This window comes from Streptomyces sp. V1I1 (assembly GCF_030817355.1).
GTDB lineage: Bacteria > Actinomycetota > Actinomycetes > Streptomycetales > Streptomycetaceae > Streptomyces.
In genome coordinates this window covers 1,928,328-2,043,670 of record NZ_JAUSZH010000001.1, presented here as the reverse complement: position 1 = coordinate 2,043,670, position 115,343 = coordinate 1,928,328, and the positions used below count along the sequence as shown (strand labels likewise).

The 115,343-nt window shown below is 70.2% G+C and carries 95 protein-coding genes, 1 pseudogene and 1 riboswitch (2 of these 97 cut by a window edge); of the genes and pseudogenes, 70 read left to right on the top strand and 26 right to left on the bottom strand.

All coding sequences use genetic code 11. The features are described from left to right. From QFZ67_RS09810 to QFZ67_RS09785, 6 genes are all read left to right on the top strand, one after another. A protein-coding gene (locus QFZ67_RS09810) for a nitrate- and nitrite sensing domain-containing protein (RefSeq protein WP_307660713.1) crosses the window boundary here: on the top strand, positions 1-92 show its 3' end. The gene continues 2,308 nt to the left of window position 1, outside the view; only the last 92 of its 2,400 coding nucleotides appear in the window; its start codon lies off the left edge, out of view; the stop codon is at positions 90-92. A 36-nt stretch (positions 93-128) separates the two neighbouring features. Next, entirely contained in the window at positions 129-560 is a 432-nt protein-coding gene (locus QFZ67_RS09805) for a roadblock/LC7 domain-containing protein (protein WP_307660712.1), read from the top strand. Continuing rightward, positions 553-927, top strand: coding sequence for a DUF742 domain-containing protein (locus tag QFZ67_RS09800; RefSeq protein WP_307660711.1), 375 nt, complete (start codon positions 553-555; stop codon positions 925-927). The genes QFZ67_RS09805 and QFZ67_RS09800 overlap by 8 nt, the downstream gene beginning before the upstream one ends. Further along, a complete protein-coding gene (locus QFZ67_RS09795) occupies positions 908-1,528 on the top strand; it encodes an ATP/GTP-binding protein (protein WP_307660710.1) in 621 nt (206 codons plus the stop codon). The genes QFZ67_RS09800 and QFZ67_RS09795 overlap by 20 nt, the downstream gene beginning before the upstream one ends. A 73-nt stretch (positions 1,529-1,601) precedes the next feature. Further along, a complete protein-coding gene (gene miaB / locus QFZ67_RS09790) occupies positions 1,602-3,095 on the top strand; it encodes a tRNA (N6-isopentenyl adenosine(37)-C2)-methylthiotransferase MiaB (protein WP_307665784.1) in 1,494 nt (497 codons plus the stop codon). 89 nt (positions 3,096-3,184) lie between these two features. Beyond that, positions 3,185-3,892, top strand: coding sequence for a class III extradiol dioxygenase subunit B-like domain-containing protein (locus QFZ67_RS09785; RefSeq protein ID WP_307660709.1), 708 nt, complete (start codon positions 3,185-3,187; stop codon positions 3,890-3,892). A 111-nt stretch (positions 3,893-4,003) separates the two neighbouring features. Here the strand turns inward: QFZ67_RS09785 and QFZ67_RS09780 are convergent, their stop codons facing one another. Beyond that, a complete protein-coding gene (locus QFZ67_RS09780) occupies positions 4,004-4,240 on the bottom strand; it encodes an antitoxin (RefSeq protein WP_307660708.1) in 237 nt (78 codons plus the stop codon). Positions 4,241-4,259: 19 nt separating this feature from the next. Next, complete coding sequence (locus tag QFZ67_RS09775; protein WP_307660707.1) at positions 4,260-4,526, bottom strand: hypothetical protein; 267 nt, start codon at positions 4,524-4,526, stop codon at positions 4,260-4,262. Between the two features lie 182 nt (positions 4,527-4,708). Here QFZ67_RS09775 and miaA point away from each other — a divergent pair, with 182 nt between their 5' ends. From miaA to hflX, 6 genes are all read left to right on the top strand, one after another. Next, on the top strand, positions 4,709-5,647 hold the full coding sequence (gene miaA, locus QFZ67_RS09770; protein ID WP_307660706.1) for a tRNA (adenosine(37)-N6)-dimethylallyltransferase MiaA: 939 nt from the start codon (positions 4,709-4,711) through the stop codon (positions 5,645-5,647). Positions 5,648-5,752: 105 nt separating this feature from the next. Continuing rightward, positions 5,753-6,193 (top strand): hypothetical protein, encoded by a 441-nt coding sequence (locus QFZ67_RS09765; RefSeq protein ID WP_307665783.1) that lies wholly within the window; start codon positions 5,753-5,755, stop codon positions 6,191-6,193. Positions 6,194-6,330: 137 nt separating this feature from the next. After that, on the top strand, positions 6,331-7,209 hold the full coding sequence (gene dapF, locus QFZ67_RS09760) for a diaminopimelate epimerase (RefSeq protein ID WP_307665781.1): 879 nt from the start codon (positions 6,331-6,333) through the stop codon (positions 7,207-7,209). A gap of 176 nt (positions 7,210-7,385) precedes the next feature. After that, positions 7,386-9,482, top strand: coding sequence for a bifunctional (p)ppGpp synthetase/guanosine-3',5'-bis(diphosphate) 3'-pyrophosphohydrolase (locus tag QFZ67_RS09755; protein WP_307660705.1), 2,097 nt, complete (start codon positions 7,386-7,388; stop codon positions 9,480-9,482). 66 nt (positions 9,483-9,548) lie between these two features. After that, on the top strand, positions 9,549-11,009 hold the full coding sequence (locus QFZ67_RS09750) for a M1 family metallopeptidase (protein WP_307660704.1): 1,461 nt from the start codon (positions 9,549-9,551) through the stop codon (positions 11,007-11,009). Positions 11,010-11,209: 200 nt separating this feature from the next. Beyond that, entirely contained in the window at positions 11,210-12,700 is a 1,491-nt protein-coding gene (hflX, locus tag QFZ67_RS09745) for a GTPase HflX (RefSeq protein ID WP_307660703.1), read from the top strand. Between the two features lie 94 nt (positions 12,701-12,794). Here hflX and QFZ67_RS09740 read toward each other — a convergent pair whose 3' ends face one another. Together QFZ67_RS09740 and QFZ67_RS09735 are read right to left on the bottom strand one after the other, a co-directional pair. After that, positions 12,795-13,964 carry a serine protease gene (locus tag QFZ67_RS09740; RefSeq protein WP_307660702.1) on the bottom strand — a complete coding sequence of 390 codons (1,170 nt, stop codon included), beginning with the start codon at positions 13,962-13,964 and terminating at the stop codon, positions 12,795-12,797. Positions 13,965-14,193: 229 nt separating this feature from the next. After that, positions 14,194-15,369, bottom strand: a complete 1,176-nt coding sequence (locus QFZ67_RS09735) for a serine protease (protein WP_307660701.1) — start codon at positions 15,367-15,369, stop codon at positions 14,194-14,196. Between the two features lie 46 nt (positions 15,370-15,415). Between QFZ67_RS09735 and QFZ67_RS09730 the strand changes: the two genes are divergently transcribed. The 6 genes from QFZ67_RS09730 to QFZ67_RS09705 all read left to right on the top strand — a co-directional run bounded on the left by QFZ67_RS09730 (position 15,416) and on the right by QFZ67_RS09705 (position 23,800). Then, complete coding sequence (locus tag QFZ67_RS09730; protein WP_307660700.1) at positions 15,416-15,778, top strand: hypothetical protein; 363 nt, start codon at positions 15,416-15,418, stop codon at positions 15,776-15,778. 20 nt (positions 15,779-15,798) lie between these two features. Further along, complete coding sequence (locus QFZ67_RS09725; RefSeq protein WP_307660699.1) at positions 15,799-17,175, top strand: diaminobutyrate--2-oxoglutarate transaminase family protein; 1,377 nt, start codon at positions 15,799-15,801, stop codon at positions 17,173-17,175. 27 nt (positions 17,176-17,202) lie between these two features. Next, a complete protein-coding gene (locus QFZ67_RS09720) occupies positions 17,203-19,104 on the top strand; it encodes an IucA/IucC family siderophore biosynthesis protein (protein ID WP_307660698.1) in 1,902 nt (633 codons plus the stop codon). Between the two features lie 41 nt (positions 19,105-19,145). After that, on the top strand, positions 19,146-19,883 hold the full coding sequence (locus tag QFZ67_RS09715; RefSeq protein ID WP_307660697.1) for a GNAT family N-acetyltransferase: 738 nt from the start codon (positions 19,146-19,148) through the stop codon (positions 19,881-19,883). Between the two features lie 59 nt (positions 19,884-19,942). Beyond that, positions 19,943-21,754 (top strand): IucA/IucC family siderophore biosynthesis protein, encoded by a 1,812-nt coding sequence (locus tag QFZ67_RS09710; protein ID WP_307660696.1) that lies wholly within the window; start codon positions 19,943-19,945, stop codon positions 21,752-21,754. Between the two features lie 75 nt (positions 21,755-21,829). Then, on the top strand, positions 21,830-23,800 hold the full coding sequence (locus QFZ67_RS09705; protein ID WP_307660695.1) for an ATP-dependent DNA helicase: 1,971 nt from the start codon (positions 21,830-21,832) through the stop codon (positions 23,798-23,800). A 117-nt stretch (positions 23,801-23,917) separates the two neighbouring features. Here QFZ67_RS09705 and lexA read toward each other — a convergent pair whose 3' ends face one another. Further along, positions 23,918-24,703 (bottom strand): transcriptional repressor LexA, encoded by a 786-nt coding sequence (lexA, locus tag QFZ67_RS09700; RefSeq protein WP_307660694.1) that lies wholly within the window; start codon positions 24,701-24,703, stop codon positions 23,918-23,920. Positions 24,704-25,246: 543 nt separating this feature from the next. On the opposite strand from lexA, the gene nrdR reads away from it, so the two are divergent. Further along, the gene (gene nrdR / locus QFZ67_RS09695) at positions 25,247-25,759 is read left to right on the top strand and encodes a transcriptional regulator NrdR (RefSeq protein ID WP_307660693.1); all 513 of its coding nucleotides are present in this window, start codon (positions 25,247-25,249) and stop codon (positions 25,757-25,759) included. 171 nt (positions 25,760-25,930) lie between these two features. Then, entirely contained in the window at positions 25,931-28,816 is a 2,886-nt protein-coding gene (locus QFZ67_RS09690; RefSeq protein WP_307660692.1) for a vitamin B12-dependent ribonucleotide reductase, read from the top strand. Positions 28,817-28,921: 105 nt separating this feature from the next. On the opposite strand, the gene QFZ67_RS09685 is transcribed toward QFZ67_RS09690, so the two are convergent. After that, positions 28,922-29,452: a TerD family protein gene (locus tag QFZ67_RS09685; protein ID WP_307660691.1), complete on the bottom strand. Its 531-nt coding sequence runs from the start codon at positions 29,450-29,452 to the stop codon at positions 28,922-28,924. Positions 29,453-29,698: 246 nt separating this feature from the next. Here QFZ67_RS09685 and QFZ67_RS09680 point away from each other — a divergent pair, with 246 nt between their 5' ends. From QFZ67_RS09680 to QFZ67_RS09670, 3 genes are all read left to right on the top strand, one after another. Further along, complete coding sequence (locus QFZ67_RS09680; RefSeq protein WP_307660690.1) at positions 29,699-30,304, top strand: YdbC family protein; 606 nt, start codon at positions 29,699-29,701, stop codon at positions 30,302-30,304. A 146-nt stretch (positions 30,305-30,450) separates the two neighbouring features. Continuing rightward, complete coding sequence (locus QFZ67_RS09675) at positions 30,451-31,110, top strand: histidine phosphatase family protein (protein WP_307660689.1); 660 nt, start codon at positions 30,451-30,453, stop codon at positions 31,108-31,110. A gap of 12 nt (positions 31,111-31,122) precedes the next feature. Further along, positions 31,123-32,031: an ADP-ribosylglycohydrolase family protein gene (locus QFZ67_RS09670; protein ID WP_307660688.1), complete on the top strand. Its 909-nt coding sequence runs from the start codon at positions 31,123-31,125 to the stop codon at positions 32,029-32,031. Positions 32,032-32,238: 207 nt separating this feature from the next. Here the strand turns inward: QFZ67_RS09670 and QFZ67_RS09665 are convergent, their stop codons facing one another. After that, positions 32,239-33,792: an MFS transporter gene (locus QFZ67_RS09665; protein ID WP_307660687.1), complete on the bottom strand. Its 1,554-nt coding sequence runs from the start codon at positions 33,790-33,792 to the stop codon at positions 32,239-32,241. Positions 33,793-33,913: 121 nt separating this feature from the next. On the opposite strand from QFZ67_RS09665, the gene QFZ67_RS09660 reads away from it, so the two are divergent. From QFZ67_RS09660 to QFZ67_RS09650, 3 genes are all read left to right on the top strand, one after another. Next, positions 33,914-34,540, top strand: coding sequence for a TetR/AcrR family transcriptional regulator (locus QFZ67_RS09660; RefSeq protein WP_307660686.1), 627 nt, complete (start codon positions 33,914-33,916; stop codon positions 34,538-34,540). 105 nt (positions 34,541-34,645) lie between these two features. Continuing rightward, positions 34,646-35,347, top strand: coding sequence for a ribonuclease HII (locus tag QFZ67_RS09655; protein WP_307660685.1), 702 nt, complete (start codon positions 34,646-34,648; stop codon positions 35,345-35,347). Between the two features lie 82 nt (positions 35,348-35,429). After that, complete coding sequence (locus QFZ67_RS09650) at positions 35,430-36,050, top strand: hypothetical protein (protein ID WP_307660684.1); 621 nt, start codon at positions 35,430-35,432, stop codon at positions 36,048-36,050. 63 nt (positions 36,051-36,113) lie between these two features. On the opposite strand, the gene QFZ67_RS09645 is transcribed toward QFZ67_RS09650, so the two are convergent. Next, on the bottom strand, positions 36,114-36,743 hold the full coding sequence (locus QFZ67_RS09645; RefSeq protein WP_307660683.1) for a hypothetical protein: 630 nt from the start codon (positions 36,741-36,743) through the stop codon (positions 36,114-36,116). A 237-nt stretch (positions 36,744-36,980) separates the two neighbouring features. Beyond that, positions 36,981-39,161 carry a RecQ family ATP-dependent DNA helicase gene (locus QFZ67_RS09640; RefSeq protein WP_307660682.1) on the bottom strand — a complete coding sequence of 727 codons (2,181 nt, stop codon included), beginning with the start codon at positions 39,159-39,161 and terminating at the stop codon, positions 36,981-36,983. A 110-nt stretch (positions 39,162-39,271) separates the two neighbouring features. Between QFZ67_RS09640 and QFZ67_RS09635 the strand changes: the two genes are divergently transcribed. The 7 genes from QFZ67_RS09635 to QFZ67_RS09605 all read left to right on the top strand — a co-directional run bounded on the left by QFZ67_RS09635 (position 39,272) and on the right by QFZ67_RS09605 (position 49,522). Continuing rightward, entirely contained in the window at positions 39,272-40,582 is a 1,311-nt protein-coding gene (locus QFZ67_RS09635) for a DUF4192 domain-containing protein (RefSeq protein WP_307660681.1), read from the top strand. A 115-nt stretch (positions 40,583-40,697) separates the two neighbouring features. Beyond that, on the top strand, positions 40,698-42,653 hold the full coding sequence (locus QFZ67_RS09630; RefSeq protein ID WP_373429975.1) for a glycogen debranching N-terminal domain-containing protein: 1,956 nt from the start codon (positions 40,698-40,700) through the stop codon (positions 42,651-42,653). Between the two features lie 98 nt (positions 42,654-42,751). Next, positions 42,752-43,516: an NUDIX domain-containing protein gene (locus QFZ67_RS09625; protein WP_307660680.1), complete on the top strand. Its 765-nt coding sequence runs from the start codon at positions 42,752-42,754 to the stop codon at positions 43,514-43,516. Between the two features lie 213 nt (positions 43,517-43,729). Continuing rightward, positions 43,730-45,598, top strand: coding sequence for an ATP-binding cassette domain-containing protein (locus tag QFZ67_RS09620; RefSeq protein ID WP_307660679.1), 1,869 nt, complete (start codon positions 43,730-43,732; stop codon positions 45,596-45,598). A 159-nt stretch (positions 45,599-45,757) separates the two neighbouring features. After that, positions 45,758-46,645, top strand: coding sequence for a FadR/GntR family transcriptional regulator (locus tag QFZ67_RS09615; RefSeq protein ID WP_307660678.1), 888 nt, complete (start codon positions 45,758-45,760; stop codon positions 46,643-46,645). Positions 46,646-46,982: 337 nt separating this feature from the next. Beyond that, a complete protein-coding gene (locus tag QFZ67_RS09610) occupies positions 46,983-48,539 on the top strand; it encodes an RNA polymerase sigma factor (protein WP_307660677.1) in 1,557 nt (518 codons plus the stop codon). A gap of 167 nt (positions 48,540-48,706) precedes the next feature. Continuing rightward, positions 48,707-49,522 (top strand): serine protease, encoded by an 816-nt coding sequence (locus QFZ67_RS09605; protein WP_307660676.1) that lies wholly within the window; start codon positions 48,707-48,709, stop codon positions 49,520-49,522. Between the two features lie 178 nt (positions 49,523-49,700). On the opposite strand, the gene QFZ67_RS09600 is transcribed toward QFZ67_RS09605, so the two are convergent. Further along, positions 49,701-49,931 carry a hypothetical protein gene (locus QFZ67_RS09600; RefSeq protein WP_307660675.1) on the bottom strand — a complete coding sequence of 77 codons (231 nt, stop codon included), beginning with the start codon at positions 49,929-49,931 and terminating at the stop codon, positions 49,701-49,703. Positions 49,932-50,364: 433 nt separating this feature from the next. Between QFZ67_RS09600 and QFZ67_RS09595 the strand changes: the two genes are divergently transcribed. From QFZ67_RS09595 to QFZ67_RS09575, 5 genes are all read left to right on the top strand, one after another. After that, the gene (locus QFZ67_RS09595; protein ID WP_307660674.1) at positions 50,365-52,482 is read left to right on the top strand and encodes a type IIA DNA topoisomerase subunit B; all 2,118 of its coding nucleotides are present in this window, start codon (positions 50,365-50,367) and stop codon (positions 52,480-52,482) included. A gap of 106 nt (positions 52,483-52,588) precedes the next feature. Further along, the gene (locus QFZ67_RS09590; protein WP_307660673.1) at positions 52,589-53,752 is read left to right on the top strand and encodes a sensor histidine kinase; all 1,164 of its coding nucleotides are present in this window, start codon (positions 52,589-52,591) and stop codon (positions 53,750-53,752) included. Next, on the top strand, positions 53,749-54,423 hold the full coding sequence (locus QFZ67_RS09585) for a response regulator transcription factor (RefSeq protein WP_307660672.1): 675 nt from the start codon (positions 53,749-53,751) through the stop codon (positions 54,421-54,423). The genes QFZ67_RS09590 and QFZ67_RS09585 overlap by 4 nt, the downstream gene beginning before the upstream one ends. Before the next feature lie 98 nt (positions 54,424-54,521). Continuing rightward, complete coding sequence (locus QFZ67_RS09580) at positions 54,522-55,091, top strand: DUF485 domain-containing protein (protein ID WP_307660671.1); 570 nt, start codon at positions 54,522-54,524, stop codon at positions 55,089-55,091. Continuing rightward, positions 55,088-56,680 (top strand): cation acetate symporter, encoded by a 1,593-nt coding sequence (locus QFZ67_RS09575; RefSeq protein WP_307660670.1) that lies wholly within the window; start codon positions 55,088-55,090, stop codon positions 56,678-56,680. Before QFZ67_RS09580 ends, QFZ67_RS09575 begins: the two co-directional genes overlap by 4 nt. Before the next feature lie 40 nt (positions 56,681-56,720). Here the strand turns inward: QFZ67_RS09575 and QFZ67_RS09570 are convergent, their stop codons facing one another. Together QFZ67_RS09570 and QFZ67_RS09565 are read right to left on the bottom strand one after the other, a co-directional pair. Beyond that, complete coding sequence (locus tag QFZ67_RS09570) at positions 56,721-57,401, bottom strand: response regulator (RefSeq protein WP_307660669.1); 681 nt, start codon at positions 57,399-57,401, stop codon at positions 56,721-56,723. Next, a complete protein-coding gene (locus tag QFZ67_RS09565; protein WP_307660668.1) occupies positions 57,398-59,041 on the bottom strand; it encodes a sensor histidine kinase in 1,644 nt (547 codons plus the stop codon). Before QFZ67_RS09565 ends, QFZ67_RS09570 begins: the two co-directional genes overlap by 4 nt. A 64-nt stretch (positions 59,042-59,105) precedes the next feature. Here QFZ67_RS09565 and QFZ67_RS09560 point away from each other — a divergent pair, with 64 nt between their 5' ends. Beyond that, positions 59,106-59,279 (top strand): hypothetical protein, encoded by a 174-nt coding sequence (locus QFZ67_RS09560; RefSeq protein ID WP_307660667.1) that lies wholly within the window; start codon positions 59,106-59,108, stop codon positions 59,277-59,279. A 40-nt stretch (positions 59,280-59,319) separates the two neighbouring features. Here the strand turns inward: QFZ67_RS09560 and QFZ67_RS09555 are convergent, their stop codons facing one another. Next, entirely contained in the window at positions 59,320-60,555 is a 1,236-nt protein-coding gene (locus QFZ67_RS09555) for a citrate/2-methylcitrate synthase (protein ID WP_307660666.1), read from the bottom strand. A gap of 54 nt (positions 60,556-60,609) precedes the next feature. Here QFZ67_RS09555 and QFZ67_RS09550 point away from each other — a divergent pair, with 54 nt between their 5' ends. Beyond that, positions 60,610-61,806, top strand: coding sequence for a citrate synthase (locus QFZ67_RS09550; protein WP_373429974.1), 1,197 nt, complete (start codon positions 60,610-60,612; stop codon positions 61,804-61,806). Positions 61,807-61,878: 72 nt separating this feature from the next. Here QFZ67_RS09550 and QFZ67_RS09545 read toward each other — a convergent pair whose 3' ends face one another. Further along, positions 61,879-62,565, bottom strand: coding sequence for a DUF6082 family protein (locus QFZ67_RS09545; RefSeq protein ID WP_307660665.1), 687 nt, complete (start codon positions 62,563-62,565; stop codon positions 61,879-61,881). Between the two features lie 113 nt (positions 62,566-62,678). On the opposite strand from QFZ67_RS09545, the gene QFZ67_RS09540 reads away from it, so the two are divergent. Next, a complete protein-coding gene (locus tag QFZ67_RS09540; RefSeq protein ID WP_307660664.1) occupies positions 62,679-63,728 on the top strand; it encodes a GTP-binding protein in 1,050 nt (349 codons plus the stop codon). Here the strand turns inward: QFZ67_RS09540 and QFZ67_RS09535 are convergent. Next, a complete protein-coding gene (locus QFZ67_RS09535) occupies positions 63,725-66,175 on the bottom strand; it encodes a DNA topoisomerase (ATP-hydrolyzing) subunit A (RefSeq protein WP_307660663.1) in 2,451 nt (816 codons plus the stop codon). The genes QFZ67_RS09540 and QFZ67_RS09535 overlap by 4 nt on opposite strands. A 159-nt stretch (positions 66,176-66,334) precedes the next feature. On the opposite strand from QFZ67_RS09535, the gene QFZ67_RS09530 reads away from it, so the two are divergent. From QFZ67_RS09530 to QFZ67_RS09515, 4 genes and pseudogenes are all read left to right on the top strand, one after another. Continuing rightward, positions 66,335-67,699, top strand: coding sequence for a pitrilysin family protein (locus tag QFZ67_RS09530; protein ID WP_307660662.1), 1,365 nt, complete (start codon positions 66,335-66,337; stop codon positions 67,697-67,699). A 17-nt stretch (positions 67,700-67,716) separates the two neighbouring features. Continuing rightward, positions 67,717-69,084 carry a M16 family metallopeptidase gene (locus QFZ67_RS09525; protein ID WP_373430215.1) on the top strand — a complete coding sequence of 456 codons (1,368 nt, stop codon included), beginning with the start codon at positions 67,717-67,719 and terminating at the stop codon, positions 69,082-69,084. A gap of 229 nt (positions 69,085-69,313) precedes the next feature. Continuing rightward, a riboswitch (cyclic di-AMP (ydaO/yuaA leader) is annotated at positions 69,314-69,478 on the top strand. Between the two features lie 12 nt (positions 69,479-69,490). Next, positions 69,491-70,263: pseudogene (locus QFZ67_RS09520) on the top strand (M23 family metallopeptidase). A gap of 178 nt (positions 70,264-70,441) precedes the next feature. After that, positions 70,442-71,119 carry a GntR family transcriptional regulator gene (locus tag QFZ67_RS09515; RefSeq protein ID WP_307660660.1) on the top strand — a complete coding sequence of 226 codons (678 nt, stop codon included), beginning with the start codon at positions 70,442-70,444 and terminating at the stop codon, positions 71,117-71,119. A 148-nt stretch (positions 71,120-71,267) separates the two neighbouring features. On the opposite strand, the gene QFZ67_RS09510 is transcribed toward QFZ67_RS09515, so the two are convergent. After that, positions 71,268-71,549 (bottom strand): HPr family phosphocarrier protein, encoded by a 282-nt coding sequence (locus QFZ67_RS09510; protein ID WP_307660659.1) that lies wholly within the window; start codon positions 71,547-71,549, stop codon positions 71,268-71,270. A 162-nt stretch (positions 71,550-71,711) separates the two neighbouring features. Here QFZ67_RS09510 and QFZ67_RS09505 point away from each other — a divergent pair, with 162 nt between their 5' ends. From QFZ67_RS09505 to QFZ67_RS09490, 4 genes are read left to right on the top strand one after another with little or no spacing between them, the layout of a single operon-like run. Beyond that, positions 71,712-74,723: a GNAT family N-acetyltransferase gene (locus QFZ67_RS09505; RefSeq protein WP_307660658.1), complete on the top strand. Its 3,012-nt coding sequence runs from the start codon at positions 71,712-71,714 to the stop codon at positions 74,721-74,723. A gap of 37 nt (positions 74,724-74,760) precedes the next feature. Beyond that, positions 74,761-75,345 (top strand): DUF5998 family protein, encoded by a 585-nt coding sequence (locus QFZ67_RS09500; RefSeq protein WP_307660657.1) that lies wholly within the window; start codon positions 74,761-74,763, stop codon positions 75,343-75,345. Further along, on the top strand, positions 75,345-76,589 hold the full coding sequence (locus QFZ67_RS09495) for an alkaline phosphatase family protein (RefSeq protein ID WP_307660656.1): 1,245 nt from the start codon (positions 75,345-75,347) through the stop codon (positions 76,587-76,589). The genes QFZ67_RS09500 and QFZ67_RS09495 overlap by 1 nt, the downstream gene beginning before the upstream one ends. A 50-nt stretch (positions 76,590-76,639) precedes the next feature. Then, on the top strand, positions 76,640-77,320 hold the full coding sequence (locus QFZ67_RS09490) for a thymidine kinase (RefSeq protein ID WP_307660655.1): 681 nt from the start codon (positions 76,640-76,642) through the stop codon (positions 77,318-77,320). Here the strand turns inward: QFZ67_RS09490 and QFZ67_RS09485 are convergent. Further along, positions 77,292-78,065 carry a VOC family protein gene (locus QFZ67_RS09485; protein ID WP_307660654.1) on the bottom strand — a complete coding sequence of 258 codons (774 nt, stop codon included), beginning with the start codon at positions 78,063-78,065 and terminating at the stop codon, positions 77,292-77,294. The two genes, QFZ67_RS09490 and QFZ67_RS09485, sit on opposite strands and share 29 nt — an antisense overlap. A 224-nt stretch (positions 78,066-78,289) precedes the next feature. On the opposite strand from QFZ67_RS09485, the gene QFZ67_RS09480 reads away from it, so the two are divergent. Then, on the top strand, positions 78,290-79,120 hold the full coding sequence (locus QFZ67_RS09480; protein ID WP_307660653.1) for a sulfurtransferase: 831 nt from the start codon (positions 78,290-78,292) through the stop codon (positions 79,118-79,120). 76 nt (positions 79,121-79,196) lie between these two features. On the opposite strand, the gene sepH is transcribed toward QFZ67_RS09480, so the two are convergent. From sepH to QFZ67_RS09465, 3 genes are all read right to left on the bottom strand, one after another. Continuing rightward, complete coding sequence (gene sepH / locus QFZ67_RS09475) at positions 79,197-80,243, bottom strand: septation protein SepH (RefSeq protein WP_307660652.1); 1,047 nt, start codon at positions 80,241-80,243, stop codon at positions 79,197-79,199. Between the two features lie 525 nt (positions 80,244-80,768). Next, entirely contained in the window at positions 80,769-82,088 is a 1,320-nt protein-coding gene (locus QFZ67_RS09470; RefSeq protein ID WP_307660651.1) for a D-arabinono-1,4-lactone oxidase, read from the bottom strand. Further along, entirely contained in the window at positions 82,048-83,289 is a 1,242-nt protein-coding gene (locus QFZ67_RS09465) for an MFS transporter (protein ID WP_307660650.1), read from the bottom strand. Before QFZ67_RS09465 ends, QFZ67_RS09470 begins: the two co-directional genes overlap by 41 nt. Positions 83,290-83,477: 188 nt before the next feature. On the opposite strand from QFZ67_RS09465, the gene QFZ67_RS09460 reads away from it, so the two are divergent. Beyond that, a complete protein-coding gene (locus tag QFZ67_RS09460; RefSeq protein WP_307660649.1) occupies positions 83,478-84,605 on the top strand; it encodes a ferrochelatase in 1,128 nt (375 codons plus the stop codon). A 9-nt stretch (positions 84,606-84,614) separates the two neighbouring features. Continuing rightward, entirely contained in the window at positions 84,615-85,415 is an 801-nt protein-coding gene (locus QFZ67_RS09455; RefSeq protein WP_307660648.1) for an inositol monophosphatase family protein, read from the top strand. A gap of 131 nt (positions 85,416-85,546) precedes the next feature. Here QFZ67_RS09455 and QFZ67_RS09450 read toward each other — a convergent pair whose 3' ends face one another. Next, positions 85,547-85,714 (bottom strand): hypothetical protein, encoded by a 168-nt coding sequence (locus QFZ67_RS09450; RefSeq protein WP_186356888.1) that lies wholly within the window; start codon positions 85,712-85,714, stop codon positions 85,547-85,549. A 311-nt stretch (positions 85,715-86,025) separates the two neighbouring features. On the opposite strand from QFZ67_RS09450, the gene QFZ67_RS09445 reads away from it, so the two are divergent. From QFZ67_RS09445 to QFZ67_RS09430, 4 genes are all read left to right on the top strand, one after another. After that, a complete protein-coding gene (locus tag QFZ67_RS09445; protein ID WP_142213241.1) occupies positions 86,026-86,679 on the top strand; it encodes a response regulator transcription factor in 654 nt (217 codons plus the stop codon). 3 nt (positions 86,680-86,682) lie between these two features. Then, the gene (locus QFZ67_RS09440) at positions 86,683-87,918 is read left to right on the top strand and encodes a cell wall metabolism sensor histidine kinase WalK (protein ID WP_307660647.1); all 1,236 of its coding nucleotides are present in this window, start codon (positions 86,683-86,685) and stop codon (positions 87,916-87,918) included. 393 nt (positions 87,919-88,311) lie between these two features. After that, the gene (locus tag QFZ67_RS09435) at positions 88,312-88,608 is read left to right on the top strand and encodes a DUF4193 domain-containing protein (RefSeq protein ID WP_142213239.1); all 297 of its coding nucleotides are present in this window, start codon (positions 88,312-88,314) and stop codon (positions 88,606-88,608) included. Between the two features lie 12 nt (positions 88,609-88,620). Beyond that, positions 88,621-89,538 carry a hypothetical protein gene (locus QFZ67_RS09430; protein WP_307660646.1) on the top strand — a complete coding sequence of 306 codons (918 nt, stop codon included), beginning with the start codon at positions 88,621-88,623 and terminating at the stop codon, positions 89,536-89,538. Between the two features lie 12 nt (positions 89,539-89,550). On the opposite strand, the gene QFZ67_RS09425 is transcribed toward QFZ67_RS09430, so the two are convergent. Continuing rightward, positions 89,551-90,009 carry a DUF3093 domain-containing protein gene (locus QFZ67_RS09425; protein WP_307660645.1) on the bottom strand — a complete coding sequence of 153 codons (459 nt, stop codon included), beginning with the start codon at positions 90,007-90,009 and terminating at the stop codon, positions 89,551-89,553. Positions 90,010-90,124: 115 nt separating this feature from the next. On the opposite strand from QFZ67_RS09425, the gene QFZ67_RS09420 reads away from it, so the two are divergent. The 7 genes from QFZ67_RS09420 (at position 90,125) to QFZ67_RS09390 (ending at position 96,729) form a co-directional block, all read left to right on the top strand. Next, the gene (locus QFZ67_RS09420) at positions 90,125-90,688 is read left to right on the top strand and encodes a PaaI family thioesterase (protein WP_307665778.1); all 564 of its coding nucleotides are present in this window, start codon (positions 90,125-90,127) and stop codon (positions 90,686-90,688) included. Then, positions 90,688-91,200, top strand: coding sequence for a dUTP diphosphatase (dut, locus tag QFZ67_RS09415; RefSeq protein ID WP_307660644.1), 513 nt, complete (start codon positions 90,688-90,690; stop codon positions 91,198-91,200). Before QFZ67_RS09420 ends, dut begins: the two co-directional genes overlap by 1 nt. Position 91,201: 1 nt before the next feature. After that, positions 91,202-91,996, top strand: coding sequence for a DUF3710 domain-containing protein (locus tag QFZ67_RS09410; RefSeq protein WP_307660643.1), 795 nt, complete (start codon positions 91,202-91,204; stop codon positions 91,994-91,996). 204 nt (positions 91,997-92,200) lie between these two features. Beyond that, on the top strand, positions 92,201-94,744 hold the full coding sequence (locus QFZ67_RS09405; RefSeq protein WP_307660642.1) for a sensor histidine kinase KdpD: 2,544 nt from the start codon (positions 92,201-92,203) through the stop codon (positions 94,742-94,744). A gap of 79 nt (positions 94,745-94,823) precedes the next feature. Beyond that, the gene (locus QFZ67_RS09400; RefSeq protein WP_307660641.1) at positions 94,824-95,507 is read left to right on the top strand and encodes a response regulator; all 684 of its coding nucleotides are present in this window, start codon (positions 94,824-94,826) and stop codon (positions 95,505-95,507) included. A gap of 58 nt (positions 95,508-95,565) precedes the next feature. Next, a complete protein-coding gene (locus tag QFZ67_RS09395) occupies positions 95,566-95,982 on the top strand; it encodes an OB-fold nucleic acid binding domain-containing protein (protein WP_307660640.1) in 417 nt (138 codons plus the stop codon). A gap of 3 nt (positions 95,983-95,985) precedes the next feature. Next, a complete protein-coding gene (locus QFZ67_RS09390) occupies positions 95,986-96,729 on the top strand; it encodes a DUF3159 domain-containing protein (protein ID WP_307660639.1) in 744 nt (247 codons plus the stop codon). 93 nt (positions 96,730-96,822) lie between these two features. Here QFZ67_RS09390 and QFZ67_RS09385 read toward each other — a convergent pair whose 3' ends face one another. After that, on the bottom strand, positions 96,823-97,500 hold the full coding sequence (locus QFZ67_RS09385; protein ID WP_307660638.1) for a TrkA family potassium uptake protein: 678 nt from the start codon (positions 97,498-97,500) through the stop codon (positions 96,823-96,825). After that, positions 97,500-98,168, bottom strand: coding sequence for a TrkA family potassium uptake protein (locus QFZ67_RS09380; RefSeq protein ID WP_307660637.1), 669 nt, complete (start codon positions 98,166-98,168; stop codon positions 97,500-97,502). The genes QFZ67_RS09385 and QFZ67_RS09380 overlap by 1 nt, the downstream gene beginning before the upstream one ends. A 177-nt stretch (positions 98,169-98,345) precedes the next feature. On the opposite strand from QFZ67_RS09380, the gene QFZ67_RS09375 reads away from it, so the two are divergent. Both QFZ67_RS09375 and QFZ67_RS09370 read left to right on the top strand, forming a co-directional pair. After that, entirely contained in the window at positions 98,346-100,394 is a 2,049-nt protein-coding gene (locus tag QFZ67_RS09375) for an APC family permease (protein ID WP_307660636.1), read from the top strand. A gap of 102 nt (positions 100,395-100,496) precedes the next feature. Beyond that, a complete protein-coding gene (locus QFZ67_RS09370; RefSeq protein ID WP_307660635.1) occupies positions 100,497-101,825 on the top strand; it encodes a class I SAM-dependent RNA methyltransferase in 1,329 nt (442 codons plus the stop codon). 86 nt (positions 101,826-101,911) lie between these two features. Here the strand turns inward: QFZ67_RS09370 and QFZ67_RS09365 are convergent, their stop codons facing one another. Further along, on the bottom strand, positions 101,912-103,156 hold the full coding sequence (locus tag QFZ67_RS09365; protein WP_307660634.1) for an IS110 family transposase: 1,245 nt from the start codon (positions 103,154-103,156) through the stop codon (positions 101,912-101,914). A 784-nt stretch (positions 103,157-103,940) separates the two neighbouring features. Then, positions 103,941-105,527, bottom strand: a complete 1,587-nt coding sequence (locus QFZ67_RS09360; RefSeq protein WP_307660633.1) for a (2,3-dihydroxybenzoyl)adenylate synthase — start codon at positions 105,525-105,527, stop codon at positions 103,941-103,943. 362 nt (positions 105,528-105,889) lie between these two features. On the opposite strand from QFZ67_RS09360, the gene QFZ67_RS09355 reads away from it, so the two are divergent. The 5 genes from QFZ67_RS09355 to QFZ67_RS09335 form a co-directional block, all read left to right on the top strand. Further along, positions 105,890-106,636 carry a thioesterase II family protein gene (locus QFZ67_RS09355; protein ID WP_307660632.1) on the top strand — a complete coding sequence of 249 codons (747 nt, stop codon included), beginning with the start codon at positions 105,890-105,892 and terminating at the stop codon, positions 106,634-106,636. 7 nt (positions 106,637-106,643) lie between these two features. Beyond that, entirely contained in the window at positions 106,644-107,678 is a 1,035-nt protein-coding gene (locus QFZ67_RS09350; protein ID WP_307660631.1) for an isocitrate/isopropylmalate dehydrogenase family protein, read from the top strand. A 66-nt stretch (positions 107,679-107,744) separates the two neighbouring features. Further along, entirely contained in the window at positions 107,745-109,121 is a 1,377-nt protein-coding gene (locus tag QFZ67_RS09345; RefSeq protein ID WP_307660630.1) for an NAD(P)/FAD-dependent oxidoreductase, read from the top strand. Then, on the top strand, positions 109,112-109,450 hold the full coding sequence (locus QFZ67_RS09340) for an antibiotic biosynthesis monooxygenase (protein WP_307660629.1): 339 nt from the start codon (positions 109,112-109,114) through the stop codon (positions 109,448-109,450). The genes QFZ67_RS09345 and QFZ67_RS09340 overlap by 10 nt, the downstream gene beginning before the upstream one ends. A 191-nt stretch (positions 109,451-109,641) precedes the next feature. Further along, on the top strand, positions 109,642-115,343 hold the 5' portion of the coding sequence (locus QFZ67_RS09335; protein WP_307660628.1) for a non-ribosomal peptide synthetase. The gene runs 2,164 nt beyond the window's last position; 5,702 of the gene's 7,866 nt are visible here — the first part of the coding sequence; it begins with the start codon at positions 109,642-109,644; its stop codon lies off the right edge, out of view.

The window sequence follows — 115,343 nt, the reverse complement described above, 5'->3', positions numbered from 1 at the left end:
AACAGGGGATGAAGCGGGCCCAGATCGCCGAGGCCGAAGAGTCGGCCGGTGTGGACAGTCAGGCGGAGTCGCGTGGCCGCAGCGCCAACTAGCCGCAGCGCCAACTAACTGTGAGGGAACATTCAGTAATGACTGAGCAGGTACACGCCGCTCCCCAGCTGGACTGGCTCCTGGACAGCCTCGTGGACCAGATTCCAGAGATTCGCTGCGCCATCGTGCTGTCCGGGGACGGCCTCCTTATCGGCAAATCGAAGGGCCTCGGCCGGGACGACGCCGAGCACCTGTCCGCGGTCGGATCGGGGATGCACAGCCTCGCCCGTGGCGCTGCGCGCCACTTCCACGGCGGAGAGGTCCAGCAGACGGTCATCCAGATGGAAAAAGCATTCCTCTTTGTCACCGCCGCCGGCAGGGGAGCGCGTCTTGCCGCGATCGCCTCCGAGGAAGTGGATGTCGGGATGATGGCCTTCGAGATGGGCACGCTCGTCAAACAGGTAGGCAAGTACCTCAGCGCCGCGCCCCGCGTGCAGGCCTCCCCCCACGGTTACATTCAGGATGCCTGACCCGCGATGGTTCGACGATGAAGGGGCCGGACGCCACGTCCGGCCATACGCCATTACCGGCGGACGTACCCGTCACAGTCAGCACACTTTCACGCTGATCACGCTGGTTGTCACACGGTCCCTTCATGAGGTCAACCAGGAACCCCTGGAGCCGGAGTCAGCCGAAATCCTGCATTTCTGCCGGGATCGCGCGGTGGCAGTCGCTGAGATAGCTGCCCACCTGGATCTTCCGGTGAGCGTGGTGAAAGTTCTCTGTGGGGACTTACTGAACGACTCGATGATTTTGGTCCAGGCGCCGCCTCCGGAGGCGGACAAACCGAGCGTGGAACTCATCGAAAGGGTGATGGATGGTATCCGTCAGCTCTGAGCCGATCATGCCGACAGCAGTGAAGATCCTGATTGCGGGCGGCTTCGGCGTGGGCAAGACCACCATGGTGGGCTCAGTGAGCGAGGTGCCCCCGCTGGAGACAGAGGAGCGCATCACCGAGGCGAGCCTGGGGATCGACGATCTGGCAGGTGTGGAAGGCAAGTATTCGACCACCGTCGCCATGGACTTCGGCCGGATCACCATCGCCCCGGAGCTGGTGCTCTACCTGTTCGGAACCCCCGGCCAGGATCGCTTCTGGTTCATGTGGGACGACTTGGCTCTCGGCGCCCTGGGAGCCGTGGTACTCGCTGATACCCGACGTCTGGATTCCTCCTTCGCCTCAGTGGATTTCTTCGAGGAGCGTGGAATCCCCTTCGCCGTGGGCGTCAATTGCTTCGACGGCAGACGGGAATGCACGAGCCAGCAGGTGCGACAGGCACTGGCCCTCGAACCCACCACACCCGTCATCCTGTGTGACGTCCGCGATCGCAGCTCCAGTAAGACGGTGCTCCTTGCCCTGCTGGAAGTGGCGAGAGCGCAGGCATCCGCTCGCCTGACGCCTGTGCCGGCCGCTGATCGGGCGGCATGGAGGCCGGCGTAGGTCTTCAGCGTTGTGGCCCGACCGGAGCCCTTACCCTGGACGGGTGAGCGGTAACGACGTGGTTGGCGGAGTAGTGGACGGTTTGAAAACGTACGAGGTGCGCACCTACGGGTGCCAGATGAACGTTCACGACTCCGAGCGGCTGTCGGGCCTGCTGGAGGACGCCGGCTATGTCCGCGCGCCCGAAGGCGCCGACGGTGACGCCGACGTCGTCGTCTTCAACACCTGCGCGGTCCGGGAGAACGCCGACAACAAGCTGTACGGCAATCTCGGCCGGCTCGCGCCGATGAAGACCAAGCGGCCCGGAATGCAGATTGCCGTCGGCGGCTGCCTGGCCCAGAAGGACCGCGAGACCATCGTTTCGAAGGCGCCGTGGGTCGACGTCGTCTTCGGCACGCACAACATCGGCAAGCTGCCGGTGCTGCTGGAGCGCGCCCGTATCCAGGAAGAGGCGCAGGTCGAGATCGCGGAGTCGCTCGAGGCCTTCCCCTCGACGCTGCCGACCCGCCGTGAGTCCGCGTACGCCGCGTGGGTCTCCATCTCGGTCGGCTGCAACAACACCTGCACCTTCTGCATCGTCCCGGCGCTGCGCGGCAAGGAGAAGGACCGCCGGCCCGGCGACATCCTGGCCGAGGTCGAGGCACTCGTCGCCGAGGGCGTCTCCGAGATCACGCTGCTCGGCCAGAACGTCAACGCGTACGGCTCCGACATCGGCGACCGCGAGGCATTCAGCAAGCTGCTGCGCGCCTGCGGAAACATCGAGGGCCTGGAGCGGGTCCGCTTCACCTCGCCGCACCCGCGGGACTTCACGGACGACGTGATCGCCGCGATGGCCGAGACGCCGAACGTCATGCCGCAGCTGCACATGCCGCTCCAGTCCGGCTCGGACCCGATCCTGAAGGCGATGCGCCGCTCGTACCGGCAGGAGCGCTTCCTCGGGATCATCGAGAAGGTGCGCGCAGTGATTCCGCACGCCGCCATCTCCACCGACATCATCGTGGGCTTCCCCGGCGAGACCGAGGAGGATTTCGAGCAAACCATGCATGCCGTGCGCGAGGCCCGCTTCGCGAACGCGTTCACCTTCCAGTACTCCAAGCGCCCCGGCACCCCGGCGGCGGAGATGGACGGCCAGATCCCCAAGGAGGTCGTCCAGGAGCGCTATATGCGCCTCGTCGCCCTCCAGGAGGAGATCTCCTGGGAGGAGAACAAGCAGCAGGTCGGCCGGACCCTGGAGGTCATGGTCGCCGAGGGCGAGGGCCGCAAGGACGGCGCCACGCACCGGTTGTCGGGGCGCGCCCCGGACAACCGTCTCGTCCACTTCACGAAGCCGGACGAGGACGTGCGCCCGGGCGATGTGGTGACCGTCGAGATCACCTACGCCGCCCCGCACCACCTGCTGGCGGAGGGCACCGCGAAGTCCGTACGACGCACCCGCGCCGGCGACGCGTGGGAGAAGCGCAACGCCGCCGAGGCGGCGAAGCCGGCCGGAGTGATGCTGGGACTGCCCAGGATCGGTGTGCCTGATCCGCTGCCGGTGGCCGCGGCGCCCGGGTGCGGCTGCGACTGACGGAGGGGCGCGGCGGGGGACGCAGGCACTTCACCCGGGCCCGGACCTGAACACGGACGCAGGCCTGACCACGCATTAGGCTGGCGATCATGCTTGTCGCCGCCGCCGTGTGCCCCTGCCCGCCGCTGCTCGTGCCCGACGTCGCCGCGGGAGCCGCGCCCGAACTCGACGCGGCGCGGAGCGCGTGCGCCGACGCCCTGGGGGTGCTCGCCGCTTCCCGGCCCGACTTGCTGTTCGTGGTCGGCCCCGCCGAGCAGGAGGGCCGCAGCCCGTACCTCGCGGGCGCGACCGGGTCCTTCCACGGCTTCGGTGTGGACGTCGACGTACGGCTCGGAGTGGGCGCGGACCAGGAGCGTCTGCTGCCGCCGTCCCTGGCAGTCGCCGCCTGGCTGCTCGGCCGCGCGCAGTGGGCGGATGCCCCGGTGGAGGGTCTCGGTGTCGGCGATCACCTCGCCGGTGACCGCTGCCTTGCCGCCGGGCGGGAACTGGGCGCCCGGGCGGAACGCGTCGCGCTGCTGGTGATGGGCGACGGCAGTGCGTGCCGCACGCTGAAAGCCCCCGGCTATCTGGACGAGCGGGCGGCCGGCTTCGACCGGGAGGCCGCCCGGGCACTGGGTGCGGCCGATGTCGATGCGCTCAAGGCGCTGGACGAGTCACTGGCGTTCGAACTCAAGGCGGCGGGCCGGGCTCCCTGGCAGGTGCTCGCGGGAGCCGCCGAGGGGGCGGACCTGGCCGGGCAACTGCTCTACGAGGACGCCCCGTACGGCGTCGGCTACCTCGTCGCCGCCTGGTCGTAGCGGATCCCGTACCGGCGGCGGATCCCGTACCGGCGGCGGATCCGTGCGGGTGGACCCGCGACGGCGGAAGGCCGCGAAACGAGTTGTTCCGCGGCCTTCCGTCGGTGAATGTCAGGAAGCCGGCGGCGTAGTGCCGTCGTCCTTGTGGGCAATGCGGTCCAGGGCCTCCTTGGCCTTGCCGGTGCCAGACTCGATCTTATTGCTGTACTTGCCCTTGGTCTTTGCGTCGACCGTCTTCGCGGCCTTTTCCAGACCGTGCTCGATCTTGCCCCCGTGCTGCTGCGCGAGGTCAGAGACCTTGTCCTTGGCCGGGGCGAGCTTGGCCTTCAACGTGTCCATGAAGCCCATGGGCCACCTTCCCTCGGGACTATTTGCGGGCGCCCTCGCCGGCTTCGTTGTCCGCCGCCTCCTCGGCCGACTGCTGCTTCGGAATCTCCACGCCTTCGGCGGCCGCGGTCTCGGAGCCCTCGGCCTCCGCGGCTTCGGTGACCTCCGCCGCAGCGTCCGTCGACGCCTCGGCCTCGGAACCGCACTCAACCGGGGAGTCGGCCGTCAGAGTACTGGCGGTCGCCTCCTCGGTTGACGCCTCGGCGGTCGTCCTGGACTTGCGACGAAACCGTGAAAAAACGCCCATATCTGCTCCATAGCCTACTCGTGAGGGCGAAGTTCCGCGTCGCCCCGAGCGTCCCATTGCGCCGCCCGCGGGCACCGGTCGAGAAACCGGCGTTCGGAACCTCGCAACAGGCAACGAACCCGCACCTGTGTCGTCACCTCGCTCGTTCGGGGACATGCCCGTGGGTTTGCGAGACTGGGGCAGTGAGAAGCGCAGCTCCCGCCCCGCGGGTCATCGCAGTTGTCGGTCCCACCGCGGCCGGAAAGTCCGATCTAGGCGTTTTCCTCGCCCGGCGGTTGGGCGGCGAGGTCGTCAACGCCGACTCCATGCAGCTCTACCGAGGGATGGATATTGGCACCGCAAAGCTGACGACCGACGAGCGTGGCGGGATCCCGCACCAGCTCCTCGACATCTGGGACGTCACCGAGACCGCGAGCGTCGCCGAATACCAGAAGCTGGCCAGAGCGGAGATCGACCGCCTTCTCGCCGAAGGCCGTACGCCCGTCCTCGTCGGCGGCTCCGGGCTGTACGTACGCGGTGCCATCGACGCCCTCGAGTTCCCCGGCACCGACCCCGCGATCCGAGCCCGGCTCGAGGAGGAGGTGACGGCGCGCGGCTCCGGTGCCCTGCACGCCCGCCTCGCCGCCGCCGACCCCGAGGCAGGCAAGGCGATCCTGCCCAGCAACGGCCGCCGCATCGTCCGTGCCCTCGAAGTCATCGAGATCACCGGCAAGCCCTTCACCGCCAACCTTCCCGGCCATGATGCCGTCTACGACACGGTCCAGATCGGCGTCGACGTCGCCCGCCCCGAGCTCGACGAACGCATCGCGATGCGCGTGGACCGGATGTGGGAAGCGGGCCTTGTCGACGAAGTGCGCGCACTGGAGGCGCAGGGCCTGCGCGAGGGGCGCACGGCATCGCGTGCACTCGGCTACCAGCAGGTGCTCACGGCGCTCGCGGGGGAGTGCACCGAACAGGAGGCGCGCGATGAGACCGTGCGCGCCACCAAGCGCTTCGCGCGCCGCCAGGACTCATGGTTCCGCCGGGACCCGCGCGTGCACTGGCTGAGCGGCGCGGCCGAGCACCGGAGGGAACTTCCGCACCAGGCGCTGGCGTTGGTCGAACGAGCGGTTACAGCCTGATCACGTGATGGCATCGGGACGCTCTGCCAGCCAATTCGGCGCCCTGGAGCGTGCCATCATCGAGCATCGATCGACGTGGAGTCCGAGTTGGGAGGGCGCGTGGCGATGGAGGCCGGCCCTCGCGACACAGAGCAGGAAGGGCGGGACGCAGCGGACAGCGCGTCCCGTCTGAGTCCGGACGGGCCTGACGAACAGGACCTGCTCGCGGACGAGGTCGAGGTCGAACTGCGACCGCAGCGCAGGCTGCGGATCTGGCAGCTCGCACCCATTGTGGCGCTCGCCGCGGTCGGCTCCCTGATGTTCGCCTTCCCGCTCGCCTTCGGCACCGGCGACGGCGGCGCGGTCGTCGCCATGCTGGGCCTGCTGATCAGCTGCTGCGCCGCGGGCTGGGGTGTGATGGCCGCCCGCCGCGTGGGCCACACCTGGCCGGGACTGCCGCCCCGCGGCGCCGGCGAGCGCGCCGACTGGCGAGTCATCGCTCTGTACGTCGGCGTGGGCCTGGTGCTCGTCGCGCTGGCTGTCTGGCGAGTGGCCCGGCTCCGCTGACTGCGGGTCGATCGTCCCGGCTCGGTTGACTGCGGGTCGATCGTCCCGGCTCGGTTGACCGTGGGTCGATCGTCCCGGCTCGGTTGACCGTGGGTCGATCGTCCCGGCCCCGCCGAGTGTTCGAGGGTCCTCGTACGATAGACGGCGTGAGCACCTCGCAGACCTCGCCGATCGCCTTCCTCAAGGGCCACGGGACCGAGAACGACTTCGTGATCGTCCCCGACCCGGACAACACCGTCGACCTGCCCGCCCCCGTCGTCGCCAAGCTCTGCGACCGCCGGGCCGGCATCGGCGGCGACGGTCTGCTGCATGTCGTACGGTCCGCCGAGCACCCCGAGGCGCGCGCCATGGCCCACGAGGCCGAGTGGTTCATGGACTACCGCAACGCAGACGGATCGATCGCCGAGATGTGCGGCAATGGCGTACGCGTCTTCGCCCGCTACCTTCAGCGCGCGGGCCTTGTCGAGGCGGGCGACCTCGCGGTGGCCACCCGCGGCGGCGTCAAGAAGGTGCACCTCGCCAAGGACGGTGACGTCACGGTCTCCATGGGCCGCGCGCTGCTCCCCGAGGGGAGCGTCACGGTCACCGTCGACGGTCGCAGCTGGCCCGCTCTGAACGTGAACATGGGCAATCCCCATGCGGTCGCCTTCGTCGAGGACCTGGACCACGCCGGGAACCTGTTCTCCGTGCCCCCCTTCACCCCGGCGTCCGTCTACCCGGACGGGGTGAACGTCGAGTTCGTCGTCGACCGCGGCGAGCGCCATGTCGCCATGCGCGTGCACGAGCGCGGCTCCGGCGAGACCCGCTCGTGCGGCACGGGCGCGTGCGCCGTGGCTGTGGCGGCGGCCCGCAGGGACGGTACGGACCCTTCGGAAACCGGCGCCCCCGTCACGTACACCGTGGATCTGCCCGGCGGGCGTCTGGTGATCACGGAGCGGCCGGACGGCGAGATCGAGATGACCGGCCCCGCCGTGATCGTCGCCGAGGGACACATCGACCCCGCCCTCTTGGCCTAGATCACCCCAGTAAGGACCGAAACCGAGATCGCTTAGAGCTTCGCTCGAATGGGTGATCCGTTTCACGCTGAGCGAGAGCCGGACTGCGCCACGTGGTGGGCTCGGTAGCATCAAGCACCGGCCCGGAGGGCACGCCTGTCCTTCCCACCGCCGGTCGAAGCTGCCGGAGGTGCCCCATGAGTGCAGAGGCCGCCAACCCTGGTGCCCACAGTCGCAGGCGTGGGCGTCCCAGGATCGACCTCCGCAGGCTGGGCCGTGCCGCGCTCCTGGGGCCCGCAGCCCGCGACCGGCTGCCCGACGCGATCGGGCACGTGGCCGAAGCGCACCGGGCACACCACCCGGAGGCAGACCTCGCCATCCTGCACAAGGCGTATGTCCTGGCCGAGTCCTCCCACCGCGGACAGTTCCGCAAGAGCGGCGAGCCCTACATCACGCATCCGCTCGCCGTGACGCTCATCCTCGCCGAACTGGGCGCGGAGACAACGACCTTGACCGCGTCCCTCCTTCACGACACCGTCGAGGACACCGAGGTGACGCTCGATCAGGTACGGACGGAGTTCGGCGCCGAGGTCTGCTATCTGGTCGACGGTGTCACCAAGCTGGAGAAGGTCGACTACGGCGCGGCAGCCGAGCCCGAAACCTTCCGCAAGATGCTCGTCGCCACCGGCAATGACGTCCGCGTGATGTCGATCAAACTCGCCGACCGGCTGCACAACATGCGCACCCTCGGCGTGATGCGCCCCGAGAAGCAGGCCCGCATCGCCAGAGTCACCCGCGACGTCCTCATCCCCCTCGCCGAACGGCTCGGTGTCCAGGCGCTCAAGACCGAGCTGGAGGACCTCGTCTTCGCGATCCTCCACCCCGAGGAGTACGAACGCACGCGCGCCCTCATCGCGGACAACGCAACCGCCTGGGACGCCCTCGACGCCATCGCCGAGAAGTTCAGGGCGGTGCTGCGGGACGCCGACATCGCCGCCGAAGTCCTCATCAGGCCGCGCCACTTCGTCTCCGTGCACCGCGCGCGACTCAAGCGCGGCGAGCTGCGCGGCACGGACTTCGGACGGCTGCTCGTGCTGGTCGGCGAGGACGCCGACTGCTATGGCGTGCTGGGCGAACTGCACACCTGCTTCACCCCGGTGATCTCGGAGTTCAAGGACTTCATCGCCGCCCCCAAGTTCAACCTGTACCAGTCGCTGCACACCGCCGTCGCTGGGCCGGACGGCGCGGTCGCCGAAGTCCTCATCCGTACGCACCAGATGCACAAGGTCGCCGAGGCCGGAGTGATCGCCCTCGGCAATCCGTATGTGCCCCCGGAAGGTGCCGCAGGGACCGAGCCGGCCGACGGCGAGCGCGCCGACCCCACCAGGCCCGGCTGGCTCTCCCGCCTCCTGGACTGGCAGCAGTCCACCCCCGACCCCGATACCTTCTGGACCTCCCTGCGCGCGGATCTGGCGCAGGACCGAGAGATCACCGTCTTCCGCGCCGACGGCGGCGCGCTCGGTCTGCCGGCCGGTGCGAGCTGTGTGGACGCCGCCTATGGGCAGTACGGCGAGGAGGCGCACGCCTGCATCGGCGCGCGCGTCAACGGCCGTCTGGCGACGCTCAGTACGGTGCTGAGCGACGGCGACACCGTGCATCTCCTGCTCGCGCAGGATGTCCAGGACGCCGCTTCCGGCCCGTCGCCCGACTGGCTCGACCATGCCCGCACACCCGCCGCCCGCATCGCCATCAGCACCTGGCTCGCAGCGCATCCGGAGGGCACGAACGTCGCGGCGGCCGCCCCCCGCAGACCCGCGCCGGTCACTGCCGACCGGCGCGCCGCCCCGAACGCCGTCGTCGATCTGCCGGACGCGACGGTACGCCTCGCGGGCTGCTGTACGCCGGTGCCGCCCGACGCCGTCACCGGCTTCGCGGTACGCGGCGGCACCGTGACGGTCCACCGGGAGGAGTGCCCCGCCGTGGCCCGTATGAAGTCCCTCGACCGCGAGCCCATCCCGGTGCGTTGGGGCGACGCCGCAGAGTGCCGCGTCACCCTCATCGCCGAGTCCTTCGGCCGGCCGCGGCTGCTCGCCGACCTCACCGAGGCCATCGCCATCGAGGGCGCGGCGATCGTTTCGGCGACCGTCGAGCCGCCGAGCGAGCAGCGCGTACGGCACACGTACACCCTTCAACTCCCGGACGCAGCAGGTCTTCCCGCGCTGATGCGCGCCATGCGCGATGTGCCGGGGGTGTACGACGTGAGCCGCGCCCAGCATCCGGCGGCCACCGCCTGACCTCGTTCGGGTGGGCACGGCGCGCGCCGTCACGTTCATCGCCGGGCGCGCTGATAGCCGTAGGGCATGCTGCTCACCTCTCGGCGCCTGCGTGCCGCCCTGCTGGCCACCGCCTCGGCTACCCTCGTCGCCGCAGCCCTGCCGCCGCCCGCACCGCTCGGCATCGGCGACTCCCTCTTCCCGCACCTGGGCAATCCCGGCTACGACGTCCTCGCGTACGACATCGCCTTCACCTATCGCGGCAGCAACACCCAGCCACTGGACGCCGTCACCAGGATCGACGCCAGGGCGGCCCAGCGGCTGGAGCGCATCAACCTCGACTTCTCGCACGGCACTGTCCGTACGGTCGAGGTGAACGGCCGTCCCGCCGAGTTCACGACCGCCGGAGAGGATCTGGTCGTGGAGCCGGCCGCCGTCGTCGAGCAGGACTCGCGGATGCGGATCACGGTCACCCACACCAGCGACCCGACCGGCCCGGCGGGCGAGGGTGGCTGGGTGCGCACCGCCGACGGGCTGGCGATGGCGAACCAGGCCGACGCCGCACACCGGGTTTTCCCGTGCAACGACCATCCTGCCGACAAGGCGTACTTCACCTTCCGTATCACCGCTCCCAAGGAGCTCACGGCGGTGGCCAACGGCGTACGGAAGGTGAAGGTCTGGACGGGTACCAACACGACATGGGCGTACCAGACAAAGCACCCCATGGCCACCGAGCTCGCGCAGGTGTCGATCGGCCGCTCGGCCGTCCTCCAGCGCGAGGGGCCGGGCGGACTGGTCGTACGCGATGTGGTGCCGGCCGCGGACCGGGAGAAACTGGAGCCCTGGCTGAAGAAGACACCCGGGCACCTGGAGTGGATGGAGAAGAGGGTCGGACGCTACCCCTTCGAGACGTATGGACTGCTGATCGCCGACGCCGTCACGGGGTTTGAGCTGGAGACGCAGACGCTTTCGCTGTTCGAGCGCTCCCTCTTCACCGACGGCGAATATCCCGAGTGGTACGTCGACTCGGTGATGGTGCACGAGCTGGCCCACCAGTGGTTCGGCAACAGCGTCTCGCCCCGCACCTGGTCCGATCTGTGGCTGAATGAAGGGCATGCCACCTGGTACGAGGCGACGTACGCGGAGGAGATGGCCCACAAGCCGCTGGAGACGCGGATGCGCGAGGCGTACTTGCTGTCCGACCAGTGGCGGGCGGACGCCGGGCCGCCCGCGGCGCCCAAGCCGCCGACGCCGGGGCAGAAGATCAGCCTCTTCCGGCCCGTGGTGTACGACGGCAGTGCGCTGGTCCTGTACGCACTGCGGCAGACCATCGGAAAGGACGCCTTCGCGGAGCTTGAGCGGGCCTGGGTGAGGGAGCACCGGGACGGGACGGCGACGACCGCCGACTTCACCGCTCTGGCCTCGCGGATCGCGGGGCGTGACCTGTCGGCGTTCTTCGCGGAGTGGCTGTACGCGGACCGGACGCCGCTGATGCCCGGGCACCCGGACTGGCGGAGTGCCGCTCCCCCGGCCCGCCAGGCCCGCTGAAGGCCCGGCGCAGCCCGCTGAAACTGGGGTGACGGCCCTGGCAGGACCGTGCGACCATCAACGGGTCGGCGACGCTGCCAGGGCCGGAACCCCTTCGGGGAATCATCCGGGGCCGTTACGCGTTGTGACTGACGTACCGGATTTCTTCTCCGGCACTTTTCGGTAGTTCTCAGCAGTTTTCCAATCGACGTAAGGATCCAATGACCTCCTCTTCATCCCCTTCCCAGGACGAGCAGAGCTTCGCGGAGACGCGCACCGAGAGCCTTCGGGCCGATGCCCTGATGGAAGAGGACGTCGCCTGGAGCCACGAGATCGACACAGAGCGGGACGGCGATCAGTTCGACCGCTCCGAGCGCGCTGCGCTGCGGCGTGTGGCGGGCCTCTCCACCGAGCTCGAGGACGTCACCGAGGTCGAGTACCGGCAGCTGCGCCTCGAGCGTGTGGTGCTGGTCGGCGTATGGACCACGGGGACGGTGCAGGACGCGGAGAATTCCCTCGCGGAGCTTGCGGCGCTCGCGGAGACGGCCGGCGCACTGGTGCTTGACGGCGTCATCCAGCGCCGTGACAAGCCGGACCCGGCCACGTACATCGGCTCGGGCAAGGCGCAGGAGCTGCGCGACATCGTGCTCGAGACCGGAGCCGACACCGTCGTCTGCGACGGTGAACTCAGCCCCGGCCAGCTGATCCACCTCGAAGACGTCGTCAAGGTCAAGGTGGTCGACCGCACCGCCCTGATCCTCGACATCTTCGCCCAGCACGCAAAGTCCCGAGAGGGTAAGGCGCAGGTCGCGCTGGCGCAGATGCAGTACATGCTGCCCAGGCTGCGCGGCTGGGGTCAGTCGCTGTCCCGTCAGATGGGCGGCGGCAGCGGTGGCGGCATGGCCACCCGTGGTCCCGGTGAGACCAAGATCGAGACGGACCGGCGTCGGATCCGCGAGAAGATGGCGAAGATGCGCCGGGAGATCGCGGATATGAAGACGGGCCGCGAGATCAAGCGCCAGGAGCGCCGACGCAACAAGGTGCCCTCGGTCGCGATCGCCGGTTACACCAACGCAGGAAAGTCGTCGCTGCTCAACCGCCTCACGGGCGCCGGCGTCCTGGTGGAGAACGCGCTGTTCGCCACCCTGGACCCGACCGTCCGCCGGGCCGAGACGCCGAGCGGCCGGCTCTACACCCTCGCCGACACCGTCGGGTTCGTACGGCATCTGCCGCACCACCTCGTCGAGGCGTTCCGCTCCACCATGGAGGAGGTCGGGGACTCCGATCTGATCCTGCATGTCGTGGACGGATCGCACCCGGCGCCGGAGGAGCAGCTGGCCGCCGTGCGCGAGGTGATCCGCGATGTGGGCGCGCTGGACGTGCCCGAGATCGTGGTGATCAACAAGGCGGACGCGGCCGATCCGCTCGTACTGCAGCGGCTGCTGCGCATCGAGCGGCACGCGATCGCGGTATCGGCACGGACCGGCAGGGGCATCGACGAGCTGCTCGCGCTGATCGACGTCGAACTGCCGCGGCCCGAGGTCGAGATCGAGGTCCTCTTGCCGTACACCCAGGGCGGGCTGGTCTCGCGGGTGCATGCCGAGGGCGAGGTTCTCTCCGAGGAGCACACCACCGAGGGCACTCTGCTCAAGGCGCGGGTGCACGAGGAGCTGGCCGCGGCGCTGGCGCCGTACGTACCGGCGACTCGCTGACCACGCGCCGATCCGGCTCAGCTGATCAAGTTGGAAGGCCCGTACCCCTCCCGAGGGGTACGGGCCTTCCGTTCTTCCGGGCCAGTCTGCGGACTTACCGGCCCGCGAACTTGTCGCTCATCGTCGTGTAGATCTGCTGGGCGCCCTCGCCCAGGCGCGGACCCGCCAGCCAGCCCGAAGTGACCGGGCCGATCGAGGTGTTGGAGACCAGAGCCAGCTTGCCGCCCGGCTGCTCGGCGAACCAGCCGCCACCGGAGGAACCACCGGTCATCGTGCAGCCGATGCGCCACATCGTCGGCGTACCGGGCGCGATCGAGAGACGGCCGGGACGGTCGACGCACTTGTGCATGATCGCGCCGTTGTACGGCGGGGCGGCCGGGTAACCCCAGGCCCCCATCGCGCTGATGCTCTTCGCCTCGGGCGCGTCGAAGTTGACGTCGAGGGCGACGCCCACCATCTCCTCCAGCGACTTGGTGCCCTTCTCCGGCTTCACGTGCATCACGGCGTAGTCGTACGGAGCACCCGTGCCGCCGGTCGGGCCGCCCTGGGTGATCCACTCACCGGAGGTCGAGACCCAGTCGGCCCAGTACACGCCGTAGGGAGCGATCTCCTGCGGCTGCGCGTTCTCCAGCGCGGCCGCGGACTTGCCCTTGTCGTTGTAGGCGGGGACGAAGGCGATGTTGCGGTACCAGCCGCCCGCCTGGCCCGAGTGGACGCAGTGGCCGGCGGTCCACACCAGGTTGGACTTGCCGGGGTTCTTCGGGTCCTTGACGACGGTGGCCGAGCAGACCATCGAGCCCTCGGGGGAGTCGAAGAAGACCTTGCCGACCGGAGCGGCGTTCTGGTTGTACGGCTTCTTCTCCTCCTGGGCCTGGACCGGGCGCGGCTCCGGGTCGGTGACGTCCTGGTCACCGGAGATGTCGCCGGCGGCGAGCGTCTTCGTCGGCGCCTTGGCCGTCGTCATCCGCTCGGGCTTCCACAGGCCCTCGATCACCGGGTTGACGAAGTCCTTGGCCTCACGAAGCCACTTGTCCTTCTCCCAGTTCTTCCACCCGCCGTTCTTCCACTTGTCGAGGTCGACACCGTGCTCCTTGAGCCTGTCGGCCAGGTCCGCGGGAAGGGCTGCGCCGCCCTTGTCTGCGGCCTGGCTGGAAGAAGCGGGCTTGTCGGCGGCCTTGTCCTCGCTCGGGCCACAGGCGGTGGCCGTCAGCGCGAGGGCTGCGGCGATGCCGGAGGCAGCCAGCAGTGGTCGTATGGATCGCATGGAAACGATTCCCCCTGAAGTGCAACGGATTTGTGCCATGAACGTGTCATGCGAAAGGGCGGCCTTCCGGGGCCGCCCCTACTGCGGTACCACTCTATGGCGGTGCGTATTTGCGGAGTTGGGGCAGGGCTTCACCTGCACGGAGTCTCCACGAGGAAGGAAGAGGGGCTTGCGGCCGACCGGCCGCAAGCCCCTCTTCCTTCCGTCAGTCACATGGATTTGCTCGTGCCTACTGGCCCGCGAACTTCTTGCTGACCGCGTCGTAGATGCCCTTGGCCTCGTCGCCCAGGCGCGGACCCGCAAGCCAGCCGGCCGTGACCGGGCCGATGGAGGTGTTCGACACCAGCGCGGGCTTGCCGTCCTGGCCCTTGGCGACCCAGCCGCCGCCGGATGAACCGCCGGTCATGGTGCAGCCGATCCGGTACATCGTCGGTTCGTTGGCCTTGATGGACAGCCGGCCCGGCTTGTCCGAGCACTGGTAGAGCTTCTGGCCCTCGAACGGCGGCGCCGCCGGGTAGCCGGTGGCGGTCATGTCGTCGATCTTCGGCACGGTCGGGGCGTTGAAGTCCACCGGGAGCGCCGAACCGACCGTCTCCTCCAGCGACTTGCCCGTGCCGCCCTTCTCCGGGGTGACGTGGATCACGGCGAAGTCGAACGGAGCGCCCTGGCCGCCCGTCGCGGCGCCCTGGGAGATCCACTGCTCGGAGGTCTGGGCCCAGTCGCCCCACCACACGCCGTACGGAGCGATCTCTTCCTTCGGCGTGTTCTCCAGCTCCGAGGTGGATTTGGCGTTGTCGTTGTACGACGGGACGAAGGCGATGTTGCGGTACCAGCCGCCGTTCTTGCCGGCGTGCACACAGTGGCCCGCCGTCCACACCATGTTGGACTTGCCGGGGTTGGCCGGGTCCTTCACGACGGTCGCGGAGCAGACCATCGAACCCTCTGGGCCGTCGAAGAGGACCTTCCCGGCCTCGGCGGCGTTGGAGTGGTACGGAGCGTTCACGGCCTGCGCCTTCACCGGCGCGGGAGTCGGGTCCGTGACACCCTCGTCGCCCGAAATCTCGTTGTCGACGGGCTTCTCCGGCGGCTTCTTGGCATCGCGCATCCGGTCCGGGTCCCAGAGGTCCTCGATGATCGGGTTGACGTAGTCCTGGGCCTCACGCAGCCACTTGTCCCTGTCCCAGTTCTTCCACTCGCCGTTCTTCCACTTGTCCAGGTCGATCCCGTGCTCCTTGAGCCGGTCCTTGAGATCGTCCGGGATGGTGATTTTCCCGTCGGCGGACTGGCTGGCGGGCGCGCTCGGCTTGTCGCCCGCGTTGTCCTCGCTCGGACCGCAGGCGGTGGCAGCCAGCGCGAGCACGGCGGCGATGGAAGCCGCGGCCAGCGTCGGGCGAATGGGTCGCATGTCGTGATCCCCCTGGGACTTCGGTACTTCTGCACTGTCTGATCTTTTGGAACTGCCGGAACTGCCGGAACTGCCGGAACTGCCGGAACTGCCGGAACTGCTCGAACTGCTCGAACTGCCGGAACTGCTCGAACTGCTCGAACTGCTCGAACTGCTCGAACTGCTCGAACTCTACAAAGGCGTTGCTCACCCCCCGGCCGCTGTGCCCGGGCCGGAGTGCGGCCCCCACTATGCCGGTGCCGATGGGGACGGCGTGCACCAGGTCCGCGGTTCCGTCAGCACAAGGATCTTCCGATTGCCCGTGATTACCGGCTTCCGGCGTCGTTGGTACGTACGGGGTACACACGGTCAGCGTTCAGCCGGGCTTGGCGGCGTACGAACGCGGTATCGATGTGCAACGCAACTGTGACAGCGGGAGGACCAACAGCCGTGGCCGTGACCGAACCTGCTCCGGTGGCGCTGTCCGCTGCGCACGAGGGGATTCTGCGCCGCCAGTCGCTCCGCGAGTCCGCGGCCCGTACCTACGCGCGCTCGCTGCCCATCGTCCCCGTACGGGCCAGGGGGCTGACGATCGAGGGCGCGGACGGCCGGCGCTATCTCGACTGCCTCTCCGGGGCGGGGACCCTGGCGCTCGGGCACAACCACCCCGTGGTCCTCGAAGCGATCAAGAAGGTCATCGACTCAGGGGCGCCGTTGCACGTCCTCGACCTCGCCACCCCGGTCAAGGACGCCTTCACCACGGAGCTGTTCACCACGCTGCCGCGGGAGTTCGCCGATGACGCACGGATCCAGTTCTGCGGGCCCGCCGGCACTGACGCCGTCGAGGCCGCGCTCAAACTCGTTCGCACGGCCACCGGCCGAAGCGGCCTCCTCTCGTTCACCGGTGCGTACCACGGGATGACGGCCGGCGCCCTCGACGCTTCGGGCGGCGCCATCGATGTACGCGTGACCCGGCTGCCCTTCCCGCAGAACTACCGCTGCCCCTTCGGGAGCGGCGGCGAGCGCGGCGCCGAACTCGGCGCCCGCTGGACCGAGAACCTCCTCGACGACCCCAAGGGCGGGGTGCCCAGGCCGGCCGGGATGATCCTGGAACCGGTGCAGGGGGAGGGCGGAGTGATCCCGGCCCCCGACGCCTGGATGCGCAGGATGCGAGAGATCACCGCGGCCCGCTCCATCCCGCTGATCGCCGACGAGGTGCAGACGGGAGTCGGGCGGACCGGCACCTTCTGGGCGGTCGAGCACAGCGGAATCGTGCCCGATGTGATGGTGTTCTCCAAGGCGATCGGCGGCTCCCTTCCGCTTGCCGTGGTCGTCTACCGGTCCGAACTCGACGCCTGGCAGCCCGGTGCCCATGCCGGCACCTTCCGCGGCAACCAGCTCGCCATGGCAGCGGGCGCGGCCACCCTCGCGTTCGTACGAGAGAACCGGCTCGCCGACCGCGCCGCGACCCTCGGCGCGCGCATGCTGGGCCGCCTCCAGGGGCTGGCCGCGGCCCACTCCTGCATCGGGGACGTACGCGGCCGGGGCCTCATGATCGGCGTTGAACTCGTCGACCCGGACGCCGCATCCCCGGACGCTCTCGTCCCGCCGCCCGCTCCCGCCCTCGCCGCCGCCGTCCAGCAGGAGTGCCTGGACCGCGGGCTCATCGTCGAACTCGGCGGACGCCACTCCGGCGTTGTGCGGCTGCTCCCTCCTTTGACCCTCACCGACGAACAAGCTGTGGCCGTCCTCGACCGCTTTGCCGATGCCCTGGCCGCCGCCGAGCGCTCCCTGCAACGCCGTACCGATAGCGGGCAGTCCTACTGACCCGTACAAATCACAAGGAAGACCTCCGTGAACCCCACACCCGCACCCGATGTGCCCGAGGCCGACGGCCGTCCCACCGCCCAGCACCAAGGACAGGGCGGAATGCGCGGCCCTCTCACGATCGAGGCGACGACGGTGCCGCGCCAACAGACGGGGGGCCACGGTGAACAGCACGCCCCCACCGCGGGCACGCCCACAGACGCGAGTGGCGTCGAGCTCCTCGATCACCCGGATCCATGTCGCGCTGCGGACGCGGCGGCCGTCGAGAATCTGCTCCGTTGCTGGGTGAGGGAGAACAACCTCGACAGGCCCGACGGACATACCCTGCGCATCCCGCTGCACGCCAGCGGCACCGCGCTGCTCGTCCCCGTCCGCTACTGGTCGGTCAGTGGATGGCATCGCTTCGGTCTGCCCGCCCTTGAAGGAGGGCCGCGCGACGCGCCTGGCACCGACGCCGTCACCGTCGCCGCCCTCCTCGGCCGGGAAGCGGGCCAGAGCGAGGGAGCCGACCTGGTCGGCCGGGTCGCCGACTCCGTACGGCGCACCGCCGACTTCATCACCGACCGCCGCGCCCGCCCCGCCCCCGATCCCGAGGCGGACCTCTTCCTCACCGCCGAGCAGTCGCTCCTGCTCGGCCACCCGCTCCACCCGACACCCAAGAGCCGCGAAGGACTTTCCGAGGCCGAAGCCCGGCTCTACTCACCGGAGTTGCGCGGCTCCTTTCCGCTGCACTGGATGGCCGTAGACCGGTCCGTCCTGGCCACCGGATCCGCCTGGACCGAACAGGGCCGAACCCTGCCGGCCGAACAACTCACCGCCCGCCTCTGCGGGGACCTCCAACTCCCCGAAGACTCCGTTCCGTTGCCGCTGCATCCCTGGCAGGCCCGCGAACTGAAGCACCGCACCGCCGTCGTCGCCCTCCTCGACGCCGGTCTCCTGCATGACCTCGGTCCCCACGCAGACCCCTGGCACCCCACCTCCTCGGTCCGCACTGTGCACCGTCCCGGCGCCCCGGCCATGCTCAAGCTCTCTCTTGGCGTACGCATCACCAACTCCCGTCGTGAGAACCTCCGCAAAGAACTCCACCGCGGCGTCGAGGTCCACCGGCTGCTCCGCACCGGCCTCGCCGAGCAGTGGCAGGCAGCCCACCCCGGCTTCGGCATCGTGCGGGACCCCGCATGGCTCGCCGTCGACACTGCTGATGGCGAGCCCGTGCCCGGACTCGACGTCGTGGTGCGCCACAATCCGTTCGGCCTCGGCGACGACGCCGTCTGCATCGCGGGACTGACCGCGCCCCGCCCCTGGCCGGGCCGTCCCGGGATGCACTCGCGTCTCGCCGACGTAGTGGCCCGGCTCGCCGCCCGCACCGGCAGGCCCACCGGCGCCGTCGCCGCCGAGTGGTTCCTGCGCTACCTCGACCACGTCGTACGCCCGGTGCTCTGGCTGGACGCCACAGCGGGCATCGCACTCGAAGCCCACCAGCAGAACACCCTGGTGATCCTCGACCCCGACGGCTGGCCCGTCGGCGGCCGCTACCGCGACAACCAGGGCTACTACTTCCGCGAATCCCACCGCGCCGACCTGGAACGCCGCCTTCCCGGCATCGGCTCCGCAAGCGACACCTTCGTCTCCGACGACGTCACCGACGAGCGCTTCGCCTACTACCTCGGCATCAACAATGTCTTCGGCCTGATCGGAGCGTTCGGAGCGCAGCGCCTCGCCGACGAGCGCGTACTCATCGCCGCTTTCCGGCAGTTCCTCTCGGCCACCGCCGACCTCGGCTCGCCACTGCCCGCGCAGCTCCTCGACGCCCCCACGCTCCGGTCCAAGGCCAATCTGCTCACCCGGCTCCGCGGCCTCGACGAGCTCATCGGCCCGGTCGACACCCAGTCCGTCTACGTCACGATCACCAACCCCCTTCGTCCTTAAGGCAACCCAACCCGACAGAACTGCGAGAGGAGAGCCCCGCTGTGCCTCACACCGATGCGAGCACCGACACCGGAGCCGGTCCCACCCCCCAGCTCGGCGGGAGCGTCGAGGACACCCTGGACCTGCGGCTCCCCGAGGAGCTCCTCGCGCTGTTCCGGGAGGACGAGCAATCCGGCGACCCCGAGGACGGGGACACCACCGGCACCGGCGATCTGCTGGACAATCCCGCCGGCTGGGGCTCCGCCACCACCTCCGTCGGGGCCTTCCATCTCGCCCCCGTACGCATCGAACGCGATCTGGCACGGATCAGCCGCTGGATGAACGACCCGGCAGTGGCTGCTTTCTGGGAACTGGCGGGACCTGACTCGGTCACCGCCGCCCATCTGCGCGCCCAGCTCGAGGGCGACGGACGCAGCATCCCCTGCCTCGGCGTGCTCAGCGGCATCCCCATGAGCTACTTCGAGGTCTACCGGGCTGATCTCGACCCCGCCGCGCGGCACTACCCGGCCCGTCCCCATGACATTGGTATCCACCTCCTGATCGGGGGCGTCGCCGACCGCGGCCGCGGTGTCGGTTCAACCCTCCTCAGAGCCGTCGCCGATCTGGTACTCGACAATCGGCCCCGATGCGCACGCGTCATCGCAGAACCCGACCTGCGCAACACCCCCTCCGTCTCCGCCTTCCTGAGCGCCGGCTTCCGCTTCTCGGCCGAGGTCGACCTCCCCGACAAACGAGCCGCCCTCATGGTCCGCGATCGCGCGCTTCGCAACCTGCTGTGAACGACCCGCTGCCTTACATACACCGCTCGACCCGCATCGGTTCCACTCGAGGAGTCCCCGTGCCGAAGTCCCCTGCCACCCATGACTCCGAACAGCCGCCCGCCGTCCCCTTCACCCCGCCCGGACTGAACGCACAGGCCTGGGACCGTGCGGCCGTGCGGCTCCTCGCCAAGATGCTCGGCGAGTTCTCCTACGAAGAGATCATCGCGCCGGACGCCGGCCGCGGATGCGATCAGTACACCGTCACGCTCGACGACGGCAGCAACCTGTCCTTCCTGGCCCGGCGCGGAGCGTACGGAAGCTGGCGCGTCGACCCGGACTCCATCGACCACGAGGGCCGGCCCTTCGCCGACCCGCTCGCCTTCCTCGCCCGCGCCCGCCGTCTCTTAGACCTCGACGGAGCCACCCTCGGCCACCTGGTCCGCGAGCTGACGGCCACCCTTGTCTCGGACACGGGATTCGGTCACCACGCGCTGAACGCGGAAGAGCTCGCCGACCTCGGCTACGCCGAACTCGAAGGCCACCAGACCGGCCACCCGTGGCTCGTGCTCAACAAGGGTCGCATCGGGTTCTCCGCCACGGACACCGCCCGCTGGTCGCCCGAGGCCCGCAGGCCCGCCCGGCTCCCCTGGATCGCGGTCAGCCGCACCCTCGCCGCCTACCGAGGAGTCCCCGGGCTCCCCGGACCCGACGACCTGTACGCCCGTGAACTCGACGCGCCCGTCCATGACTGCTTCGCCGCCGCGCTACGCGCCAGGGGCCTCGACCCCGACACGTACCTCTTCCTCCCCGTACACCCCTGGCAGTGGGACGAGGTGCTCCTGCCGCTCTTCGCGCCCGCCGTCGCGCGGGGCGACATCGTCCCGCTCCCCACGGACGGTGATCTACGGCTGCCGCAGCAGTCCGTCCGTACCTTCGTCAACGTGGACCGCGCCGACCGGCACACAGTGAAACTGCCGCTGTCCATCCTCAACACCCTGGTCTGGCGCGGTCTCCCCACCGAACGCACCCTCGCCGCCCCCGCCGTCACCTCCTGGGTGCACGGACTGCGCGACGGGGACCCCTTTCTGCGCGACGAATGCGGCGTGATCCTCCTCGGGGAAGTCGCATCGGTCACCGTCGAGCACCCCCTCTACGACCACCTCCCCGAGGTGCCGTACCAGTACAAGGAACTCCTCGGCGCGATCTGGCGCGAGCCGCTGCAGCCCCGCCTCGCCCCCGGCGAGCGGGCCCGCACCCTCGCCTCGCTGCTGCACACCGACACCCGGGGCCGCGCTTTCACCGCTGAGCTGGTCGCACGATCCGGACTCGCCCCCGCGCTCTGGCTCCAGCGGCTCTTCTCCGCTCTGCTGCCGCCGCTGCTGCACTTCCTCTACCGCTACGGCACCGTCTTCTCGCCGCACGGCGAGAACGCCATCGTCGTCTTCGACGACCAGGACGTCCCGGTACGCCTGGCGATCAAGGACTTCGTCGACGATGTGAACGTCAGCGCCCAGCCGCTGCCCGAGCACGACTCGATGCCCGACGACGTACGGAAGACCCTCCTTACCGAGGAGCCGGCCTTCCTCACGCAGTTCATCCACTCAGGGCTTTTCATCGGCGTCTTCCGCTTTCTCGCACCCCTCTGCGAGGAGCAACTGGGCGTACCGGAGGAGCAGTTCTTCTCGCTCGTACGGGCGGAGATTCTGCGGCACCAGGCCCGTTTCCCGGAGCTCAAGGAACGCTACGAGACGTTCGACCTGCTCACGCCACGTATCGAGCGGCTCTGTCTCAACCGGAACAGGCTGCATCTCGACGGCTACCGCGACCGCCCGAACCGCCCCCACGCAGCCGTCCACGGCACGGTCCCCAACCCGCTGAGCGCCTCTTGACGAGACGAGATGTGATCGCGTGATGAGACGAGGTGTGATCGGGTTGTCAGTGGTGCCCCGTAGGCTGGTCGGGCTATGACGAAGCCATCCCTCCCCGAGCTCCTGCACGCCGCCGTCACCGCCGTCGGCGGTGTGGAACGGCCTGGCCAGGTCACCATGGCCGAGGCCGTCGCAGAAGCGGTCGACGACAATTCCCACCTGCTCGTCCAGGCCGGCACCGGCACCGGAAAGTCGCTCGGCTATCTCGTGCCCGCCCTGGCGCACGGGGAGAGGGTCGTCGTTGCCACGGCCACCCTGGCCCTGCAGCGGCAGCTCGTGGAGCGTGATCTTCCGCGGACGGTCGAGGCACTGCATCCGCTGCTGCGCCGCCGGCCGGAGTTCGCGATGCTCAAGGGGCGTTCCAACTACCTCTGTCTGCACCGCCTGCACGAGGGTGTGCCCCAGGAGGAGGAAGACGGCCTCTTCGACCAGTTCGAGGCTGCCGCGCCCACCAGCAAGCTCGGCCAGGATCTGCTGCGGATGCGCGACTGGTCGGACGAGACCGAGACCGGCGATCGCGACGATCTCACCCCCGGAGTCTCCGACCGGGCCTGGGCGCAGGTCTCCGTCTCTTCCCGGGAGTGCCTCGGGGCCACGAAATGTGCGTACGGCGCCGAATGCTTCGCAGAGGCGGCCCGTGAGCGCGCGAAGCTCGCGGATGTCGTCGTCACCAACCATGCGCTTCTCGCGATCGACGCGATCGAGGGCGCCCCGGTGCTTCCGCAGCATGAGGTTTTGATCGTCGACGAGGCGCATGAGCTGGTCTCCCGGGTCACCGGCGTCGCCACCGGCGAGCTCACCCCCGGCCAGGTCAACCGTGCCGTGCGCCGCGCCGCCAAGCTGGTCAACGAGAAGGCCGCGGACGCTCTCCAGACCGCCTCCGAGACGTTTGAGCGGGTGATGGAGCTTGCCCTCCCCGGCCGCCTCGAGGAGATCCCCGAGGATCTCGGATACGCGCTGATGGCACTGCGCGACGCCGCTCGCACGGTCATCTCGGCCCTCGGAAGTACCCGCGACAAGTCCGTCCAGGACGAGGACGCCGTACGCAAGCAGGCCGTGGCCTCCGTCGAGAACATCCATGACGTCGCCGAGCGCATCACCCAGGGGTCCGAGTACGACGTCGTCTGGTACGAGCGCCACGATCGCTTCGGCGCGTCACTGCGGGTGGCACCGCTCTCCGTATCCGGTCTGCTGCGCGAGAAGCTCTTCGCCGAGCGTTCGGTGGTGCTGACCTCCGCCACGCTCAAGCTCGGTGGTGACTTCAACGGGGTGGGGGCTTCGCTCGGGCTTGCCCCCGAGGGCACCGAAAGTGAAGACGCTCCGCAGTGGAAGGGGCTCGACGTCGGCTCGCCCTTCGACTATCCGAAGCAGGGCATCCTCTATGTCGCCCGCCATCTGGCGACGCCCGGTCGTGAAGGCTCCCGCGGCGACATGATGGACGAGCTCGCCGATCTGGTGGAGGCGGCCGGTGGCCGCACGCTGGGCCTCTTCTCCTCCATGCGGGCCGCCCAGGCGGCGGCCGAGGAGCTGCGCGGCAGGCTCGACAAGCCGATCCTGCTTCAGGGCGAGGAGACCCTCGGCGAGTTGATCAAGTCCTTCGCCGCCGACCCGGAGACCTGTCTGTTCGGCACGCTCTCGCTCTGGCAGGGCGTCGATGTGCCGGGAGCCAGCTGTCAGTTGGTGGTGATGGACCGGATTCCGTTCCCACGCCCCGACGATCCCCTGATGAGCGCTCGCCAGAAGGCGGTGGAGGAGGCCGGCGGCAATGGCTTCATGGCTGTCGCCGCGACGCATGCCGCCCTGCTGATGGCCCAGGGCGCGGGCCGTCTCGTACGGGCCATGGGCGACCGCGGCGTCGTCGCCGTGCTCGATCCGCGGCTGGCCAACGCCCGCTACGGCAGCTATCTGCGCGCCTCGATGCCCGACTTCTGGTACACCACGGACCGCAACCAAGTGCGTCGCTCGCTGGCCTCGATCGACGCCGTAGCCAAGGCGGACGGTAAGTAAGCGCGGGCGGACTGCATTCCGGACGGAATGCAGTCCGCCCGGAATGGTGTCCGGGCAGAGCAGGGCCCCGGGACCGGCGCAGTGGGTCCCGGGGCCCGGTCAGAGCCGGCGGGTCGGTCACACCCGCCGCAGCACCGCCACTACCTTGCCGAGGATGGTCGCCTCATCGCCAGGAATGGGCTGGTATGCGGCGTTGTGCGGGAGCAGCCACACATGGCCGTTCTCCCGCTTGAAGCGCTTGACCGTGGCCTCGCCGTCCAGCATCGCTGCCACGATGTCGCCGTTCTCCGCGACGGGCTGGCGGCGTACGGTGACCCAGTCGCCGTCGCAGATCGCGGCCTCGATCATCGAGTCGCCGACGACCTTCAGCACGAAGAGCTCGCCGTCGCCGACGAGCTGGCGGGGGAGTGGGAACACGTCCTCGACCGACTCTTCGGCGAGGATCGGGCCACCGGCCGCGATCCGGCCGACCAGGGGTACGTACGACGCTGCCGGCTTGCCCGTCGTATCGGTCGGCTGGGTGCTCGGCTGGTCGGAGCCACGCACCTCGTACGCCCTGGGCCGGTGCGGGTCCCGGCGCAGGAAGCCTTTTCGCTCCAGCGCCATCAGCTGATGCGCGACGGAGGAGGTGCTGGACAGCCCGACCGCCTGGCCGATCTCGCGCATCGACGGCGGGTATCCCCGCCGCTGCACGGAGTCACGGATCACCTCGATGACGCGCCGCTGCCGATCCGTGAGACCGGAGCTGTCCGCCCTGATCCCTGGAGGTCGGCCGGGCAGCGAACGCGTGGGCTTGGGTCCCTCGGGACTCGTGGCTGCGTCATTCATGGCATGCACCGGCTCGAATCGGTTCTGGGAGCGGTCCTGGGCAGTGATGGTGGCACTGTCTGCGGTGGTGGTCACGTCGGCCCCTCTCGAATGGTCTCCCTAGCTGGACAACGGTAGTGGGTTTCGAAAGGTTGCGCCAAACACACGTTCGAGTGAAAAATCGCAGATTGTCTGACGCGGGCGCCTGCCTGGGTGTATGCGCGAACGCTCGGACCGTAGGGCAATTCAGTCCTCTACGGCAACGTCCCCTCCGGATTGCGGTGGGGGCGGGGTGACGCCGGCCGATTCCCGGGGGTGCTTCCAGTCTTGCACCCGGCGGCCCGGAATCCACGGAGCCGCGCGTCTCCCGTACCCTCGTGGCCGGTCCCGCGCCGCGTTCGTGTCGCTGCGTCACCACTCGTACGCCGCCCGTACGGTGCTGCCGCCGTGCGACACGCGTTGAGCGTCGAAAGTGCGTCCAAACCCCAGATCTAGTGGTTGGATTGTGTCAGCCGCCCAGAAGTTGTGGTCCCTGGTCCTCCAAGACCGTGGCCATCGCCTATGCTTGGGGCTGCTTCGGAGGGCTTCGACCGGCCTGTCGAGGCTATTCAGTCGTGCTGTGAAGGAGGGTTGGGAGCCATGCACTGCCCCTTCTGCAGGCACCCCGACAGCCGTGTCGTCGACAGTCGCACCACCGACGACGGAACGTCGATCCGGCGTCGTCGGCAGTGTCCTGACTGCTCCCGCCGCTTCACGACGGTGGAAACCGCCTCGCTGATGGTGATCAAGCGCAGCGGAGTGACCGAGCCCTTCAGTCGTACCAAGGTCATCTCCGGCGTGCGCAAGGCATGCCAGGGGCGGCCGGTCACCGAGGACGCTCTCGCCAAGCTCGGCCAGCGGGTCGAGGAAGCGGTGCGCGCCACCGGCAGTGCCGAGCTGACCACCCACGACGTGGGTCTGGCCATACTCGGCCCCCTGCAGGAACTCGACCTCGTCGCCTACCTGCGCTTCGCGTCCGTGTACCGGGCTTTCGACTCACTCGAAGACTTCGAGGCCGCCATCGCGGAGCTCCGCGAGCAACGGCCTCCCGCAGAAGGATGCGGGACCGGCGAGACTCTCGAGGTCCCCGTGCCCGCCACCGCCGCCGACTGAGGAACACCGGCTGAGCGGCTTGGGCCCGCCCCATCGGCCCGCCGATCGACAACAGGGCGGCAAAAGACCTGCCACGGGCGCTGTGCGCGGCGTTCGCGGCATCAGACACAGACTGTGCCACGGGAAGATCTGGGCACTTCAGGGCGTTTTTGCCCATGTATGGGAGGCGGCATGACAGAGACGACGAGCGGCCCGGCACGAGGGTCCCGCGCCAAGGGATCCAAGGCGAGCAAGGGTCTGCGTATCGAGCGAATCCACACCACCCCCGGCGTGCATCCGTACGACGAGGTGGTCTGGGAGCGCCGTGACGTCGTCATGACCAATTGGCGCGACGGCTCGGTCAACTTCGAGCAGCGTGGCGTCGAGTTCCCCGACTTCTGGTCGGTGAACGCGGTCAACATCGTCACCAGCAAGTACTTCCGCGGGGCCGTCGGCACCCCGCAGCGCGAGACCGGTCTCAAGCAGCTGATCGACCGGATCGTGAAGACGTACCGGAAGGCCGGCGAGGACTACAGCTACTTCGCCTCGCCCGCCGACGCCGAAATCTTCGAGCACGAGCTGGCGTACGCCCTCCTGCACCAGATCTTCAGCTTCAACTCGCCGGTGTGGTTCAACGTCGGCACGCCTCAGCCGCAGCAGGTCTCCGCCTGCTTCATCCTGGCCGTCGACGACTCCATGGAGTCGATTCTCGACTGGTACAAGGAAGAGGGCATGATCTTCAAGGGCGGCTCCGGCGCCGGCCTGAACCTCTCCCGGATCCGTTCCTCCAAGGAGCTGCTCTCCTCCGGAGGCAACGCCTCTGGTCCTGTCTCCTTCATGCGTGGCGCAGACGCGTCCGCAGGAACGATCAAGTCGGGCGGCGCCACGCGCCGCGCGGCCAAGATGGTCATCCTCGACGTCGACCACCCCGACATCGAGAATTTCATCGAGACCAAGGTCAAGGAAGAGGAGAAGATCCGCGCCTTGCGTGACGCGGGCTTCGACATGGACCTGGGCGGCGACGACATCACGTCCGTCCAGTACCAGAACGCCAACAACTCGGTCCGTGTGAACGACGAGTTCATGAAGGCCGTCGAGAACGGCGGGAAGTTCGGCCTGCGCGCCCGCATGACCGGCGACGTCATCGAAGAGGTCGACGCCAAGTCGCTCTTCCGCAAGATGGCCGAGGCCGCCTGGGCCTGTGCCGACCCCGGCATTCAGTACGACGACACCATCAACAACTGGCACACCTGCCCCGAGTCCGGCCGCATCAACGGCTCGAACCCGTGCAGTGAGTACATGCACCTGGACAACACCTCGTGCAACCTGGCCTCGCTGAACCTGATGAAGTTCCTCAAGGACGACGGCGAGGGGCACCAGTCCTTCGACGTCGAGCGCTTCGCCAAGGTCGTCGAGCTGGTCATCACCGCGATGGACATCTCCATCTGCTTCGCGGACTTCCCGACCCAGAAGATCGGCGAGAACACCCGCGCCTTCCGTCAGCTGGGTATCGGTTACGCCAACCTCGGCGCGCTGCTGATGGCCACGGGTCACGCGTACGACTCCAAGGGCGGCCGCGCGCTCGCCGGTGCCATCACCTCGCTGATGACGGGTACGTCGTACAAGCGCTCCGCCGAGCTCGCCGCGGTCGTCGGCCCGTACGACGGCTACGCCCGCAACGCCGAGCCGCACAAGCGCGTCATGAAGCAGCACGCCGACGCCAACGCCGTGGCCGTCCGCATGGACGACCTGGACTCGCCGATCTGGGCCGCCGCCACGGAGGCCTGGCAGGACGTGATCCGCCTCGGTGAGAAGAACGGTTTCCGTAACTCCCAGGCGTCCGTCATCGCGCCGACCGGCACCATCGGTCTCGCGATGTCCTGCGACACCACCGGCCTCGAGCCCGACCTCGCCCTGGTCAAGTTCAAGAAGCTGGTCGGCGGCGGCTCGATGCAGATCGTCAACGGCACGGTCCCGCAGGCGCTGCGCCGCCTCGGCTACCAGCAGGAGCAGATCGAGGCGATCGTTGCCCACATCGCCGACCACGGCAATGTGATCGACGCCCCCGGCCTGAGGACCGAGCACTACGAGGTCTTTGACTGCGCCATGGGTGAGCGCTGCATCTCCGCGATGGGCCACGTCCGCATGATGGCGGCCATCCAGCCGTGGATCTCGGGCGCGCTCTCCAAGACGGTCAACATGCCGGAGTCGGCGACCGTCGAAGAGGTCGAGGAGATCTACTTCAAGGCGTGGAAGATGGGCGTCAAGGCGCTCGCGATCTACCGCGACAACTGCAAGGTCGGCCAGCCCCTCTCCGCCAAGACCAAGGAGAAGGAGAAGGCCGAGGTCACCGAGAAGGCCGAGGGGACGATCCGGGCCGCGGTCGAGAAGGTCGTCGAGTACCGTCCCGTCCGCAAGCGCCTCCCGAAGGGCCGTCCCGGCATCACCACCTCCTTCACGGTTGGTGGCGCCGAGGGCTACATGACCGCCAACTCCTACCCGGACGACGGTCTCGGCGAGGTCTTCCTGAAGATGTCGAAGCAGGGCTCCACCCTCGCGGGCATGATGGACGCCTTCTCGATCGCCGTCTCTGTCGGTCTGCAGTACGGCGTTCCGCTGGAGACGTACGTCTCGAAGTTCACCAACATGCGCTTCGAGCCGGCCGGCATGACGGACGACCCGGACGTGCGGATGGCACAGTCGATCGTCGACTACATCTTCCGCCGCCTGGCGCTGGACTTCCTGCCCTTCGAGACGCGCTCCGCGCTCGGCATCCACTCGGCCGAGGAGCGTCAGCGTCACCTGGAGACCGGTTCGTACGAGCCGTCCGACGAGGACATGGACGTCGAGGGTCTGGCCCAGTCCGCCCCGCGTCACCAGGAGACCTTGAAGGCCGTCGCCGCCCCGAAGGCGGAGGTTCCGGCTCCGAAGCAGGCGCACACCTCGGCGGAGCTCGTCGAGATGCAGCTGGGCATCAGCGCGGACGCGCCGCTGTGCTTCTCCTGCGGGACGAAGATGCAGCGGGCCGGCTCCTGCTACATCTGTGAGGGCTGCGGCTCGACCAGCGGCTGCAGCTGACACCGCCTGATGGAGAGGGGCGCCGGCCTTGGGCCGGCGCCCCTCTCTCGTGCTCTCGTGCTCTCGTGCTCTCGTGCTCTCGTGCGTATCCGATGCAACGCGTGCTCAGTAAGTACTGTTGCCCATCAGCGCGATGAACGACTGCGGATCGGCGTCGAATCCGCGGACGGTCTCGCGGAACTCCCAGTCGCCTGCCTCGCCCTTGGTGAAGTCGCCGACGACCGCGGCGGTGGCTCCAGCGACGCTAGTGAAGTCGTTCTTCCCCAGCTCGGCGTGTCCCTCGAGGACCCTCACGAGGGGGTTCGCTATGTCGCCGAACACCTTTCGTCCGTCCCGCTGCTGGATGACCACACCCACGACGACCCGCCCGTACGTGGCCGCCAGCCGGTCGAACTCCAGCGTCATGACCTCGTCGGAGCCGAAGCCCTGACCGGTCTTGCTGTCCCGGGTCAGGATGATGGTGCCGTCGGGCGACCGGCTGTCGAAGTGGACGACGTACGCCGGTTCTCCGGTCGGGGCGTCCGCCTTGTACGTCGCGGCGACGATGTCGAGGTCATGGGGCGACTCGCCCAGAGGGCTCGGATCCCACTTGAGTGTCACCTCGGCCTTCCCGATCCCCTTGTTGAGACTGCTCACCGGATTCCCCTTCCCCGTAACTGCCGGGTGTTTTACGTCGGTTGACCATGCTGCCACGCTCACTCTTCCGCACCACGGGGTTCGTATCACCAGTTCGCGCCTTCATCACGATCATTGGGCAGGCTGGGGGCGTTCGGGCCGTCGGTGTTCGGGATCGAACTGGACGCCGGGGATTCGGACGAGCTGGTACGAGTGCACTCTGCCGGAGCGTGACCGGGGCCACGTTCCGCGCCGTACGATGGCGCGGTGCTGGTCAAGTGGATTCGCTGCACCGTGGTGGACCGTCGTGGGTTCGAGCGGGGACAGCGGAAGTGGGCGGGGCTGCTGGGTGAGCCGGGATTCCGGGGCCAGGGCGGTGGGTGGAGTAAAGGGCGGCCTCATGTCGCCCATGTCTTCGCCTTCTGGGAGAGCCGGGCGTTCTACGACTCGTTCATGGCGCGCTCCCACGACCGGCTGGCGTCCGGGCAGTCGGGGACGTACAAGGACATACAGGTCAAGTTGTTCGACTACCGCTTCGATGTGAAGACCGGGTTCGAGCCGCGGTTCACGGACGCCGACGTGGTGCGGGTCGCGCACTGCAGGGTGCGCGAGGACCGGGTCGAGCACTATTCGCTGATGCAGGAAAAGGTGTGGAACCCGGCGATGGCCGGGTCGCCCGGGATGGTGCGCGGGGTGTTCGGGGAGGCGCCGGGGAGCGAGTTCCTGGTGATGTCGATGTGGCAGTCGGCGGCCGAGCACGGGAAGTACCGCAGGGAGCGGGTGGAGAGGCTGCTGCTGCGCGCGCAGACCGAGGCGGATGTCGCGGCGCTGGCCGGTGATGTGGTGCAGCTCGAACCGTCCTGGACGGTCTGAAGCCCCGGGAGTGTCCAGTGGAGGCGCAGCTGACCGTCGCCGCCGCCGCTGACCACCGACCGTCGGCGGCTCCGACTCCGCCCGGATACGCCGGATGGACTCGGCCCGGCTGCTCGGCCGAGCCCGGGCCGATCTACTGTCGTGCCATGGCACGACCGCGACGCATTGTCCTCGTCCGGCACGGCGAGTCGGAGGGAAACGCCGATGACACCGTGTACGAACGCGAGCCCGACCATGCGCTGCGGCTGACCAGCACCGGCTGGGCCCAGGCCGAGGAGACGGGCGTGCGGCTGCGTGAGCTTTTTGGACGTGAGCGCGTCAGCGTCTACGCATCTCCCTATCGCCGCACCCATGAGACCTTCCGCGCGTTCGGCCTCGATCCGGAGCTGGTGCGCGTCAGGGAGGAGCCGCGGCTGCGCGAGCAGGACTGGGGGAACTGGCAGGACAGGGACGACGTACGGCTGCAGAAGGCCTACCGGGACGCTTACGGCCACTTCTTCTACCGCTTCGCCCAGGGTGAGTCGGGAGCGGATGTGTACGACCGGGTCGGGGCGTTCCTGGAGAGCCTGTACCGCAGTTTCGAGGCGCCGGACCACCCGCCGAACGTACTCCTGGTGACGCACGGACTGACCATGCGGCTGTTCTGCATGCGCTGGTTCCACTGGTCGGTCGCCGAATTCGAGTCGCTGTCCAACCCCGGCAACGCCGAGACCCGGATACTGCAGCTCGGCGAGGACGGCCGCTACACGCTTGACCGGCCGTTCGAGCGCTGGCGCACCCCCGAGCCGTATGGCGTCACCGGATAGAGTGGCAGGAAGATGACCGCTGACTCCTCTCGCGACCGGCGCTTCGAACGCGCCCTGGACAGCCTGCGCGGACTGTCCGTGGGAGACGCCCTGGGCTCCCAGTTCTTCGTTCCCTCGAACTATCCACTGCTGAAGCGGCGGCAGCTGCCGCCTGGCCCCTGGCAGTGGACCGACGACACCGAGATGGCCTGCTCGGTGCTGACTGTGCTCGCGGCCCACGGCCGGGTGGACCAGGACGCACTCGCCAGGTCCTTCGCCGAGCACCACGACTTCGACCGCGGCTACGGCCCCGCCGTCAACCGGATGCTCCGGCTGGTCAGGGAAGGCGGCGACTGGCGCGAGCTGGCCGCCGAGCTCTTCAACGGCCAGGGCTCGTGGGGCAACGGCTCGGCGATGCGTATCGCGCCGCTCGGCGCCTGGTACGCCTCCGATCCGGAGCAGGCCACCCACCAGGCCGAGATCTCTTCGTACACCACGCACCAGCACCGTGAGGCGGTGGTCGGCGCCATGGCCGTGGCGGCCGCCGCCGCGATCGCCGCGAATCCGGCCGGGCCGCCAGGGCCCGCGGAGCTGCTCGACGGTGTCGTAGCGCTCGTACCGCGCAGCGCGGTGGGGGCGGGTCTTCGCCGGGCGCGGGACATGCTCGACTACGACGACGCGGGGACCGTCGCCGCCGTTCTCGGCAGCGGCCGGCGCACGAGTGCGCATGACACCGTGCCGTTCGCCCTGTGGTCCGCGGCTCGCTCGCTCGGCGACTTCGAGCGCGCGTTCTGGACGACCGCGCAGGTCGGGGGCGATGTGGACACCACGTGCGCGATCGCCTGCGGCGTGGTCGCCGCGGGCAAGTCGGGGCAGCCCCCGGCGGCCTGGCTGGAGCAGACCGAAGCCCTCCCGGGCTGGGTGCCGGAACAGGCCCGCTGAGCCGCTGCCGCGGGGTCCCGCAGCCTGCCTGCCGCTCGCCCTATCGGCACGCGCGCGTGCCGATAGGGCGAGGTCCCGTGCCAGGCGTACGGCCGACTGAGCCGTCGGCTTCCGACTGCTGAGGTGGGGGGTACGGGCCGTGCCCCCATGCACGGCCCGTACCCCGGCTCCGGAAGGCGCTTCACGCGCCAGCCCCAGGCGGCAGCCCTACCCGGCGTGGCCGCCCGCGCCCGCCGAGCCGCTGAGCGCCTCCAGGTCGCTCTTGCGCACCCGGATGACGAAGACCGCGGTCAGCACGGCGAGACCGACCAGACCCACTCCCGCCCAGAACGCCGTCGCGATGCCTTCGGCCAGCACCTGATGCCCCCACGGCGGCGGCAGCTCGCGCGTTTTGGCGAAGACCTCCTTCTGTGCGGGCGTCGAGTCCGCGAGGAACGAAGGCAGTTGACGCTCGGCCTCGTCGCGGCTGGCGGTGCTGAAGACGGTCATAAGAATCGACAGTCCCAGGGAACCTCCGACCATCTGTGTGGCGTTGAGCAGACTGGAGGCCGCACCCGATTCGTGTTGCGCGACGCCCGAGACCGCCGTGAGCGTCGCCGTCACGAAGACCAGACCCATGCCGAATCCGAAGAGCAGCATCGGCCCCAGCACCCCGCCCAGGTACGAGCTGTCCTGGTCCAGCGCGGTCAGCCACGCCATGCCGCTCCCGGTGAGCACCGCGCCCGCGGCCAGGAACGGCTTCGGCCCGAGCACCGGAAGCAGCTTCGAGGAGATACCAGCCGCGGCAACGATCATCACCGTGACCGGGAGGAACGCGAGACCGGCGGTGATGGGGCTGTAGCCGAGCACGTTCTGCACGAACAGGACGATGAAGAAGAACATGCCGAACATCGCCGCGGCGAGGCTCATCATGATCAGATACGTGCCTGAACGGTTGCGGTCGGCGAACATCCTCAGCGGAGTGATCGGTTCCTTTGCCCGCCGCTCGGTCAGTACGAACGCCGTGAGCAGCACGATGGACGCCCCGAAGGCGCCCAGCGTGAGCTGGTCGCTCCAGCCGTCCTCGGAGGCCCGGATGAAGCCGTAGACCAGGGACGCCATGCCCGCGGTCGAGGTCAGCGCGCCGAAGATGTCGAACCGGCCGGAGTGCCGCTCGGACTCATTGATGAACACCGGCGCGAGGACGGCGATCAGGATCCCGATCGGCAGGTTCACATAGAACACCCAGCGCCAGTTCAGCCACTCGGTGAGCATGCCGCCGGCGAGCAGGCCGATGGCCGCGCCACTGGCCGAGACCGCCGCGAAGATGCCGAACGCGCGGTTGCGCTCGGGCCCTTCGCGGAAGGTCGTGGTGATGAGCGCGAGCGCCGTGGGCGAGGCGATGGCTCCGCCGACGCCCTGCAGGGCGCGGGCGGCGAGCATCTGCCACGGCTCCTGCGCGATGCCGCACAGCAGCGAGGCGAAGGTGAAGAGCAGCACGCCGAAGACGAACACCCGTCGACGGCCGAGAATGTCACCTGCCCGGCCGCCGAGAAGCAGCAGCCCGCCGAAGGTGAGGGTGTAGGCGTTGACCACCCATGACAGCTGGGTCGTGGTGAACTCGAGTGCCCCCTGGATGTGTGGGAGGGCGATGTTCACAATCGTCGTGTCGAGGACCACCATGAGCTGCAGGGCGGCGATGACGGTGAGGGCGATCCCGGGGCGTCCTTGCCTGCGGGCCGCTCCCGGTTTGCTTGGAGCTGTTAACTGAGAGGTTGTCACTATGGGTCCCCCACAAGTGCGTTAGTGAACGCAATCGTTCACTGTCTCGTCAACCGTAGAGAATCCCCGTCAGTGAACGCAAGCGTTCACTCGACCTCTCGTCCCCAACGGAGAGAAGAAGATGGTCAATTCGCGCTGGACTGCAGCTGCTGAGACGCCCCCGGTCTCGCTGCGCCGTCGAGGACCTGTGCTGGAACACGCGATTCTGGACGCCGCTCTGGAGCAGTTGAGTACGGTCGGCTGGAGCGGGCTCACCATGGAGGGTGTCGCCGCCGGGGCCCAGACCGGGAAGGCCGCCGTCTACCGGCGGTGGCCCTCGAAGGAGGACCTCGTCGCGGACGCCCTGCAAGCCGGACTGCCGACACTGGACGTGGCCGCCGACCATGGGAGCATCCGCGAGGACCTCTTTCAGCTCTGTCGGCGGGTGCGGGACGCGATGTACTCCAGGTCCGGCTTTGCTCTGCGTTCAGTGCTTTACGAGTGCGACATCGCCACCGCCGAACGGTTCCACGGGGTGATCGTGCGCGGGGTCATCGAGCCGTCCAACCGGCTCTTCCGTGAGGTGGTGCGCCGTGGCGTGACACGTGGCGAAGTACGCCCAGACGCCACCGGCGACCTGGTCTTCGACGTGATTCCGGGCCTGATGATGTACCGCTCGAAGGTGTGCGGAAGCGAATGGCCCGACGGCGACATCGCCGACATGATCGATCAGGTGATGGTGCCGCTGCTCCGCCCGGGCAACGGCTGACCGCAGGCGCGGAGCCGGTTGTGAGCCGATGCGGAGCCGGCCCGGAGCCGGTGACGGGAACCGGGTGTCGCGGGCGGGGTCAGGCGGCGTAACCTTGCTGGCGCCATGCCGTACGAACCACCCACACACACAGTCGAGCGCTCGATCCGAGCCACCACCGGCGCCAAGATCATTGCTGGTGTCGACGAGGTCGGACGCGGGGCGTGGGCCGGTCCGGTCACTGTGTGCGCGGCGGTCACCGGCCTGCGCAGACCGCCCGAAGGCCTCACCGACTCCAAGCTCATCGCCCCCAAGCGCCGTACGGAACTGGCCGTGCTGCTGGAGAAGTGGGTCACGGCGCACGCCCTGGGACACGCCTCGCCGGAGGAGATCGACGAACTGGGGATGACCGCGGCGCTGCGGCTGGCCGCAGTCCGGGCGCTGGACGCGCTTCCGATTCGTCCGGACGCGGTCATCCTCGACGGCAAGCACGACTATCTGGGATCCCCCTGGCAGGTCCGTACGGTCATCAAGGGGGACCAGTCGTGCGTCGCGGTCGCGGCGGCCTCGGTGATCGCCAAGGTGCACCGGGACGCGATGATGGCCGAACTGCGGGGGGAGTTCGCCGACTTCGGCTTCGACGACAACGCCGGCTACCCCTCGCCCGTGCACAAGGCGGCGCTCAGGATGCTGGGGCCCACGCCCTACCACCGGCTCTCCTGGGCCTATCTCGACGCGCTGCCCCAGTGGCGGCACCTCAAGAAGGTCCGCATCTCCGCGGAGGCGGCCGCACTGGAAAGCGGGGGCCAGCTCGGCTTCGAATTCTGAACCCGCCCTCCCAGCAGGCCAGTCGCACTTATGTACCCACCCGCCGATGCCTTCTTCACCGGCGTTTGATAGACATCCACCCATGCCTCTCATCCCCGAGGAGCCTCAGATTCACGAGAGCGCCCAGGGTCCCCGCGCCACGCCGGCCGCAGGCCGCACCGCGCCGACCCCCCGTCCCGTACCCGGTCCGCGTTCCGCGGCCTCGCCGCGTCCCGGACACCCGGGTCCCGGTCCCGCCAGGCCCGCGCCGCCGACACCGCGTACGCACCACTCTGCCGGGCAGCCGCAGGCTTCCCGGCCGGGAAACCCCGCAACGCCGCAGATCCAACTGATCCCCGCCCCGGCGGACGGCGCGCTCGATGCCGCCGACGAGGCGGTCGACCTGCTGCTCGACTCCGGCCGTGCTCCGGGCGACGTCCTGGTGCTCACCACCGGTGAACAGCACCCGTGGGCCGCGCACGAGCTGTCGTTCGGCGAGGCCGCCTACTGGGCCCAGCACGACGCCCAGGACGACGTCTTCTACGCGGACGCCGCCGCGGCGGGCCGGGCCTCGGCCCGTCCCGTGGTGGTCGTCGCGGTCAACGGAGGCGCCGACGACGCAGCCGCCCGCGCACTGCCCGCGGCCCTGGCGAAGGCGAACGCGCTGCTGATCGTGTGTGGCGATCCCAAGCGGATCAACACCGTGCTCGGCAGGGGTGTCTGAGCCGTCGCCGTACGGCGATCACCGGACGGCTGCCCCTTCGTGGGCAGCCGGAAGGTGGCACCCTCAGCGGGCCGCCGTGCGCCGAAGTGCTTCGGCCGCGCCGCTCGCGCTGCGCAGCGGCATCGGTTCGATGTCGGTCGTGATGTCGGCGAGGTCGCCCGGCAACGAGGTGGAGTTGGGCCGTCGGCCACCTCGGCCTTCGCCCAGCACCTGCCATCCCCCACGCGTCAGAGTGATGTACGCACCACAGCGCAGCCCGTGCAGGGTGCATGCGTCCCGCAGTCCCCACATCCACGCTCCGTCCTCCTCCGTCCAGCGCTCGTCGCCCTCGCGGCAGTAGAGCAGCACGGCGGTGCGCACGGGCGTGCGGCGGCGCAGGTCGTGCGGGATGACCCGGCGCAGATGAGCAAGCACTACGTTGCGGAACTCCCAGCCGTCGACGGGCGCGGATCGCCGGGGGAACGACGCGCTGGCAGCGAGCCGTTCCTCGTGGTCGAGCACGGCGACCACGGCGGTCTCCGGTGTCGGCTGGTGCCGGGTGTGCAATCCGCTGACCACCTCGCGGGGGTTGCGCAGCAGCGGTATACCGGCCGCCGCCCACTCGGCGGGCTCGAGCATCCTGGCGAGCCGGCTGGCGGAATTGGCCGACGTCGCGAGCGAAGTGGCTGCGGACGGAGCGAATCCGAAGGTCACGGTCCTCCCTTCGCATACGCGCCGACAGTGCGGGCAGGGTCGAGTGGGGGCGCACCGCGGCACGGCCCTTCCGGACCGCGAACGGGCCGCACGGGGAGCACGGGGAGCACTCCAATTCTTCCTGTCGCGTGAGCATGGGGCAACGAGCAATTTGGCGGCACCGACGGGAATCGGCGGGTATGAGGCTCATATTCCTGCCTTATCCCTGCCCAATTGCGCCGCCGGCGACCCCTCGTGTCACGTCTGAGCCGCGAGGACCAGCGGAAACACCCCCCTCGCACCAGACCTGCGCAGCAGCCTCGCCGCCACCGCGAGGGTCCAGCCACTGTCCGAAAGATCGTCCACCAGCAAGACAGGTCCGTCGGCCGAGACCAGCTCCTCGGCCAACCGGGGCGGCACGATGAACGCCTCATGCAGGGCCCGCACCCGCTGCGCGCTGTTGGTGCGCGAGATCCGAGTGTCCATTGCCTCAGGTGCGTACTCCACGGTGCCCAGCAGCGGCATCCTGCCGACCTCAGCGATCCGGGCGCCGAGGGATCCGACCAGCTGGGGCCTGCTGCGCGAGGCGACAGTGACCACACCGACCGGCCGGGGCGGTGCGTCCGGCGCACCGGACGCCCATCCGCCAGGACCCTTGGCCCAGTCGGCGAGCACGGTCACCACCGCTTTCACCACATCGTCCGGAACTGGACCGTCCGGAGCCTGTGCCGCGAGCATCGGGCGGAGCCTGTTGCCCCAGCCGATGTCGGACAGCCTGCCCAGCGCGCGGCCCGCGAAGGACTGCTCCCCTTCAGGGATTCGGCCCTTGAGCGCGACCCCAACTGCTGCCAGCCCGGTCGGCCACATCTTGCGGGGCTCCACCTCCACGCCCGGCCTGCTCAGCTCCCCGCGCGCGGCATCCAGGGCCGCACCGGAGACCTTGTCGCTGAACCGGGCTCCCGAGCAGTTGTCGCAGCGCCCGCAGGGAGCGGCTTCCTCGTCGTCCAGCTGCCGCCGCAGAAACTCCATCCGGCAATTTGCCGACCGCGCGTAGTCGCGCATCGCCTGCTGCTCGGATTCCCGCTGCCGCGCGACCCACGCATACCGCGCGGCGTCGTACGACCAGGGCTGCCCCGTCGTGGTCCAGCCGCCCTTCACCCGGCGCACCGCACCGTCCACGTCCAGGACCTTGAGCATGGTTTCCAGCCGGGTACGCCGCAGCTCGACCAGCGGCTCCAGCGCGGGCAGGGAGAGCGGCCTGCCCGCCTGCGCCAGTACGTCGAGGGTGCGCCGCACCAGTTCCTCAGGCGGGAAGGCCACCGAGGCGAAGTACTGCCAGATCGCCTCGTCCTCCCGGCCCGGCAGCAACAGGACTTCCGCGTGCTTCACGCCACGGCCCGCGCGGCCCACCTGCTGGTAGTAGGCGATGGGGGACGAGGGCGAGCCCAGGTGCACGACGAATCCGAGATCGGGCTTGTCGAAGCCCATGCCCAGCGCGGACGTGGCGACCAGGGCCTTGACACGGTTGGCCAGCAGATCTTCCTCGGCCTGCTGCCGGTCGGCGTTCTCCGTGCGGCCGGTGTACGAGGACACGGTGTGGCCGCACTGCCGGAGATACACGGTCACCTCCTCGGCCGCAGCGACGGTCAGGGTGTAGATGATCCCGGAGCCGGGCAGCTCACCGAGGTGATCGGCCAGCCAGGCCAGCCGGGTCGCGGCATCGGGGAGCTGAAGCACGCTCAGGCTGAGACTCTCCCGATCCAGCGGGCCGCGCAGTACGAGTGCGTCCGTGCCCGCTCCCGTGCCCAGCTGCTCAGCGACGTCCGCGGTCACGCGGGCATTGGCCGTCGCGGTGGTGGCGAGCACCGGGACTCCCGCCGGCAGCTCCGCCAGCATCGTGCGCAGCCGTCGGTAGTCCGGCCGGAAGTCATGGCCCCAGTCGGAGATGCAGTGCGCCTCGTCCACCACCAGCAGTCCGGTGGCGGCGGCCAGCTTGGGAAGCACTTGGTCACGGAAATCGGGGTTGTTGAGCCGCTCAGGACTGACCAGCAGCACATCCACCTCGCCCGCGGCCACCTCGGCCTGGACCATGTCCCACTCCTCGGTGTTGGAGGAATTGATGGTCCGGGCACGGATGCCGGCTCGGGCCGCGGCTTCCACCTGGTTGCGCATGAGCGCGAGCAGGGGCGAGACGATCACAGTCGGGCCGCTGCCGCGCTCGCGCAGCAGCGAGGTCGCGACGAAATACACCGCGGATTTGCCCCAGCCGGTCCGCTGCACGACCAGCGCCCGGCGCTTGTCGGCGACGAGCGCCTCGATCGCCCGCCACTGGTCCTCGCGCAGCCGGGCGGTGCCCGTGGTGTCCGAGACGAGGCGGGCGAGTACGGAATCGGCCGAGGCCCTGAGGTCTGCGGGATCTGCGACGTCTGCGTTGGTCATGCCCCCATGCAACCCGATGCCGCCGACATTGCGCGAACGAGACCGCCAGCCTGTGGATAACGTTATCCACAGGGGTCGCGGAGCCGGGGCCGCCGCGGGACGGTCGTGGCATGAACAAGCACCACGAACCCACCGGTCCGGCCGACGAGCAGCAGATCACCCTGCGCGGCCCAGCCGAACTGGCTGACGCCCTCCCGTACATGATGGGCTTCCATCCGAGCGATTCGATTGTGCTGGTCGCGCTGCACGGCTCCCGGGGCCGTTTCGGCGGGCGGCTGCGGCTCGGCATTCCACGCTCACCGCGCGAATGGTCGCCCGTGGCCCAGCAGCTCGCGGAGTGCCTGATCGAAGGCAGCGAGCGCCGCGGCTCCCGCCCCGACGGCATCGTCGTCTTCCTCTGCCAGGACCCGGCTGAAGGCGAGACCAGCCACCGGGTCATGGAGCGGCTGCGCCCCCTCGCGCAACGGCTGAGGACCGCCTGCGGCACCTTCGACGTGCCCGTCTTTGAGGCGCTCTGCATTTCCGACGGCCGCTTCTGGTCGTACTGCTGCCCCGACTCGCGCTGCTGTCCGCCCGAAGGCGATGTCCTGGCTCTGCCCGGCACCTCTGTGATGGCCGCGGCCGCCGCATACGCCGGCATCCAAGTACGTGGAACCCTGAGGCAGATGGAGGCGCGGCTCGAGCCGATGGCCACTGCGTCCGCCGCCGACCAGGAGAAGGCGCTGGACGCCGCGGGCGCCGCGCTGGTGCCCAGGATCCTGGACGGAGAGGGGCGTCAACAGGTCGCCGCGGAGACCCTCGCGCTGGCCCGCCGACTGATGAAACGCATTGCGGAGACCCCTCGGTCCGGGGGCTGGGCCGAGACGGATGTCGCGGACGACAGGCTCATCACTCACGACGAGGCGGCCGCCGTGGTCCTTGGCCTGCAGGACCGGGACACCCGGGACCGGGCCGCGGAATGGATGGAGGGACCGGACGCGGATCCCGCGCTGCGGCTCTGGCGGGCGCTGTCCCGCCGTTGTGTCGGCCCCTACTCCGAGCACGCCGCAGCACCGCTCACGCTCGCCGGCTGGGTCGCCTGGTCCACCGGCGACGAACCCGGCGCGAGAGTCGCTCTTGGTCGTGCCCTGCGCGTCGACCCCGAGTATGTCTTCGCCCGCCTGCTGCACCAGGCCTGCAACGAGGGACTTGATCCGGAGGCCCTGCGCAGCTGTCTGCGCAAGGAGCACGGCTCAGGGGTGTCCGCCGCTGCCCGCGGGGCAGGCGGGCACCCGCACCGCCCGCGTTCTCAGCAGGTCCGTCCGCCCGCAGGCAAGAAGGGTCAGCCGCCTGCCGGGACGCGTCCCGAAAAATCGGTGTCGAGGAACCGCAGCAGGGGGAGCAGGCGCAGCGGGCAGCGTGGCACCAGGAGTGGGCGATGACGGCCGTGACCCGGGCGCCCGTGCCGCCGTTCACCGTTGTGGCGGAGTCGTACGACCCGTGCCGTCGTATTCGCAGCGGCTGTCCGGAGCGCACGGAAGGCACAGCAGAACCCCCATGGCCATCACCGCCCCTCGCCCGCCCCACCTGCCGCAGACGGGACAGAGCTCCGGCTCCGGTCCGGCGCTGCCCGGAGGCGGACGGCCCGGTGATCTGCCGCCGGTGCACAACATGTTCATCTGCGTCGCCCTGCCGTGCCTGGCGATCTCCCCCGAGCACGGCCAGCTCACCGGGATGGGACTCGAAGGCGTCTACCACTCGGGTCGACGGCTGCTCTCCCGATGCCAGTTGCGGGTCGCGGGGCGCGAACCCGTCGCGGTGCAGGGCAGATTGGTCTCCGCGCACCGGGCCAGATTCATCGCGGTGGTCCGCACGCCCGCCGACACCGGACCCGATCCGAAGGTCGGGGTGGAGCGCTCGCGCGACGCCGACGGCACGGAACGGATCACGCTGCGCAGCTCGGCGGAGAGACCCCTCAGGCTCCCGGTGGAGATCACGCTCGACACCGACCTCGCCGACCTGGGCGCGGTCGCGGCCGGACGGCCCGGCCCCGAACTGCGCGCCAGCGTCCATGACTCGGGCATGCGCTGGTCCGCCGGCCGGGGTGCCCATGTCGTGGTCACCGCGGATCCGCCCCCGAAGGACGCTCTGGCCTCCGCGGGAATGCTGCGCTGGGAGGTGGAGCTCGCACCCGGTGCCTCCCACACCATCGAGCTGCATGTCCGCTCCGACCGCCCGGCCCGGTCGTCCGGCCGGACATGCAGTCATACCCTGCCCGAGGCGCGGGCAGAGGGGGACGACCCCAGGCTGCAGGCACTGCTCAGGGTCGGCCTGGGCGACCTCAGGGCACTGCTGCTGCGGGACCCCGGAGGATCCGCCGATGTGTATCTGGGCGCCGGGGTGCCCTGGCGTTGCGGGCCGGTACCCGCCGAAGCGCTGTGGGCCGCACGCATGGCGCTCCCGCTCTCCACCCGGCTTGCCTCAGCCACCCTGCGTACGTTCGCCCGCACCCAACTTCTGGGTCATGGGCCGGACTTCGGGCGCATCCCCGGCCCGATGAGGGATGCGGGCCCGCATCTGCCGTCGAGTTGTACGGGCGTCGAAGCGACCCTCGCGTTCCCCGTGGTCCTTGCCGAGGCGTGGCGCTGGGGACTGCCCGAGCAGGAGCTGGCGGGGCTGCTGCCGATGGCGGAGCGCTGTCTGCACTGGCTGCGGCAGGCCGCGGGCGACGACGGAATCCTGTCCGAGCCAGGGCCGTCCGGAGTCCAGCGCGCCGAGACCCAGGCCCATGCCCATCGTGCCGCACTGCTGGGCGCCGACCTGCTGGAGGCCTACGGCCGTCCAGGAGCCGACGCCTGGCGCGAGTGGGCGAGCGAACTGCGCCACCGTTTCCGGGAGGACTTCTGGATGGACGACAGTGCGGGCGGCCGTCCCGCGGCGGGGCGGCTGCCCGACGGCCGGCCAGTGCCGCACCTTGGTGGTGGTGCCGCGCACCTTCTCGACACCGGACTGCTCGGCGGCGGTCGGTATGCCCCCGGGCTGCTGAACAGGGTGCAGACCGGGCAGCTGGCGTTCGGCCACCGCGCCGGAGCCGTCCGGATACACGACACGGTCGTCGCCGTCGCGGGGCTGGCCGCCGCCGGGGACGAGAAGGAGGCGGTGTCACTGCTGCGTGGGGTCCTCGACGCAGCCGAGGCCTTCGGGTACCGGCTGCCCGAGATGTACGCGGGGGAGCAGCGCACGGCGGACGGCGTTCCGGTGCCGCACCCGGCCGCCTGCCGCCCGTCGGCCCTGGCCGCGGCCGCCGGGGTTCAGCTTCTGATGACCCTCGTCGGCATTCGCCCGGACGCCCCTGGCTGTACGGTCGCGCTGCACCCGGTGCGCTGCGCTCCCCTCGGTGCCGTACAGAACTCCGGGCTGTGGGTCGCGGGAGAGCCGTTCGCTGTACGCGTCAGTAGGCTCGGCCTGGGGATGGTGGAGGAGGCCGCCGACGGCCTTCAGTTGGGGGTGTGATTGGGGTGGGTGGGCGGGGCGGGGGAGTGGGTGAAGAAACAGTTGCCGCAGGTGGCGAAGGGAGTGTTTATCGTCAGGCAGACGACTATGATCACGGCATGTCGCCCTACGACCCGTCGGCCTTTCCGCCCTTTGCTGTCACCGTCGACCTGGTCGTGCTCACCGTGCGTCGTCATGCGCTCTGCGCGCTGGTGGTACGCCGCGGAGAGCCGCCGTTCCAGGGCCGGTGGGCGCTGCCCGGCGGCTTCGTCAGGGGTGACGAGGATCTGGCGGCAGCAGCAGCGCGCGAGCTCGCCGAGGAGACCGGGCTGTGCGCGCACGACCCGGCCTCCCCGGCACCGGGAAACGGCGCACACCTCGAGCAGCTGGCCACGTACGGCGACCCCAAACGGGACCCCCGTATGCGAGTTGTCAGCGTCGCCCATCTGGTGCTTGCGCCCGACCTTCCCGCGCCCCGAGCGGGCGGTGACGCGAACAGCGCGCGGTGGGCCCCTGTCGAGGATCTCCTGGGCCAGGAGAACGGGTTCGGCCGCGAAGGCGAGCAGCCCGCCCCGCTCGCCTTCGACCACGCGCGGATCCTGGCGGACGGCGTCGAAAGGGCCCGCTCCAAGATCGAGTACTCCTCACTGGCTACAGCGTTCTGCCCACCGGAGTTCACGGTCGGCGAGCTGCGACGGGTGTACGAGGCCGTGTGGGGCGTCGCGCTCGACCCCCGCAACTTCCACCGCAAGGTCACCGGCACCCCTGGGTTCCTGGTGCCTGCGGGCGGCACGACCACCCGCCAGGGCGGCCGTCCCGCGCAGCTGTTCCGGGCAGGCGGCGCGACCTTGTTGAACCCGCCGATGCTGCGTCCGGAAGTCTGACCGAAGCCGTCCAGAGCCCGGTCGAAGCTCGGCCGCGCCGTCCGGCCCGAGCCCGGTCGAAACCCGCCCCCGCGTCCGGACAGGACTCCCGGCCGACGTCGGTGAAGGGCTGACACCCGGGCCCTGCCGTTGCGCGAAAAGTCAGAAATGTCGCGTTATCTTGCTGGGTACCCGCCCTGCCGCCGAGCGGTCTCACCTTCCGCGAGAGAAGCGATGCTCCAGGCCATCGGACTGACCAGCACCCCCCGCCGAGACCTCCCGCCCGCCGTCGACGACCTCACCTTCGAGGCCCGGCCAGGCAGTATCACGGTGCTCGTCGGAGCCAACGGCTCCGGCAAGACGACGGCGCTGCGTCTGATGCTCGAACTCGAGACCGGACGGGGCATCACCTACTTCCGCGGCAACCCCCTCCACCGCATCGCCCACCCGGCCCGCGAGGTGGGGGTGCTCCTCGGCGACGTGCCCGGCCATCCGGCACGGACCGCCCGGGGCCAGCTCCGTATGCTCTGCGCCGCCGCCGGAGTGCCTGCCTCACGCGCCGACGAGCTGCTCGAAGCCGTCGGTCTCACCGGCCTCGGCGGCCGACGTCTCGGCACGCTCTCGCTCGGGATGGACCGCAGGCTCGGGCTCGCCTCCGCGCTGCTGGGTGACCCACAGACGCTCATCCTCGACGAGCCCGCGAAGGGTCTCTCGCCCCGCGAGAACAGCTGGCTGTACGGCCTGCTGCGCACCCACGCCGCCCGCGGCGGCACCGTCCTCTGCACCACCAGCGACCCCAAGGAGGCCGCGCGCCTCGCCGACCGCGTCGTCACCCTCGATGCCGGCCGCCTCGTCGCCGACCAGGACGCAGCCGCCTTCTCCCGCACCAGGCTCCGCCCCCGCGTGGCAGTCAGTACCCCGCACGCCGCACGCCTGGCCGCAGTTGTCACCCGCGAGGCGCGTGCCGCCCGGCGCTCGGTCGAGGTTGTCGCCGAGGGTGGCAGCCTGCTCTCCGTCTACGGCAGCAGCTGCGCCGAGATCGGCGAAACCGCCTTCCGGCACGGCGTACTCGTCCACCGGCTCAACGACGAGGTCGGTGACACGGGCCTCGCGCCGCCCCCCGCCCCCGCCCCGTCCGCCTCCGCGCCGCTCTCCGCCCCCGACCCCGACGCCGTGAAGCCCTCCGGCCCCGACCTCGACGCCGTGAAGCCCTCCGCCCCCGACGCCGAGAAGCCCCCCGCCCCGACCGCCCCCCGAGCCACGCAACACCCCGACCCCCATTCACTCCCACCCCCAGCCCGACCCCCGGTCCGGTCCCAGCCGCGCCCCGTACGCAGCCCCCTCAGGCCCCTGCGGTACGAACTACGCCGCCTCCTCGGAGTCCGTACCGCCCTCCTCGTCGCGGCAGCCGTCCTCGTCGCCTCAGCCGCCCTGTGCGTCCTGCTGGCCAGTGTCGGCTCCACCCCCCTCCCGACCGCGCTTGCCGCCTGGCCCGAGTTCCTTCCGCTGCCGCCCGCGGCCTTCGGCGCCGGACTGCTGGGGGCGCTCTCCTTCGGCGAGGAGTTCCGCTACCCCGCGCTGGCCGCCGCCCGCGGCACCGTGCCCCGCCGCCTCGGCCTCCTGCTGGCCAAGCTCGCGGTGACCGCCATGGCCGCGCTGTTGCTCGCGTTCATCACCGTGGCGGCCGACGTCCAGGCCCTCCGCCTCGTGTACGGAAGCGATTTGGCCCAAGTCCCGCGGAACTGGCCCGACCTGGCCGCCAGTTGGGGAGGGCTCGCGGTGGGCTGTGCCTGGGCGGGGCTGCTCGCCGCCGGAATCTGCCGGGTCACGGCCGCCGGAGTGGCTGCCGTACTTGCCGTACCGGTCGTCATCGCCCCGCTCGTACAGACGGCGCTCGCCGCTCCGTCAGTCCGTTCGATCGCCGGACTCCCGGGCAGGCTGCGCGAGCTGGCCTGGGTGCAGCTGCCGCGGCAGGCGGACGACTGGCTGATGACCGGGGGGAGCCTCCTCGCCCAACCTGTCGGCGCGGCGCTGGCGTTGTCGTTGTCGGCTCTGATCTGCGCGTATCTGTTCACGGGCCTTCGTCGTAGCGCCCGTTGGTGATCATGATCGACCGGGTCTCGGCGAACTGCTCACAACTCCCTTGAGTGCGCCCGCTTCTTTCCGATAAGGCGTCAATTGCGGGGCCAGCGCCGATCACCCTTTCGTGTGCTTTTCACCAAAGACCTCAAGGGCCGCTGAACCCGAGCCGACAAAGGATGCGTGAGTACCCTTGCGCACACCATGATGACCGCCGCCCGCCCCGCCGAGTCCGGCCTCGCCGGCCCGGGCGAACTCGACCGATACCCCTACGCGGAGTCGCCCGGCGCCGACCGCGTCGGCCCTCCCTCCTGGGACGGCTCCGAAGCCGAGTTGGGCCGGGTCGGCCGCCGTGCAGCAGGCAGCCGCGGCCGCGGACTGCACGGCCAACTCGTCCAGCAGCTTGGCCAGATGATCGTCTCCGGAGACCTCGGAGCCGACCGCCCGCTCGTCCCAGAGGAGATCGGCCAGCGCTTCGAGGTCTCCCGCACCGTCGTCCGGGAGTCGCTGCGCGTCCTCGAGGCCAAAGGCCTGGTCAGCGCCCGCCCCAATGTCGGCACCCGGGTCCGTCCGGTCAGCGACTGGAATCTGCTGGACCCCGACATCATCGAGTGGCGCGCCTTCGGTCCGCAGCGTGACGACCAGCGCCGCGAGCTGAACGAGCTGCGCTGGACCATCGAGCCGCTCGCCGCCCGCCTCGCTGCAGGTCACGGCCGTGAGGACGTCCAGCAGCGGCTCGCCGACATGGTCGAGATCATGAGCCATGCGCTCGCTCAGGGTGACGGGATCACCTTCTCGCGGGCCGACGCGGAGTTCCACTCCCTGCTGATCCAGCTCGCGGGCAACCGCATGCTGGAGCACCTCTCCGGCATCGTCTCCGCGGCCCTCCAGGTCTCCGGCGGCCCGGTCACCGGCTGTGACCGCCCCACGGAGGTCTCCCTGACCCACCACGCGCGGATCGTCGACACCCTGGCCACCGGCGATTCGCACGCCGCGGAGTCGGCCATGCGTCAACTGCTCACCGTCCACCCGGAGGTGGAGCGAGTCGTGCCCGCGCCGCGCGAGCACTGACCGCGGGGCACGGTCAGGAGTATGGAGGCGTACGCATCGCGTGTCGCCGGATTCCACGGGGGTCCGGCGGCACGATTGTGTGGTGATCTCCCCCTCTGGTCGTTTCGTCGTAAATGAGGTGTGACTCGGGCCACGTGGATTGGGCGTAACACTCCTCGAAACAGTGCGATGACCTAAGAGGTGAGAGCCGCGGAGGGAATACAGCCGCCAGTGAGCGCGCTGTTCAAATCCGAGGCTCAGCCCGCGCCACCGGCACATCCGCAGCCTGGTGGTCGTCGGCTCCGGCCCGATCATGGGCGGGGCCGGAAGCCGTTTCCATCGTTCCGAGAGGTTGTTCGTGTCGGCCAGCACATCCCGTACGCTCCCGCCGGAGATCGCCGAGTCCGAGTCTGTGATGGCGCTCATCGAGCGGGGAAAGGCTGATGGGCAGATCGCCGGCGATGACGTGCGTCGGGCCTTCGAGGCTGACCAGATTCCGCCAACCCAGTGGAAGAATGTTCTGCGCAGCCTCAACCAGATCCTCGAGGAAGAGGGTGTGACGCTGATGGTCAGTGCCGCGGAGTCGCCGAAGCGCGCCCGCAAGAGCGTCGCAGCGAAGAGCCCGGCAAAGCGCACCGCCACCAAGACTGTCGCGGCCAAGACCGCCACGGCGAAGACCGTCGCGGCCACCGCGGCGCCGACGGCCGAGACCGTCGACGTCCCGGCCGACGAGGTCGAGGCAAACGCGCCTGCCAAGAAGGCCGCCGCCAAGAAGACGGCAGCCAAGAAGACGGCGGCGAAGAAGACCGCCGCCAAGAAGACCGTGGCCAAGAAGGCCACGGGCAAGAAGGATGCCGACGAGGCCGCCGAGGGCGAAGAGCTGCTCGATGAGGTCCAGCCCGGTGGCAAGGGCGAGGAAGAAGAGGCCGAGGGCGAGAACAAGGGCTTCGTTCTCTCCGACGACGACGAGGACGACGCGCCTGCGCAGCAGGTCGCCGTCGCCGGCGCCACCGCCGACCCGGTCAAGGACTACCTCAAGCAGATCGGCAAGGTCCCCCTCCTCAACGCAGAGCAGGAGGTGGAGCTCGCCAAGCGCATCGAGGCGGGTCTGTTCGCCGAGGACAAGCTGGCGAACTCCGACAAGCTCGCGCCGAAGCTCAAGCGCGAACTGGAGATCATTGCCGAGGACGGCCGCCGCGCCAAGAACCACCTGCTGGAGGCCAACCTCCGCCTGGTCGTCTCCCTGGCCAAGCGGTACACGGGCCGCGGCATGCTCTTCCTGGACCTGATCCAAGAGGGCAACCTCGGTCTGATCCGCGCGGTCGAGAAGTTCGACTACACCAAGGGCTACAAGTTCTCCACGTACGCCACCTGGTGGATCCGTCAGGCGATCACCCGCGCCATGGCCGACCAGGCCCGCACCATCCGTATCCCGGTGCACATGGTCGAGGTCATCAACAAGCTCGCGCGCGTGCAGCGCCAGATGCTCCAGGACCTGGGCCGTGAGCCCACCCCGGAGGAGCTGGCCAAGGAGCTCGACATGACCCCCGAGAAGGTCATCGAGGTCCAGAAGTACGGCCGTGAGCCGATCTCGCTGCACACCCCCCTCGGTGAGGACGGCGACAGCGAGTTCGGTGACCTGATCGAGGACTCCGAGGCGGTCGTCCCGGCCGACGCGGTCAGCTTCACGCTGCTGCAGGAGCAGCTGCACTCGGTGCTCGACACCCTGTCCGAGCGTGAGGCGGGCGTGGTCTCCATGCGCTTCGGTCTCACCGACGGCCAGCCGAAGACCCTGGACGAGATCGGCAAGGTCTACGGCGTGACGCGTGAACGCATCCGGCAGATCGAGTCCAAGACCATGTCGAAGCTGCGTCACCCGTCGCGTTCGCAGGTTCTGCGCGACTACCTCGACTAGGTCGCGGCCGTACGTCGACGAAGGGCCCGCATCCCGTCAGGGGGGCGGGCCCTTCGTCGTGCGCCCTGCGTAGAACCGCAGGTGCGCATCGTGTGTGCCCGGGTGCGGGCTGTGGTCTGCTGGCTGACTCTGAGTGGACTCGTTTCACGCTGAGTCAGGAGGCCCTTATGCGTCGTTCCCTCGCCCGAGCCCTGACCGGGGCGCTGGCCCTGATCACCGCGGCGGCATTGGCGCCGTTGACATCGCCCGTGCCGGCCGCCGCCGACGGAGTGGTGGTGGGCGGCTATCCGGCACGTGTCGCCGACAGCCCATGGGTCGTTGCGCTGGCCAGCCGTGACCGGTTCGGGGGTAAGCGCGCCGGTCAGTTCTGCGGAGGTGTCGTGGTGGCGCCGACAAAGGTGCTGACCGCCGCCCACTGCCTGAGCCGGACTGTCCTCGGCCAGGAGGTGAGCGAGATCCGCGACCTCCGCGTCCTCTCGGGTCGCTCGGAACTGGTCGGCGCGGGAGGCCAGGAAATCGCGGTCAGCGGCACCCAGGTCGCGCCGAGGTACGACCCGACGACGAACAACGTGGACGTGGCGATGCTGACGCTGGCCAAGGCGCTGCCCGCCTCCCAAGTGATCGGTCTGGCACGTTCCGGAGACGCTGCGTACCGACCGGGGACGAGCGCCACTGTCTACGGCTGGGGCGATACGAAAGGGGATGGCAGCTATGCGTCCACCCTCCACGCCGCGCAGGTGACGATCCTGTCGGACCAGGCCTGCGGACAGGCCTATCCAGGCGGCCTGAGCGGGCGCTACGTCGCGTCCACGATGCTCTGCGCAGGAGACGCCAGGGGTGGGCGGGACGCCTGTCAGGGGGACAGCGGAGGGCCGCTGGTGGCCGGCGGGAAGCTCATCGGCCTCGTCTCGTGGGGCAGCGGCTGCGGGCAGGCGAGCAGCCCGGGGGTGTATACGCGGATCTCGGCCGTGGTCCGGTGGTGAACCGAGGCCTGAGATCTGACGCCGACACCTGAGGCCTGAGGTCTCAGGCAGGACGCCTGAGCGACCGCCGCGCCGCGGTCACGGTATGAGAGCGGGCGGCCGCCCCTGGTATTCAGGGGTGGCCGCCCGTCGGCCGGTCCTGGAGACCGGCCCGTGGCTCGTCGTGGGATGCGAGGTGTCAGTGTTCCTCTTCACCGACAGCGGCCGGTACGGCCGTGAGTCGGTCGGTCTCATCCTGTATTTCCGCGGCGATCTTCTTGAGTTCCGGCTCGAACTTACGTCCGTGGTGGGCGCAGAAGAGCAGTTCACCGCCGCTGGTCAGGACGACACGCAGGTACGCCTGGGCGCCGCAGCGGTCGCAGCGATCAGCGGCCGTCAGGGGGCTCGCGGGGGTCAGAACAGTAGTCACGTCGCCTCTTCTCTAGCTCGACGAGCTGTCGTACCAGGGTCAACATCCAACCAGCCCGAAAACGTTCCCGCTCGGGGCTTTTCCTCGAAACTTCTTCTCAAGGTTGCTGTCTGTTGCCGGTTGGCGGCGAATGAGCCGTATTGCTTCGCTCTACGGATTTCGCGTTGCTTGTCTCGTTTGGCCCTCCCGGCTGGGTTGCCGGTTGTTGATGAGGACGTGCCCGGAGCCTAAATGGTTCATGCCTGGAAGGGAACGTGATGTGCACGTCACTCCATCGAGGGATCGAACATGTATACGAGGCTGGGCTAGCATCAGAATTCACGAGGGTGGCGTTGCATCGGCTCTACCAGGCCTCGGTACCCTCTGACCGGCGACCGACGCCGGGCCTGTACCCCACTGGGCCACAACTGAAATTCAGCGAGGAGCGAACCGCGTGACCGCCGAAACGTCCGTGCCGTCCACAGCGGTGCTGACCGCAGACCGTGACGGTTCCAACTACACCGCGCGGCACCTGCTCGTACTCGAGGGGCTCGAGGCGGTCCGCAAGCGCCCCGGAATGTACATCGGGTCCACCGACAGCCGCGGTCTGATGCACTGCCTCTGGGAGATCATCGACAACTCCGTCGATGAGGCCCTCGGGGGCCATTGTGACCACATCGAGGTGATCCTGCACGAAGACGGATCCGTCGAGGTCAAGGACAACGGCCGGGGCATCCCCGTCGACATCGAGCCCAAGACCGGCCTCTCCGGCGTCGAGGTCGTGATGACCAAGCTGCACGCCGGCGGCAAGTTCGGCGGCGGTTCGTACGCCGCCTCCGGCGGTCTGCACGGCGTGGGCGCCTCCGTCGTCAACGCCCTCTCCGCCCGCCTCGACGTCGAGGTGGACCGCGGCAGCGCGACGCATCTGATCAGCTTCCGGCGCGGGGTCCCCGGTATCTTCACCGAGTCGGGCCCGGACGCCCCCTTCGACCCGGCGAACGGGCTGCTCAAGGGCAAGCGCGTGCCCAAGACCCGTACCGGCACGCGCGTGCGGTACTGGGCGGACCGGCAGATCTTCCTCAAGGACGCCAAGCTCTCTCTGGAGCACCTCCACCAGCGCGCCCGCCAGACTGCCTTCCTGGTGCCCGGCCTGACCATCGTGGTGCGCGACGAGCGCGACCTGGAGGGCGAGGGCAAGAGCGAGGAGATCTTCCGCTTCGACGGCGGCATCAGCGAGTTCTGCGAATACCTCGCCCAGGACAAGGCCGTCTGCGACGTGCTGCGGCTGACCGGGCAGGGCTCCTTCAAGGAGACCGTCCCGGTCCTCGACGACCGCGGCCATATGACCCCCACCGAGGTCACCCGGGAGCTCGGCGTCGACATCGCCCTGCGCTGGGGCACGGGATACGACACCGCCGTCAAGTCCTTCGTGAACATCATCGCCACCCCAAAGGGCGGCACCCATGTGACCGGCTTCGAGCGCTCCATCACCAAGACGGTGAACGAGGTGCTGCGCTCCGCCAAGGTGCTGCGCGTCGCCGAGGACGACATCGTCAAGGACGACGCCCTGGAGGGCCTCACCGCGGTCGTCACGGTCCGGCTGGCGGAGCCGCAGTTCGAGGGCCAGACCAAGGAGGTGCTGGGCACCTCGGCGGCCAACAGGATCGTGGCCAATGTCGTCGCCAAGGAGCTCAAGGCGTTCTTGACCTCCACCAAGCGGGACGCCAAGGCACAGGCCCGCGCGGTGCTGGAGAAGGCCGTGGCCGCCGCCCGTACGCGTATCGCGGCCCGCCAGCACAAGGAGGCGCAGCGCAGGAAGACGGCCCTGGAGACCTCCTCGCTGCCCGCCAAGCTCGCCGACTGCCGCAGCGACGACGTGGAGCGCAGCGAGCTCTTCATCGTCGAGGGGGACTCGGCACTCGGCACCGCCAAGCTCGCCCGGAACAGCGAGTTCCAGGCGCTGCTGCCGATCCGCGGAAAGATCCTCAACGTACAGAAGTCGTCCGTCTCGGACATGCTCAAGAACGCCGAGTGCGGGGCGATCATCCAGGTCATAGGAGCCGGGTCGGGCCGGACCTTCGACATCGACGCTGCGCGTTACGGCAAGATCGTCCTGCTGGTCGACGCCGATGTCGACGGCGCCCACATCCGCTGTCTGCTGCTCACGCTCTTCCAGCGCTATATGCGGCCGATGGTGGAGGCGGGCCGGGTCTTCGCCGCCGTGCCGCCGCTGCACCGGGTCGAACTTGTCCAGCCCAAGAAGGGCCAGGACAAGTACGTGTACACGTACTCCGACAACGAGCTGCGCCAGACGCTGCTGGAGTTCCAGCGCAAGGGGGTCCGCTTCAAGGACTCCATCCAGCGCTACAAGGGCCTCGGTGAAATGGACGCCGATCAGCTCGCGGAGACCACGATGGACCCGCGCCACCGCACCCTGCGCCGGATCAACATCGGTGACCTGGACTCCTCCGAGCAGGTCTTCGACCTGCTCATGGGCAATGAGGTCGCGCCCCGTAAGGAGTTCATCACCAGCTCCGCCGCGACGCTGGACCGCTCACGGATCGACGCCTGACGACGGCCCTGCCCACCCAGGGGTGGAGCCGTCGGCTCCACCCCTGATCCGATCCGGGGCCGGGGTTCCGCTCCGTAGCATCAAGGGCGACGGAGGGGGACCCGACGTGCCCAGCAGCCAGTGGACCGAGTGGCCCACGCGGGAAGCGCTGTCCCTGGTGGGCGTACCGCGTGTCCGCATCGCCCTCGACATTGCCGTGCGGGCCTCCATGGCGGCCTGGGCCGTCTCCAGCGCGTACGCATCGGGCGCCTTCGACGGCTGGCGGTCGGTGCTTCCGGCGCTCGGCCTGCTTTGCTGCACCGCGGCCGTCCTCGGCTACCGCCAGACGACCCTGGCCAACCGGTTGCTGCCCTCGCTCGGACTGCTCGCAGCCGTGGCCGCGGTGGGGGCGGGGGCGTACGCCGCCGGAGCGGACGTTTCCTCGACGGTGCTATGGATCTCGGCCTCTGTCATGGCGATGGAGCGCATGCCGCTGGCCCCCGGTCTGGTCACCGGTGTCGTGATGGTCAGCCTCTTCGCGCTGGTCCAGGACAGGAGCGCCCTGGGGGCCGGGATCACGATGGCCTCCGTGCTGCTCGGCGGCTACTCACTGCGCCTCGACGCCCAGGCCCGCAGCGCCGGATTCCGGCTGCTCGCCCAGGAGCGGGCCGCGCGCGAGGCCGAGGCCACCTCCGCGGCCCTCGCCGAGCGGGCCCGAATAGCCCGCGAGATCCACGACGTCCTCGCGCACAGCCTCTCCGCGCAGCTCGTTCATCTGGAGGCGGCCCGGCTGCAGATCGAACTGGGCCCCGAAGGGCCGTTCCGCGAACAGATCCTGGAGCGGGTGGTGGCCGCCCGGGTCATGGCCCGGGAAGGCCTCGCGGAGACGCGGCAGGCGCTCTCCGCCCTGCGCGGCGAGATGGCTCCCGTCGAGGACTATCTGCGCGAGCTGGGAGTCGCCGACGGGGCGGAGACCGAGGTGACGGGCGAGCGGCGGCAGCTGACCGCCGAGGCCTCGCAGGCGGTACGGCGGGTGGCGCAGGAGGCCCTGACCAACGCGCGCAAGCACGCGCCCGGCGCAAAGGTACGCATGCTGCTCGTGTACGAGGACGGCGAAGTGGCTTTGGAAGTACGGGATTCGGGAGCCGCCGGCCAGGCCGGTGAGCTCGGGACCTCCGGTTCCGGGTACGGTCTGCTGGGTATGCGCGAACGCGCCGAACTGCTCGGCGGCACGCTGGAGGCGGGACCGGAGGGAGAGGGCTTCGTGGTGCGGCTGCGGGTGCCGGCATGACCGCGCGGATCGCCAGAGTGATCGTCGCCGACGATCAGGCGGTGGTGCGCGAGGGCATTGTGATGCTCCTGGGGTTGCTGCCCGGAATCGAGGTCGTCGGCTCGGCAAAGGATGGTGGGGAGGCCCTCGCCCTGGTCGCCGAACTCGCCCCCGACGTCGTCCTGATGGACCTGCGGATGCCCCGCTGCGACGGGGTCGAGGCGACCCGCCGTATCCGCGGCGAACACCCCGGCACCCAGATCGTCGTGCTCACCACCTATGCCGACGACGACTCGCTCTTCCCGGCCCTGCGGGCGGGAGCGCGCGGCTATCTCACCAAGGACGCCGACGGCGACGAGATCGTGCGGGCCATCCAGGACGTCATGGCAGGCCGGGCCGGGCTTTCGCCGGTCGTCCAGCGCCGGCTGCTGGAGCAGGTCACCTCGGAGCCCGAACCCTCAGGGCCGAAGCTGCCCGACGGGCTGACCGCGCGCGAGGGCGAGGTGCTGGCCCTGATCGCGGACGGCCTCACCAACGCGGACATCGCCCGCAGGCTGCACATCTCCACGGCCACCGTGAAGACCCACATCAACAACCTCTTCTCGAAGGCAGGCCTTCACGACCGTGCGCAGGCGGTGCGGTACGCCTACCGGGAAGGCCTCGCGCAGCCACCCGGGTCGGGGATCACCTGATGGGGTGAAGACCGGCGGGAGATGCGTCCGGGATCTTCCTGCTCTGTCCATCCTTGTACACGCGGCCGAAACGGTTCGCCGACAAGGAGAGTTGATCGGTGGAGAAGCAGGAAGGGCGGGACGCCGCGGGGGTACGGCTCGACGACCCGTGGTACGACGCGCTGGCCTCCGGCTGGGGCGAGCTGGACGGCACAGGTGCCCCCGCGCCCGTCCTGCCGCCGCAGTCCGCGGACCGGCAGAACCCCGGGCCGTGCGCGGCCGACATCTATCTTGAAGTGCAGCGCAGCGCCGCCTTCCAGGAGGTGCGCGGCCGCTACCGGAGGTTCGTCGTCCCCGCCGCCCTCGCCTTTCTCACCTGGTACTTGGCGTACGTCGTCGCGGCCACCACGGCTCCCGGGCTGATGGCCCGGCCGGTTGTGGGCGCGGTGAATGTGGCTATGGTCGCCGGGCTCGGACAGTTCCTCACCACCTTCCTGCTGACCTGGGCGTATGCCCGCCATGCGCGGCTGCGCCGGGACCGGGCCGCGCTCGATCTGCGGTGGACCGTGTTCGATCAGACAAGGGCGCAGCAGCAGACGAGAACCCAGGAGCAGGCAAGGGCGCTGGAGCAGGCAAGGGCCCAAGAGCAGGCGAGAGCACAGGAGATGACGCGGGGGCACGAGCGTTGAGCGGCGACCACCAGACTCTGGCGCTGCTGCTCTTCAGCGCGTTCATCGCGCTCACCCTCGCCATCACGACCTGGGTGAGCCGAAACAGGCGAGGTTCCGCAGAAGAGTTCTACGCGGGCGGGCGGCTTTTCTCCCCCATGGAGAACGGGTTTGCCATCGCCGGCGACTACATGTCCGCCGCCTCGTTCCTCGGCATCTCCGGCCTCATCGCCCTCTACGGCTACGACGGAATGCTTTACTCCGTCGGCTTCCTGGTCGCCTGGCTGGTCGTCCTGCTCCTCGTCGCCGAACTCGTGCGCAACTGCGGCCGGTTCACACTCGCCGATGTCGTCGCATCGAGGATGAGCGAGCGTCCGGTGCGCATCGCGGCGGGAACTTCTTCGGTCGCCGTGTCCGTTCTCTATCTGGTGGCGCAGATGGTGGGGGCCGGCAGCCTCGTCGCGCTGCTGCTGGGCGGTACGAGCGAAGCCGCGCGCTCGTGGACCGTGATCGGCGTGGGTGCACTGATGGTGATCTATGTGTCGTTGGGAGGGATGCGAGCCACCACCTGGATCCAGATCGTGAAAGCCGTGCTGCTGATGGCGGGCGCGATCGCGATGACCGTGCTCGTACTGACCCGCTTCCACGGCGACTTCAACCAGCTGCTGAACTCCGCCGCCGAACGGAGCGGCCACGGCAAGGACTTCCTCTCGCCCGGCCTCAAGTACGGCGGGAACTGGACCGCGCGCCTCGACTTCATCAGCCTCGGCCTGGCACTTGTCCTGGGCACGGCGGGGCTGCCGCACATCCTGTCCCGCTTCTACACCGTGCCGACCGCGCGGGCCGCCCGCCGCTCGGTCGTCTGGTCGATCGGCCTCATCGGCAGCTTCTATCTGATGACGATCGTGCTCGGCTTCGGCGCGGCCGCGGTGGTGGGCTCCGACGCGGTACGGGCGTCGAACGCCGCTGGGAACACGGCGGTTCCGCTGCTCTCCCTCAACCTGGGCGGGGGCGCCGGATCGACCGGCGGAACGGTTCTCTTCGCGGTGGTCGCGGCCGTGGCCTTCGCGACGATCCTCGCCGTCGTCGCCGGTATCACCCTCGCCTCCTCGGCCTCGGTCGCCCACGATCTGTACGCCTCACTCAAGCGGCGCCACTCCAAGCAGCGCAGCGAGGTCGCGGTCGCCAGGGTCGCCGCGGTCGGCATCGGGGCGGCCGCCATTGCGCTCGGCCTGCTCGCCCGCGACCTGAACGTCGCGTTCCTGGTGGGCCTGGCCTTCGCGGTCGCCGCCTCCGCCAATCTGCCCGTACTGCTCTACTCGCTGTTCTGGCGGAACTTCACCACGCGCGGCGCGGTGTGGTCGGTGTACGGCGGACTGATTCCGGCGGTGCTGCTTGTGGTGTTCTCGCCGGTCGTGACGGGCAGCCCGGAGGCGCTCTTCCCGGGGGTGGACTTCCATGTCTTCCCGTTGCAGAACCCGGGGCTGGTCTCCATCCCGCTGGGCTTCCTGGCGGGCTGGATCGGCACCGTAACCTCTACTGAGCCGCCGGACGCCGCGAAGCACGCGGAGACGGAGGTGCGGGCGCTTACGGGCGCGGGCGCGGTCTGACGCTCGCGGCGTGGTCGAAGGCCGCCCGCGGACCGGGTTTTCAGATGCTCGCAGACCAGAGGTACCGGTGCTCCGGGCGGCCCGTCTCGCCGTACTTCAGGCTCAGTTGCACTCGGCTCGCCCGCTCCAGCAGCTTCAGATAACGCTGCGCCGTTTGCCGGCTCACCCCCGCGCGCTCCGCGATCTCCTGGGTGGACAGCGGTCCTTCGGCGGCCAGCAGCACCTGGCGCACCAGCTCGGCGGTCGTTGGCGAGTGGCCCTTGGGCAGGTCGGGGGCGATCGAGCCGGCCGACAGTGCCCCGAAGATCCGGTCCACCTCGGCCTGTTCCGCCTCGCCGCCGCCCTCCAGGGTGCGGCGGAGCGAGGCGTACGCCTCCAACTTGGCGCGCAGGCCCGCAAAGTTGAACGGTTTCACCAGGTACTGGAGCGCGCCATGGCGCATCGCCGCCTGGACAGTGGCCACATCCCGGGCCGCGGTCACCATGATCACGTCGGTCTGGTGGCCCAGCCTGCGCAGCTCCCGTACGACCGCGAGCCCGTTCCCGTCCGGCAGATAGTGGTCGAGCAGGATCAGATCCACCGGACTGTCGGCGATCCGGGCGAGCGCCTCGGCCGCCGAGTAGGCCTTCGCGGAGACACGGAAGCCGGGCACCTTGGACACATAGGCCGCGTTGATCTCCGCGACCCTGATGTCGTCGTCCACCACCAGTACGTCGATCATCGTGCCTCCACGACCGTGGCCAGCCCCGGCTCGGTCAGCGCTTCGGGGAGTACGACGGTGAACTCGGCGCCGCCGCCCGGCGCCTCGCGCACCCGTGCGCTGCCGCCCTGCCGTTCCGCGAGCCTGCGCACCAGCGCCAGACCGAGTCCGCGCTTGCCGTGGGCAGGGAGTTCCTTGGTGGACCAGCCCTCGGTGAAGATCAACTCCCGCTGTTCGGGCGGGACTCCGGGGCCGCTGTCCGCGATCCGCAGGACGGCCGTACGGCCCTCGGCCCGCAGCTCGACCTCGATCCGCGGGTCCTGCGATCCGGCGGCCGCGTCCAGCGCGTTGTCGATGAGGTTCCCGACGACGGTGACCAGACCGCGCGGGTCCACCAGCCGGTCGGGCAACAGCGTCCCCGGCGCGATGCGCAGCGAGACGCCGCGCTCCGCCGCTACCGTCGCCTTGCCCACCAGCAGTGCGGCCAGCAGAGGGTCGTGGATCTTCTCGGTGACCTGCTCGGCGGTGGCCCGGTGCACGCCGACCACCTCGGTGACGAACTCCACTGCCTCCTCGTGCATCTCCAGTTCGAGCAGTCCGAGCAGGGTGTGCATCCGGTTGGCGTGCTCATGGTCCTGTGCGCGCAGGGCGTCGATCAGTCCGCGGGTCGAGTCCAGCTCGCGGCCGAGCTGCTCCAGCTCGGTGCGGTCGCGCAGGGTGGCGACGGCGCCGCCGTCGTCGGTCGGCATCCGGTTGGCGATCAGCACCCGGTTGCCTCGTACGGTCAGCAGGTCCTCGCCGGTGACCCGACCTGCCAGTACATCGGTCGTTCTGCCATCGCCCAGCACCTCGTCGAGCGGCCGCCCCATCACCTCTTGGCCGAGGCCGAGCAGCCGCTGCGCCTCGTCGTTCATCAGCCGGATCCGGCCCGACCTGTCGAGGGCCACGACCCCTTCCCGGATGCCGTGCAGCATCGCCTCGCGCTCCGCCAGCAGCGCGGAGATGTCGGAGAAGGCCAGGTCGTGCGTCTGCCGCTGGAGCCTGCGGGAGATGAGATAGGCGGCCAGGGCCCCGACGGCCAGTGCCCCGCCGGCGTATGCGAGCAGCCCCGGGATCGCGGCCAGCAGCCGGGCGCGCACGCTGTCGTACTCGATGCCGACCGACACCGCGCCGACGATCCTGCCGCTGTCGTCGCGCAGCGGCACCTTTCCGCGGGCGGATCGGCCGAGTGTCCCGCTGTCGATCTCCATCACCTCGTTGCCCGCCAGCGCCGCGCTGGGGTCGGTGGAGACGACGCGGCCTATCTCCTGGGGGGCGGTGTGGGACCAGCGCACCCCGCGCCTGTCCATGATCACGACGTACTCGGCACCGGTGGCCTCCCGGATCCGCTCGGCCTCGGCCTGTACCGGACCGGCGGCCGTCGGCCGTGAGCCGAGCAGCTCGTCGGCGACCTCCGGGGAGGCGGTGGTCTCGGCGATGGCGAGCGCCCGGCGCATCGCCTGATCGTCGAGCTGGGCGCTGAGCGGCGCGAGGAAGAGACCGGTGGCCAGCACAGTGACACCGGTGGCTATGGCCAGCTGCATCAGCAGGACCTGGGAGAAAACCCGCTGCGGCCAGCCGAACCGCCGGCGCCGGGCGGGGGTGGTCGGAACGGGGCTCATGCCTAGGAACGGTAGAGGGCCGAGCGGCCTTTCCGAAATTTCCACTCACGCGCCCTGGGCGGCGGTGGACCTCGCCGACTTCGAGCAGGTCGCCGCCCCGGTCGGCCGCCCCGCCGAATCGCAGGTCACCGTCCGGCTCCCGGCCGGTATGAGCATCCGCCATCTGCGCCTCACTGTGACGGCCAACACCGGCTGGCCGACGGCGCAGGTCAGTGAAGTGGAGGCCTATCGCTCCTGACGAGACCTACCGCTCCTGACGCGTCGAGTCCTCCTCCTGCTCACGGCAACGGCCTGGGCGGGCGGGGGCCGTCGTACTGCCCACTCGGACGCATCCGCAGCGGGCGCTCCTCGTACTCCTCCATCGCGTGCGCGATCCAGCCGGCCGTACGCGCCACGGCGAAGACCGTCTCGCCCGCCTCGGCCGGCATCCCGGACGCCACCGAGAGCACCGCGAGCGCCAGGTCGACATTGGCGTGCAGCTCCACATGGCGGGCCGTCGTGGCCTCCACCTCGCGTGCCGCCTCGAGCGCGGGACGGGCGGTGGGCAGCTCGGCCAGTACGCCGAACAGCGCCTCGGCGCGGGGGTCCTTGCCCGGGTAGAGCCGATGGCCGAGACCCGGCACACGACGGCCCGCCCGCAGATGGTCCGCCACGACGGCCGCGGCGCTTCCCCGCTCCAGGACCTCGGCCAGCATGCGGTGTGCGAGACCGCTGGCGGCCCCGTGCAGCGGGCCGTCGAGTGCGCCGAGTCCTGCCGAGACCACGGCGTACGGATGGGCGCGCGCGGATGCGGCGACCCGCACGGCGAGCGTCGAGGCGGCCAGATCGTGGTCGATCAGCAGGGAGAGAGCCATGTCCAGGGCCCGAATGAATGACTCGTCCGGGCGCTCGGCGGTCAGTCGCGACCAGAGCCGCCAGGCGATCCGGCCCTCGCCCCGGTGCGGCCTGCCGACCGTAGGCAGGGCATCTACGAGGGTGGGGATCAGCGTCCGGGCGCTGCCGAGCACGGCGTCCCGGTCGAGGTCGAAGCGCAGCGGATCCGCGACCGCGGCCGCGATGGCGGCCACCCGGAGCCGGTCCGCCGAACCGCTGTGCGCGGGCAGCGCCTCGACCGCGCGACGGGCGGCGGCGAGCGGCTCGGCGGGGGCGGTGAACCGGACACCGGCCCGCAGGGTGCCGGTCCAGAGCCAGTCGGCGACCTCCTCGTAGCCGTAGCGGCGGGCGAGTTCGGTGGCGTCGACGCCCCGGAAGTAGTAGCGGTCCTTGTCGATCAGCGTGATGCGGGTGCGGATCCGCTGAGTGACGTCGCCGACGGAAGCGGGCTCCCGTCGGCCCTTGCGGGAGAGCGCGTCGACCTCATTGGCGTCGAAGGTGCTGCCGCGGCCGCTGGGATCGCGCCTGCTGGAGAGCTGGCCGCGGCTGACATACGCGTACACCGTCTCGGGTTTCACGCCGAGCCGTGCGGCCGCCTCCTTGGTGGTCAGCCGCTCGCCGTCCGCTGCGTGGTCCGTCATGCCGTCACCGTACATATGTTGATTCAATCAATATTGACAGTGATCGTGTCAAGCATGGACAGTCGGATCAAGTTCAGGGAGGACACCATGCAGAGCACCGGAACCACCGCACCCGTCGACGTACCGCGCGGACTCGCGGGCGTCGTTGTCACCGACACCGAGCTGGGTGACGTCAGAGGGCGCGAGGGCTTCTACCACTACCGCCAGTACTCGGCCGTCGAACTCGCCGAGAAGCGCGGCTTCGAGGACGTATGGCATCTGATGTTCTATGGCGAGCTGCCGGACGCGGCGCAGCGTGCGGCCTTCGTGGAGTACACCGCGTCCCTGCGTCATCTGCCCGACGACGTCCGCGCCGCACTGCCCGCCATAGCCCGCTCGTGCGCGCTGTCCGGGCCGCTCGCCGGACTGCGCACCGCGCTCTCCCTGCTGGGAGCTTCCGCGGGGCTGCGCCCGGTGTACGACCTCGACACCGACCGTCGACGGACGGACGCGCTCGCCGCGTGTGCGACGGTGCCGACGCTGCTCACCGCGCTGTACCGGCTGGGCCAGGGACTGGAGCCGGTCGAACCGCGTGACGACCTGTCGTACGCCGCCAACTACCTCTACATGCTGACCGGTTCCGAGCCGGAACCGGCGCGGGCTCGGGCGATCGAGCAGTACCTCGTCTCCACCGTCGACCACGGCTTCAACGCCTCGACCTTCACGGCCCGCGTGATCACCTCCACCGGAGCCGATGTGGCCGCCTGTCTGGTGGGAGCGATCGGCGCGCTCTCGGGTCCCCTGCACGGCGGCGCCCCGAGCCGGGCCCTCGACACCCTCGATGCGATCGGCACGCCGGAACGCATCGACCCCTGGATCAGGGAACGGGTCCTGGCGGGGGAGCGGATCATGGGCTTCGGCCATCCCGTCTACCGCACCGAGGACCCGCGCTCGCGGATGCTGCGGGGGATCGCCGAGAGCTTCGGCGAACCGCTGGTGGAGTTCGCGGTCCAGGTGGAGGCGCGCGTCGAGGCGATCCTCGCCGAACTCAAGCCGGGCCGCGAGCTGCACACCAATGTGGAGTTCTACGCCGGGGTGGTCATGGAGCTGTGCGGGCTGCCGCGTGAGATGTTCACGCCCACGTTCTGTGCGGCCAGGGTCGTCGGCTGGAGTGCCAATATCCTTGAGCAGGCGGCGGACTCGAAGATCATCCGCCCGGCGGCCCGCTATGTCGGACCGCCGCCGCCCCAGCCCGTGCCGGCAGTGTCCTGACCCATACCGCGGCCCGGCACCGCTTGGCGGTACCGGGCCTGGGTGCTTTGCGACGGGCGTACGGCGACGCTCCTATGTCGCCGGACGCGCGGCCGTGATCACAGCGTCCATGATCTCGACCAGCCTTCGTTCGTTGCTGCCTTCCGGCAGGTCCAGCTTTCGTCCGCGTGAGACTTCCCAAAAGCGCCTGAACGGCTCGCTGGCCTGCAAGCCCCGCGCGTGGACCATGAGTTCCTCGTCCGTGTATCGGTTCCAGTCGTACGCGAGGACGAAGTGGCCGTAGATGAGGTTGGCATAGAGGTGCTGTCGGCCCTCCTCAACGGAGACGTCCGGGTAGTCGTTCCATACGGCGGCAAGGTCGGGATCGTCCATGGCCATCCGCATCAGCTCTATGTGCAGGGAGCGCATGCTTGCTTCCGCGTTGCGGTGCAACGCCTCCCGGGAACGCGTCAGCTCGTCACGCTGGTCTGCCAGTTCCCTGCGCTGCATCCGCAGTTCCTGGTACTGAAGCAGGAGGGCCACCAACAGGCTGAGGAACGCCAGGCCGGAGAAGATTGCGTTCGCGCCGCCGAAGTAGTCACCAACCTGGCCGCGGGTGGCGGCCTCGGCTGTTCCGCCCTCCTGACTCTCGACGGTCTGTATGAGCCAGCTACTGACCATGATCGCGGCCAAGGCGATGAGGGCTGTCGCGCCCACCCCGGCGGTGACCCATAACGCGAGTCGTAAGGCCCAGCCTGCCCGGGCTGACTGTGCGGTCATTGTGTCCTCCCACGAGGGTACGGACTCTCAGACTTACCCCCGCGCCACCACCATGACGCCGTGCGGATGCCCGCTCCGGACGCTCCGCGCCACCGCAGCTAATATCGGCGGTCATGGTGAGCAAACCCGTACCCGTCATCGTTCTCGCGGGCTTTCTGGGATCCGGCAAGACCACCCTGCTCAACCATCTCCTACGGCGCAATGGCGGCAACCGCATCGGCGTGATTGTCAATGACTTCGGCTCCATCGAGATCGACTCCATGACAGTCGCCGGCCAGGTCGGCTCCACCGTCTCGCTCGGCAACGGCTGTCTGTGCTGCGCCGTCGACGCGAGCGAGCTGGACGGCTATCTGGAGCTGCTCACCCGGCCCGCCGCCTGTATTGACATCATCGTCATCGAGGCGAGCGGGCTCGCCGAGCCGCAGGAACTCCTGCGGATGCTGCTGGCCAGCGACAATCCGCGGATTGTGTACGGGGGGCTGGTCGAGGTCGTCGACGCCGCCGAGTTCGTCGCGACGCGCTCTCGGCACCCGGAGATCGAGCGGCATCTCGCGATCGCCGATCTGGTCGTCCTGAACAAGACGGACCGGGTGGGGGAGACGGGTCTCGACCGGGTGCTCGGGACGCTCGGTGAGCTCAGCGGTGCTGCGCCTGTCATCCCCGCGGTGTACGGCCGGGTCGACCACGAAGTGCTCTTCGACCCGGCCGCCAGGCCCGAGCGCGAGAAGGTACGCCAGCTCTCCTTCGAGGACCTCTACGACCACGACGACGATCATGATCACGCGGGGCATCTGCACAGCGCGTACGACAGCGTGGGCTTCACAGCGCAGGAACCCATGAACCCGCGCCGACTGATGGACTTCCTCGACTCCCGGCCCGAAGGGCTGTACAGGATCAAGGGTTTCGTCGACTTCGGCACGGCCGACCCGCGCAACCGGTATGCCGTCCACACGGTCGGCCGGTTTCTGCGCTTCTACCCCGAGCCCTGGCCGCGCGGGGCGGAACGCCTCACTCAGTTGGTGCTCATCGGCTCCGGCGTCGACGCGGACAAGCTGCGCGAAGGGCTGGACGAGTGCCGGACGGCAGGACCGCAGGACGCCCCCGATGAGCACAGCATGTGGGGCGTCCTGCGGTTCGTACAGGAAGAAGAAGCCGCGGGCTAGCCCGCCGGCCCCGCCAGCACCGCCACCGGCGATGTCAGCGGCGTGCCCGAACCGTCGCGGCGCGGGTCGATCTCCGGCAGCTCGGCCGGTGCGCCGTTCCTCTGCGCCGCCCGCGCCGGAGCCGCGCCCGCCCAGGCCAGTACAAGCACGTCCTCGCCCTTGAGGAACCGCTGGCAGCGCACCCCGCCCGTGGCCCGCCCCTTGCGGGGGTACTGGTCGAAGGGCGTCAGCTTCGCCGTCATCACCGAGTCGTCCAGCGTGCCGTGCGAGCCGGCGACCGTGAACACCACCGCGTCCCCGGCCGGATCCACCGCCGCGAACGAGATCACCTCGGCGCCGTCCGCCAGCTTGATGCCGGCCATACCGCCCGCCGCCCGGCCCTGCGGCCGCACCTGCGAGGCCGGGTAACGCAGCAACTGCGCGTCGGAGGTGATGAAGACCAGGTCCTCGTCGCCCGTACGCAGCTCGGCACCGCCGACGACCCGGTCGCCGTCCCTGAGGGAGATGACCTCCAACTCGTCCTTGTTCGCCGGGTAGTCGGGCACCACACGCTTGACGACACCCTGCAGGGTGCCGAGCGCCAGGCCCGGCGAGGACTCGTCGAGCGTGGTGAGGCAGACGATCCGCTCGTCCGCCTCCAGCGACAGGAACTCCGAGACCGGCGCCCCGCCCGAGAGGTTGGGCGACGAAGCCGTGTCCGGCAGCTGGGGCAGATCGATCACCGAGATCCGCAGCAGCCGCCCGGCCGACGTCACCGCGCCCACGTCGCCGCGCTGCGTCGCGGGCACCGCGGAGACGATCACATCGTGCTTGGCGCGTCTGCCGCCCTCGTCCACCGGCGGCTCGCCCGTGGCCGTACGGGCCAGCAGACCCGTCGAGGACATCAGCACCCGGCACGGGTCGTCCGCGACCTCGAGTGCCACCGCGGCGATCGGCGTGCTCGCCGACTCCAGCAGCACGGTGCGCCGCTCGGTGCCGAACTTCTTCGCCACCGCGGCCAGTTCGCCCGAGACCAGCTTGCGCAGCTCGGCGTCCGAGTCCAGGATCCCGGTCAGCTCGTCGATCTCGCCGTTCAGCCGGTCGCGCTCGCTCTCCAGCTCGATGCGGTCGAACTTGGTCAGCCGGCGCAGCGGGGTGTCCAGGATGTACTGGGTCTGGATGTCGCTGAGCGAGAAGTGCTCGATCAGCCGCTCCTTCGCCTGCGCGGAGTTCTCGCTCGACCGGATGAGGCGGATGACCTCGTCGATGTCGATCAGCGCGACGAGCAGGCCCTCGACCAGGTGCAGCCGGTCGCGCCGCTTGGTCCGCCGGAACTCGCTGCGCCGGCGCACGACCTCGAAGCGGTGGTCGAGGTAGACCTCGAGCAGTTCCTTGAGCCCCAGCGTGAGCGGCTGCCCGTCCACCAGCGCCACGTTGTTGATGCCGAAGGACTCCTCCATCGGCGTCAGCTTGTAGAGCTGCTCCAGCACGGCCTCCGGAATGAAGCCGTTCTTGACCTCGATGACCAGACGCAGACCGTGCGAGCGGTCGGTGAGGTCCTTGACGTCCGCGATGCCCTGGAGCTTCTTCGACGAGACCAGGTCCTTGATCTTCGCGATCACCTTCTCCGGGCCGACGGTGAAGGGCAGTTCCGTGACGACCAGGCCCTTGCGGCGCGCCGTGACGTCCTCCACGGAGACCGTCGCGCGGATCTTGAAGGTGCCGCGCCCCGTTTCGTACGCATCCTTGATGCCTGCCAGGCCCACGATCCGGCCGCCGGTCGGCAGGTCGGGCCCGGGGACGAGGCGCATCAGCGTCTCGAGGTCCGCGCCCGGGTGCTTGATCAGATGGCGGGCGGCGGCGATGACCTCGCCCAGATTGTGCGGCGGCATGTTCGTCGCCATGCCGACCGCGATCCCGGACGCGCCGTTGACCAGCAGATTCGGGTAGGCGGCGGGGAGAGCGACGGGCTCGCGCTCCTGGCCGTCGTAGTTCGACTGGAAGTCGACGGTGTCCTCGTCGATCGACTCGGTCATCAGTGACGTCGCGTCGGCCATCCGGCACTCGGTGTACCGCATGGCGGCCGGGGGGTCGTCATTGCCGAGCGAGCCGAAGTTGCCGTGCCCGTCGACCAGCGGCAGGCGCATCGAGAACGGCTGCGCCATCCGCACCAGGGCGTCGTAGATCGACGCGTCACCGTGCGGGTGCAACTTACCCATGACCTCGCCGACGACACGGGCGCACTTCACATAGCCCCGGTCGGGGCGCAGGCCCATCTCGTTCATCTGGTAGACGATCCGGCGGTGCACCGGCTTCATGCCGTCACGTGCGTCCGGCAGGGCCCGGGAGTAGATCACCGAGTACGCGTACTCGAGGAAGGAGCCCTGCATTTCGTCCACCACGTCGATGTCGAGGATCCTCTCCTCGAAATCGTCCGGCGGCGGGGTCTTCGTGCTGCGGCGGGCCATCGCGGCTGCTGCTCCTTCGCGTACCAGGTCTGGAACTGACGCCGACCATTGTGGACCGTCCCACTGACAACGCCGACCGCGACCCGGGAACTTCGCCAGGTGTCAGCGCGCTTGCATACAGTGGCAGGACTTCTCCATATCGCGATCGAAGGGACGTACATGCCCATGGGTCACACGGCCACAGCGCAGGCCGGTTCCGGCGGCCTGACAGCGACTGAGCACCGGCTGGCCAACGGCCTGCGCGTGGTGCTCTCCGAGGACCACCTGACCCCGGTCGCCGCTGTCTGCCTCTGGTACGACGTCGGCTCACGCCACGAGGTCAAGGGCCGTACCGGCCTCGCCCACCTCTTCGAGCACCTGATGTTCCAGGGCTCGGGCCAGGTGAAGGGGAACGGCCACTTCGAGCTGGTGCAGGGCGCCGGTGGCTCGCTGAACGGCACCACCAGCTTCGAGCGCACCAACTACTTCGAGACGATGCCCACACACCAGCTGGAGCTGGCGCTCTGGCTGGAAGCCGACCGGATGGGCTCGCTGCTCGCCGCGCTCGACGACGAGTCGATGGAGAACCAGCGCGACGTCGTCAAGAACGAGCGCCGCCAGCGGTACGACAACGTTCCGTACGGCACGGCCTTCGAGAAGATGACCGCCCTCGCCTACCCCGAGGGCCACCCGTACCACCACACGCCGATCGGTTCGATGGCCGACCTGGACGCGGCGACCCTCGAGGACGCCCGCACCTTCTTCCGCACGTACTACGCGCCGAACAACGCCGTGCTGTCGGTCGTCGGCGACATCGACCCGGAGCAGACGCTCGCCTGGATCGAGAAGTACTTCGGCTCCATCCCGGCCCATGACGGAAAGCAGCCGCCCCGTGACGGATCGCTGCCCCAGATCATCGGCGAGCAGCTGCGCGAGGAGGTTGTCGAGGAGGTCCCGGCCCGTGCGCTGATGGCCGCCTACCGGCTGCCCCACGACGGCACGCGCGAGTGCGACGCCGCCGATCTGGCGCTGACCGTCCTCGGCGGTGGCGAGTCGTCCCGGCTGCACAACCGTCTGGTGCGCCGTGACCAGACGGCTGTCGCGGCCGGCTTCGGCCTGCTGCGGCTGGCCGGCGCGCCCTCGCTCGGCTGGCTGGACGTCAAGACGTCCGGCGGCGTCGAGGTTCCGCAGATCGAGGCCGCGGTCGACGAGGAGCTCGCGCGGTTCGCCGCCGAGGGCCCCACGCCCGAGGAGATGGAGCGCGCGCAGGCCCAGTTGGAGCGCGAGTGGCTGGACCGGCTGGGTACCGTCGCTGGCCGCGCCGACGAACTGTGCCGGTACGCAGTGCTGTTCGGTGACCCGCAGCTCGCGCTGACCGCCGTGCAGCGGGTGCTGGACGTCACCGCCGAGGAGGTGCAGGCGGTCGCCAAGGCCCGGCTGCGCCCGGACAACAGGGCAGTGCTGGTCTACGAGCCCATCTCGGCCGACGACGGCGAGGGCGACGACAGCGACGAGACCGACGAGCACGAGGGGACCGACCAGTGAGCGACGCTGCCGTGACCATGCAGTTCAACCCGCAGCCGGCCGCGGGAGAGGCCCGGCCCTGGGCGTTCCCCGCCCCCGAGCGCGGCACGCTGGACAACGGGCTGACGGTGCTGCGCTGCCACCGTCCCGGCCAGCAGGTGGTGGCCGTCGAGATCTGCCTCGACGCGCCGCTGGACGCCGAGCCGGAGGGCCTCGACGGCGTCGCCACGATCATGGCGCGCGCCCTGTCGGAGGGAACCGACAAGCACTCCGCGGAGGAGTTCGCGGCCGAGCTGGAGCGCTGCGGAGCGACGCTCGACTCGCACGCCGACCACCCCGGCGTCCGCGTCTCCCTGGAGGTCCCGGTCTCCCGGCTGCCCAAGGCGCTCGGCCTGCTCGCCGAGGCGCTGCGCGCACCCGCCTTCGCGGACAGCGAGGTGGAGCGGCTCGTACGCAACCGTCTCGACGAGATCCCGCACGAGACGGCCAATCCGGGCCGCCGTGCCGCCAAGGAGCTCTCCAAGCAGCTCTTTCCGGCCTCCCTGCGCATGTCGCGCCCCCGTCAGGGCACGGAGGAGACCGTGGCCCGGATCGACTCCGCGGCCGTGCGGGGCTTCTACGAGGCGCATGTGCGGCCCGCCACGGCCACCGCGGTGATCGTCGGCGACCTCACCGGGGTGGACCTGGACGCCGTGCTGGCGGACACCCTCGGCACCTGGAAGGGCGACAGTGCCACGCCCCGTCCCGTACCGCCGATCACGGCCGACGACACGGGCCGCGTGGTCATCGTGGACCGGCCGGGCGCCGTGCAGACGCAGCTGCTGATCGGCCGCATCGGGGCGGACCGGCACGACCGCGTCTGGCCCGCGCAGGTGCTCGGCGCGTACTGCCTGGGCGGCACCCTCACCTCCCGTCTGGACCGCGTGCTGCGCGAGGAGAAGGGCTACACCTACGGCGTACGGGCCTTCGGCCAGGTGCTGCGGTCCGCCCCCGACGGGTCGGGCGCCGCGATGCTCGCCATCAGCGGCTCGGTGGACACCCCCAACACCGGACCGGCGCTGGAGGACCTCTGGAAGGTGCTGCGTACGCTGGCGGCCGAGGGGCTCACCGACGCCGAGCGGGATGTCGCCGTGCAGAACCTGGTGGGCGTCGCCCCGCTGAAGTTCGAGACGGCGGCGTCCGTCGCGGGCACGCTAGCCGATCAGGTCGAGCAGTCCCTCCCGGACGACTACCAGGCGCAGTTGTACGTAAGGCTGGCCGAGACCGGCACCGTGGAGGCGACGGCCGCGGCCGTCAACGCCTTCCCCGTGGACCGGCTTGTCACGGTGCTCGTCGGCGACCCCTCGCAGATCGAGGAGCCGGTCAGGGCACTGGGCATCGGTGAAGTGACCGTTGTCACGGGCTGATTGACCGCAAGACGATCGGTCATACCTGGCAAGCAACTTAAAACAGACAAGCGGAACCCCGGCCTCCAAAGCGACGCCGGGGTTCTGTCTTATGCCCGGTTTGTTGGAGAGGCTGCCTGTCTGCCCTGTGGCATGCACTACAAAAGGGCCTGTCTGTTTGGTGAATGAAAGATGCCCCGCCTAGCGTCGGTCCGGCTGTCCGCCAGTTGCCCGCCGCACCCGCGGCATCGGACAGTCATCGCCGAGTCCCCGTCAGGCGCGAGCCTGGGGAGCCGGGGACCCACTCAGTCCCTGGGGTGAATCGGACGCCTTCGCACCCGTGCGGAGGGGCCCGTAGGAGACCTTCCTGCTCCGAACCCGTCAGCTAACCCGGTAGGCGAGAAGGAAGGAAAGGATCAGCCACTACATGGCGTTCACCCGTGCCACCGGGAAGCACCGTGCCCCGAGCCGCCTGACGCGCAAGAGCGCGAGCATGGCGGGCGTCGCGGCCCTTGCCACCACCGGCGTCATCGGAACCCTCGCTTCCCCGGCGCTCGCCGCCGAGCCCGGTGCCACCGCGGTCGAGGACACCGGCCTGACTCAGATCGTGGCCGCCGACTCGCTCGCCGACCAGATCGCCGACCAGGCCGCCGCCCAGAAGCAGGAGGCCGCCGAGGCCGCCGCCAAGGCGAAGGCCGAGGCTGAGGCCAAGCGCAAGGCCGAGGCCCGCGCCAAGGCTGCCCGCGAGGCCAAGGAGCGCGCCGCCCGCGAGGCCGAGCGCAAGCGCCTCAACTCCTTCGTCTCGCCGATCTCCGGCTCGTACGTCTCCACCGGCTACAAGACCGGCGGCGCCATCTGGTCTTCCGGCAGCCACACAGGCATCGACTTCCACGCGGCGTCCGGTACCACCGTGCACGCGGTCGGCTCCGGCACCGTCGTCGAGGCCGGCTGGGGCGGCGCATACGGCAACAACGTCGTGATCAAGATGAACGACGGCTCGTACACGCAGTACGGCCATCTCTCGTCGATCAGCGTCTCGGTGGGTCAGAGCGTCACCCCTGGCCAGCGGATCGGCCTCTCCGGAGCGACCGGCAACACCACACTGGGGCGCACCTCCACTTCGAGGCCCGCACCAGCGCGGAGTACGGCTCCGACATCAACCCGGTCGCGTACCTGCGCGCGCACGGCGTCGGCGTCTGAGCGACACCCGAGCGGACGAAGGCCCCGGCCGCCGCCGGGGCCTTCGGCGTTCGGTCCTCTGGCCAAAAGATATCCATGAATTTCCAGGTGCCATCGGAAAATCCGGCTCACTGCAATAGAGTCACCGAACAGGCGTCAATCGGCTGCGTTTCGCGCGGATTAAAGCGGAGGTTCGGTCATGCGCATTCCCGCGCACTCGGTATGCACGGCGATCCGCGACGACATCGTCTCCGGTGTATTCGAGCGCGGCAGCCGGCTCACTGAGGAGCAGCTGGCGCGCCGCTACGGCGTCTCCCGGGTCCCCGTGCGCGAGGCCCTGCGCACGCTGGAGTCCGAGGGCTTCGTCACCACCCGCCGCCACGCCGGCGCCTGCGTAGCCGAGCCCACCGAGCAGGAGGCGGCCGACCTGCTGGAGGTCCGGATGCTGCTGGAGCCGCTGGGCGCTGCTCGGGCCGCCCAGCGCCGTACGGAAGCCCACCTCAAAGTCCTGCGCGGTCTGGTCAGACTGGGGCAGGAGCGGGCCCGCCGCGGCCAGGGCGAGGATCTGCGCTCGCTGGGCGGCTGGTTCCACGAGACGCTCGCCCAGGCCTCCGGCAGCCCCGGCCTGACCGCCCTGCTCACCCAGCTGCGGCACAAGATCACCTGGATGTACGCCGTCGACCAGCCCGCCAAGCCCATCGAGTCCTGGGCCGAGCACGGCGCGATCGTGGACGCCGTGGCGCGCGGCGATGTGGAACGGGCGCGGGCGCTGACCGCCCTGCACGCGGAGCGGGCCACGGCCGCGCACCGGCTGCGCCGTCCCGAGCGGGTGAGGACTTCGCAACATGCCGTAAACACCGCGAGCGCCCGCAATTAACAGCCGCACCGTATACAAAGAGAAGATATTCGCGGGGCGGCTTTTATGCTGCCCGAATTCATGGTGCCCGGACCGCGAAAAAGTGGAGCCACGGTCTCCCGAATTCGGGATGCCGTGGCTCCGTCGTCGAGCAATTCGACTGGCAGGTTCAGACGGTCTCGGGAAGCTCTTCGAGCCCCTCGGCGACCAGCTTGGCCAGACGGTCCAGGGCGGCGTCGGCGCCGTCCGCGTCGGAAGCGAGCACGATCTCCTCGCCGCCATGAGCGCCCAGGCCGAGCACCGCGAGCATGGAGGCGGCATTGACCGGGTTGCCGTCAGCCTTGGCGATCGTCAACGGGACGCCGGCGGCCGTGGCGGCACGGACGAAGATGGAAGCGGGGCGGGCGTGAAGGCCCTCGGCCCAGCCGACATTGACGCGGCGCTCAGCCATGGTGTTGCCCTTCAAGTCTTAGCGGTTGTCTAGACCAGTCTCTCATGCGTTGCGGCGTGCTCGCACCGGCCTTCGGCCCGGGAGCGGCCGCCGATCGGATCTCCTCAGACTGCCCGCGGCCAACGGCCGCCGCTACTGGTGGGTGAGCCTTACGCTTTCGGCATGCAGACCGAGCCGGACCACGCCTACCCCGATCACTGGGAAGCAGACGTGGTGCTGCGCGACGGCGGCACCGCACGCATCAGGCCCATCACCACCGAGGATGCCGAGCGCCTGGTCAGCTTCTACGAACAGGTCTCGGACGAGTCGAAGTACTACCGCTTCTTCGCGCCCTATCCACGGCTGTCCGCCAAGGACGTCCACCGCTTCACCCACCACGACTACGTGGACCGGGTGGGTCTCGCGGTCACGGTAGGCGGCGAATTCATCGCGACTGTCCGCTACGACCGGATCAACGCGCAGGGCCGCCCCGCGAGTGCCCCTGCCGACGAGGCCGAGGTCGCCTTCCTCGTGCAGGACGCCCACCAGGGGCGCGGGGTCGCGTCCGCGCTGCTCGAACACATCGCGGCGGTCGCCCGCGAGCGCGGGATCCGGCGCTTCGCCGCCGAGGTGCTGCCGGCCAACAACAAAATGATCAAGGTGTTCCGGGATGCCGGCTACACCCAGAAGCGCAGCTTCGAGGACGGCTCCGTCCATCTGACCCTCGACCTGGAGCCGACCGCAGAGTCCCTCGCCGTGCAGCGCGGACGCGAGCAGCGCGCGGAGGCCCGCTCCGTGCAGCGCCTCCTCGCGCCCGGATCGGTCGCCGTCATCGGCACCGGCCGCGCGCCGGGCGGTGTGGGCCGCACCGTGCTGCGCAACCTCCTCGATGCCGGGTACACCGGGCGTACGTATGCGGTGAACCGTGCCTTTCCCGAGGGGCAGCGGGAAGTGGACGGCGTCCCCGCCTTCCGCTCCGTGGGCGAGATCGGGGAGCCGGTCGACCTCGCTGTCGTTGCCGTCCCCGCCGAACGGGTGCCGGAAGCGGTCGCCGACTGCGGCGAGCACGGCGTCCAGGGTCTGGTCGTCCTCACCGCCGGATATGCCGAGAGCGGCGCGGCCGGGCGGGAGCGCCAGCGCGAACTGGTGCGGCAGGCCCGCTCGTACGGCATGCGCATCATCGGCCCGAACTCCTTCGGCATCATCAGCACGTCGGACACCGTCCGCCTCAACGCCTCCCTCGCGCCTGAGTCGCCGGCGCCGGGCCGCATAGGCCTGTTCACCCAGTCCGGCGCGATCGGCATCGCCCTGCTGTCGGGCCTGCACCGGCGCGGCGCGGGCCTGTCCTCCTTCATCTCCTCGGGCAACCGCGCGGACGTGTCCGGCAATGACTTTCTGCAGTACTGGTACGAGGACCCGGACACCGATGTCGTCCTGCTGTACCTCGAATCGATCGGCAACCCGCGCAAGTTCACCCGCCTCGCGCGGCGTACGGCGGCGGTGAAGCCGGTCGTCGTGGTCAAGGGCGCCCGCCACAGCGGCAGCGAGCCGCCCGGGCACGCGGTGCCGGTGACCCGGATCCCGGACGCCACAGTCGGGGCCCTGCTGCGCCAGGCGGGCGTGATCCGCGTCGACACGGTCACCGAACTCGTCGACGCGGGCCTGCTGCTGGCGGGTCAGCCGCTGCCGGCCGGGCCGCGGGTGGCGATCCTCGGCAACTCCGAGTCCCTCGGACTCCTCACCTACGACGCCTGTCTCGCGGAGGGCCTGCGCCCGCTGTCGCCGCGCGACCTCACGACGGCGGCCACCCCGGCGGACTTCCGGGCCGCGCTCGCCGAAGCGCTGACCGGCGATGGGTGCGACGCCGTCGTGGTGACGGCGATCCCGTGGGTGGGCGAGAACGGCGTCACGGAATCGGGTGACGGCGAGGTCCTGGCGGCGGCCCTGCGCGACGCGGCGGCGACGGCTCCGGCAAAGCCCGTGGCGGTGGTCCACGTGGAAATCGGTGGCCTGGCGGAGGCGCTGGCAGCGGCCACGAGCACACGTACGAGCACGCGCCCGGCACCGGCCACCACCACGCCCCCGGCAGCAGCCACGAGCACGCGCCCGGCACCGGCCATGAGCACGGCCCCGGCTGCGGCCACGAGCATCCGCGCGGGCACGGCCCCGGCGACCGACGGTCCGGACTCCGGCGCCGGCCACAAGGCGCCGGAAGCTGCTACGCGGCCCGCAGCCACCCCCCGCCGTCCCCCGGGGCAGAGCGCGTCCCCCGTGTCCGCTGCCGCGCGCTATGGGGCCCCGGCCCCCGAGACCGCCCCGCACGACTACCGCATCCCCGCCTACCCCGCCGCCGAGCGCGCCGTCCGCGCGCTCTCCGAGGCGGTGAAGTACGCCCAGTGGCGCCGGCACGCCGCCGAGCCCGGCAAGGTCCCCGAGTACGAGGACATCGACGAGCCCGGCGCCGCCGCCCAGATCGACGCGCTGCTCGGCGAGCACGCCGACCCCCGCGGCATCACCCTCGCCCCCGACGCCGCCCATGAGCTCCTCCGCCGCTACGGCATCTCCGTACGGCCGACCCTCCCCGCCCCCGGCCCCGACGACGCGGCGCAAGCCGCCGCCCGCCTCGGCTATCCCGTCGCCCTCAAGACCACCGCCCCGCACCTCCGCCACCGCGCCGACCTCGGCGGCGTACGGCTCGATCTGGCCGACGAGGTCCAACTGCGGCAGGCATACCGCGAGTTGACCGAGGTCCTCGGCAAGCCCGAGGAGCTGCAGCCCGTCGTGCAGGCCATGGCCCCCCGCGGCGTCGACACCGTCGTCCGCGCCGCCATCGATCCCGCCGTCGGCGCCGTGCTCTCCTTCGGGCTCGCCGGCGCCCCATCCGAGCTGCTCGGCGACACCGCCCACCGGCTCGTCCCCGCCACCGACCGCGACGCGGCCGAGCTGATCAGGACCATCCGGACCGCGCCCCTCCTCTTCGGTTGGCGCGGCTCCGCGCCCGTCGACACTCCGGCTCTCGAAGAGCTGCTGCTACGGGTGTCACGACTGGTCGACGACCACCCGGAAGTGGTCGCAGTGAGCCTCGAACCGGTCGTCGTCGCTCAGCGCGGCCTCTCCGTGCTCGGCGCGTCCGTCCGCCTCGCGCCACCCCGCGCCCGCACCGACCTCGGCCCCCGGCGACTCCCCAGCTACTGAGCGCTCACCGCCCCCGCGGCCCCGTAGGATGGACCGCATGGCGAAGACCGGTACGACGACCCAGGGGCTGCGCGCGGCGATCGAGCGCAGCGGCTACTACCCGGCCCTCGTGGCCGAGGCGGTGGAGGCCGCTGTCGGTGGCGAGCAGATCGCGTCGTACCTGGTGCACCAGGAGACCACGTTCGACGCGAACGAAGTGCGCCGCCATGTCACCGTCCTCGTCCTGACGGCCAACCGCTTCATCGTCAGCCACACCGACGAGCAGGCCGCCGACTCGTCCTCCCCGACGCCGTACGCCACCACCTCCACCGAATCGGTCAAGCTCGGCCGGATCTCGTCTGTCGTGGTCAGCCGCGTCGTCGCCAACCCCGAGTCGTACACTCCCGGCACCCTGCCCCGCGAGGTCGTCCTCACTATCGGCTGGGGCGCCGTATCCCGCCTCGACCTGGAGCCCGCGGCCTGCGGCGACCCCAACTGCGAGGCGGACCACGGCTACACCGGCAACTCCACCGCCGACGACCTGAGCCTGCGCGTCAGCGAGGCCGGCGACGGCCCGGACGCCGTCCGCCAGACGCTCGCCTTCGCCCAGGCGCTCTCCGAAGCCACGGCAGCCACGCGCTGATGGCCCAGCCCGCAGCTCAGCCCCCGTGGCCGGACGACCCCGTTCCTCCCCCAGCGCCTTCGGCCTGGGGGTACCCCCATCTCGCTCCGCTCGCTCTCGACACCGCGCCCGTCCCCGATTACGGCACCGGATCGCTCGCCGATCTGCTGCCGACGCTCGCCGCGGGCCAGGGGGTGCCGGGCCTGACCCAGTCCATCCCCGAGCTCACCCCCGCCGACCGGAACTGCGTGTTCCTGATCGACGGCCTCGGCTGGGAGCAGATCAAGGCCCACCCGGACGAGGCCCCGTATCTCACCTCGCTGCTCGCCACCTCGCGGGGCGGCACGGGACGGCCGATAACCGCCGGATTCCCCGCCACCACCGCCACCTCACTGGCCTCTGTCGGCACCGGCCTGCCGCCCGGCGCGCACGGACTGCCCGGCTACACCGCGCGCAACCCGGAGACCGGCGAGCTGATGAACCAGCTGCGCTGGAAGCCGTACACAGATCCGAGGATCTGGCAGCCGTACCCCACCGTCTTCCAGCTGGCCCACGCGGCGGGCGTGCACACCGCGCAGGTGTCGTCGCCGACCTTCCAGCACACTCCGCTCACCAAGATCGCGCTGAGCGGCGGCAGCTTCCTCGGCCGGCTCTCCGGCGAGGAGCGGATGGACCTCGCGGCGGAGCAACTCGCCGCGGGAGACCGCTCGTTGGTCTACACGTACTACAGCGACGTGGACGGCAAGGGCCACCGCTTCGGCGTCGACTCCGATGCCTGGCGCGGCCAGCTCATGTACGTCGACCGGCTGGTGCAGCGTCTCGCCGAGCAGCTCCCGCCCCGCGCGGCCCTGTATGTCACTGCCGACCACGGCATGATCGACATCCCCTTCGACGAGCAGTCGCGCATCGACTTCGACGAGGACTGGGAGCTGCGCGCGGGAGTCGCCCTGCTGGGCGGCGAGGGCCGGGCCCGCCATGTCTACGCCGTGCCCGGTGCCGAGTCCGATGTGCTCGCAGTCTGGCGCGAGGTGCTCGGCGAGCAGTTCTGGGTGGCGAGCCGGGACGAGGCGATCGCCGCCGGCTGGTTCGGCGCGCGGGTCGACGAGCGGGTGTTCGGGCGGATCGGCGATGTCGTCGCCGCGGCCCACGACGACGTGGTGATCACCGCATCCGTCAATGAGCCGCACGAGTCGATGATGGTGGGGATGCACGGCTCGATGACCCCCATCGAGCAGCTCGTCCCGCTCTTCGAAGTACGCTCATAAGCGCCCGTGGACGCTCCTCTCCCGCAGACCCGAAAGGTCCTCAACTCCCCATGCCCGAGCTGGTGTTCTTCTCCGGAACGATGGACTGCGGAAAGAGCACCCTCGCTCTTCAGATCGAGCACAACCGGTCCGCGCGCGGCCTCCAGGGCATGATCTTCACGCGCGACGACCGCGCGGGCGAGGGCAAGCTCTCCTCCCGGCTCGGCCTGGTCACCGACGCGGTCGAGGCCGCGGAGGGCTTCGACTTCTACGGGTATCTCGTCGCCCATCTCTCCAAGGGCGGACGCTGCGACTACGTCATCGCCGACGAGGCACAGTTCCTCGCGCCGGAGCAGATCGACCAGCTCGCGCGCGTTGTGGACGACCTCGACCTGGACGTCTTCGCCTTCGGCATCACCACCGACTTCCGCTCCAAGCTCTTCCCCGGCTCTCAGCGGCTCGTCGAACTCGCAGACCGGGTCGAGGTGCTTCAGGTCGAGGCGCTGTGCTGGTGCGGCGCGCGGGCTACGCACAACGCCCGTACCGTCGGCGGGGTGATGGTCGTCGAAGGCGCCCAGGTCGTCGTCGGCGACGTCAACCAGTCGCCGGACGAGATCGGTTACGAGGTACTGTGCCGGCGCCACCACCGGCGGCGGATGACCGCCGCCACCGCCCGCGCCGCCGCGCTCTCCCCGGACGTCCTGCCGGTCGAGGTCGCCGACGTCAGCGACCAGCCGTCCGTACGATCGTGAAGACGGCACCCTCCGGGTCCGCGACGGTCGCGGTCCGCCCGCCGGCATCGTCCCTCGGTGGCTGCAGCACATGCCCGCCGAGCTCCATGACCCGGCGTGCGGCCTCGTCGGTGTCCTCGACCTCGAAGTACGTCATCCAGTGCGTGCCCCGGTCGCGCGGCAGGGCATGGCCCACGCCGTGCAGGGCGGCCACCGGATGCCCATCCAGGTGCAGCGTCACATAGTCGAAGTCGGCCGGGACGACCGGCTCCAGCTCGTAGCCGAAGACCGCCTGGTAGAACTTGCTGACCGAAGCGGTCTCCGTGGTCAGCAGCTCTTCCCAGACCGGTGTGCCGTGTGTGCCGTACACGGCGGTGCCGCTGAGGGCGCCCCGCTGCCAGATGCCGAAGACCGCGCCCGCCGGGTCGGTCACGATGGCCAGCCGGCCCGCGTCCTCTGCGTCCAGCGGGCCGACGCCGACCGTGCCGCCGTAGCTCCTGATCTTTTCGACGGTCGCGTCCGCGTCGTCGGTCGCCAGGTACGGCGTCCAGGCGACCCCGAGATGCCGGTCGGCCGGCAGCCGGCCGATGCCCGCGACCTCCTTGCCGTCCAGCAACGCGCGGACGTACGGCCCGAGCTGCTGCGGGCCGGGTGCGAACTCCCAGCCGAACAGCTCTGCGTAGAAGGCCTGGGTCGCGTCAAGGCTGTGCACCATCAAGCTCACCCAGCAGGGCGCGCCGGGTGTGTGCCGAGTCGCCTCGGTCATCGTCACTCTCTCCTCGGACCATCGTGGTGGTCGTGCGGGGGACCGGATACGCGCCGTTGTGCGGAACGGCGTGCGCCCCGTGCAGATGCTCGCACCACCCGGCGTCCGGTGCGCCCCGGCCGCGCCGCTTTTGGCCGGTTCCCGATGGAGGATGCCCGTTTTGGCATTAACCATCCGTTTCGGAGGCGCTACTCTCTGCCCGGCCGCTGCGCAAGGATGGGCACATGAACCCCATCGTTTCCGCGACCGATCTCGCGAGCGAGCTTGCCGGATTCCGCCCTCCGGTGCTCCTGGACATCCGCTGGCAGCTGGGCGGGCCGCACGGGCGGCCGGGCTACGAGGCCGGGCACATCCCCGGCGCGGTCTTCGTCGACCTGGACGCGGAACTGGCCGGCCCGCCCGGCGACGGCGGCCGCCACCCGCTGCCGGACCCGGAGGCCTTCGGCGCGGCGATGCGCAGGGCGGGCGTTTCGGCCGGCTCGCCGGTTGTTGCGTACGACGGCGGCCAGGGCTGGGCGGCGGCCCGCGCCTGGTGGCTCTTGCGCTGGACGGGCCACACGGACGTACGGGTCCTGGACGGCGGCCTCGCCGTGTGGACGGGACCCCTGGAGACCGAGACCCCCACCCCCGCCGAGGGCACCTTCACCCCCGCACCGGGCGCGCTCCCGCTCCTGGACGCCGACGCGGCGGCGGCCCTGGCCCGCTCGGGCATCCTCCTGGACGCACGCGCGGCTGAGCGCTACCGGGGCGACGTCGAGCCGATCGACCGGGTGGGCGGCCACATCCCGGGCGCGATCTCGGCCCCGACGACGGAAAACGTCGACCAGGAAGGCCACTTCCTCCCGCCCGGGGAACTCGCAGCCCGCTTCACCAAGCTGGGAGCCTCCGAGACCACACCCGAGGTGGGCGTCTACTGCGGCTCCGGCGTCTCGGGCGCGCACGAGGCACTGGCCCTGGCCATCGCGGGCTTCACCCCGGCGCTGTACGCGGGCTCCTGGTCGCAGTGGTCCAGGGACGAATCCCGACCGGTGGCGACGGGCCCCCAACCGGGCTGACGCCCGGGCGCCCCAAGAGGCCCGGCACCGTCGCGGTGCCGGGCCCCTGCGCGCAGTCGGTCGCGGCCGGAGCGCCCTAGTCCTGCTTCTTGCGGCGCGTGCCGAACACGATCTCGTCCCAGCTGGGCACCGCCGCGCGGCGCCCCGGGCGGACGCCGTCCGCCTCCGCCTGCCTGTCCGTCGTGCCGGTCAGGCGGTCGCGGTGGCCCGCCACCGAGCGCGGCATGAGCACGTCCGCGTACGCCGAACCCGCGCCCGCCGAGGCCGCCGGAGCGACCGGCTCTTCCGCCTCGGGCTCCTGGACGGGCTCGGTCGCAGGAGGCTCCGGCGGTGCGGGCCGCTCGGGCACGACCATGTCGCCCCGGAAGCTCGGCACCGCCTCCAGCAGGCTCGTCAGGGAGTCCCGCTCCCCGCCGCCCTCCTCCGGCTCGGCCGACGGCACGGGCGGGCGCTCCATCTGACGGTCGAGCGCGCGGTCCAGCGGACGGTCCCGCGGCAGCCGTGCGATGCGCGGTACGAACGGAAAGCTCGGCTCCTGCGACGCGATCGTGTCGTCCGTCTCGCCGATCAGCGCGCGCGCCTCGTCGTCGACTGCCTGGACGAGCCGCCGCGGCGGGTCGTACGTCCAGCTCGCCGAGTGCGGCTCGCCCGCCACCCGGTAGACCAGCAGCACTTCCCAAGTGCCGTCGTCCCGGCGCCAGGAGTCCCACTGCGCGGTGTCCTTCTCGGCGCCGCGCAGCGTCAGCCGTTCCTGCACCGCCTCGCCGAGCTGCGGCCCGGTGTTCTCGCCGGGACGGCGTACGGGAGTCTTGCGCGCCCGCTCCGCCATGAACGCGCGCTCGGCGAGCACGGGTCCTTCGAAGCGCCGCACCCGGTCGACCGGAATGCCGGCGAGCTGCGCGACCTCCTCGGCGGAGGCTCCGGCGCGTATACGTGCCTGGATGTCTCGAGGGCGGAGATGGCTCTCCACCTCGATCTCGATCTGGCCGAGGCGGGCACGGTCATTGCGCACGGCAGCGCGCAGCCGCTCGTCAATCGGAAGCGTGTACTCCGTGCTGTCCGCAGCCTTGAGCACCAGTCGTGTGCCGTCGTTGGAGACGGCCACGACACGCAGTTCGGGCATGGGGACCTCCCGGGTGGTGCCTGCCGACGTCACGTGCGTCGCTGCTTCCGCTAGTCGAGTGTGGCCTGCCCGGGTGCAGCCTGCCACAACCTTGCCGAGTTGCCCGGCGTGTCGGGCACAGGCCCTGGATCGCCGTTATGGCACGGTTACCTATTTGCCACTCTGAGTAACAAGTCGGTCACTCTGTACATCCAGTGCCCATGCGGTGCCGCGGCGCCGCCGGATCGAGCGCCGCTTTCGGCCCCCTACCTGGGGTCCGGACACCCGAGAGGGAGGCCGGGCCCAGGGCTCGCCACAGTACTCCATTCGGGCCACGGGGGTGGACCGCCGCGCCGCCGAACTTCTGCTCGAGCACGGGAGTTGGGCGTCTGGGGCATGGGTGATCAGGTGCCCTGGTTCACAGAACCTTCCCAAAGGGAACTATTCACTTCGTTCAACTGTCCCTGCCTGGTGCATGGTTGAGCCGATGGGCATGGTTGGGCGGATGGGCAAGCAGGCGCCCGCCGGCGAGGCCGCCCTCGGTCCTCAGTCGCCCAGAACTCGCCGCAGATAGTCATTGCCGAACAGCCGCTCAGGGTCCAGCCGGTCGCGCAGCGCCGTGAATTCACCGAACCGCGGATACACCTCCGTGAAGTACTCCGCGTCTCGCGTGTGCACCTTGCCCCAGTGCGGCCGGCCGCCGTGCGCGGTCATGATCCGTTCCACCGCGGTGAAGTACGACTGGTACGGCGTGCCCTTGTAGAGGTGCACGGCTATGTACGCGCTCTCCCGGCCCGAGGCCGTCGAGAGCGCGATGTCGTCGGCCGGGGCCGTCCGCACCTCCACCGGGAAGCTGACGCGCAGCGGCGAGCGCTCGATCATCGCCTTCACCTCGCGCAGCGCGCCGACCGTCGCCTCCCGCGGAAGCGCGTACTCCATCTCCACGAACCGCACCCGGCGCGGAGATGTGAAGACCTTGTAGGGGATGTCCGTGTACGTACGGGCGGAGAGGGCGCGGCTGGAGATCTTGGCGACCGTCGGGATGGTCGCGGGGACCGCCCGGCCGAGCGAATTGACCACCTGGAAGAGGCCGTTGGAAAGCAGCTCGTCCTCGATCCAGCCGCTGATCTGTCCGGGCGGGGCGGCGGGGCCCGCGCTGCGGTTGTTGCGCTTGGTGTTGCAATTGCCGGTGTGCGGGAACCAGTAGAACTCGAAGTGCTCGTTCTCGGCGAAGAGCGCGTCGAATTCGGCGGTGACCTTGTCGAAGGCCATCGGCTCCTCGCGGGCCGTCAGCAGAAAGACCGGCTCCACGGCGAAGGCGATCGCGCTGACGACGCCGAGCGCGCCGAGCCCGATCCGGGCCGCCGCGAAGACGTCCGGATTCTCCTTCTCGGAGCAGGTCAGCACCGAGCCGTCCGCCGTGACCAGCTCAAGTGCCCTGATCTGGGCGGCGATCGAGGCCGATTCGCGGCCAGTGCCGTGCGTGCCGGTGGAGGTCGCGCCCGCCACCGTCTGATCCATGATGTCGCCCATGTTCGTGAGCGAGAGCCCCTCACGGGCGAGGGCCGCGTTCAGCCGCTTGAGCGTAGTGCCCGCCTCGACGGTGACGGTCATGGCCGTACGGTCGATGTCCCGGATCCCGGCCAGCAGTTCGGGCCGTATCAGCACCCCGTCGGTGGCCGCGGCGGCGGTGAAGGAGTGGCCCGTGCCGACGGCCTTCACCTTGAAGCCGTCCTCGGCCGCCTTCCGTACGGCGGCGGCGAGTTCCTCGGCGGAGGCGGGCGAGACCTCCCGTACCGGACGGGCGGTGACATTCCCCGCCCAGTTACGCCACGTGCTGCGCCCCGTCTTCGTACTCCCGCTCACGCTGCCCCTCCCGCGTCGGCACCGGCCTGCGCAGCCGGCGGTACCCCAGGAACGCCACCGCGGCCGCGAGCGCTCCCGCAACGGCGGGCACCACGTACCCCGCGTCCGCTCCCGACGCGTCGACCACCCAGCCGGCGGCCGAGGAGCCGAGCGCCACTCCGACCGCGAGCCCGGTACTGGTCCAGGTCATGCCCTCGGTCAGGTTGGTGCGCGGTACGTGCGCTTCGATCAGGGCCATCGTGGTCACCATCGTGGGTGCGACGGACAGGCCCGCGACAAAGAGCGCCACGGCCAGGAAGGGAAGGTTCCCGGCCAGTTGGAGGGGGATCATACTCACGGCCATCGCACACACTCCCACCAGCCACCTTCGGGAGGCCGAGCCCTTGAGGTGGAGCAGTCCGAAGACCGCTCCGGCGAGGCAGGAGCCGAGCGCGTACACCGCGAGGACCAGGCTCGCCGCGGCCTTGTGCCCCTGCTCCTCCGCGAAGGCCACCGTGACGACGTCGACCGCGCCGAAGATCGCGCCCGTCGCCACGAAGGTGGCCACCAGCACCTGCAGTCCGGGGGAGCGCAGTGCGGAGCCGCCGGTGTGGTGCTCGCGCGGATGCGGCACCGGCTCGGTGGCGCGCTGCGCGGTCAGCCAGAAGACGCCGACGATCAGGAACGCGGCTGCGAGCAGCGGGCCCGCCTCGGGGAACCAGGCGGTGGAGAGCCCGATGGAGATGATCGGCCCGAAGATGAAGCACACCTCGTCGACGATCGACTCCCACGAATACGCGGTGTGCAGCTCGCGCGGCGAACCCCGGTAGATCTCGGCCCACCGGGCGCGGGTCATCGAGCCCACGCTCGGCACACAGCCCGCGGCCGCGGAGAAGACGAACAGCGTCCAGTCCGCGGCGTCTTGCTGGGCGCAGACCAGCAGGCCCGCGACGGCCGCCACCGAGGCGAGGGTGGCCGGGCGCAGCACCTTGGCCTGACCGTGCCGGTCTACCAGCCGGGAGATCTGCGGGCCGAGCACCGCGGCCGACATCGCGAGCGTCGCCGCGAGCGCGCCCGCGAGTCCGTAGCGCCCTGTGATCTGGGAAATCATGGTCACGATGCCGATGCCCATCATGGACAGCGGCATCCGGCCGAAGAAGCCTGCGGCGGAGAACCCCTTGCTGCCTGGGGCGGCGAAGATGGCGCGGTACGGACTGGGCAAGGAGAGCTCCGGTAAGGCGCCTCACCGGGGCCCGTGATGGACGTGGGCCGGGGGCGTTGTTGGTTCGCTGTGCCTGGGTGGCTTCGCCAGCGTAAGGCGTATGAGAGGCATTCGCAGATTACGCCGGTACCACTGCTCCGCGCACGGCGGTTTTCTCGCTGTCCGAGGCTGGTGGCAGGATCGGTTCCATGTCGGATCAGCGTGACCCAGTCCCTTACGACGCCCTGCTGCTGCTCTCCTTCGGCGGTCCCGAAGGCCCGGACGACGTCGTCCCGTTCCTGGAGAACGTCACCCGGGGCCGCGGCATCCCCACGGAACGGCTCAAGGAGGTGGGGCAGCACTACTTCCTGTTCGGCGGGGTCAGTCCGATCAACGACCAGAACCGCGCCCTGCTGGACGCCCTGCGCAAGGACTTCGCCGAGCACGGCCTTGACCTGCCGGTGCACTGGGGCAACCGGAACTGGGCGCCGTATCTGACCGACACCCTGCGCGAGATGGTCCAGGACGGCCACCGTCGCATCGCCGTCCTCGCCACCAGCGCGTACGCCTCGTACTCCGGCTGCCGTCAGTACCGCGAGAACCTCGCGGACGCGCTGGCCACCCTGGAGGCGGAAGGGCTGGAACTGCCGCGCGTGGACAAGCTGCGGCACTACTTCAACCACCCCGGTTTCGTACGCCCCATGATCGAAGGCGTCCTCAAGTCGCTGGTGGACCTTCCCGAGGAGGTGCGCGCGGGGGCCCATCTCGCGTTCACCACGCACTCCGTCCCGAAGTCCGCGGCCGACGCGTCGGGCCCGGTCGACCGGCACGGCGAGGGCGGTGCGTATGTACGCCAGCACCTCGAGGTCGCCCGGCTGATCGCCGACGCCGTGCGCGAGCAGACAGGCGTCGAGCACCCCTGGCAGCTCGTCTACCAGTCGCGCAGCGGGGCCCCGCACATCCCGTGGCTGGAGCCGGACATCTGTGACCACCTGGAGGAGCTGCACGGCTCCGGCGCGCCCGCGGTGGTGATGGTGCCCATCGGCTTCGTCTCCGACCACATGGAGGTCCTGTACGACCTTGACACCGAGGCCACCGCGAAGGCCAGCGAGCTGGGGCTGCCCGTGCGGCGTTCGGCGACGGTCGGCGCCGACCCGCGGTTCGCCGCCGCGGTGCGCGACCTCGTCCTTGAGCGGGCCGCGACGGAGCGTGGCCTGCCCGCCGAGCGCTGTGCGCTGGGGGCGCTCGGCCCCTCGCACGACCTCTGTCCGGTCGGCTGCTGCCCGGCCCGGGCGCCGAAGCCCGCGGCCGCCGGCGCCGACAGCCCTTACGCGTAAGGAAGCTCTGTGACCGATCCTCTCCTGCCCGAACTGCTCGACCTCGCCCTGGAGGCCGCCCGCCGGGCGGGGGAGCTGCTGCGCGACGGCCGCCCCGCCGACCTGGGCGTCGCCGCCACCAAGTCCAGCCCCATCGACGTCGTCACAGAGATGGACATCGCAGCCGAGAAGCTGATCACCGGCTTCCTGGCCGAGCACCGCCCCGACGACGGCTTCCTCGGCGAGGAGGGCGCCTCCACGGCCGGCACCAGCGGCGTCCGCTGGGTCATCGACCCGCTCGACGGCACCGTCAACTACCTGTACGGCCTGCCCACCTGGGCGGTCTCCATCGCCGCCGAGCGCGACGGCGCGACGGTCGTGGGGGTCGTGGCGGCCCCGATGCGCCGCGAGACCTACCGGGCGGTGCTCGGCGGCGGTGCGTACGCCGACGACAAGCCCCTCCGGTGCCGCCCTGCGCCCCCGCTGGACCAGGCCCTGGTCTCCACCGGCTTCAACTACGTCGCGGCCGTACGCACCCACCAGGCGGACGTCGCCCAGCGGCTGATCCCGCGCCTGCGTGACATCCGCCGCAGCGGCTCCGCGGCCGTGGACCTCTGCGACGTCGCCGCGGGCCGCCTGGACGGCTACTACGAGCGCGGCCTCAACGCCTGGGACCTGGCGGCGGGCGACCTGATCGCCCGCGAGGCGGGCGCCCTGACCGGCGGCCGTCCCGGGCAGGCACCTTCGTACGATCTGGCGGTGGCGGCGAGCCCGGGCGTCTTCGAGCCGCTGCAGGCGCTCCTGGAAGAGTTCGGCGCCTGGCACGACTAGGGCCGCGCGACTGGAGCGAGCCGTACGACTGGAACGAGCCCGTACGCCTGGAACAAGCAGCACAGAAGGGCCCCGGCGCCGTCCCGCGGCGTCGGGGCCCTTCTCATGTCCGGTACCTGTACGGCCCGGCGCTACGCGGCGCTGACCTCCACGCCGTGCTCCGCGGCCAGGCGGCGCAGGTCGTCCAACTCTGCCTGCTCGACATCCGCAAGGAAGTCGTCACCCGTCTCGCGAGCCAGCGTGAGGTCTGTCTCCGCGGCCTTTATGCGCTGCAGCAGTCCTGCGGTGAATGCGTCCATGTGCGCCCCCTCGTCGTGGGTCGGTGGCACGGGGGTGTGCCGACGGTGGGTTGATCAACCCGGGAACAGGTCGTGGCGTGCCACATACAGGGCGTGATCTCGGGTGTGCAGTCGTCTTCCCCAGGCCCTCCCTGAGAGAAACCTCAACTGCCCCGGGAATCCGGATATTTCCTTGACGCCCCGGCCGGTCGTCACGGACTGCACCGCCTTACAGCCGGTTTACGCGCGTAACGGGCAGGATGGATGCGCACAGCCAGTGCTCACACACCGCCCTGATCACGGGGTGACGGGCCCAGAGGAAGGATCACGACGTGCGCGTACTCGTCGTCGAGGACGAGCAGCTGCTCGCCGATGCGGTGGCCACCGGACTGCGCCGGGAGGCCATGGCCGTCGACGTCGTGTACGACGGCGCGGCGGCCCTGGAGCGCATCGGGGTCAACGACTACGACGTGGTCGTCCTGGACCGCGACCTTCCGCTGGTCCACGGCGACGACGTGTGCCGCAAGATCGTCGAGCTGGGAATGCCGACCCGGGTGCTGATGCTGACCGCGTCCGGCGACGTCAGCGACCGTGTCGAGGGCCTGGAACTGGGCGCGGACGACTACCTCCCCAAGCCCTTCGCCTTCAGCGAGCTCACCGCCCGTGTACGGGCGCTGGGCCGCCGTACGACCGTGCCGCTGCCGCCCGTCCTGGAGCGTGCCGGCATCAAGCTCGATCCGAACCGCCGTGAGGTCTTCCGCGACGGCAAGGAGATCCAGCTCGCCCCCAAGGAGTTCGCAGTCCTGGAGGTCCTGATGCGCAGCGAGGGCGCTGTCGTCTCGGCCGAGCAGCTGCTCGAAAAGGCATGGGACGAGAACACCGACCCGTTCACCAATGTCGTGCGCGTGACCGTGATGACCCTGCGCCGCAAGCTCGGCGAGCCACCCGTGATCGTCACCGTCCCCGGCTCCGGCTACCGGATCTGATCGATGGCCACCACCCCGGCGCCACCGGCGGCGCCTCCGAAACCGACCTGGGACCCGCGGGAGCCTGTGCGGCCCTGGCTGCGCCCGACCATCCGGATACGGCTCACGCTGTTGTACGGCGGGATGTTCCTGATCGCCGGAATCCTGCTGCTGTCGATCATCTATCTGCTCACCGCGCAGGCGCTGCAGGTCAGGGTCGGCGACCTGCCCTTCAAGATCGTGACGGGACAGGTGCAGCCCACCACCGAGTGGTGCCGGCTGCCGGAGCAGGGGACCGGCGAGCAGTTCAACGAGGCCGTCGCGGGGTGCCTCCAGCACCAGCGCGAGATGGCCCTCGACGACCTGCTGCGCCGCTCGCTCTTCGCGCTGCTCGGCCTCAGCATCATCGCCTTCGCCTTCGGCTACGCCATGGCGGGCCGCGTCCTGTCCCCGCTCGGCCGGATCACCCGCACCGCCCGTCAGGTGGCCGGCTCCGACCTCTCGCGGCGGATCGAGCTGGACGGCCCGGACGACGAGCTCAAGGAGCTCGCCGACACCTTCGACGAGATGCTGGAGCGCCTGGAGCGGGCCTTCACCGCGCAGCGGCGGTTCGTCGCGAACGCCTCGCACGAGCTGCGTACACCGCTCGCGATCAACCGCACGCTGCTGGAGGTCCACCTCTCCGACCCCGGGGCGCCCGTGGAGCTTCAGCAGCTGGGCAAGACCCTCCTGGCCACCAACGAGCGCAGCGAGCAACTGGTCGAAGGCCTGTTGCTGCTCGCCCGCAGCGACAACCAGATCGTCGAGCGCAAGCCGGTGGACCTCGCCGAGGTCGCAACGCGCGCCGTCGACCAAGGGCGCGCCGAGGCCGAGGCGACAGGCGTGGAGATCCGCGGGAGGCGCGCGCCCGCCGTCGTGCAGGGCAATGGCGTCCTGCTGGAGCGGATCGCCCTGAACCTGGTGCAGAACGCCGTGCGCTACAACATCCCGGAAGGGGGCTGGGTGGAAGTCACCACCGAGACCCGGCAGAGCCAGGCGGTGCTGGTGGTCTCGAATACGGGGCCGGTGGTTCCCGCGTACGAGATCGACAACATCTTCGAGCCCTTCCGGCGGCTGCGGCAGGAGCGCACCGGCAGCGACAAGGGCGTCGGCCTGGGGCTTTCGATCGCCCGCTCGGTGGCCCGCGCTCACGGAGGCCGTATTATCGCGGAGCCTCGGGAGGGCGGAGGCCTCGTGATGCGCGTCACCCTCCCGGTCTGAGATGCTGAGCGACGCGCCTCGCTTCGTTCGCTTTACGCGGAATTTTCGGGACGCGAGCCCGAGAGGCCCGTGTGTGATCGATCACAGAGGCGAATTTCAGGCCATCAACTCTCCGTGATCAAGGATCTGCCGGAAAACCAGGAAAAGTCCGGGTTTCCGGGGGCCGAGATCACGGGAAGTACACGGGGTGGCGCCCGTGAAGTGCGACATTCGGACCGTGTACGGTCCCGATCGCCATCCAACCAGAGCACTCTTGAGGAATCCGGTTGGGTGTCGATTGAGTAACAGACCTTGATGTGAGGCAAAATCTCCGCCTCGGGTCGGGCACAAGTCCGGCCTCTCACGCGTTACGTGCGCTGGAGACACCGCAGACACCCAGAGGGGGAGAGCGACATGGCAACGGACTACGACACCCCACGCAAGACCGACGACGACGTCGATTCGGACAGCCTTGAGGAACTGAAGGCTCGCCGGAACGACAAGACGACGTCGTCCGTCGACGTCGACGAATTCGAGCAGGCCGAAGGCCTGGAGCTGCCCGGAGCGGACCTTTCCAACGAGGAACTGTCCGTTCGCGTGCTGCCCCGGCAGGCTGACGAGTTCACCTGCATGAGCTGCTTCCTGGTGCACCACCGCAGCCAGCTGGCCCGAGAGAAGAACGGTCAGCCGATCTGCCGCGACTGCGACTGAGGTCCGGCGGCCGTGGCAGGCGATACACCGTCCAGGAAGCGGCGCCTTCGGCGTCACAAGCCGCCGGAGGCGCATCAGGGCGGTACGGGCCCGGCACACGACGCCAAGGCGTCTGCCGAGCACTCGGCCGCCTTGCTGCCCCACGGCGCAGCAGACGACGACGGGCGGGGCCTGCCGGCCTCGCTCGAAGCAGCCGGTCAGGCGGGGTCCCCGAGCAGGGCTCCACGCCTGGCCGCCGTAAGGCACAGCGTCCGGAAGGGTGGCGAGAGCGCCAGAGCGGGGCTCACGTACATCGCCGACCGGATCATCGAGAACGCACCGCGCGTGCCGGTGCGCGATCTCGCGACGCTGCGCAAGCAGTTCCCCGGCCTCGCTCCCGAGCAGCTTGCGGACAAGCTGGTCGCGGGCGCGGCCAACGGCACATCCACGGTCGGCGCGGGTATCGGCGCGGCCGCGATGATGCCTGTACCGCCGGCGATGCCGGCCGAGCTGGCCGCGGAGATCATCGGCGTCGCCGCGATCGAGCTCAAGCTCATCGCCGAGCTCCACGAGGTCTATGGCATCAGGCCGCCGGGCACCCTCACGGAGCGCAGCGCCGCCTATCTGACCTCCTGGACGGAGGAGCGCGGGATCGACGTGACCAAGCCGTCCTCGGTGAATGCCGCACTCGGCGGCCGTTTCAAGCGCGAGCTGCGGCAGCAGATCATGAAGCGCATGGTCCGTAATCTGCCGAACCTGATGCCGTTCATGGTCGGCGCGGCCGTCGGAGCCGTGCTGAACCGCAGGGACACCAAGAAGCTCGCGGAGCGCATCCGCAAGGACCTGCGCAGCAAGCAGGTCCCCTGGGACGCGCTGCCGCCACTCCCGCCGCTGGAGCAGCCCAAGGATCCGCTGGAGACGCGTCAGGGCCCCCGCGAACTGGGCCGCTGACGCCCCGGGCCGTCAGGCCGTGGGCACCGCCGTCAGGGCGGCGGCCAGCGCCTTCGGTTTCCGGGTCGAGAGATAGACGTACGGCGTCGGGTCGGCCGGATCCGTGATCTCGATCCGCAGGGCCGTCGGGACATAGCTGCGCAGCAGCATGAAGGCCCGGGGATCCGCCTTGTACGAGCGCCAGGCGCGCGCCTCGTCCGCGTCCAGCACCTCGGCCTCGCCGAGCGCCGTCAGCGGGATCCGGGCGTCGCCCGCGACCAGTGAGTCCGCCACCACGCGGATGCGTACCGAGCCGTACGAACTGACCACGACCGCCGCCATCGCTGCCGCGCCGATCAGGCCGCCGAGCATCGGCAGCGTCCCCAGCGGCAGCATCAGCAGGCCGCCCGCGACGCCCACGAGGGCGGTGATGACCCACCACGAACGGGGTGCGGTCAGACGTTCTTCGTAGTGCGGGACGGAAGGCTGCATGAAACCAAGCTTGGCACGGTGCGGCCCGCGGGTAGCCGCGCGGGTAAGGTCTGCGCCTGTGAGCACTGCGAAATCCCGGGGGGCGACCCCCGGATCCTCGGGCCGGGCCGCGGCTATGACCCCTCCGGCCGACGCCATACCGCCAGTGAGGCACCCCGAAGCCCCGGCGCCCGGTGAGCTCCTCGGCGCGCACTACGAGCACTGTTTCGGCTGCGGCGAGGCTCAGCCGCAGGGACTGCACCTTCAGGCGCGGGCCGGCGAGGGTGTACGCGTCACCGCCGAGTTCACCGTCAAGCCAGCGCACCAGGGCGCGCCCGGCCTCGCGCACGGCGGCGTACTCGCCTCGGCCCTGGACGAGACGCTCGGCTCGCTGAACTGGCTGCTGCGGACCATCGCGGTCACCGGCCGGCTCGAGACCGACTTCGTACGCCCGGTGCCCGTGGACACCGTGCTGCACCTCCAGGCCGAGGTGACCGCGGTCGCCGGACGCAAGATCTTCTCCACCGCCGTCGGCCGGATCGGCGGCCCCGACGGACCCGTCGCCGTCCGTGCCGACGCCCTCTTCGTCGAGGTCAAGGTCGACCACTTCATCGACAACGGCCGCCCGGAGGAGATCCAGGCGGCCATGGCCGACCCCGACCAGATCAGGCGCGCCCGCGCCTTCGAGGTGAACCCCTGATGCGCAACCCTGTCGATGTGCTGATCCGTCGTGTGGACCCCGAGGTGCCGCTCCCGGCGTACGCACACCCCGGCGACGCCGGCGCCGATCTCGTGACCACCGAGGCGGTCGAACTCGCCCCGGGTGAACGGGCCGTGCTGCCCACCGGGGTGTCGGTCGCCCTCCCCGATGGGTACGCGGCCTTCGTGCACCCTCGGTCCGGTCTGGCCGCCCGCTGCGGAGTAGCCCTCGTGAATGCCCCGGGGACGGTGGATGCCGGGTACCGTGGGGAGATCAAGGTGATCGTGGTCAATCTCGATCCGCGCGAGACCGTGCGGTTCGATCGGTTCGACCGGATTGCCCAACTGGTCGTCCAGCAGGTCGAGAAGGTGCGCTTCCACGAGGTGGCGGAGCTTCCCGGCTCGGCGCGGGCCGAGGGGGGCTTCGGGTCCACCGGCGGTCATGCCGCCGTGGACGGCTCAACGGGTGGGAATCGATACGCTTCGGTCGTATCCGACCGGGAAGGACAGTGACGTGTTCGGACGTCGCAAGAAGAGTGGTTCCGCCAGGGACGCGGCGGACGCAGCGGGCGAGGCCGAGCAGGTCGTCGACGAGCGTGACGCTCGGTACTCCGACGAGGCAGCCGAGTCTGCCGAGGAGGGGACGCCCCGCCGGACGAACCTTCCGCCGGCGCCCCGGCCCGACGGCCCCTGGGACGTCTCCGAGGTATCCAAGCCCGGCGAGGGCCGGGTCGATCTGGGCGGACTCTTCGTGCCCGGAGTCGAGGGAATGGAGCTGCGCGTCGAGGTCGCGGGTGACGCGATCGTCGCCGCCACCGTCGTGCTGCGCGACAGCGCCGTACAGCTGCAGGCCTTCGCGGCGCCCAAGAAGGAAGGCATCTGGGGCGAGGTCCGCGAGGAGATCGCCTCCGGCATCACGCAGCAGGGCGGCATCATCGACGAGGTCGAGGGGCCGCTCGGCTGGGAGCTGCGGGCCCAGGTCCCGGTACAGCTGCCGGACGGCACGGGCGGTGTGCAGCTGGTGCGCTTCGTCGGCGTCGACGGGCCGCGCTGGTTCCTGCGCGGAGTGATCTCCGGGCAGGGCGCCGTGCAGCCGGCGGCCGCCGGGCTGCTCGAGCAGATCTTCCGGGACACCGTCGTCGTACGGGGCGACGGGCCGATGGCGCCGCGCGACCCGATCGTCCTCAAGCTGCCGGACGATGCGCAGATGGTGCCCGAGGGCGTTCAGCAGGAGGAGCAGGGGAGCTCCCGCTTCTCCGGCGGCATGGGGCAGCTGCAGCGCGGCCCCGAGATCACCGAGGTGCGCTGACACCTCGGGCGGAAATCGACCGGGCCGGTGGGCCGCGCTCCTTCACGGGAGTGCGGCCCACCGGTCTGTCCGGCCCCGGCGGGAACGGGCTGCATCAGAATCGCGTCAAATGCGCAGCTGAGGCCTTCCTCATGCCCGGAATGTCGGAAACTCTGGCCGTAGGGTCGAGGCAGTGTGAACAGCTGTCTGAAAGACAATGGGGCCATGGGACGCGGCAAGCTACGGGTCTATCTCGGCTCGGCACCGGGCGTCGGCAAGACATACGCCATGCTGTCCGAGGCGCATCGCCGTGTGGAGCGTGGCACCGACTGCGTGGTCGCCTTCGTCGAGCACCACGGACGAGCGCGCACCGAGGTGATGCTGCACGGCCTGGAGCAGATCCAGCGCCGCGAGATCGAGTACCGCGGCACGGTCTTCACCGAGATGGACGTCGACGCGGTTCTCGAGCGCCGTCCGGCCGTCGCGCTCGTGGACGAACTGGCTCACACGAATGTGCCGGGCTCCCGTAACGCCAAGCGCTGGCAGGACGTCGAGGAGCTGCTCGCGGCGGGCATCGACGTCATATCGACGGTCAACATCCAGCACTTCGAGTCCCTGGGTGACGTCGTCGAGTCGATCACGGGCGTACGACAAAGGGAGACCGTCCCGGACGAGGTCGTCCGCCGGGCGGACCAGCTCGAACTGGTCGACATGTCGCCACAGGCGCTGCGCCGTCGCATGGCCCACGGCAACATCTACACGTCGGACAAGGTCGACGCGGCCCTCTCCAACTACTTCCGTCCCGGAAACCTCACAGCGCTGCGGGAGTTGGCCCTGCTCTGGGTCGCGGACCGGGTCGACGAATACCTCCAGCAGTACCGCGGCGAGCACAACATCCGCTCCACCTGGCAGGCGCGTGAGCGCATCGTCGTCGGCCTCACCGGCGGCCCCGAGGGCCGCACCCTCATCCGGCGCGCCGCCCGGCTCGCGGAGAAGGGCGCCGGCGGCGAGGTGCTGGCCGTCTACATCGCCCGCAGTGACGGGCTGACCTCGGCCTCGCCCAAGGAACTGGCCGTCCAGCGGACCCTCGTCGAGGACCTCGGCGGCACCTTCCGCCACGTCATCGGCGACGACGTCCCGTCCGCGCTCCTGGAGTTCGCCCGCGGAGTCAACGCCACCCAGATCGTGCTCGGTGCCAGCCGCCGCCCGACCTGGCAGTACATGTTCGGCCCCGGCGTCAGCGCGACGGTCGCCCGCGAATCCGGCCCCGACCTCGACGTACACATCGTCACGCACGACGAGGCGGGCAAGGGCCGGGGACTGCCGGTGGCCCGTGGCGCCCGGCTCGGCCGGTCCCGGATCGTCGCGGGCTGGCTCGTCGGCGTCGCCGGTCCCGTACTGCTCTCGCTGATACTGACCAGCCTCGACGACAGCCTGGGGCTCGCCAACGACGTCCTGCTCTTCCTCTTCCTGACCGTGGCGTCAGCGCTGCTCGGCGGACTGCTGCCGGCGCTCGCCTCGGCCGCCGTCGGCTCGCTGCTGCTGAACTACTACTTCACGCCGCCAACCCACACCCTGACCATCTCGGACCCGAAGAACATCGTCGCCATCGTGATCTTCTTCGCGGTGGCCGTGGCTGTGGCCTCCGTGGTGGACCTTGCGGCCCGCCGCACCCATCAGGCGGCCCGGCTGCGTGCCGAGTCCGAGATCCTGTCCTTCCTGGCCGGCAGCGTGCTGCGGGGAGAGACCACCCTGGACGCGCTGCTGGAGCGGGTCCGCGAGACCTTCGGTATGGAGTCCGTGGCGCTGCTGGAGCGGCTGAGCGACGTCGAGCCGTGGACCTGCGCGGGCAGCGTCGGCCCCAGCTCCGTCCAGCGCCCCGAGGACGCGGACGTGGACATGCCGGTCGGCGACCATATGGCGCTCGCCCTGTCCGGCCGCGTCCTGCCCGCCGAGGACCGCCGGGTGCTCGCCGCCTTCGCCGCCCAGGCCGCCGTCGTACTGGACCGCCAGCGACTGGTCGGCGAGGCGGAGGAGGCCCGCAGGCTGGCCGAGGGCAATCGCATCCGTACGGCTCTGCTCGCAGCCGTCAGCCACGATCTGCGCACCCCGCTGGCCGCGATCAAGGCAGCCGTCTCCTCGCTCAGGTCCGACGACGTCGCCTGGTCCGACGAGGACGAGGCGGAACTGCTCGAAGGGATCGAGGACGGCGCCGACCGCCTCGACCATCTCGTCGGCAACCTTCTCGACATGTCCCGCCTCCAGACCGGCACTGTCGCCCCGCTCATCCGGGTGACCGATCTCGACGAGGTCGTCCCGATGGCGCTCGTCGCGGTGCCCGCGGAGAGTGTCGAGCTCGACATACCCGAGACGCTGCCCATGGTGGCCGTCGACCGGGGACTGCTGGAACGTTCCGTCGCCAACATCGTCGAGAACGCCGTTAAGTACAGCCCCGACGCCACACCCGTCTCCGTCTCCGCGAGCACCCCCGGCGACCGCGTCGAGGTGCGGGTCGCAGACCGCGGCCCCGGTGTCCCGGATGACGAGAAAGAGCGGATTTTCGAGCCCTTCCAGCGCTACGGTGACGCTCCACGCGGTGCCGGTGTGGGCCTCGGTCTCGCGGTCGCCCGCGGCTTCGTCGAAGCCATGGGCGGCACACTCACCGCGGAGGACACCCCCGGCGGTGGCATGACCATGGTCCTCACCCTCAGGGCAGCACCCCGAGCCGCTCCGGTCAGCCCCGAACTTCCCGCCCGGGTCATCTCGTGACCGGGACGCCAGCGATGGCAGTGCAGAGCAGAGATGTCAGTGCAGAGATGTCAGTGCAGAGCAGAAAGGCAGGCCCGCAATGACCCGGGTGCTCGTGGTCGACGACGAGCCGCAGATCGTACGCGCCCTCGTGATCAATTTGAAGGCGCGCAAGTACGAGGTGGACGCGGCCCCCGACGGCGCGACGGCGCTCCAGCTGGCTGCGGTCCGCCACCCCGACGCCGTCGTACTCGACCTCGGTCTGCCCGACATGGACGGCGTAGAGGTGATCAAGGGCCTGCGCGGCTGGACCCGCGTCCCGATCCTGGTCCTCTCCGCCCGCCAGACCTCCGACGAGAAGGTCGAGGCGCTGGACGCCGGTGCCGACGACTACGTCACCAAGCCTTTCGGCATGGACGAACTGCTCGCCCGGCTGCGCGCCGCGGTCCGCAGGGCGGAGCCCGTCGGCGGGGACGACGACGCCGTGATCGTCGAGACGGAGGGCTTCACAGTCGATCTCGCGGCGAAGAAGGTGCACCGCGACGGGCGTGATGTGCGGCTGACCCCGACCGAGTGGCATCTGCTGGAGGTCCTCGTACGCAACACCGGTCGGCTGGTCAGCCAGAAGCAGCTGCTCCAGGAGGTCTGGGGCCCGTCCTACGGCACCGAGACCAACTATCTGCGGGTCTACATGGCGCAGCTGCGGCGAAAGCTGGAGGGCGACCCCTCACACCCCAAGCACTTCGTCACCGAGCCGGGTATGGGATACCGCTTCGAGCGCTGATCCAGAATCGGATCACCGGCCGGATCTGGTGTCTGTGGCGGCCGGTACGCTTTCTTGTATGAGTGCCGTACCCCGTTCCGAGAAGGCCGAGAGGCCGGCGAAGCCCGCCGGCCGATTCCGCCGCATGCTCGACCGGCTGTCCACGTCCCAGCAGGACCTTGAGTCCGAGGAACTGCAGGAGGACGCGGAGGCATCGGGGTGTACCCGCATCGCCGAGTGCAACGACCGCCAGATAGTCCGGGTGACTGGTACCTTGCGCACGGTCACCCTGCGTCCACGGGCCGGGGTGCCCGCGCTGGAAGCGGAGCTTTTCGACGGTACGGCCCCGCTGGACGTCGTCTGGCTCGGCCGCCGGTCCATCGTGGGCATCGAACCGGGCCGCAGGCTCATAGCCTCGGGCCGGATCTCGATGAGCCACGGCCGCCGGGTGCTTTTCAACCCCAAATACGAACTCCGACCGCTCGGACAGGAGTAGCCGGTGACGTCTCTCGACAAGCCGACCACCACGACGAACGACCAGAAGCAGCAGGACAGCGACGCCAAAGCAGTCACGGAGGCAGCGCTGTTCGAGGCCTTCGGCGGCGTGCGCGGAATGGTGGAGACGGTCCTTCCCGGACTGCTGTTCGTCACGATCTTCACGATCAACAAGGACCTGCACATCTCGGCCATCGCGGCCCTGGCGCTCTCGCTGCTGCTCGTCGCGGTCCGGCTGATCCGCAAGGACACCGTCAAGCACGCGTTCAGCGGGGTCTTCGGTGTGGCCTTCGGCGTCGTCTTCGCGATGATGACGGGCAATGCCAAGGACTTCTATCTGCCGGGCATGATCTACACGCTCGGCCTGGCGGTGGCATACATCGCGACGACGATCGCGGGCGTCCCGCTGATCGGCCTGATCCTGGGCCCGGTCTTCAAGGAGAACCTCTCCTGGCGGACGCGTAACCCGGGCCGGAAGAAGGCGTACGCGAAGGCGAGCTGGGCATGGGGCCTGATCCTGCTCGCGAAGTGCGCGATCCTCTTCCCGCTCTACTGGTGGGCGGACACCGAGCAGCTCGGCTGGGTCCTGGTCACCCTGAAGATCCCGCCGTTCCTCCTCGCGGTGTACCTGACCTGGGTCTTCCTGGCAAAGGCGCCGGCGCCGATCGACGTCTTCGCGGAGATGGAGGCGGAGGAACGCGCCGAGAAGGAACGCAAGGCGGCGTCGGCGGCGCAGCGCGAGGCGTAGCCGCGACCGGACACGTAGCGCCACGGCCGGACACACGCGAAGGGGCCCGGGGAACCGATCAGGTTCCCCGGGCCCCTTCGCGTACGGAACCCGTCAGCTCGTCGCGTCCTCGCGGCGGACCGACAGCAGGTCCTCCAACTGTTCCTCGCGGGCCTGCGCCGCCACGAACAGCAGCTCGTCGCCCGCCTCCAGCGTTTCCTCCGTGCCCGGCGTCAGCACCCGCGAGCCGCGGATGATCGTGACCAGTGAGGTGTCCTCCGGCCAGGCCACGTCGCCCACCTGCGTGCCGGCGATCGCCGACTCCGGCGGCAGCGTCAGTTCGACCAGGTTCGCGTCGCCATGGCTGAAGCGCAGCAGCCGTACGAGATCGCCGACGCTCACCGCCTCCTCCACCAGCGCCGACATCAGGCGCGGCGTGGAGACCGCGACATCGACGCCCCAGGACTCGTTGAAGAGCCACTCGTTCTTCGGGTTGTTGACCCGGGCGACCACCCTCGGCACCCCGTACTCCGTCTTCGCGAGCAGCGAGACGACCAGATTGACCTTGTCGTCACCCGTCGCCGCGATCACAACGTTGCACCGCTGCAACGCCGCCTCGTCCAGCGACGTGATCTCGCACGCGTCCGCCAGCAGCCACTCGGCCTGCGGCACCCGCTCCACCGAGATCGCGGTGGGCGCCTTGTCGACCAGCAGTACCTCGTGCCCGTTCTCCAGCAGCTCGCCCGCGATGGAACGGCCCACCGCGCCGGCGCCCGCAATAGCGACCCGCATCAGTGACCGCCTTCCTCAGGGCCCTCGGCGAAGGCCGCCTCGACCTTCTCGATCTCGTCCGTACGCATCATCACGTGGACGAGGTCGCCCTCCTGCAACACGGTCTGCGACGTCGGCAGAACCGCTTCCCCCAGCCGGGTGAGGAAGGCGACGCGCACGCCCGTCTCCTCCTGCAGCGTGCTGACCTTGTGCCCTATCCAGGACGGCGAGGTGTGCACCTCCGCCAGCTGCACCCCGCCGCTCGGGTCCCGCCACAGCGGCTCCGCGCCGGACGGCAGCAGCCGCCGCAGCATCTGGTCGGCCGTCCAGCGGACAGTGGCGACAGTCGGGATGCCAAGGCGCTGGTACACCTCGGCACGCCGCGGGTCGTAGATACGAGCCGCGACGTTCTCGATGCCGAACATCTCGCGAGCCACCCGCGCGGCGATGATGTTGGAGTTGTCGCCGCTGCTGACCGCGGCGAAGGCACCGGCTTCCTCGATCCCCGCCTCACGCAGAGTGTCCTGGTCGAAACCGACTCCGGTGACGCGGCGGCCGCCGAACCCGGAGCCCAAGCGGCGGAAGGCCGTGGGGTCCTGGTCGACGACGGCGACCGTATGCCCCTGCTGCTCCAGGGTCTGCGCGAGAGCGGCTCCCACTCGCCCGCATCCCATGATGACGATGTGCACGACCGTCCTTCCGGCTGTCAATGGTCTAGCTCAGGCTTAACAGGGTCTCAGACCGCGGCCCAAGCTACACACGCGCGGTCCGCCCCGGGACCCCTTTGTGCTGCGAGAACGGAGATTCCGGGGGAGAGCGGGGTAGTGGGTGGGCATCGTCGATACGGAACGCTTACGATCCTCTGCGTGTCCAAACTGACCGACGTGCCCAAACGGATCCTGATCGGCAGGGCGCTGCGCAGCGACAAGCTGGGGGAAACGCTTCTCCCTAAGCGCATCGCACTGCCCGTCTTCGCGTCCGACCCGCTGTCCTCGGTGGCGTACGCACCGGGCGAAGTCCTTCTGGTGCTCTCCATCGCGGGTGTGTCGGCCTATCACTTCAGCCCGTGGATCGCGGTCGCTGTCGTGGTGCTGATGTTCACGGTGGTCGCCTCCTACCGGCAGAACGTGCGCGCCTACCCCAGCGGCGGCGGCGACTACGAGGTCGCCAACACCAACCTCGGCCCCAGGGCCGGCCTCACCGTCGCCAGCGCCCTGCTCGTCGACTACGTCCTGACGGTGGCCGTGTCGATCGCCTCCGGAGTGGAGAACCTCGGCTCCGCGATCCCCTTCGTCGTCGAGCACAAGGTCCCCTGCGCCATCGCGATAATCGTCCTGCTGACGCTGATGAATCTGCGCGGCGTGAGGGAGTCGGGCAAGCTCTTCGCCATCCCGACGTACGTCTTCGTCGCCGGCGTCTTCATCATGATCGCGTGGGGCGCCTTCAGAGGCATCGTCCTCGACGACACCATGAGGGCCCCGACCGCCGACCTCGAGATCAAGCCCGAGCACCAGGGGCTGGCAGGCTTCGCGCTGATCTTCCTGCTGCTGCGGGCCTTCTCCTCCGGCTGTGCCGCGCTCACCGGCGTCGAGGCGATCAGCAACGGCGTCCCCGCCTTCCGCAAGCCCAAGAGCAAGAACGCCGCGACCACCCTGCTGCTCATGGGCGCCCTGGCCGTCACCATGTTCTGCGGCATCATCGGCCTGGCCATGGCAACCGATGTGAGGATGGCCGAGACGCCCGCGCACGACCTGCTCCGAAACGGCACCCCGGTCGGCGGCGACTACGTCCAGAACCCGGTGATCTCCCAGGTCGCGGCCGCCGTCTTCGGCGACGGCACGTTCTTCTTCGTACTGCTCGCCGCGGCCACCGCGCTGGTCCTGTTCCTGGCCGCCAACACCGCGTACAACGGCTTCCCGCTGCTCGGCTCGATCCTTGCGCAGGACCGCTATCTGCCGCGCCAGCTGCACACCCGCGGCGACCGGCTCGCCTTCTCCAACGGCATCGTGCTGCTGGCCGGCGCGGCCATCCTGCTGGTCTGGCTCTACGAGGCCGACTCGACCAAGCTGATCCAGCTCTACATCGTCGGCGTCTTCGTCTCCTTCACGCTCAGCCAGACCGGCATGGTGCGGCACTGGAACCGCCATCTGAAGACCGAGAAGGACCCGGCCAAGCGCCGCGCCATGATCCGCTCCCGCGCGATCAACACCTTTGGCGCGTTCTTCACGGGCCTGGTGCTGGTCGTCGTGCTCGCCACCAAGTTCACACACGGCGCATGGGTCGCGCTGCTCGGCATGGTGATCTTCTACGGGACGATGTCTGCGATCCGGAAGCACTACGACCGGGTCTCGGAGGAGATCGCCGCGGAGGAGGAGCGCCCCGACGACTATGTGCGCCCCTCCCGCGTGCACTCCATCGTTCTGGTCTCCAAGATCCACAAGCCGACTCTGCGCGCCCTCGCCTACGCCAAGCTGATGCGCTCCGACAAACTCGAAGCCGTCAGCATCAGCGTCGACCCTGCCGAGACGAAGGCGCTCAAGGAGGAGTGGGAGCGGCGCGGCATCAATGTGCCGCTGAAGATCCTCGACTCCCCGTACCGCGAGATCACCCGGCCCGTCATCGACTACGTCAAGGGGCTGCGGCGCGAAAGCCCGCGGGACGTGGTCAGCGTCATCATCCCCGAGTACGTGGTGGGGCACTGGTACGAGCATCTGCTGCACAACCAGAGCGCCTTGCGCCTCAAGGGGCGGCTGCTGTTCACACCCGGTGTGATGGTGACCTCGGTGCCGTACCAGCTGGTGTCCTCCGAGGCCGCGAAGAAGCGGGCGAGGAAGCGCCAGGAGTGGAACGCGCCGGGTTCGGTGCGGCGCGGGCCGGTGGACCAGCGCCCCAAGGAGCCCAGCGGCAAGAGCTGAGCCATATGAGTGGCGGGCGGCCGGACGACGCGCACGTAGACTGGTGGGCTGGTCGTCCGGCCGTTTTCCGTTGCACCCCTTGATCTCTGGAGTCACCCCGCCATGCAGAACGCATCCGAGTCTTCGCTGGTCGGGGAGGAGTACGAGGTCGAGGTCGGCCCCGTCGCGCACGGCGGTCACTGCATCGCCCGCACCGAGGAGGGGCAGGTGCTGTTCGTACGGCACACGCTGCCCGGCGAGAAGATCGTGGCCCGCGTCACCGAGGGCGAGGTGGACTCCCGCTTTCTGCGCGCCGACGCCGTACGGATCATCGAGGCGTCCAAGGACCGTGTCGAGGCTCCCTGCCCGTACTCCGGCCCGGGCAAGTGCGGCGGCTGCGACTGGCAGCACGCCAAGCCGGGCGCGCAGCGGCGGTTCAAGGGCGAGGTGATCGCCGAACAGCTGCAGCGGCTCGCGGGTCTCACTCCCGAGGAGGCAGGCTGGGACGGCACTGTCATGCCGGCGCCGGGCGACAAGCTGCCGGCGGGCGAGGTGCCCGCGTGGCGCACGCGCGTGCAGTACGCGATCGACACGGAGGGCCGCGCGGGCCTGCGCAAGCACCGCTCGCACGACGTTCAGCCGATCGACCACTGCATGATCGCCGCGCCTGGCGTCACCGAGCTCGGCATCGAGAAGCAGGACTGGCCGCAGATGGCCACGGTCGAGGCGATCGCGGCGACGGGTTCGAGCGACCGCCAGGTCATCCTCACCCCGCGCGAGGGCGGCCGGCTGCCGCTGGTCGAGCTCGACAAGCCGGTCTCGGTGCTGCGCGTGGACGAACGCGACGGCGGGGTGCACCGGGTGCACGGCCGCGCCTTCGTACGGGAGCGGGCCGACGAGCGTACGTACCGCGTCGGCATGGGCGGCTTCTGGCAGGTCCACCCGCAGGCAGCCGACCTCCTTGTGAAGGCGGTCATGCAGGGCCTGTTGCCGCGCAAGGGCGACATGGCGCTCGATCTGTACTGCGGTGTGGGCCTGTTCGCGGGCGCGATCGCCGACCGGGTGGGTGAGAAGGGCGCGGTACTCGGCATCGAATCGACCAAGCGCGCCGTCGAGGACGCCCGCCACAATCTCCAGGACTTCGAGCGTGTACGCATCGAACACGGCAAGGTCGAGCAGGTCCTGCCGCGCACCAAGATCACCGAGGTGGACCTGATCGTCCTCGACCCGCCGCGCGCGGGGGCGGGCAAGCAGACGGTGAAGCACCTCGCGGCCCTGGGCGCGCGGCGCATCGCGTACGTGGCCTGCGATCCGGCGGCGCTGGCGCGTGACCTGGCGTACTTCCGCGAGGGGGGCTACAAGCCGAGGACGCTGCGGGCGTTCGATCTGTTTCCGATGACGTCGCATGTGGAGTGCGTGGCGATTTTGGAGCCCGCCACGAAGAGCCTCTGACGCGTAAATAGATACAGGTCAGGGTGGGTGTGGGCAGCACTGGATGCCCGGCGGCCGTGGGATCGCCGAGGTTCTGGGGCTGCCGGTCAGGCCGCGGTCTCGATGGGGTTGAGGGTGACGGTGTAGCCGAGTTGGTTGAGCTGGTTGATCGCTCGGCGGGTGGCGCGTTCGGGGTCGCGCTGGGTGAAGTAGGTGCTGCCGAGTTCCTGGTAGGGGACGTTGTCGGTGAGCATGTGCCAGATCGCGGTGATGATCGAGTGCTCGACGGCGACCAGGGCCCGCAGCGGGCCGCGGCGGGCGGTGAGCCGCTTGTAACGGGCCTGCAGGTAGGTGTCCTTGGTTCTCACCGCGCCGAAGGCGGCCAGTCCGAGGGCCGCCTTGAGGTAGGGGTTGCCGGGGCGGACCCTGGTGTTCTTGGTGCGGCCGGCGGACTCGTGGTGTCCTGGGCAGACCCCGGCCCAGGAGGCGAGGTGTTTGGCGGAGGCGAACCGGCTCATGTCACCCCCGGTCTCCGCGAGGATCACCTCGGCGACTGCCTGGTTGATCCCGGGGATGGTGTCGAGCAGTTCCAGCGTGGGGCGAAAGGGGGCCATCGCCTCCTCGATCCGTGCGGTGAGCTGGTCGATGGCACCGGTGAGCTGGTCGTACTGGTCCAGATACAGCCGGGCCAGGAACGCGTGGTGGTTGCGGAAGCGGCCGGTCAGGGCCTCGGTGAGTTCGGGAATCTTGTTGCGGAGCCGTCGCTTGGCCAGTTCTGCGAGGGTCTGTGGGTCGCGTTCCCCGGCGATGAGGGCTTCGAGCATGGCCCGGCCGGAGACGCCCGTGATGTCGGAGGCGACCGCGGCGAGTTTGATCCCGGTGTCCTCCAGCAGCTTCTCCAGCCGCTGGACGACCTGTCCGCGCTCGCGGGTCATCTGGGTGCGGGCCCGGGTCAGGTCCCGCAGTTCGCGCACCGGCTGCGGTGGTACGAACGAGGGACGGACCAGGCCGTGGGCGCCGAGCTGGGCCAGCCAGGCGGCGTCGGAGACGTCGGTCTTGCGGCCGGGCAGGTTCTTGACCTGCCGGGCGTTGACCAGGATCACGTTCAACTCCTCGGCCAGCAGGTAGTAGAACGGCTTCCAGTAGTCCGAGGTCGCCTCGATCACCACCAGGGTGACGTTCGCGGCCAGCAGGTGATCGCGCAGGGCGAGTACTGCGTGCGTCGTCGATCCCCACGTCGTGGTCTCGTTGGTGAACGAGCCCCGGCGTTTCGTGCTCGGCGTGCGCACGCACGCCTTGGCGTCCTTCTTGCTGATGTCCAGCCCCGCGCAGCGTTCATGCAGCACGTCCATGGATTCCACTCCCTCCCCGGCGGCCAGTACCTCGTACGCCGTTCCGGGAGGGCCAGGGTGAAACAGGAATTCTGACGCCCGTGCTCACAGCAACACTCCACGGTGCCCGTGGACGGCCCTCAGCACCATGCTGACCTGCGAGCTCACCGGCATCACAGAAGCCTCGGTTTCGGCCGGAACGAACCACTTCAGGGTCCCGGACCGGCATCAGCCCACGTCAGGGCAGACAGAAGCACCTTCGGCGCACGCCACAGGATTTACCACGCCCCCGGCGCGCACCGAAGGTGCGCTGGGTCGCTGACCTGCGAGTTCTCGGATTCCTGAGGTTACGAGCGGGTCGGCCCGACCTGTTTTCATGGGCGCATGACGTGGAGCAGGCCGCATGCCGGACGGACGCTGGCTGACCTGCGGTTTCGATCGGTGACGGGAAGGCGGACGCGTGGTGCCCCCCGGTCTTCGCTGAGGCCGTGCCGGGCTGTTCTGACGCTCATGTGACGCTCGCCCTGATGGTGTGTCAGGTTGTGTAGGTCAGGGCTGGGTGATGCGGTTCGTGCCCGGACTGCCGGTCACCTCCTTGATACGGGCGCCCATTCCCGCACTCGGAGGTGGCCCGGTGGCGCCGAGCGAACTGCTCATCCGCCGGTCACGAGCCGGTGTGCACCATGGTCGGCGGTAGGGCCCCGGGCAGGTCCCAGTGCCCGGTGGGATCCCAGCCGGATGCGGTGGTCAACCGGCCGAGGCAGGCGCGGAGCGGACGCGGAATCCGTCCCGCACCCCGGCACCGTCAGCGTTGTGACGCGGCGATCCGTGCGCGCAGTGCCTTTTTGTCGACCTTCCCCATCGGTGTGCGCGGAAGCTGCGGCATCGGAATCAGCCGGTCGGGGATCTTGTAGGTGGCCAGGCCGCGGCCTCTGAGGAACTCCTTCATGGCGGACGGGCGGACGTCCGCCTCGTTGAGGACGACGAAGGCGTACGTCCGCTCGCCGAGCACGGTGTCCGCCACGCCGATCACGGCCGCGTCCTGCACGGCGGGGTGGGTGCGCAGTTGCTGCTCCACCTCCTCCGCGGAGACCTTCTCGCCGGCCCGGTTGATGACGTCCTTGATCCTGCCGACGATCATGATGTTGCCGTCCGGCCTGCGCCGGACGAGGTCGCCGGTGCGGAAGAAGCCTTCCGGTGTGAACGACCGGGCGTTCTCCTCGGGAGCCCGGTAGTACCCGCGGATCGTGTACGGACCGCGCACCTGCATCTCGCCGGCCTCCCCGTCGGGCACCGGGTTCCCGGACTCGTCGACGATCCGGACCTCGTCGCCCGGTGACATCGGGCGGCCGTCCGTGTTCACGGCCACCTCCTCCGGGTCGTCGAGCCGGGTGTGGGTCAGCAGCCCCTCGCTGATGCCGTACCACCGCTGGATCCGGCAGCCCAGCTCCTGGGCCGCGCGGCGCGCCAGGGCCGGGTCGAGCGGGGCACTGCCCACCTGGATCAGCAGGCGGGACAGTTCGCCGGGCGGTCGTCCGGAATCGGCCCACAGCCGCAGCACCGAGGGCACGACCGTGGTCACGGTGACTGCCTCGCGGCGGATCAGCGAGAAGACGTCGTCGGGCCGCACGCTCGACGTGAGTACCGCCTTCCCTCCCATCAGGAGACTGCCGAACACGCCCGGACAGGCGAGGGCCGCCTGGTGCGCGACCGGGTTGACGGCGAGGTACACCACCTCCGGGCCCACCCGCATCGCCTCCGCGCTGGCCCGCATGACGTACTCGTAGTCGTCGTGGGTCCGGGGAATCAGCTTCGGCAGTCCGGTGGTGCCCCCGGAGAGCAGGAACAGCGCGGGGTCGGACGCGTCCACCCTGGGCAGCGCGACGTCCTGGGCGTCCAGCGACTCCAGCGAAACGAACTCCTGGGCGTCGCCGCTGACGATCACGTGCGGGACCGACGGGATCTCCCGGGCGATCGTACGGAAGTCGAACCCGCCGAACTCGTCCTTCACCACATAGGCAACAGCCCCGGAGTGAGCGCACAGATGCGCGATCTCGGCCCTGCGGTGACCGGGCAGCGCCAGCACGGGGATCGCTCCGGCCCGCAGCAGCGCGAAGACCAGGACGACGAACTCCGGGATGTTGGGGAGGTGCACCACCACCCGGTCCAGGGGCCTGATGCCCAGTCCGATCAGGCCGCCCGCCAACCGGTCCGCCCGCCGGGACAGCTCCGCGTAGGTCATCCGGCGTTCGCCGCACACCACGGCCACGCGATCGGCGTTCCGTTCGCACGACTCGTGCAACAAGTCACCGATCGGCCGGCCGAGCCAGACCCCTGTCCGGCGCAGGTCCGCCGCGAGCTGTTCGGGCCAGTGCACAAAACCGTCAAGCATGATCGCGTTCCCTTTCGGCGGGTCGGTCGAGGCGTGGATCGAGGGGGCGCGAAGGTCCGGGTGGAGCTGCGGGTGCACTCCGTCCGTCCGGGCCGCGGGACGGCGGCGACGCGGGGTGGAGGGCGCGTGCCTTCTCACGGTGGCGGGCGGTGTCCGGTGTGGTGGTGCGCTGCGTCCGCGTGCGAGGTGAGCCCGGTGCCGTACGGCGGCCTGCCCGCGGTCCTTGTGTCCCTTGGCATCGTCGGCGCCGCGTTCCACCGCGCCCCGATCTCTTGCCGACATCTGTCGAGGGCCCCGCGAATCGGCGGCGAGTGGAAAACATGGTGCGGACGGAACGACGGCCGGCCAGAAAGGCGGAGTGGATGAGCCGGATACGGGAACGCGGCTGGGTGCGGTCGATGATCGCCGGTGACCCTGCCGGCGTCGGGGTGGTGTGCTTCCCGCACTCGGGGGGATCGGGAGTCGCATTCGGCGAGTGGTCCGCCGCGGTGCCGCCCGGTGTGTCGCTGATGGCCGTCCAGTACCCGGGCCGCGGCGACCGCTTCGGAGAGCCGCCCGTGGACGACGTGGCCGCGATGGCCGGCTGCGTGGCGGCGGAGCTGCTGCGGTTGCCGCCGGGCGACCACGTGCTGTTCGGGCACAGTCTCGGGGCGCTGGTCGCCTACGAGACCGCTCTGCTGCTGCGGGACGCCGGTGAGGAACCCCGGGCGCTCTGCGTGTCCGCCGCACTGCCGCCCGGATCCATGACCAACAGGGGTGTCCACCTGGCGCCCGACGACGAGTTCTGGTCGACCCTGTGCGCGCTGGGCGGCATCGAGCCCGCGGTCGCCGAGAACGCCGAGCTGCGCGACCTCCTCCTGCCCGTCATCCGCTCGGACCTGCGGGCCCACGCGACCTACCGGCCCCGCCCCGGCACCCGTCCGCTGTCCTGTCCCGTGCGCAGCTACCACGGCGCGGGCGACCCGCTGGTGGAGCAGGACCAGCTGGCGGGGTGGGCGAGCGTCACCTCCGGCGGCTTTTCGGGGACCGTGCGGCCGGGCGGGCACTTCCACGTGACGACCGACGTCGCGGAACTCGTCGCGGACGTGCTGAGCCAGGGCCCGAAGTGAGGCGGCCTTGACCACCATCGCCGTGATCCCCGGTGACGGCATCGGTCCCGAGGTGATCGAGCCGGCGCTGGACGTCCTCGACGCCCTCCGCCTCGGGACGCGTACGGACGTCCTGGACCGCGTCAACGCGGAGACGTACCTGCGCACCGGAACCGCGCTGACCGGAGCCGACCTCGACCGGATCAGGTCCAGCCAGGCGGCGCTCCTCGGCGCGGTCGGGGACCCCCGGCTCAGCGACACCGCGTACGTGCGTACGGTCCTCACCACCCTGCGCCTCGAACTCGACCTCTACGTCAACTACCGGCCCGCCAGGCTCCTGCACGACAGGCTCAGTCCGCTGCGCGACCCGGCCCGCCGGGCGATCGACTGCGTGATCGTCAGGGAGAACACCGAGGGGCTCTACAGCGGCATCGGCGGCGGTACGCGCACCGGGACCCCCCAGGAGATCGCCATCGACGTGGACCTCAGTACCCACCAAGGCGTCTCACGGGTGCTGGAGTTCGCGTTCTCCGTGGCGCGCAGGTCGGTGTGCCTCGTCGACAAGGCCAACGCCGTCCGCAACGGCGGACAGCTGTGGCAGCGGTGCTGGAGCGAGGCGGTCGCACGGCACCCGTACGTCGAGACGTCCCACCTCTACGTGGACACCGCCGCCCTGCGACTGGCCACCGATCCGACCGCCTTCGACGTCGTCGTCACCAACAACTCCTACGGCGACATCCTGAGCGACCTCACGGCCGCGCTGGCCGGCGGCCTCGGCGTGGCGGCTTCGGCGAACCTCAACCCCGTGACCGGACAAGGGCTCTTCGAGCCCGTGCACGGCAGCGCCCCGGACATCGCGGGTACCGGCACCGCCAACCCGTTCGGCGCGATCCTCTCCGTGGCCCTGCTGGTCGAGCACCTGGGCCGGACCGAGGAGGCGGACGCGGTCCGCCGGGCGGTCGCCGCGGCCGTCGCGGCGGGCCGCGTCACCCCCGATCTCGGCGGGTCCCTGAGTACGAAAGAGGCCGGCACCGCGGTCCTGACGGAACTGCGGCGGCCATAGCGAGGTGCGGACGCGGACACGACCCGACAACCGCCGGCGGAGCAACGGACGAGGGGCAAGGACGGTATGAACGGGAACGGCACGGACCGCACGGACGGGAACCCGGAGACCGTCATCGTGGGGGCCGGTCTGGTGGGCGTGGTCACGGCTCTCTACCTGGCGCCCCGCTTCGGACCGGTCACCCTGCTGGAGAAACGGGCGGACCCCAGGCGGAACTCCGGTGGACAACGCCGGTCACTGGTCGTGATGCTGTCGGCGCGCGGCTGGCGCGCCCTGTCGGACCTGGGCGTCGCGGACGCCGTGCGCCGCATATGCGTCCCCCTGCATGGACGCTGCGGGCACCTGCCCGACGGCCGGACGCGCATGACCCCCTACAGCCGGGACGGACAGCCCATCTGGGCGGTGGAGCGCCGGCGGCTGCACCACATCCTGCTGGACGCCGCCGAGGCGACCCCCGGTGTGCGCCTCCGCTTCGGGCAGCGCGTGGGCTCGGTGGACCCGGACGAACCCGCAGTGGTGGTGGAGGACCGGCACGGCTCGCACCGGCTGACGTGCCGCCGCGTCCTCGGCTGCGACGGCGCGCATTCCGCCGCCCGGGCCGCCCTGGAGGCGCGCGGCACCCGGGCCGAGGTGCGCACGCTGGACCTTGCCTACCAGGAGATCGACGTACCGGCCGGCCGGCTGGACCCGACCATCACGCACTACTGGCCCTCCGGGAAGGCGATGTTCGCCGCGCACCCCCTGCCGTCGGGGAAGCTCTCGGGCTCCTTGTTCATGCGCCTCGACGGCCCCGCCCCGTCCTACGCGGCGGCCCGCGGCGGCCAGGACCTGTACGAGACGTTCGCCGCCCACTTCCCCGAGCTGACCGGGATCATCCCCGACATCGCGGAACAGCTCGCCACCAAGGCCGTCTCGACCCTCACGGCCGTCCGCTGCGACCGATGGGTCTGGCGAGACACCTTCGCGCTGCTCGGTGATTCCTGTCATGCGATGGCGCCCTTCATGGGGCACGGCATGAACTGCGGTTTCGAGGACGCCCGGGTCCTCGTCGACTGCCTCGACGCCTCCGCGGACTGGGCGGCGGGCCTGGCAGCCTACGAGAAGTCGCGGACCGAGGACGCCGACGCGATCTCCCGGCTCTCCTACCGGCACTACTTCACGATGGCCGGCCCACCGCGCGAGGAGACCGCTGCGGAGGTGCTGCGCGGGCGGCTGACGGTGCTGTTCCCCGACTGGTTCGTTCCGCTGTACGAGCGGTGCGCCTTCACCGAGGAGAGCTACGCCTCCGTACTGCGTGACGACCAGCGTCTGGACCGGCTCGTGGCGGATCTGTTGGCCCGGTACGGCACCGAGCTGGTCTCGGCGCCCGACGACCGACTGCGCGCCTGCATCCCTTCCCCCAACCCGACCACCGCCACCCCGGAGGACTCCGTATGTTCGTGATCCTGTTCAAGTCGCGCCTGTCCGAGCAGGCGGGCGAGGACTACTACGCCACCGAGGAGCGGATGCAGGAGCGGGTCCGCGCCATCGCCGGGTCCGACCCGGTGGAGGTCAAGCACTACACCGGGGAGGACGGCGAACGTCTCGCCGTCATGATGTGGCGGGACGGGGAGACGCTAGACAAGTGGCGCTGCGACCCCGAGCACCAGGTGGCGCAGCGACTGGGCAGGAAACACTGGTACTCCGCCTACGAGCTGACCGTCGCCGAGGTGGTCCGGACCAGCGCGCACGACAACGAAAGCCCGGCCGCAGCGGCGGAGGGGCCGCGCTAGCAGGCGGACTACGGCCGTTGGAACGCGTGGAACGCGCGGAACGCGCGGACCCGTGACCGAAAGATGTCCGAGGGCAGTTTGAAGCGGGCCGGACGGACGTTGGCCGGGGCGGTTTGGCGGAGTTGTTTCGGGTGTTGGCCTATTCCTTTTCGATCTCTGGCGAACATCTTTCATGCCAGTTGTTCGAGCGCATGGGCCGCGACAAGTATCGGCACGGCGAGGCCGTTGACCGGGAAACCACTTTTGCTGGGGGCATCTGGATGGGTTGTACCGGCGTCACATCCGCGCAGGAAGCCATGTGGCTCGCGCAGGAATTCACTCCGGACGTACCGAACAACGTGGCCACTCTCTGGGACATCGACGGTGACCTGGACACCGCCCTGCTCGCCGCGGCCCTGGGGGCGGCGGTGGCGGAAGCCGACGCGCTGAAGGTGAACTTCCGCCGCGACGACCACGGGCTGCGGCCGGTCGCCCGGGACCTCGGGGCGTGGGAGCCGTTCCGCCTCGATGTCGGCGACGCCGCCGACCCCGCCGGCGCGGCCCGCGCCGTCGTCGCCGATCTCGTGCGCCAGCCCTTCGACCTGACCGATGACGCGCTGCTGCGGATCGGCTCGATCCGGCTGGCCCCCGGCCGCCACCTGCTCGTGCTCGTCTTCCACCACATCCTCACCGACGCGTTCGGCGTTCTCACCCTGCTGTCCCGGCGGATCGCCGAGATCTACCGCGCGCTGCGCGCCGGCTCCGCGTTGCCGGAGGGCGCCCCGAACCCGCCGGGGGACGCCGCGGCGAAGGACGCCGTCTACCGGGAGTCGCAGCGGTTCGCCGACGCCGAGCGGTTCTGGCGCGACTACCTCGCCGAAGACCTGCCCGCCGCCCGTCTGCCCGCCGGTGTCCGTCCGGGCACCGACGCCCCCACCGGCGGGCCCGGCTACTGGGACGGCCTCACCGCACCGCAGGGGATGGCCACCCGCACCGCGACGGTCCCGGCCGTCGAACTCGCCGCCTGGGAACACGCCTCCGCCGCGGCGGGTACCTCGGTGCCCGACCTGATCGCCTCGGCCGCCACCGCGTTCCTGGGGCACATGTGCGGTCTGTCCGAGCAGCTGCTGACCATCACCGTCAATCACCGCGTCGGCGCACTGCGCCGCTCGCTCGGCCTCCTCTCCAACCGGGTGCCGCTGTGCTCGCGGGTGGACCCCGCGGCCGACTTCGTGGAACTGGCTGAGGCGCTCGGCCGGGAGCGGCGCCGTGTCCTGCGCCACGCCCGGCACGACATATCCCTGATCAAACGGGCCTCCGGCCACGCCGGCGACGCGCGCAGCCCGTTCGGCGCCGTCGTCAACGTGCTCCCCTCCGTCGAAGCACTCGACCTGGCGGGCGCCACAGCCCACTTCGCCGGTGGCACCTTCGGCGTGATCGACGAGGTGATGGTCTGCGTCTACACCGACGGAAGGGCCGACAGCGACCTGTACGTCCGCTTCGACGCGCCGCGCGCGGAGTACGACGACCAGGACATCGCCGGGCTCGCCGAGCGGTTCGTGACGTTCCTGCGCAGGGCCCTCGCCGACCCGCACGCCCTGGTCGGGACCGTCTCCGTGCTGCACCCCGCCGAACGCCGCGCGCTGCTCACCGAGTACGCCGGACCCACGGTGACCCCACCGCCGACGACCCTGACCGAACTGCTGGACCGACAGGCCCGCGCCACCCCGGACGCCGGCGCGGTGACCTTCGAGGACACCCGGGTGACCTACCGGGAACTGGCCGAGCGGTCTGGCCGGCTGGCCCGCCTGCTGACCGAGCGCGGCGCCGGGCCCGAGCGGTTCGTCGCGGTCGCCGTGCCCCGCTCCCTGGAACTGGTCGTCGCCCTGGTCGCGGTGCTCAGAGCGGGCGCCGCCTACGTCCCCGTCGACCCTGACTACCCGGCCGCGCGGGTCGAGTTCATGCTCGCCGACGCCGGGCCCGCGCTGCTGCTGACGGTCAAAGACACCGCGGACCGGCTGCCCCGGACGGACGTCCCCGTGGTCATGGTCGACGACGCCCCGCTCACCGAAGAGCCCGTCAGGTCCGCCCCGCACCGGGTTGACCACCCCGCATACATGATCTACACGTCGGGATCGACCGGACGGCCCAAGGGCGCCGTCGTCACGCACGCGGCGATCGTCAACCGGCTGCTCTGGATGCAGGATCGCTTCCGGCTCGACGGTTCCGACCGGGTCCTGCAGAAGACGTCCGCCTCGTTCGACGTGTCCGTCTGGGAGTTCTTCTGGCCGCTGATCACCGGCGCCACCCTGGTGGTCGCCCGGCCGGACGGGCACCGCGACCCGGACTATCTGGCCGAGGTGATCCGGCGGGCCGGCGTCACGACCGCGCACTTCGTCCCGTCGATGCTGGCCGAGTTCGTCACCGAGGAGACGGCTGCCGCGTGCACCGGTCTGCGCCGCGTCGTGTGCAGCGGAGAGGCGCTGCCGGCCGAGCTGGCCGCGCGGTTCCACCGGACCTTCGGCGTGCCGCTGCACAACCTGTACGGGCCGACCGAGGCAGCCGTGGACGTCACCGCGTGGCAGTACCGGCCCGGGGCGCGGACGATACCGATCGGCACCCCGATCTGGAACACCGCGCTCTACGTCCTCGACAGCCGGCTGCGACCGCTGCCGCCCGGCGTCTTCGGCGACCTCTACATCGCGGGCGCCGGACTCGCCCGGGGCTACTACGACCGTCGGGCCCTGACCGCCGAGCGCTTCGTGGCCTGCCCGTTCGGGGAACCCGGGCGGCGCATGTACCGGACCGGCGACCTGGCGCGCTGGAACACCGACGGCGAACTGGAGTTCGCCGGCCGCGCCGACCACCAGGTGAAGATCCGCGGTTTCCGGGTCGAGCCGCAGGAGATAGAGGACACGCTGACCGACCACCCGGGAGTGCTCAGGGCGGCCGTCGTCGCCCGGCCCGGCCGAGCCGCGGACGGAGCCGCGCAGCTCGTCGCCTACGTCGTCCCGGCCACCTCCGACGGCAACGGCGGGACCGGCACCGAATGGGACCTGCACGCCGGCCTGGACATCGCCGAGCTGCGGGGCTTCGTCGCGGCCCGGCTGCCCGCCCACCTGGTGCCCGCCGCCTTCGTCGCGCTGGACCGGATGCCGTTGACCGCGAACGGCAAGCTGGACCGGGCCGGGCTGCCCGAGCCGGAGGTCACCGGCCGTGCCCACCGGCCGCCCCGGACCGGTGACGAGAGCCTCCTGGCCGCCGCGTTCGCCGAGGTGCTCGGCCTGAGCCACATCGGAGTCGACGACGACTTCTTCACTCTGGGCGGCGACAGCATCCGGGCGATCCAGGTGGTGGGCCGAGCCCGCGCCGGCGGTCTCGCGCTCACCCCGCGCACCGTGTTCGAGTGCCGCACCGTCGCCGCGCTCGCGCAGGCCGCGACCCGCGACACCGCACCGGTGGCCCTCGCCGAGCTCGAGGGCGGGGGCGTCGGTCTGCTGCCGCTGCCCCCCATGGCCCGGCTGTACGCCGAGCGAGGCCCCGGCCTGGACCGCCTCGCCCAGTGGCTGGTACTGGAACTGCCCGCAGCCGTCGACCTCCCCGGCCTCACCGCGGCCGTGCGCGCCGTCCTCGACCGGCACGACGTCCTGCGCTCACGGCTGACGGACGACGGCCTGTTGGTGCAGCCACCCGGCACTCCGGACGCCGGCGGACTCGTCGACCGGGTCGACTGCCCCGGGGACTGGGGCGGCGAGGAGTGGCAGACCCTGCTGCGCGCAAAGGCCGCCGAGGCCGTACGGCACATCGACGCCCGGGCCGGGCGGATGCTCCGGCTGGTCTGGTTCCCGGGGGCCGCGGGCGGGCCCGGACGGCTGCTGGTCGTGGCCCACCACCTGGTCGTGGACGGCATGTCCTGGCGGGTGCTGCTGCCCGACCTGGCCGCGGCCTGGCGCCAGGTCCAGGAAGGCCAGCCCCCCGCGTTGCCGCGGGTGGGCACCTCCCTGCGCCGATGGCTGCACGCCCTGGCCGACGAGGCGGCCCGCCCCGGACGGGTGGCGGAGGCGTCGTTGTGGCGCGACCTGCTCGAGGCACCCGTGGCACCCGTGGGCTCCCGGCCGCTTGACCCCGGGCGAGACCTCACCTCCACCACGGACACCGTCCGGGTGGAGCTCCCGGCCGACCTCACGGACGCGATACTGACCTCCGTCCCCGCGGCCTACCGCAGCGGCGCGGACGAGGTCCTGCTCACCGCCCTCGTCCTCGCGCTGGCCCGGGAACGGCAGGGTCTCACCGACGGCACGACGGTCGTACGGCTGGAAGGGCACGGCCGGCAGGAGGAGCTGGTGCCGGGCGCGGACCTGTCCCGCACGGCCGGCTGGTTCACCACGGTCACCCCCGTACGCATCGACGTCTCGGGGATCGACGTCGACGCCGCGATCACCGGAGGAGCCGCCGCCGGTGACGCCCTCAAGCGGGTGAAGGAGCAGCGGCGAGCCCTGCCCGACCAGGGCATCGGCTACACCCTGCTGCGCTACCTCAACGACGACACCGCGGCGCTGCTGAGCCCGTATCCGGCGGACGACATCGGATTCAACTTCCTGGGCCGTTTCACCTTCGAACGCCCGGAGCCGGCGCCCGGCGAGGACCCCACCCACGGCTCCGGATGGACCCCGGCGCCCGAATGCGCCGAGTTGGTCGCCGCACCCGCCGCGGACATGCCGGCGCCCAGCGCGCTCGAACTGAACGCCCTGGTGACCGGCACCGGCGACGACGCGCGCCTCACCGCCCTGTTCACCTTCGCCACCGGAGTGCTGACCGCCGACGAGGTCCGCGCCCTGTCCGGCACCTGGTGCGCCGCACTGCGCGGCCTGCGGAGCCTGGTCGCGTCCGGCGGGCGGGGACTGACCCCGTCCGACGTCCCGCTGGTCACCGTCGGCCAGGAGGAACTGGACGGCTGGCAACAGCGCTTCGGGCGCGTCAGCGACGTATGGCCGCTCACGCCGTTGCAGGACGGGCTGCTGTATCACACGATGCTCGCGCAGAGCGCATCCGAGGCGTACCAGACGCAGTTCGTGTTCCGGCTCGAAGGCGCGGTGGACCCGGCGCGCCTGCGGGCCGCGGGCCAGGCCCTGCTCGACCGGCACCCGAACCTGCGGGTCGCGTTCCGGCCGAGCGCCACCGGTGAGCCCGTGCAGGTCGTCGTGGACGACGTCCCGCTGCCCTGGCGGCACCTCGACCTCACCGGCGAGGCCGACGCCGCCACCCGGCTGGAGGAGATCCTCGCCGAGGAGCGGGACACCCGCTTCCGCCCGGAGAGCCCGCCGCTGCTGCGCCTGACCCTCGTCACGCTCGGCCCCCAACACGCCGAACTGGCCCTCACCGCCCACCACGTGCTGCTCGACGGCTGGTCGGTGCCGCTCGTCGAGCGCGAGCTGATGCAGCTATACGGGGCCGACGGCGTCGACACCGCGCCGGCGCGCCCGCACGGCTACCGGGACTTCCTGAGCTGGCTGTCACGGCAGGACACGGCACGCTCCGCCCGCGCGTGGGCCGAGGAACTCGCCGGTGTGGCCGAGCCGACCCTGCTGGCCCCCACGACGCCCGGGGCCCGGCCGGCCGGCAGCGGCAGCGGGCAGATCGACGTGCCGCTCACCGGCGAGGACACCACCATGCTGGCGCGCCGGGCCGCGGAGTGGGGCGTCACCCCCAACACCCTGGTGCAGGGCGCCTGGGCCATGGTGCTCGCGCAGCTCACCGGCCGCGAGGACGTGCTGTTCGGCGCCACGGTCGCGGGCCGGCCCTCCGGGCTGCCGGGCGCGGACACCATGATCGGCCTGTTCATCAACACGGTGCCCGTGCGGGTGCGATGCACGCCGGCCGACCCGGTCCCGGAGGTGCTCGGCCGGCTCCAGGA

What these genes read in the sequence shown, in the direction of transcription:
- QFZ67_RS09805 (WP_307660712.1), top strand. Translation starts at nt 129, where the DNA reads ATGACTGAGCAGGTACACGCCGCTCCCCAGCTGGACTGGCTCCTGGAC.
- QFZ67_RS09800 (WP_307660711.1), top strand. Translation starts at nt 553, where the DNA reads ATGCCTGACCCGCGATGGTTCGACGATGAAGGGGCCGGACGCCACGTC.
- QFZ67_RS09795 (WP_307660710.1), top strand. Translation starts at nt 908, where the DNA reads ATGGTATCCGTCAGCTCTGAGCCGATCATGCCGACAGCAGTGAAGATC.
- QFZ67_RS09785 (WP_307660709.1), top strand. Translation starts at nt 3,185, where the DNA reads ATGCTTGTCGCCGCCGCCGTGTGCCCCTGCCCGCCGCTGCTCGTGCCC.
- QFZ67_RS09780 (WP_307660708.1), bottom strand. Translation starts at nt 4,240, where the DNA reads ATGGGCTTCATGGACACGTTGAAGGCCAAGCTCGCCCCGGCCAAGGAC.
- QFZ67_RS09775 (WP_307660707.1), bottom strand. Translation starts at nt 4,526, where the DNA reads ATGGGCGTTTTTTCACGGTTTCGTCGCAAGTCCAGGACGACCGCCGAG.
- QFZ67_RS09765 (WP_307665783.1), top strand. Translation starts at nt 5,753, where the DNA reads ATGGAGGCCGGCCCTCGCGACACAGAGCAGGAAGGGCGGGACGCAGCG.
- QFZ67_RS09755 (WP_307660705.1), top strand. Translation starts at nt 7,386, where the DNA reads ATGAGTGCAGAGGCCGCCAACCCTGGTGCCCACAGTCGCAGGCGTGGG.
- QFZ67_RS09750 (WP_307660704.1), top strand. Translation starts at nt 9,549, where the DNA reads ATGCTGCTCACCTCTCGGCGCCTGCGTGCCGCCCTGCTGGCCACCGCC.
- hflX (WP_307660703.1), top strand. Translation starts at nt 11,210, where the DNA reads ATGACCTCCTCTTCATCCCCTTCCCAGGACGAGCAGAGCTTCGCGGAG.
- QFZ67_RS09740 (WP_307660702.1), bottom strand. Translation starts at nt 13,964, where the DNA reads ATGCGATCCATACGACCACTGCTGGCTGCCTCCGGCATCGCCGCAGCC.
- QFZ67_RS09735 (WP_307660701.1), bottom strand. Translation starts at nt 15,369, where the DNA reads ATGCGACCCATTCGCCCGACGCTGGCCGCGGCTTCCATCGCCGCCGTG.
- QFZ67_RS09705 (WP_307660695.1), top strand. Translation starts at nt 21,830, where the DNA reads ATGACGAAGCCATCCCTCCCCGAGCTCCTGCACGCCGCCGTCACCGCC.
- nrdR (WP_307660693.1), top strand. Translation starts at nt 25,247, where the DNA reads ATGCACTGCCCCTTCTGCAGGCACCCCGACAGCCGTGTCGTCGACAGT.
- QFZ67_RS09690 (WP_307660692.1), top strand. Translation starts at nt 25,931, where the DNA reads ATGACAGAGACGACGAGCGGCCCGGCACGAGGGTCCCGCGCCAAGGGA.
- QFZ67_RS09675 (WP_307660689.1), top strand. Translation starts at nt 30,451, where the DNA reads ATGGCACGACCGCGACGCATTGTCCTCGTCCGGCACGGCGAGTCGGAG.
- QFZ67_RS09670 (WP_307660688.1), top strand. Translation starts at nt 31,123, where the DNA reads ATGACCGCTGACTCCTCTCGCGACCGGCGCTTCGAACGCGCCCTGGAC.
- QFZ67_RS09660 (WP_307660686.1), top strand. Translation starts at nt 33,914, where the DNA reads ATGGTCAATTCGCGCTGGACTGCAGCTGCTGAGACGCCCCCGGTCTCG.
- QFZ67_RS09655 (WP_307660685.1), top strand. Translation starts at nt 34,646, where the DNA reads ATGCCGTACGAACCACCCACACACACAGTCGAGCGCTCGATCCGAGCC.
- QFZ67_RS09650 (WP_307660684.1), top strand. Translation starts at nt 35,430, where the DNA reads ATGCCTCTCATCCCCGAGGAGCCTCAGATTCACGAGAGCGCCCAGGGT.
- QFZ67_RS09640 (WP_307660682.1), bottom strand. Translation starts at nt 39,161, where the DNA reads ATGACCAACGCAGACGTCGCAGATCCCGCAGACCTCAGGGCCTCGGCC.
- QFZ67_RS09635 (WP_307660681.1), top strand. Translation starts at nt 39,272, where the DNA reads ATGAACAAGCACCACGAACCCACCGGTCCGGCCGACGAGCAGCAGATC.
- QFZ67_RS09630 (WP_373429975.1), top strand. Translation starts at nt 40,698, where the DNA reads ATGGCCATCACCGCCCCTCGCCCGCCCCACCTGCCGCAGACGGGACAG.
- QFZ67_RS09625 (WP_307660680.1), top strand. Translation starts at nt 42,752, where the DNA reads ATGTCGCCCTACGACCCGTCGGCCTTTCCGCCCTTTGCTGTCACCGTC.
- QFZ67_RS09620 (WP_307660679.1), top strand. Translation starts at nt 43,730, where the DNA reads ATGCTCCAGGCCATCGGACTGACCAGCACCCCCCGCCGAGACCTCCCG.
- QFZ67_RS09605 (WP_307660676.1), top strand. Translation starts at nt 48,707, where the DNA reads ATGCGTCGTTCCCTCGCCCGAGCCCTGACCGGGGCGCTGGCCCTGATC.
- QFZ67_RS09585 (WP_307660672.1), top strand. Translation starts at nt 53,749, where the DNA reads ATGACCGCGCGGATCGCCAGAGTGATCGTCGCCGACGATCAGGCGGTG.
- QFZ67_RS09570 (WP_307660669.1), bottom strand. Translation starts at nt 57,401, where the DNA reads ATGATCGACGTACTGGTGGTGGACGACGACATCAGGGTCGCGGAGATC.
- QFZ67_RS09565 (WP_307660668.1), bottom strand. Translation starts at nt 59,041, where the DNA reads ATGAGCCCCGTTCCGACCACCCCCGCCCGGCGCCGGCGGTTCGGCTGG.
- QFZ67_RS09555 (WP_307660666.1), bottom strand. Translation starts at nt 60,555, where the DNA reads ATGACGGACCACGCAGCGGACGGCGAGCGGCTGACCACCAAGGAGGCG.
- QFZ67_RS09550 (WP_373429974.1), top strand. Translation starts at nt 60,610, where the DNA reads ATGGACAGTCGGATCAAGTTCAGGGAGGACACCATGCAGAGCACCGGA.
- QFZ67_RS09545 (WP_307660665.1), bottom strand. Translation starts at nt 62,565, where the DNA reads ATGACCGCACAGTCAGCCCGGGCAGGCTGGGCCTTACGACTCGCGTTA.
- QFZ67_RS09540 (WP_307660664.1), top strand. Translation starts at nt 62,679, where the DNA reads ATGGTGAGCAAACCCGTACCCGTCATCGTTCTCGCGGGCTTTCTGGGA.
- QFZ67_RS09535 (WP_307660663.1), bottom strand. Translation starts at nt 66,175, where the DNA reads ATGGCCCGCCGCAGCACGAAGACCCCGCCGCCGGACGATTTCGAGGAG.
- QFZ67_RS09530 (WP_307660662.1), top strand. Translation starts at nt 66,335, where the DNA reads ATGCCCATGGGTCACACGGCCACAGCGCAGGCCGGTTCCGGCGGCCTG.
- QFZ67_RS09525 (WP_373430215.1), top strand. Translation starts at nt 67,717, where the DNA reads ATGCAGTTCAACCCGCAGCCGGCCGCGGGAGAGGCCCGGCCCTGGGCG.
- QFZ67_RS09515 (WP_307660660.1), top strand. Translation starts at nt 70,442, where the DNA reads ATGCGCATTCCCGCGCACTCGGTATGCACGGCGATCCGCGACGACATC.
- QFZ67_RS09510 (WP_307660659.1), bottom strand. Translation starts at nt 71,549, where the DNA reads ATGGCTGAGCGCCGCGTCAATGTCGGCTGGGCCGAGGGCCTTCACGCC.
- QFZ67_RS09505 (WP_307660658.1), top strand. Translation starts at nt 71,712, where the DNA reads ATGCAGACCGAGCCGGACCACGCCTACCCCGATCACTGGGAAGCAGAC.
- QFZ67_RS09500 (WP_307660657.1), top strand. Translation starts at nt 74,761, where the DNA reads ATGGCGAAGACCGGTACGACGACCCAGGGGCTGCGCGCGGCGATCGAG.
- QFZ67_RS09495 (WP_307660656.1), top strand. Translation starts at nt 75,345, where the DNA reads ATGGCCCAGCCCGCAGCTCAGCCCCCGTGGCCGGACGACCCCGTTCCT.
- QFZ67_RS09490 (WP_307660655.1), top strand. Translation starts at nt 76,640, where the DNA reads ATGCCCGAGCTGGTGTTCTTCTCCGGAACGATGGACTGCGGAAAGAGC.
- QFZ67_RS09485 (WP_307660654.1), bottom strand. Translation starts at nt 78,065, where the DNA reads ATGACCGAGGCGACTCGGCACACACCCGGCGCGCCCTGCTGGGTGAGC.
- QFZ67_RS09480 (WP_307660653.1), top strand. Translation starts at nt 78,290, where the DNA reads ATGAACCCCATCGTTTCCGCGACCGATCTCGCGAGCGAGCTTGCCGGA.
- sepH (WP_307660652.1), bottom strand. Translation starts at nt 80,243, where the DNA reads ATGCCCGAACTGCGTGTCGTGGCCGTCTCCAACGACGGCACACGACTG.
- QFZ67_RS09460 (WP_307660649.1), top strand. Translation starts at nt 83,478, where the DNA reads ATGTCGGATCAGCGTGACCCAGTCCCTTACGACGCCCTGCTGCTGCTC.
- QFZ67_RS09450 (WP_186356888.1), bottom strand. Translation starts at nt 85,714, where the DNA reads ATGGACGCATTCACCGCAGGACTGCTGCAGCGCATAAAGGCCGCGGAG.
- QFZ67_RS09440 (WP_307660647.1), top strand. Translation starts at nt 86,683, where the DNA reads ATGGCCACCACCCCGGCGCCACCGGCGGCGCCTCCGAAACCGACCTGG.
- QFZ67_RS09435 (WP_142213239.1), top strand. Translation starts at nt 88,312, where the DNA reads ATGGCAACGGACTACGACACCCCACGCAAGACCGACGACGACGTCGAT.
- QFZ67_RS09425 (WP_307660645.1), bottom strand. Translation starts at nt 90,009, where the DNA reads ATGCAGCCTTCCGTCCCGCACTACGAAGAACGTCTGACCGCACCCCGT.
- QFZ67_RS09420 (WP_307665778.1), top strand. Translation starts at nt 90,125, where the DNA reads ATGACCCCTCCGGCCGACGCCATACCGCCAGTGAGGCACCCCGAAGCC.
- dut (WP_307660644.1), top strand. Translation starts at nt 90,688, where the DNA reads ATGCGCAACCCTGTCGATGTGCTGATCCGTCGTGTGGACCCCGAGGTG.
- QFZ67_RS09405 (WP_307660642.1), top strand. Translation starts at nt 92,201, where the DNA reads ATGGGACGCGGCAAGCTACGGGTCTATCTCGGCTCGGCACCGGGCGTC.
- QFZ67_RS09400 (WP_307660641.1), top strand. Translation starts at nt 94,824, where the DNA reads ATGACCCGGGTGCTCGTGGTCGACGACGAGCCGCAGATCGTACGCGCC.
- QFZ67_RS09395 (WP_307660640.1), top strand. Translation starts at nt 95,566, where the DNA reads ATGAGTGCCGTACCCCGTTCCGAGAAGGCCGAGAGGCCGGCGAAGCCC.
- QFZ67_RS09385 (WP_307660638.1), bottom strand. Translation starts at nt 97,500, where the DNA reads ATGCGGGTCGCTATTGCGGGCGCCGGCGCGGTGGGCCGTTCCATCGCG.
- QFZ67_RS09370 (WP_307660635.1), top strand. Translation starts at nt 100,497, where the DNA reads ATGCAGAACGCATCCGAGTCTTCGCTGGTCGGGGAGGAGTACGAGGTC.
- QFZ67_RS09365 (WP_307660634.1), bottom strand. Translation starts at nt 103,156, where the DNA reads ATGGACGTGCTGCATGAACGCTGCGCGGGGCTGGACATCAGCAAGAAG.
- QFZ67_RS09360 (WP_307660633.1), bottom strand. Translation starts at nt 105,527, where the DNA reads ATGCTTGACGGTTTTGTGCACTGGCCCGAACAGCTCGCGGCGGACCTG.
- QFZ67_RS09355 (WP_307660632.1), top strand. Translation starts at nt 105,890, where the DNA reads ATGAGCCGGATACGGGAACGCGGCTGGGTGCGGTCGATGATCGCCGGT.
- QFZ67_RS09345 (WP_307660630.1), top strand. Translation starts at nt 107,745, where the DNA reads ATGAACGGGAACGGCACGGACCGCACGGACGGGAACCCGGAGACCGTC.
- QFZ67_RS09340 (WP_307660629.1), top strand. Translation starts at nt 109,112, where the DNA reads ATGTTCGTGATCCTGTTCAAGTCGCGCCTGTCCGAGCAGGCGGGCGAG.